Annotated in this window: 104 protein-coding genes and 2 pseudogenes (1 of these 106 running past the window's edge); 45 read left to right on the top strand and 61 right to left on the bottom strand. The window is 73.3% G+C overall.

Annotated elements, in window-relative coordinates; translation table 11 throughout:
• Positions 1-55: 55 nt before the first annotated feature.
• From OG556_RS07765 to OG556_RS07755, 3 genes are all read right to left on the bottom strand, one after another.
• Positions 56-775, bottom strand: a complete 720-nt coding sequence (locus OG556_RS07765) for an aspartate/glutamate racemase family protein (protein ID WP_371516465.1) — start codon at positions 773-775, stop codon at positions 56-58.
• Positions 776-830: 55 nt separating this feature from the next.
• On the bottom strand, positions 831-2,069 hold the full coding sequence (locus OG556_RS07760) for an IS701 family transposase (protein ID WP_371516237.1): 1,239 nt from the start codon (positions 2,067-2,069) through the stop codon (positions 831-833).
• A 161-nt stretch (positions 2,070-2,230) separates the two neighbouring features.
• The gene (locus OG556_RS07755; RefSeq protein WP_371516464.1) at positions 2,231-4,099 is read right to left on the bottom strand and encodes a CocE/NonD family hydrolase; all 1,869 of its coding nucleotides are present in this window, start codon (positions 4,097-4,099) and stop codon (positions 2,231-2,233) included.
• 351 nt (positions 4,100-4,450) lie between these two features.
• Between OG556_RS07755 and OG556_RS07750 the strand changes: the two genes are divergently transcribed.
• Positions 4,451-5,572, top strand: coding sequence for a HoxN/HupN/NixA family nickel/cobalt transporter (locus tag OG556_RS07750; RefSeq protein ID WP_371516463.1), 1,122 nt, complete (start codon positions 4,451-4,453; stop codon positions 5,570-5,572).
• A 61-nt stretch (positions 5,573-5,633) separates the two neighbouring features.
• Here the strand turns inward: OG556_RS07750 and OG556_RS07745 are convergent, their stop codons facing one another.
• On the bottom strand, positions 5,634-6,572 hold the full coding sequence (locus OG556_RS07745) for an SGNH/GDSL hydrolase family protein (protein WP_371516462.1): 939 nt from the start codon (positions 6,570-6,572) through the stop codon (positions 5,634-5,636).
• Between the two features lie 311 nt (positions 6,573-6,883).
• Here OG556_RS07745 and OG556_RS07740 point away from each other — a divergent pair, with 311 nt between their 5' ends.
• Positions 6,884-8,539, top strand: coding sequence for an FAD-binding dehydrogenase (locus OG556_RS07740; protein ID WP_371516461.1), 1,656 nt, complete (start codon positions 6,884-6,886; stop codon positions 8,537-8,539).
• 21 nt (positions 8,540-8,560) lie between these two features.
• Here OG556_RS07740 and OG556_RS07735 read toward each other — a convergent pair whose 3' ends face one another.
• Positions 8,561-8,911: a metalloregulator ArsR/SmtB family transcription factor gene (locus tag OG556_RS07735; RefSeq protein WP_063347062.1), complete on the bottom strand. Its 351-nt coding sequence runs from the start codon at positions 8,909-8,911 to the stop codon at positions 8,561-8,563.
• 118 nt (positions 8,912-9,029) lie between these two features.
• Here OG556_RS07735 and OG556_RS07730 point away from each other — a divergent pair, with 118 nt between their 5' ends.
• The 3 genes from OG556_RS07730 to OG556_RS07720 all read left to right on the top strand — a co-directional run bounded on the left by OG556_RS07730 (position 9,030) and on the right by OG556_RS07720 (position 11,702).
• The gene (locus OG556_RS07730) at positions 9,030-9,434 is read left to right on the top strand and encodes a (2Fe-2S) ferredoxin domain-containing protein (protein WP_350886398.1); all 405 of its coding nucleotides are present in this window, start codon (positions 9,030-9,032) and stop codon (positions 9,432-9,434) included.
• Positions 9,435-9,584: 150 nt separating this feature from the next.
• A complete protein-coding gene (locus OG556_RS07725; protein WP_063347060.1) occupies positions 9,585-9,839 on the top strand; it encodes a hypothetical protein in 255 nt (84 codons plus the stop codon).
• 195 nt (positions 9,840-10,034) lie between these two features.
• The gene (locus OG556_RS07720; protein ID WP_371516460.1) at positions 10,035-11,702 is read left to right on the top strand and encodes a fibronectin type III domain-containing protein; all 1,668 of its coding nucleotides are present in this window, start codon (positions 10,035-10,037) and stop codon (positions 11,700-11,702) included.
• 96 nt (positions 11,703-11,798) lie between these two features.
• Here OG556_RS07720 and OG556_RS07715 read toward each other — a convergent pair whose 3' ends face one another.
• Complete coding sequence (locus tag OG556_RS07715; RefSeq protein ID WP_063347058.1) at positions 11,799-12,131, bottom strand: YnfA family protein; 333 nt, start codon at positions 12,129-12,131, stop codon at positions 11,799-11,801.
• Positions 12,132-12,162: 31 nt separating this feature from the next.
• Positions 12,163-13,377: a pyridoxal phosphate-dependent aminotransferase gene (locus tag OG556_RS07710; protein ID WP_371516459.1), complete on the bottom strand. Its 1,215-nt coding sequence runs from the start codon at positions 13,375-13,377 to the stop codon at positions 12,163-12,165.
• A 96-nt stretch (positions 13,378-13,473) separates the two neighbouring features.
• Here OG556_RS07710 and OG556_RS07705 point away from each other — a divergent pair.
• Together OG556_RS07705 and OG556_RS07700 are read left to right on the top strand one after the other, a co-directional pair.
• Positions 13,474-13,827, top strand: a pseudogene (locus OG556_RS07705) (winged helix-turn-helix transcriptional regulator); the annotation flags it as partial.
• Between the two features lie 163 nt (positions 13,828-13,990).
• A complete protein-coding gene (locus OG556_RS07700) occupies positions 13,991-14,878 on the top strand; it encodes an SGNH/GDSL hydrolase family protein (RefSeq protein ID WP_371516458.1) in 888 nt (295 codons plus the stop codon).
• Here OG556_RS07700 and OG556_RS07695 read toward each other — a convergent pair.
• A complete protein-coding gene (locus tag OG556_RS07695; RefSeq protein WP_371516457.1) occupies positions 14,761-15,504 on the bottom strand; it encodes a GNAT family N-acetyltransferase in 744 nt (247 codons plus the stop codon). The genes OG556_RS07700 and OG556_RS07695 overlap by 118 nt on opposite strands.
• A gap of 153 nt (positions 15,505-15,657) precedes the next feature.
• Between OG556_RS07695 and OG556_RS07690 the strand changes: the two genes are divergently transcribed.
• Positions 15,658-16,587, top strand: a complete 930-nt coding sequence (locus tag OG556_RS07690; protein WP_371516456.1) for a pentapeptide repeat-containing protein — start codon at positions 15,658-15,660, stop codon at positions 16,585-16,587.
• Between the two features lie 124 nt (positions 16,588-16,711).
• On the opposite strand, the gene OG556_RS07685 is transcribed toward OG556_RS07690, so the two are convergent.
• From OG556_RS07685 to OG556_RS07660, 6 genes are all read right to left on the bottom strand, one after another.
• Entirely contained in the window at positions 16,712-17,446 is a 735-nt protein-coding gene (locus OG556_RS07685; protein WP_371516455.1) for a tyrosine-protein phosphatase, read from the bottom strand.
• A 25-nt stretch (positions 17,447-17,471) separates the two neighbouring features.
• A complete protein-coding gene (locus OG556_RS07680) occupies positions 17,472-18,128 on the bottom strand; it encodes a TetR/AcrR family transcriptional regulator (protein WP_371516454.1) in 657 nt (218 codons plus the stop codon).
• A 130-nt stretch (positions 18,129-18,258) separates the two neighbouring features.
• Positions 18,259-18,582 carry a hypothetical protein gene (locus OG556_RS07675; protein WP_371516453.1) on the bottom strand — a complete coding sequence of 108 codons (324 nt, stop codon included), beginning with the start codon at positions 18,580-18,582 and terminating at the stop codon, positions 18,259-18,261.
• Positions 18,579-19,079, bottom strand: coding sequence for a DUF6232 family protein (locus tag OG556_RS07670; protein ID WP_371516452.1), 501 nt, complete (start codon positions 19,077-19,079; stop codon positions 18,579-18,581). The genes OG556_RS07675 and OG556_RS07670 overlap by 4 nt, the downstream gene beginning before the upstream one ends.
• 165 nt (positions 19,080-19,244) lie before the next feature.
• Positions 19,245-20,144, bottom strand: a complete 900-nt coding sequence (locus OG556_RS07665) for an aminoglycoside phosphotransferase family protein (RefSeq protein WP_371516451.1) — start codon at positions 20,142-20,144, stop codon at positions 19,245-19,247.
• A gap of 64 nt (positions 20,145-20,208) precedes the next feature.
• Positions 20,209-20,628 (bottom strand): PPOX class F420-dependent oxidoreductase, encoded by a 420-nt coding sequence (locus OG556_RS07660; RefSeq protein WP_371516450.1) that lies wholly within the window; start codon positions 20,626-20,628, stop codon positions 20,209-20,211.
• A 167-nt stretch (positions 20,629-20,795) separates the two neighbouring features.
• Between OG556_RS07660 and OG556_RS07655 the strand changes: the two genes are divergently transcribed.
• Positions 20,796-23,276 (top strand): Tex family protein, encoded by a 2,481-nt coding sequence (locus OG556_RS07655; protein ID WP_371516449.1) that lies wholly within the window; start codon positions 20,796-20,798, stop codon positions 23,274-23,276.
• A gap of 130 nt (positions 23,277-23,406) precedes the next feature.
• Here the strand turns inward: OG556_RS07655 and OG556_RS07650 are convergent, their stop codons facing one another.
• The 6 genes from OG556_RS07650 to OG556_RS07625 all read right to left on the bottom strand — a co-directional run bounded on the left by OG556_RS07650 (position 23,407) and on the right by OG556_RS07625 (position 28,809).
• Positions 23,407-23,829: an SHOCT domain-containing protein gene (locus OG556_RS07650; RefSeq protein ID WP_371516448.1), complete on the bottom strand. Its 423-nt coding sequence runs from the start codon at positions 23,827-23,829 to the stop codon at positions 23,407-23,409.
• Between the two features lie 122 nt (positions 23,830-23,951).
• Positions 23,952-24,536, bottom strand: coding sequence for an NUDIX hydrolase (locus OG556_RS07645; protein ID WP_371516447.1), 585 nt, complete (start codon positions 24,534-24,536; stop codon positions 23,952-23,954).
• On the bottom strand, positions 24,533-25,690 hold the full coding sequence (locus tag OG556_RS07640; RefSeq protein ID WP_371516446.1) for a type III polyketide synthase: 1,158 nt from the start codon (positions 25,688-25,690) through the stop codon (positions 24,533-24,535). The genes OG556_RS07645 and OG556_RS07640 overlap by 4 nt, the downstream gene beginning before the upstream one ends.
• Positions 25,691-25,816: 126 nt before the next feature.
• Positions 25,817-27,064: a cytochrome P450 gene (locus OG556_RS07635; protein WP_371516445.1), complete on the bottom strand. Its 1,248-nt coding sequence runs from the start codon at positions 27,062-27,064 to the stop codon at positions 25,817-25,819.
• A 126-nt stretch (positions 27,065-27,190) separates the two neighbouring features.
• Entirely contained in the window at positions 27,191-27,922 is a 732-nt protein-coding gene (locus OG556_RS07630) for a response regulator (RefSeq protein WP_371522611.1), read from the bottom strand.
• Between the two features lie 11 nt (positions 27,923-27,933).
• Positions 27,934-28,809, bottom strand: coding sequence for a sensor histidine kinase (locus tag OG556_RS07625; protein WP_371516444.1), 876 nt, complete (start codon positions 28,807-28,809; stop codon positions 27,934-27,936).
• A 138-nt stretch (positions 28,810-28,947) separates the two neighbouring features.
• Between OG556_RS07625 and OG556_RS07620 the strand changes: the two genes are divergently transcribed.
• The 3 genes from OG556_RS07620 to hemC all read left to right on the top strand — a co-directional run bounded on the left by OG556_RS07620 (position 28,948) and on the right by hemC (position 33,051).
• Entirely contained in the window at positions 28,948-29,673 is a 726-nt protein-coding gene (locus tag OG556_RS07620) for an ABC transporter ATP-binding protein (RefSeq protein ID WP_371516443.1), read from the top strand.
• A complete protein-coding gene (locus tag OG556_RS07615) occupies positions 29,670-31,979 on the top strand; it encodes an ABC transporter permease (protein WP_371516442.1) in 2,310 nt (769 codons plus the stop codon). Before OG556_RS07620 ends, OG556_RS07615 begins: the two co-directional genes overlap by 4 nt.
• A gap of 136 nt (positions 31,980-32,115) precedes the next feature.
• A complete protein-coding gene (gene hemC, locus OG556_RS07610) occupies positions 32,116-33,051 on the top strand; it encodes a hydroxymethylbilane synthase (RefSeq protein WP_363584007.1) in 936 nt (311 codons plus the stop codon).
• Between the two features lie 82 nt (positions 33,052-33,133).
• Here the strand turns inward: hemC and OG556_RS07605 are convergent, their stop codons facing one another.
• The 3 genes from OG556_RS07605 to OG556_RS07595 form a co-directional block, all read right to left on the bottom strand.
• The gene (locus OG556_RS07605) at positions 33,134-34,045 is read right to left on the bottom strand and encodes an LLM class flavin-dependent oxidoreductase (protein ID WP_371516441.1); all 912 of its coding nucleotides are present in this window, start codon (positions 34,043-34,045) and stop codon (positions 33,134-33,136) included.
• Positions 34,046-34,366: 321 nt separating this feature from the next.
• Positions 34,367-35,158: an aminoglycoside N(3)-acetyltransferase gene (locus tag OG556_RS07600; protein ID WP_371516440.1), complete on the bottom strand. Its 792-nt coding sequence runs from the start codon at positions 35,156-35,158 to the stop codon at positions 34,367-34,369.
• Positions 35,159-35,339: 181 nt separating this feature from the next.
• Positions 35,340-35,912 (bottom strand): winged helix-turn-helix domain-containing protein, encoded by a 573-nt coding sequence (locus OG556_RS07595; protein WP_371516439.1) that lies wholly within the window; start codon positions 35,910-35,912, stop codon positions 35,340-35,342.
• Positions 35,913-35,995: 83 nt separating this feature from the next.
• Here OG556_RS07595 and def point away from each other — a divergent pair, with 83 nt between their 5' ends.
• From def to OG556_RS07580, 3 genes are all read left to right on the top strand, one after another.
• Entirely contained in the window at positions 35,996-36,592 is a 597-nt protein-coding gene (gene def, locus OG556_RS07590; protein WP_371516438.1) for a peptide deformylase, read from the top strand.
• 254 nt (positions 36,593-36,846) lie between these two features.
• Positions 36,847-37,095: a hypothetical protein gene (locus tag OG556_RS07585; protein ID WP_371516437.1), complete on the top strand. Its 249-nt coding sequence runs from the start codon at positions 36,847-36,849 to the stop codon at positions 37,093-37,095.
• A 53-nt stretch (positions 37,096-37,148) separates the two neighbouring features.
• A complete protein-coding gene (locus OG556_RS07580; protein ID WP_371516436.1) occupies positions 37,149-39,557 on the top strand; it encodes an SAM-dependent methyltransferase in 2,409 nt (802 codons plus the stop codon).
• Here the strand turns inward: OG556_RS07580 and OG556_RS07575 are convergent.
• Positions 39,554-40,363 carry a class I SAM-dependent methyltransferase gene (locus OG556_RS07575; protein WP_371516435.1) on the bottom strand — a complete coding sequence of 270 codons (810 nt, stop codon included), beginning with the start codon at positions 40,361-40,363 and terminating at the stop codon, positions 39,554-39,556. The genes OG556_RS07580 and OG556_RS07575 overlap by 4 nt on opposite strands.
• A 369-nt stretch (positions 40,364-40,732) precedes the next feature.
• On the opposite strand from OG556_RS07575, the gene OG556_RS07570 reads away from it, so the two are divergent.
• Both OG556_RS07570 and OG556_RS07565 read left to right on the top strand, forming a co-directional pair.
• On the top strand, positions 40,733-41,791 hold the full coding sequence (locus OG556_RS07570; protein ID WP_371516434.1) for an alpha/beta hydrolase family protein: 1,059 nt from the start codon (positions 40,733-40,735) through the stop codon (positions 41,789-41,791).
• A gap of 93 nt (positions 41,792-41,884) precedes the next feature.
• Positions 41,885-43,588, top strand: a complete 1,704-nt coding sequence (locus OG556_RS07565; RefSeq protein WP_371516433.1) for a HEAT repeat domain-containing protein — start codon at positions 41,885-41,887, stop codon at positions 43,586-43,588.
• 115 nt (positions 43,589-43,703) lie between these two features.
• On the opposite strand, the gene OG556_RS07560 is transcribed toward OG556_RS07565, so the two are convergent.
• The 3 genes from OG556_RS07560 to OG556_RS07550 form a co-directional block, all read right to left on the bottom strand.
• On the bottom strand, positions 43,704-43,937 hold the full coding sequence (locus OG556_RS07560) for a DUF397 domain-containing protein (RefSeq protein ID WP_371516432.1): 234 nt from the start codon (positions 43,935-43,937) through the stop codon (positions 43,704-43,706).
• A 61-nt stretch (positions 43,938-43,998) separates the two neighbouring features.
• Positions 43,999-44,184: a DUF397 domain-containing protein gene (locus tag OG556_RS07555; protein WP_371516431.1), complete on the bottom strand. Its 186-nt coding sequence runs from the start codon at positions 44,182-44,184 to the stop codon at positions 43,999-44,001.
• Between the two features lie 2 nt (positions 44,185-44,186).
• Positions 44,187-45,191 (bottom strand): Scr1 family TA system antitoxin-like transcriptional regulator, encoded by a 1,005-nt coding sequence (locus tag OG556_RS07550; protein ID WP_371516430.1) that lies wholly within the window; start codon positions 45,189-45,191, stop codon positions 44,187-44,189.
• Here OG556_RS07550 and OG556_RS07545 point away from each other — a divergent pair.
• Together OG556_RS07545 and OG556_RS07540 are read left to right on the top strand one after the other, a co-directional pair.
• Positions 45,190-45,651, top strand: a complete 462-nt coding sequence (locus tag OG556_RS07545) for an ATP-binding protein (RefSeq protein WP_371516429.1) — start codon at positions 45,190-45,192, stop codon at positions 45,649-45,651. The genes OG556_RS07550 and OG556_RS07545 overlap by 2 nt on opposite strands.
• Positions 45,641-45,802, top strand: coding sequence for a hypothetical protein (locus OG556_RS07540; RefSeq protein ID WP_371516428.1), 162 nt, complete (start codon positions 45,641-45,643; stop codon positions 45,800-45,802). Before OG556_RS07545 ends, OG556_RS07540 begins: the two co-directional genes overlap by 11 nt.
• Positions 45,803-45,878: 76 nt before the next feature.
• On the opposite strand, the gene OG556_RS07535 is transcribed toward OG556_RS07540, so the two are convergent.
• The gene (locus OG556_RS07535) at positions 45,879-46,217 is read right to left on the bottom strand and encodes a hypothetical protein (protein WP_371516427.1); all 339 of its coding nucleotides are present in this window, start codon (positions 46,215-46,217) and stop codon (positions 45,879-45,881) included.
• 120 nt (positions 46,218-46,337) lie between these two features.
• Between OG556_RS07535 and OG556_RS07530 the strand changes: the two genes are divergently transcribed.
• The 4 genes from OG556_RS07530 (at position 46,338) to OG556_RS07515 (ending at position 50,071) form a co-directional block, all read left to right on the top strand.
• Entirely contained in the window at positions 46,338-46,670 is a 333-nt protein-coding gene (locus OG556_RS07530; RefSeq protein ID WP_244293322.1) for a PadR family transcriptional regulator, read from the top strand.
• Positions 46,667-47,737 carry a hypothetical protein gene (locus tag OG556_RS07525; RefSeq protein ID WP_371516426.1) on the top strand — a complete coding sequence of 357 codons (1,071 nt, stop codon included), beginning with the start codon at positions 46,667-46,669 and terminating at the stop codon, positions 47,735-47,737. Before OG556_RS07530 ends, OG556_RS07525 begins: the two co-directional genes overlap by 4 nt.
• 329 nt (positions 47,738-48,066) lie before the next feature.
• On the top strand, positions 48,067-48,696 hold the full coding sequence (locus OG556_RS07520; protein WP_371516425.1) for a hypothetical protein: 630 nt from the start codon (positions 48,067-48,069) through the stop codon (positions 48,694-48,696).
• A gap of 19 nt (positions 48,697-48,715) precedes the next feature.
• Positions 48,716-50,071, top strand: coding sequence for a hypothetical protein (locus OG556_RS07515; protein WP_371516424.1), 1,356 nt, complete (start codon positions 48,716-48,718; stop codon positions 50,069-50,071).
• A gap of 76 nt (positions 50,072-50,147) precedes the next feature.
• Here OG556_RS07515 and OG556_RS07510 read toward each other — a convergent pair whose 3' ends face one another.
• Positions 50,148-50,951: an alpha/beta hydrolase gene (locus tag OG556_RS07510; protein WP_371516423.1), complete on the bottom strand. Its 804-nt coding sequence runs from the start codon at positions 50,949-50,951 to the stop codon at positions 50,148-50,150.
• Positions 50,952-51,134: 183 nt separating this feature from the next.
• On the opposite strand from OG556_RS07510, the gene OG556_RS07505 reads away from it, so the two are divergent.
• The gene (locus OG556_RS07505; protein WP_371516422.1) at positions 51,135-51,689 is read left to right on the top strand and encodes a TetR/AcrR family transcriptional regulator; all 555 of its coding nucleotides are present in this window, start codon (positions 51,135-51,137) and stop codon (positions 51,687-51,689) included.
• 143 nt (positions 51,690-51,832) lie between these two features.
• On the opposite strand, the gene OG556_RS07500 is transcribed toward OG556_RS07505, so the two are convergent.
• Positions 51,833-54,610: a hypothetical protein gene (locus OG556_RS07500; protein ID WP_371516421.1), complete on the bottom strand. Its 2,778-nt coding sequence runs from the start codon at positions 54,608-54,610 to the stop codon at positions 51,833-51,835.
• A 521-nt stretch (positions 54,611-55,131) separates the two neighbouring features.
• On the opposite strand from OG556_RS07500, the gene OG556_RS07495 reads away from it, so the two are divergent.
• Positions 55,132-55,806, top strand: coding sequence for a flavin reductase family protein (locus OG556_RS07495; protein ID WP_371516420.1), 675 nt, complete (start codon positions 55,132-55,134; stop codon positions 55,804-55,806).
• Positions 55,807-55,855: 49 nt separating this feature from the next.
• Entirely contained in the window at positions 55,856-56,350 is a 495-nt protein-coding gene (locus OG556_RS07490; protein WP_371516419.1) for a DUF4240 domain-containing protein, read from the top strand.
• An 87-nt stretch (positions 56,351-56,437) separates the two neighbouring features.
• Here the strand turns inward: OG556_RS07490 and OG556_RS07485 are convergent, their stop codons facing one another.
• Complete coding sequence (locus tag OG556_RS07485; protein WP_371516418.1) at positions 56,438-56,848, bottom strand: hypothetical protein; 411 nt, start codon at positions 56,846-56,848, stop codon at positions 56,438-56,440.
• Between the two features lie 524 nt (positions 56,849-57,372).
• Between OG556_RS07485 and OG556_RS07480 the strand changes: the two genes are divergently transcribed.
• Positions 57,373-57,855, top strand: coding sequence for a hypothetical protein (locus OG556_RS07480; RefSeq protein WP_371522610.1), 483 nt, complete (start codon positions 57,373-57,375; stop codon positions 57,853-57,855).
• Positions 57,856-57,973: 118 nt separating this feature from the next.
• Here OG556_RS07480 and OG556_RS07475 read toward each other — a convergent pair.
• Together OG556_RS07475 and OG556_RS07470 are read right to left on the bottom strand one after the other, a co-directional pair.
• Positions 57,974-58,399, bottom strand: a pseudogene (locus OG556_RS07475) (IS110 family transposase); the annotation flags it as partial.
• Between the two features lie 341 nt (positions 58,400-58,740).
• Complete coding sequence (locus tag OG556_RS07470) at positions 58,741-59,760, bottom strand: hypothetical protein (RefSeq protein ID WP_371516417.1); 1,020 nt, start codon at positions 59,758-59,760, stop codon at positions 58,741-58,743.
• A gap of 163 nt (positions 59,761-59,923) precedes the next feature.
• Between OG556_RS07470 and OG556_RS07465 the strand changes: the two genes are divergently transcribed.
• Positions 59,924-60,517 carry a TetR/AcrR family transcriptional regulator gene (locus OG556_RS07465; RefSeq protein ID WP_371516416.1) on the top strand — a complete coding sequence of 198 codons (594 nt, stop codon included), beginning with the start codon at positions 59,924-59,926 and terminating at the stop codon, positions 60,515-60,517.
• A gap of 88 nt (positions 60,518-60,605) precedes the next feature.
• Here the strand turns inward: OG556_RS07465 and OG556_RS07460 are convergent, their stop codons facing one another.
• Together OG556_RS07460 and OG556_RS07455 are read right to left on the bottom strand one after the other, a co-directional pair.
• Positions 60,606-60,980, bottom strand: coding sequence for a hypothetical protein (locus OG556_RS07460; protein WP_371516415.1), 375 nt, complete (start codon positions 60,978-60,980; stop codon positions 60,606-60,608).
• A gap of 290 nt (positions 60,981-61,270) precedes the next feature.
• Entirely contained in the window at positions 61,271-61,852 is a 582-nt protein-coding gene (locus tag OG556_RS07455) for a TetR/AcrR family transcriptional regulator (RefSeq protein WP_371516414.1), read from the bottom strand.
• Between the two features lie 97 nt (positions 61,853-61,949).
• On the opposite strand from OG556_RS07455, the gene OG556_RS07450 reads away from it, so the two are divergent.
• Positions 61,950-62,693, top strand: coding sequence for an SDR family oxidoreductase (locus OG556_RS07450; protein WP_371516413.1), 744 nt, complete (start codon positions 61,950-61,952; stop codon positions 62,691-62,693).
• A gap of 191 nt (positions 62,694-62,884) precedes the next feature.
• Here OG556_RS07450 and OG556_RS07445 read toward each other — a convergent pair whose 3' ends face one another.
• The 3 genes from OG556_RS07445 to OG556_RS07435 form a co-directional block, all read right to left on the bottom strand.
• Positions 62,885-64,402 (bottom strand): carbohydrate binding domain-containing protein, encoded by a 1,518-nt coding sequence (locus tag OG556_RS07445; protein ID WP_371516412.1) that lies wholly within the window; start codon positions 64,400-64,402, stop codon positions 62,885-62,887.
• A 190-nt stretch (positions 64,403-64,592) separates the two neighbouring features.
• Complete coding sequence (locus OG556_RS07440) at positions 64,593-65,564, bottom strand: hypothetical protein (protein ID WP_371516411.1); 972 nt, start codon at positions 65,562-65,564, stop codon at positions 64,593-64,595.
• Between the two features lie 220 nt (positions 65,565-65,784).
• Positions 65,785-66,381, bottom strand: coding sequence for a choice-of-anchor C family protein (locus OG556_RS07435; protein WP_371516410.1), 597 nt, complete (start codon positions 66,379-66,381; stop codon positions 65,785-65,787).
• 541 nt (positions 66,382-66,922) lie between these two features.
• Between OG556_RS07435 and OG556_RS07430 the strand changes: the two genes are divergently transcribed.
• Positions 66,923-67,876 carry an aldo/keto reductase gene (locus tag OG556_RS07430; RefSeq protein WP_371516409.1) on the top strand — a complete coding sequence of 318 codons (954 nt, stop codon included), beginning with the start codon at positions 66,923-66,925 and terminating at the stop codon, positions 67,874-67,876.
• Between the two features lie 79 nt (positions 67,877-67,955).
• Here the strand turns inward: OG556_RS07430 and OG556_RS07425 are convergent, their stop codons facing one another.
• The 4 genes from OG556_RS07425 to OG556_RS07410 all read right to left on the bottom strand — a co-directional run bounded on the left by OG556_RS07425 (position 67,956) and on the right by OG556_RS07410 (position 72,525).
• Positions 67,956-68,576, bottom strand: coding sequence for a GNAT family N-acetyltransferase (locus tag OG556_RS07425; protein ID WP_371516408.1), 621 nt, complete (start codon positions 68,574-68,576; stop codon positions 67,956-67,958).
• Between the two features lie 151 nt (positions 68,577-68,727).
• Positions 68,728-69,402, bottom strand: coding sequence for a nitroreductase family protein (locus OG556_RS07420; protein ID WP_371516407.1), 675 nt, complete (start codon positions 69,400-69,402; stop codon positions 68,728-68,730).
• 148 nt (positions 69,403-69,550) lie between these two features.
• Positions 69,551-71,188, bottom strand: a complete 1,638-nt coding sequence (locus tag OG556_RS07415; RefSeq protein WP_371516406.1) for an ABC-F family ATP-binding cassette domain-containing protein — start codon at positions 71,186-71,188, stop codon at positions 69,551-69,553.
• Between the two features lie 104 nt (positions 71,189-71,292).
• A complete protein-coding gene (locus OG556_RS07410) occupies positions 71,293-72,525 on the bottom strand; it encodes a hypothetical protein (RefSeq protein WP_371516405.1) in 1,233 nt (410 codons plus the stop codon).
• Positions 72,526-73,102: 577 nt separating this feature from the next.
• Between OG556_RS07410 and OG556_RS07405 the strand changes: the two genes are divergently transcribed.
• On the top strand, positions 73,103-74,710 hold the full coding sequence (locus OG556_RS07405) for an ABC-F family ATP-binding cassette domain-containing protein (RefSeq protein ID WP_371516404.1): 1,608 nt from the start codon (positions 73,103-73,105) through the stop codon (positions 74,708-74,710).
• Between the two features lie 64 nt (positions 74,711-74,774).
• On the opposite strand, the gene OG556_RS07400 is transcribed toward OG556_RS07405, so the two are convergent.
• Entirely contained in the window at positions 74,775-76,226 is a 1,452-nt protein-coding gene (locus OG556_RS07400; RefSeq protein WP_371516403.1) for a S41 family peptidase, read from the bottom strand.
• A gap of 244 nt (positions 76,227-76,470) precedes the next feature.
• Between OG556_RS07400 and OG556_RS07395 the strand changes: the two genes are divergently transcribed.
• Both OG556_RS07395 and OG556_RS07390 read left to right on the top strand, forming a co-directional pair.
• Positions 76,471-76,683 (top strand): hypothetical protein, encoded by a 213-nt coding sequence (locus OG556_RS07395; RefSeq protein ID WP_063351004.1) that lies wholly within the window; start codon positions 76,471-76,473, stop codon positions 76,681-76,683.
• A 25-nt stretch (positions 76,684-76,708) separates the two neighbouring features.
• Positions 76,709-77,080 carry a toxin Doc gene (locus OG556_RS07390; protein ID WP_350884595.1) on the top strand — a complete coding sequence of 124 codons (372 nt, stop codon included), beginning with the start codon at positions 76,709-76,711 and terminating at the stop codon, positions 77,078-77,080.
• Positions 77,081-77,166: 86 nt separating this feature from the next.
• On the opposite strand, the gene OG556_RS07385 is transcribed toward OG556_RS07390, so the two are convergent.
• The 3 genes from OG556_RS07385 to OG556_RS07375 form a co-directional block, all read right to left on the bottom strand.
• Positions 77,167-77,814 (bottom strand): Pr6Pr family membrane protein, encoded by a 648-nt coding sequence (locus OG556_RS07385; RefSeq protein WP_363371201.1) that lies wholly within the window; start codon positions 77,812-77,814, stop codon positions 77,167-77,169.
• 180 nt (positions 77,815-77,994) lie between these two features.
• Entirely contained in the window at positions 77,995-78,744 is a 750-nt protein-coding gene (locus OG556_RS07380; protein ID WP_371516402.1) for a response regulator, read from the bottom strand.
• Complete coding sequence (locus OG556_RS07375; RefSeq protein ID WP_371516401.1) at positions 78,741-80,009, bottom strand: sensor histidine kinase; 1,269 nt, start codon at positions 80,007-80,009, stop codon at positions 78,741-78,743. Before OG556_RS07375 ends, OG556_RS07380 begins: the two co-directional genes overlap by 4 nt.
• 291 nt (positions 80,010-80,300) lie before the next feature.
• Here OG556_RS07375 and OG556_RS07370 point away from each other — a divergent pair, with 291 nt between their 5' ends.
• Both OG556_RS07370 and OG556_RS07365 read left to right on the top strand, forming a co-directional pair.
• Positions 80,301-82,076 (top strand): hypothetical protein, encoded by a 1,776-nt coding sequence (locus OG556_RS07370; protein WP_371516400.1) that lies wholly within the window; start codon positions 80,301-80,303, stop codon positions 82,074-82,076.
• A gap of 41 nt (positions 82,077-82,117) precedes the next feature.
• The gene (locus OG556_RS07365; RefSeq protein WP_371516399.1) at positions 82,118-82,501 is read left to right on the top strand and encodes a DUF5955 family protein; all 384 of its coding nucleotides are present in this window, start codon (positions 82,118-82,120) and stop codon (positions 82,499-82,501) included.
• Positions 82,502-82,532: 31 nt separating this feature from the next.
• Here the strand turns inward: OG556_RS07365 and OG556_RS07360 are convergent, their stop codons facing one another.
• The 4 genes from OG556_RS07360 to OG556_RS07345 form a co-directional block, all read right to left on the bottom strand.
• On the bottom strand, positions 82,533-83,078 hold the full coding sequence (locus tag OG556_RS07360; protein WP_371516398.1) for a GNAT family N-acetyltransferase: 546 nt from the start codon (positions 83,076-83,078) through the stop codon (positions 82,533-82,535).
• A gap of 91 nt (positions 83,079-83,169) precedes the next feature.
• The gene (locus OG556_RS07355) at positions 83,170-84,249 is read right to left on the bottom strand and encodes a hypothetical protein (RefSeq protein WP_371516397.1); all 1,080 of its coding nucleotides are present in this window, start codon (positions 84,247-84,249) and stop codon (positions 83,170-83,172) included.
• 9 nt (positions 84,250-84,258) lie between these two features.
• A complete protein-coding gene (locus OG556_RS07350) occupies positions 84,259-86,385 on the bottom strand; it encodes a hypothetical protein (protein WP_371516396.1) in 2,127 nt (708 codons plus the stop codon).
• Between the two features lie 116 nt (positions 86,386-86,501).
• Entirely contained in the window at positions 86,502-86,966 is a 465-nt protein-coding gene (locus tag OG556_RS07345) for a hypothetical protein (RefSeq protein WP_371516395.1), read from the bottom strand.
• 212 nt (positions 86,967-87,178) lie between these two features.
• On the opposite strand from OG556_RS07345, the gene OG556_RS07340 reads away from it, so the two are divergent.
• The 4 genes from OG556_RS07340 to OG556_RS07325 are packed head-to-tail and all read left to right on the top strand — an operon-like array spanning position 87,179 to position 93,027.
• Positions 87,179-88,396, top strand: a complete 1,218-nt coding sequence (locus tag OG556_RS07340; protein ID WP_371516394.1) for a CaiB/BaiF CoA transferase family protein — start codon at positions 87,179-87,181, stop codon at positions 88,394-88,396.
• 2 nt (positions 88,397-88,398) lie between these two features.
• Positions 88,399-89,541, top strand: coding sequence for an acyl-CoA dehydrogenase family protein (locus OG556_RS07335; protein ID WP_371516393.1), 1,143 nt, complete (start codon positions 88,399-88,401; stop codon positions 89,539-89,541).
• A gap of 40 nt (positions 89,542-89,581) precedes the next feature.
• Positions 89,582-90,796 carry an acetyl-CoA C-acetyltransferase gene (locus OG556_RS07330; RefSeq protein ID WP_371516392.1) on the top strand — a complete coding sequence of 405 codons (1,215 nt, stop codon included), beginning with the start codon at positions 89,582-89,584 and terminating at the stop codon, positions 90,794-90,796.
• Positions 90,797-90,834: 38 nt separating this feature from the next.
• Entirely contained in the window at positions 90,835-93,027 is a 2,193-nt protein-coding gene (locus tag OG556_RS07325) for a 3-hydroxyacyl-CoA dehydrogenase NAD-binding domain-containing protein (RefSeq protein ID WP_371516391.1), read from the top strand.
• A 3-nt stretch (positions 93,028-93,030) separates the two neighbouring features.
• Here OG556_RS07325 and OG556_RS07320 read toward each other — a convergent pair whose 3' ends face one another.
• The 5 genes from OG556_RS07320 to OG556_RS07300 all read right to left on the bottom strand — a co-directional run bounded on the left by OG556_RS07320 (position 93,031) and on the right by OG556_RS07300 (position 98,482).
• A complete protein-coding gene (locus tag OG556_RS07320; protein WP_371516390.1) occupies positions 93,031-93,852 on the bottom strand; it encodes a MerR family transcriptional regulator in 822 nt (273 codons plus the stop codon).
• A 295-nt stretch (positions 93,853-94,147) separates the two neighbouring features.
• Positions 94,148-95,179: an isopenicillin N synthase family dioxygenase gene (locus OG556_RS07315; RefSeq protein ID WP_371516389.1), complete on the bottom strand. Its 1,032-nt coding sequence runs from the start codon at positions 95,177-95,179 to the stop codon at positions 94,148-94,150.
• 370 nt (positions 95,180-95,549) lie between these two features.
• Complete coding sequence (locus tag OG556_RS07310) at positions 95,550-96,317, bottom strand: MerR family transcriptional regulator (RefSeq protein WP_371516388.1); 768 nt, start codon at positions 96,315-96,317, stop codon at positions 95,550-95,552.
• Positions 96,318-96,405: 88 nt separating this feature from the next.
• The gene (locus OG556_RS07305) at positions 96,406-97,437 is read right to left on the bottom strand and encodes a DUF2332 domain-containing protein (protein WP_371516387.1); all 1,032 of its coding nucleotides are present in this window, start codon (positions 97,435-97,437) and stop codon (positions 96,406-96,408) included.
• Positions 97,438-97,609: 172 nt separating this feature from the next.
• Positions 97,610-98,482: a LysR family transcriptional regulator gene (locus tag OG556_RS07300; RefSeq protein ID WP_371522608.1), complete on the bottom strand. Its 873-nt coding sequence runs from the start codon at positions 98,480-98,482 to the stop codon at positions 97,610-97,612.
• A 194-nt stretch (positions 98,483-98,676) separates the two neighbouring features.
• Here OG556_RS07300 and OG556_RS07295 point away from each other — a divergent pair, with 194 nt between their 5' ends.
• Complete coding sequence (locus OG556_RS07295) at positions 98,677-99,576, top strand: DMT family transporter (RefSeq protein ID WP_371522606.1); 900 nt, start codon at positions 98,677-98,679, stop codon at positions 99,574-99,576.
• Between the two features lie 7 nt (positions 99,577-99,583).
• The gene (locus tag OG556_RS07290) at positions 99,584-100,942 is read left to right on the top strand and encodes an MFS transporter (protein WP_371516386.1); all 1,359 of its coding nucleotides are present in this window, start codon (positions 99,584-99,586) and stop codon (positions 100,940-100,942) included.
• A 3-nt stretch (positions 100,943-100,945) separates the two neighbouring features.
• Here the strand turns inward: OG556_RS07290 and OG556_RS07285 are convergent, their stop codons facing one another.
• The 4 genes from OG556_RS07285 to OG556_RS07270 all read right to left on the bottom strand — a co-directional run bounded on the left by OG556_RS07285 (position 100,946) and on the right by OG556_RS07270 (position 103,902).
• Positions 100,946-101,320, bottom strand: coding sequence for a hypothetical protein (locus OG556_RS07285; protein ID WP_371516385.1), 375 nt, complete (start codon positions 101,318-101,320; stop codon positions 100,946-100,948).
• Positions 101,321-101,360: 40 nt separating this feature from the next.
• Positions 101,361-102,530, bottom strand: coding sequence for an SUKH-4 family immunity protein (locus OG556_RS07280; protein WP_371516384.1), 1,170 nt, complete (start codon positions 102,528-102,530; stop codon positions 101,361-101,363).
• 190 nt (positions 102,531-102,720) lie between these two features.
• Complete coding sequence (locus tag OG556_RS07275) at positions 102,721-103,323, bottom strand: DinB family protein (protein WP_371516383.1); 603 nt, start codon at positions 103,321-103,323, stop codon at positions 102,721-102,723.
• 93 nt (positions 103,324-103,416) lie between these two features.
• Positions 103,417-103,902 (bottom strand): hypothetical protein, encoded by a 486-nt coding sequence (locus tag OG556_RS07270; protein ID WP_371516382.1) that lies wholly within the window; start codon positions 103,900-103,902, stop codon positions 103,417-103,419.
• A 262-nt stretch (positions 103,903-104,164) separates the two neighbouring features.
• Between OG556_RS07270 and OG556_RS07265 the strand changes: the two genes are divergently transcribed.
• From OG556_RS07265 to OG556_RS07255, 3 genes are all read left to right on the top strand, one after another.
• A complete protein-coding gene (locus OG556_RS07265) occupies positions 104,165-104,884 on the top strand; it encodes a hypothetical protein (RefSeq protein ID WP_371516381.1) in 720 nt (239 codons plus the stop codon).
• 3 nt (positions 104,885-104,887) lie between these two features.
• Positions 104,888-106,552 (top strand): DNA polymerase Y family protein, encoded by a 1,665-nt coding sequence (locus OG556_RS07260; protein ID WP_371516380.1) that lies wholly within the window; start codon positions 104,888-104,890, stop codon positions 106,550-106,552.
• A 69-nt stretch (positions 106,553-106,621) separates the two neighbouring features.
• The gene (locus OG556_RS07255; RefSeq protein WP_371516379.1) at positions 106,622-109,873 is read left to right on the top strand and encodes an error-prone DNA polymerase; all 3,252 of its coding nucleotides are present in this window, start codon (positions 106,622-106,624) and stop codon (positions 109,871-109,873) included.
• 85 nt (positions 109,874-109,958) lie between these two features.
• Here OG556_RS07255 and OG556_RS07250 read toward each other — a convergent pair whose 3' ends face one another.
• Positions 109,959-110,786: a TIGR03084 family metal-binding protein gene (locus OG556_RS07250; RefSeq protein ID WP_371516378.1), complete on the bottom strand. Its 828-nt coding sequence runs from the start codon at positions 110,784-110,786 to the stop codon at positions 109,959-109,961.
• A gap of 159 nt (positions 110,787-110,945) precedes the next feature.
• On the opposite strand from OG556_RS07250, the gene OG556_RS07245 reads away from it, so the two are divergent.
• The gene (locus OG556_RS07245) at positions 110,946-111,728 is read left to right on the top strand and encodes a LuxR C-terminal-related transcriptional regulator (RefSeq protein WP_371516377.1); all 783 of its coding nucleotides are present in this window, start codon (positions 110,946-110,948) and stop codon (positions 111,726-111,728) included.
• A 49-nt stretch (positions 111,729-111,777) separates the two neighbouring features.
• On the opposite strand, the gene OG556_RS07240 is transcribed toward OG556_RS07245, so the two are convergent.
• Positions 111,778-111,793 carry the 3' end of an AMP-binding protein gene (locus OG556_RS07240; protein WP_371516376.1) on the bottom strand. Its footprint extends 1,523 nt past the window's final position, so only the last 16 of its 1,539 coding nucleotides appear in the window; the start codon falls outside the window, past its right edge; the stop codon is at positions 111,778-111,780.

Here is a 111,793-nt window from a genome sequence, read left to right as displayed (position 1 = left end):
CCGTCGGTCGTCGGTCGTCGGGCTGTCGGGTTGTCGCGGGGCCGCCGCGGGCCCGTTACGGGGCCAGGGCGGCGGTGACGGCGGCTTCGGCGTGCAGGCGGGTGGTGGGGAAGGTGGGGACGGGGCTGTCCTCGGGGCGGACGAGCAGTTCGATCTCGGTGCAGCCGAGGACGACCCCCTGGGCGCCGGCGGCCACCAGTTCGTCGATCACCCGGCGGTACGCCGCGCGGGACTCCTCGCGGACCACGCCGAGGCACAGCTCCTGGTAGATCACCCGGTGGACCAGGGCGCGGCTGTCGGGGCCGGGGACGAGGACGTCGAGGCCGTGGGAGGCCAGCCGGCCGCGGTAGAAGTCCTGTTCCATCGTGAAGGCCGTGCCGAGCAGCCCGATCCGGCGCAGTCCGGCGGCCCGGACGGCGTCCGCGGTGGCGTCGGCGAGGTGCAGCAGCGGGACGGGGGTCGCGGCCGCGACCTGGTCGGCGACCTTGTGCATGGTGTTGGTGCAGATCAGCAGCAGTTCGGCGCCGGCCGCCTCCAGGGACCGCGCCGCGCCGGCCAGGACCTCGCCGGCCTCGGTCCAGCGGCCGTCGGCCTGGAGCCGTTCGATGACGGCGAAGTCGACCGAGTGCAGCACGAGCGGCGCGGAGTGCAGGCCGCCGAGGCGGTCGCGGGTGAGTTCGTTGAGGAGGCGGTAGTAGTACTTCGTTAGGTCTGGCGTGGTCGGGTGCGTCCCGGTCGGCGTGTGGTGGGTAACTCGCGGTGGCAGGTGGGGCATTCGCCGGTCCAGGCCCGTATCAGGTCCTGGATGGTGTCGAGGACTCGGTAGAAGGTCAGGCCGGCGTCTCGACTTTTGGGTCGAGGCGCCGGAGGGTGAGGAAGGCGTGGGCGGCGGTGACCAGGGTGACGTGGTGGTGCCAGCCGCGCCAGGTGCGGCCCTCGAAGTGGTCCAGGCCCAGGCCGTGTTTCATCTCGCGGTAGTCGTGCTCGATGCGCCAGCGGATCTTGGCCAGGCGCACGAGGCGGCGGATCACGGTGTCGGGTGGCAGGTTGGTGAGCCAGTAGTCGGTGGGCGCGGTCGCGCCGGGAGGCCATTCGACCAGCAGGGTCTCGGCCGGTAGGACGCCGTTCCATGCGGCGCCGCCGCCGGCCTCGGCGGCGGCGAGCGTCCGGGGGATCTTCCCCGCGGGCCGCACCTGCAGGACGCGAAAGCGCGAGCGCATCGCCCCGCGGCTGCCCTGACGCCAGGTGACCTGCCGAAACGCACGGCGCCCGCCTTCGGTGGCGAGCTCGTGCAGGGCGACGGAATCCGTGCGGTAACGGGGCAGTGTCCTGCGGCCGGCACCGCCATAGGCGGGCGCCACCGGTTCGGCGTCGTGGCGGTGCGCGGTCTCGTCGCCGCGCACCGCCACGATGTAGTCCAGGCCCCGTGAGCGCAGGGCATGGCGGAACGCGGCGGACTGGCCGTAGCCCGCGTCGGCGACCACGACCTGCGGGGCGAGCCCCCAGGAGATCAACTCTTCGAGGGCGTCGACGGCCAGGCGCCACTTCTCGACGTGCCCGACCTCCGGTGGCAGGCCGGTGCGACGGCGGCGGGCATCGTCACGATCGTCCCACTCCGGCGGCACGAACAGCCGCCAGGACAGCGGGCCGGAGGCCTGGTCGGTGACGGCGTGGACGCTCACCCCGACCTGGCAGAGAGAGCGTTTGCCCAGCGCGCCGCAGTACTGCCGAGACGTGGCCACGGACTGGTCGCCGGCCTTCGGGAACGAGGTGTCGTCGATCACCCACGCCTCCGGCGCGAGGGCGGCGGTCATCTTCCGTGCGATCTGCCGCAGAACCGGCGTGTGGTCCCACGGCGACTGGCTGACGAACTGCTGCAGCGCCTGCATGTTCCCGTCCGGCAGCCGCTCGGCCATCGGCTGGATCGACTTGCGCCGCCCGTCCAACATCAGCCCGCGCAGATAGCAATCCCCTTGCCGGCGCTGATCCTTGCGCGCGAGCGATGCGAAGACCTCGGCCACGAAGTCGCCGAGGTCCCCACGAAGCTTCTCCACCTCACCAAGATCCACAGACCGCAGCATGCACCGCCACGACCACAAGATCAAATCAACCTAACGAAGTACTAGTAGTACTCGGCGGTGGATTCCCAGCTCATGCCGCCGATCAGGCCGAGGGTCTTCATGCCGCCATTTATAAAGCAATGCGGGAATTGAAAGCAAAGGTATAAGGATTACTTGGAATTGCCCTGAGGAATCCAGCGCGGTACGCGGTGCTGCCATTCCCGGGCGAACACCACCGAACCGGCCTCCAGCGCGCGCAGCTGCACGATGCTGAGGAAGTGCCCGGCGTCGCAGCGCAGTTGGGTGCGGGTCTGGACGGTGACGTCCCAGCCGATGTCGGGGCGTTCGAGGCGCACGGTGTGGTCGGTGCGGGCCTGGGCGCTGAGCGGGGCGTCGGTGAGCACCCGGTAGGCGGTGACGGTGTGCTCGTCGCGGACCAGGCCGTCGGGGTGGGTGCGGCTGCCGTCGGTGGCGGGGGAGAGTTCGGCGCGCCATTCCCGGCGGCCGATGTCGTGCACGGTGACGTGCTCGGGCCGGGCGGTCAGCGGCTCGGTGCGGTGGATGTCGAGCGGCTCGGGCAGGGCGGGGGCCTCGAAGGCGACGGGGGCGGCGCCGACGTCGGCGGCGAGGTGCCGGGTGGGCAGGGTGAGGGCGGAGCGGGACGGGTCGATGGCATAGCCGGCGTCGTCCGGGGTGGGCCACACCCACGGCCAGTAGACCGAGGAGAGGGCGAGCCGCAGCCGGTGCCCGGCCGGGAGGGTGCCGGCGCAGGCGGCGAGCTCGACGTCCGCGTCGGGGCCGGTGGCGACCAGGACGCCCCGGGTGAGCAGCGTGGAGGTGCCGTCCGGGCCGACGGCGCAGAGCCGGGCGGTGATCTGGGCGGGCGGGCCGCCCGCGCGCAGGCGCAGCCGTACGGTCGGGATGCCGAGCAGTTCGACCGGTTCGGGCAGCGGCTGGGAGTCGAAGCAGACCGAGCGGCCGTCCTCCTCGCGCTGGTCGGGCGGCTGGTCGGCGGGGCGGCCGAGCGGGACGTAGGCGCCGGCGTTGAGGCCGGTGTGCTGCGGGGAGCGGACGCGGACGTGGCGGTCGTCGGAGGCGGTGCCGGCGGTGCGCAGCGGGCCGTCGAGGCCGTAGTGGATCTCCCGGACGTCGGGGGAGGGCCAGGCCTCCTCGCCGGTCCAGCGGGTGCCGATCCAGCTGCGCAGGGCGGGCTCCGCCAGGGCGCCGGTGTCGAGGTCGCGCAGCCAGTGGTCCCACCAGCGCAGGGTCTCGGGGAGGGTGTCCTCGGGCAGGCCGTGCGGCCAGGGGCCGAGCAGGGCGCGGGCGGTGGGGGAGGTGGCGAGCAGGCGCAGCACGAAGGAGCAGGACGGGTCGCCCCAGCCGGCGACGGCGAAGGTGGGGGCGGGGACGGGGACGGTGGTCTCGCCGGCGGTGAGCCAGGCGTCGACGGGCGGGTCCAGGGATTCGAGGCGGGCCAGCCAGTCGGTGCGCCAGGCGTCGCCGACGTGCCGGGGGTCGGGCGGGAGGGCGGCGCCGGCGACCAGGGCGGTGAGCCGGGTGTGCAGGTCGGCGGCGAGCAGGGCGCCGCCGAGGCGGTGGCCGCCTTCGGGGCAGACGGTGACCACGGCGCCGACGGTGTCGGGGGCGCGGGCCGCGAGCAGCAGGGCGGTGGTGCCGGCGGCGCCGACGCCGAGCAGGCCGACCCGGCCGCTGCACCAGGGGCGGTGGGCGAGCCAGTCGAGGACGGCGGCGCCGTCGTCGAGCTCCTGGTCGCCGCCGGGTTCGCCGGGCAGGCCGTCGGAGTTGCCGTGGCCGCGGGTGTCGACCCGGACGGCGCCGTAGCCGTGGCCGGCGTACCAGGGGTGGCGGCGGGCGTCCTCGGCGGCGGTGCGGTCGGTGAGCCGGCCGGCGGAGTACTCCAGCAGGGCGGGGACGGGTTCGTCGCTGACCGGGCGCCACAGCCGGGCGGCCAGTCGGGTGCCGTCGGGCAGCGGGATGCGGACGTCCTCGCGGGTGGTGCGGAAGGGGTAGGACGGCATGGCCGCTCCCATCGGATCCCGGGCCGGTGAGCGCCGGAGGGCCCGCGGCGCGTGGGGGGGGCGTGCCGCGGGCGTCGGCATCTCGACCCTAGGGGAGGAATCGTCCGATTTCCTGACGAAGACGGCGCCGTGGTCGCGGCCCGCCGCTCGGGGCGGCCGGGTCGGGGGGGCGGATGGGGCGGCCGGACGGAGCCCGATGCGAACGGGCGTGCGCCCGCCGCCGTACGCCCCTCGTCCGCGCCCGCGTGCCCCCGTTCGCCGTCGTCCGGCATTTGCACATGACTTGCAACTGCTTCCCCGAGGGGGGAAAGATGGCCCAGCTTCGCCCGGACCACCCGAAAGGACCACAGGATGTCCAGCCCCGCCGCAGGTGCCTCGCCCGTCAGATGGCGTGACCGGCTCACCCGGGAGGAGTGGATGCGCCTGGCCGGAATGGGCGGGTTCATCCTCGCGCTGCACGTCGTCGGCTGGTTCACCCTGCTCGCGCTGGTCGCGCCCGAGCACTACGACGTCGGCGGGCAGGTGTTCGGCGCGGGCATGGGCCTGACCGCCTACACCCTCGGGATGCGGCACGCCTTCGACGCGGACCACATCGCGGCGATCGACAACACCACCCGCAAGCTGATGGGCCAGGGCAAGCGGCCCCTGTCGGTCGGCTTCTGGTTCTCGCTCGGGCACTCCTCGATCGTCTTCGGCCTCTGCGCGCTGCTCGCCTTCGGCATCCGCTCGCTCGCCGACCAGGTGGAGGCGGACGACTCGACCCTGCACACGATGACCGGCCTGATCGGCACCACCGTCTCCGGGACGTTCCTGCTGCTCCTCGGCCTGATCAACCTGGGCGCCTTCAACGGCATCCTCAAGGTGTTCCGCCGGATGCGCGTGGGCGAGTACGACGAGGCCGAGCTGGAGCGCCAGTTGGAGCGGCGCGGGCTGATGAACCGCATCCTCGGCCGGGTGACCAGGGCCGTCACCAAGCCCTGGCACATGTACCCGGTGGGCCTGCTGTTCGGCCTCGGCTTCGACACCGCGACCGAGGTGTCGCTGCTGGTGCTGGCCGGCGGCGCGGCGGCGTTCTCGCTGCCCTGGTACGCGCTGCTCACGCTGCCGATCCTGTTCGCGGCCGGGATGAGCCTGCTGGACACCATCGACGGCTCGTTCATGAACTTCGCCTACGAGTGGGCCTTCTCCAAGCCGGTCCGCAAGATCTACTACAACCTGACCGTCACCGGCCTGTCGGTGCTGGTCGCGCTGGTGATCGGCCTGGTCGAGCTGATCGGCCTGCTCGGCGAGAAGCTGGACATCACCAGCGGCCCGATCGCCTGGATCGGCGGGCTGGACCTCAACTTCGTCGGCTACGCGATCGTCGGCCTGTTCGTGCTGACCTGGGTCGGGGCGATCGCCTACTGGAAGTTCGGCAAGGTCGAGGAGAAGTGGTCGGCCGGCCTGGCCGCCGCGGCCGCCAAGTCGGAGTAGCGCAGACCCCGAGGGGGCGGTGACCGGAGTCCGGTCACCGCCCCCTCGGGGTTTCCGGGGCCTACCGCAGCGCGGCGAGCACCGCGTCCGCCATCACCTTCTCGCCGGTGGCGTTCGGGTGGAACGGCACGGCGGGCGAGCCGGGCAGCGCGCCCTCGATCCAGCGGTCGTCCGAGCACACGTCGTGCCCGGCGGTGGGCGTGGCGGTGTCGACGTACGTCGCGCCGCCGGCCGCGGCGGTGGACTTGAGCGCGGCGTTCAGCTTGTCGAGCACGCCGTGCATGTACTCGACGTCGCCCGGGGTCACGGGCTGGCGCAGGATGCACGAGCGGCCGTCGGCGGGCAGCACGGACGGGTAGCCGACGAGCAGCACCCGGGCCCGCGGCGCCTTGGCGTGGATGCGTCGCAGCGTGTCGGCGACCTGCGGCGCGATGCTGCTGGTGATCCGCTCGGCCAGGTCGTCGTTGCCGTACTGCCAGGACCAGCTGCTCCAGTCCCAGTAGCCGTGGTGGTAGACGTCCTTGCAGGGCGTGCCGAGCGGGTTGACGACCGCGCCGGCGATGCAGGTGGCGACGAGTTCGCCGAGGCCGAGGTCGCTGGCCGCGAGGTCGTTGCCGCCGATGCCGAGGGTGACCAGGTCGGTGTCGGGGGTCACCGCGTCCAGCTGCGGGTCGTTGACCCGGATGAAGGCGTCGTACTGCGGCTGCGTCATGGCCTTGACCTTGGCGGCGGCGCAGGTGACGTCGGTGTACGCGCCGGCCTTGAGGGCGGCGGCGACCAGGTGGCCGTAGTTGCGGTCGGAGCGCAGGCACAGGCCGGCCGACTGGCCGGGCACGCCCGCACCGGCGGCGTAGGAGTCGCCGAGCGCCACGAGGTGCCTGGGCGCCGGGGTGGCGGCCTGGGCGCTGGTGGAGGTGAGTGCGAGGGCGGCGCCCAGGGCGACGGTGGCGAGTGCGGTGGAGCTGCGCAGGTGTCGGGGCTTCCGGGCAGGGGGGAGCACGGTTCCTCCTGGGGGGAGAGAAACGACGGGTGGGGGTCGTGCCGGGCCGCGGCTACTCGCAGGTAAGTTACTTGTTGGTTTCGTGGACGTCCATGCCGTGCGCGGAAATTTCCGAAATTCCGTCAGATCGCATTTCGCATTTCGCTCCACCGCGTGTCGAAGACATTTCCGAAACGGTGTGGAGCGGAATTGCCGCAGTCGGTTGTTACCGGCCGGTTGACCGGACGTCACCGCAGGCCGCAGTATCGGGCGCACAGCGACGGCGCCCACCCCGCGCGCGCCGTCCCGCTCGCCGCGACGGAGGACTGCGCATGGCCCTGGACGCCGACGTCATCGTCATCGGAGCAGGACTCGCCGGACTCGCCGCCACCGCCGAACTCGCCGACGCCGGACGGAAGGTGATCCTGCTCGACCAGGAGCCCGCGGCCTCGCTCGGCGGCCAGGCGCACTGGTCCTTCGGCGGCCTCTTCCTGGTCGACTCGCCCGAGCAGCGCCGGATGCGGATCCGCGACTCACACGCCCTCGCCCGCCAGGACTGGTTCGGCACCGCCGGCTTCGACCGGCCCGAGGACGCCTGGCCGCGCCGCTGGGCCGAGGCCTACGTCGACTTCGCGGCCGGCGAGAAGCGCTCCTGGCTGTACGGCCTGGGCGTCCGGTTCTTCCCCGTCGTCGGCTGGGCCGAGCGCGGCGGCCTCCTCGCCGACGGCCCGGGCAACTCGGTGCCCCGCTTCCACATCACCTGGGGCACCGGGCCCGGACTGCTGGAGCCCTTCGTCCGCCGGGTCCGCTCCGCCGCCGCCCGCGGGCTGGTCGACCTGCGCTTCCGGCACCGGGTCACCGGCCTGGCCGCCACCGCGGGCGTCACCGACACCGTCACCGGCGAGGTGCTGGTGCCCAGTTCGGCCGCCCGCGGCGAGGCCAGCTCGCGCGAGGCCGCCGGACGGTTCGAACTGCGCGCCCAGGCCGTGATCGTGACCTCCGGCGGCATCGGCGGCAACCACGACCTCGTCCGCAAGGCCTGGCCCGCCCGGCTCGGCACCCCGCCCGCCAAACTGCTCTCCGGCGTCCCCGCCCACGTCGACGGGCTGATGCTCGGCATCGCCGGCGACGCCGGTGCCAGCCTCATCAACGGCGACCGGATGTGGCACTACACCGAGGGCATCGAGAACTGGGACCCGATCTGGGCCCGGCACGGCATCCGCATCCTGCCCGGCCCGTCCTCGCTCTGGCTGGACGCGCGCGGCAACCGGCTGCCCGTCCCGCTCTTCCCCGGCTTCGACACCCTCGGCACGCTCGACCACATCATGTCCACCGGGTACGGGCACACCTGGTTCGTGCTCAACCAGCGCATCATCGAGAAGGAGTTCACCCTCTCCGGCTCGGAGCAGAACCCGGACCTGACCGGGAAGTCCGTGCGCGGCGTCCTCGGCCGCGCCCTGCCCGGCGCCCCCGGTCCGGTCCGCAGCCACCTGCGGCACGGGCCCGACTTCGTCGTCGCGAGCAACCTCGCCGACCTCGCCCGCGGCATGAACGCCAGGACCCGCGAATCGCTGATCGATCCCGCCGAGCTGCGCCGCACCGTCGAGGCCCGCGACCGGCAGTTCGCCAACCCCTTCTCCAAGGACCTCCAGGTCACCGCCGTCCACGGCGCCCGCCGCTACCTCGGCGACAAGCTGATCCGGGTGGCCCCGCCGCACCGCATCCTCGACCCCGGCGCCGCCCCGCTGATCGCCGTCCGGCTCAACATCCTCACCCGCAAGTCCCTCGGCGGCCTGGAGACCGACCTCTCCGCCCGCGTCCTGCGCCCCGACGGCGAACCCCTCCCGGGCGTCTACGCCGCCGGGGAGGCCGCCGGCTTCGGCGGCGGGGGCGTCCACGGCTACCGCTCCCTGGAGGGCACCTTCCTCGGCGGCTGCCTCTTCTCCGGCCGCACCGCCGGCCGCGCGGCGGCGCAGGCCACGGCGTAGGGGACCGGGGCGGGTGCGGCCTCAGCGCTCGTCGGTGAGGCCCAGCCGCAGGTGCTCGACGTGGTACACGGCCTGGTCGAGGAGGGCGGCGACGTGGTCGTCGTGCAGGGAGTAGACCACCGAGCGGCCCCGGCGCTCGCCGACGACCAGGCCGAGGTTGCGCAGCAGCCGCAGCTGGTGGGAGCAGGCGGACTGCTCCATGCCCACGGCGTCGGCGAGTTCGGTCGCCGCGCGCGGGCCCTCGCGCAGTTCGGCGAGGATCAGCAGCCGGGAGGGGGTGGCCAGCGCCTGGAGGGTGGTCGCGACCTTGGCCGCGTTGGAGGCGTCCAGGCGCATCCGCGGTACGGCTTTCTCGGTGGTCGCGTGTCCCATGGGGGCATCCTACGGACCGCCGCCGAACCCCGGCACCCGGTACCCGGCAGTGGTTCTCGGCATGACGGGTAGGCTGCGCGTGCAGCGTGCCCCGTGACCAGGAGGAGTTCCAGAGCCGATGAGCCGCCGAGACCGGGACCGCAAGCAGGCGGCCGCCTCCCCGGTGACCGTCACCGTCTGCCGGGGCTGCTGCTGCGGCACCGAGGCCAAGCACCCGGGGGTGGACCACGCCGGGCAGTACGAGCGGCTGCGGGCCGCGGTGGGTACGGCGGGCCGGGTCCGCGCGGTCAAGTGCCTGGACGTGTGCACCCAGTCCAACGTGGTGGTGGTCGGCCCCTCCGGGGAGGGGCGGGCGGCGGGCGGGCGCCCGGTCTGGCTGGGCTTCGTGCTGGCGGACGACATGATCGACGAGATAGCCGCCTGGGTGCACGCGGGCGGCCCCGGGCTGGCCGACCCGCCCGGACTGCTCGACCTCCAGCTGATCTCGGTGTCCCGCCGGGTCCGCGAGGGCCTGGCGGAGTAGCGGACGGTGGAGCCGATCCGTCCTCATCACGGTTGGGACGCAGCGGGGTTGGCCGATCCGGCGGCCGAGCAGGATCCGCTGGACGCCGCCCTCGGCGGTCCCACTAGCATGACCGGTGGCTGCCAGCGGTTCCGCCCAGGGAGGACGACGATGACGACGGTCTGCCGCATCTGCGCGGGCACCGGCCGGACCGCCGGTCTCAGCTGCCGGACCTGTCAGGGCACCGGGACCACCGAGGTGGGCGGCGGGGGCGGCAACTGCTTCCTCTGCGACGGCACCGGGGTGTACGTCCGCTACCGGGTGGACGCGACCGGCGCCAAGCACGCCTACCGGGACGAGATCTGCCGCACCTGCGACGGCACCGGCAACCGGTCCCCCTCCACCTGGGACGAGCCCTCCGGCTGAGCGCCCCCGTCCGCGCCGGCGCCGACGGGGGCTCAGGCCGCGCCGCCGGCGGCGGCCATGATCCGGGGTCGGCCCGGTGCGGGCGCGTTCTTTACCTGATCATGGTCGAACATTGGTGTTCGAATGGGCGGCGCGCTGCGGCCCGTTCACCCCGCGTCCGTGTGCGGTCAACGCGTCGCTGGAAGAGTCCCGCGCATGGATATCCCTCACATGGGCGTACCGGCCAAGCTCGCTGACCGCATGAGCACGGCCGAGCAGCACGAGTACCTGCGGGCCCGCTTCTCCCGCCGCCGGATGCTGCGCGCCGGCGCCGTGACCGTCGGTGCCGTCGCCGTCGGCGGCGCGCTGGGCAGCGGAACGGCCTTCGCCGCGCCGGCGAGCCCGCAGCTGCTGACCGGTGCCACGACGGCCGGCGTCGACGGTTCGCTGGTCGCGCCGATCGGGCGCCACCTCCAGTTCGGGCCCGAGCCCGACACCCAGTTCCGCATCTCCTGGCAGGTCCCGGCGCCGGTCAAGAAGCCGTTCCTGCGCTACGGCAAGACCCCGTGGGAGCTCAGCCACAAGCTCCAGGCCGAGGTCCGCACCCTGCACACCCCGGCGCTGACCCCGAACAGCCAGCCGGTGGACCAGTACTACCTGCACGTGGCGCTGGAGGACCTGCACCCCGACACCACCTACTACTACGGTGTCGGCCACGAGGGCTTCGACCCGGCCTCGCAGCAGCAGATCTCCACCCTGCACACCTTCCGCACCGCGCCCTCCCGCGACCACCGCTGGGGCAAGGTCTACGAGCCGTTCACCTTCACCGCCTTCGGCGACCAGGGCGTCAGCTCGCACGCGGCCGGCAACGACCACATCATCAAGGCCCAGAAGCCGTCCTTCCACCTGCACGCCGGCGACATCTGCTACGCCGACCCGGCGGGCTCCGGCACCGACCCGGACAAGGCCTCGTACAACGCGAAGACCTGGGACGACTTCCTGGTCCAGACCGAGACGGTCGCCGCGGAGATCCCGTGGATGGTCGCCTACGGCAACCACGACATCGAGGCCTGGTACTCGCCCAACGGGTACGGCGGCGAGAACACCCGCTTCTTCCTCCCGGACAACGGCCCGGACCCGCGCAAGGTCCCCGGCGTCTACACCTTCCGCTACAAGAACGTCGGCGTCATCTCGCTCGACGCCAACGACGTCTCCTACGAGATCCCGGCCAACCTGGGCATCTCGGCGAACAAGCAGACCAAGTGGCTGGAGCGCACCCTCAAGGACCTGCGCAACGACGAGACGATCGACTTCGTCGTGGTCTTCTTCCACCACTGCGCCTTCTCCACCACCGTCGCGCACGCCTCCGAGGGCGGCGTCCGCGAGGCCTGGGTGCCGCTGTTCGAGAAGTTCCGGGTGGACCTGGTCATCAACGGCCACAACCACATCTACGAGCGCACCGACGCGATCCTCGGCAACAAGGTCTCGAAGCAGGTGCCGAGCGGCGCCACCATCGAGCCGGCCAAGGACGGCGTCGTCTACGTGACCGCGGGCGCGGCCGGCCGCAGCCTGTACAAGTTCGACGTGCCGGACACCTACGAGGGGCACGAGAACCACCAGGACGAGGTGAAGACCTACTACTGGGGCAAGGGCAAGGTGAAGGTCCCCGAGACCATCCAGTGGTCGCGGGTGCGCTACACCGGCTACTCCTTCATCAAGGTCGACGTCACCCCGGCCCACCTGGGCCAGAAGTCGTCCATGAAGGTGACCGCGCTGGCCGAGGACGGCACGCAGATCGACAACTACACGATCCTGCGCAAGGTCGGCGAGGGCTGGGACTCGGACCACGACGACGACGGTCAGGGCGGCGGCTGGGGCTGGTAGTCCCCGAACCGGCTCGCCGGGCCCCGGCGTCGAGGAAGTCCGCACCTCGACGCCGGGGCCCCGTGCGTGCGGGGCCCGATCCGGGGCCCGGTGCGCTCAGCGCCGGGGCCCGTACATGATCACCGCGACCCCGGCCAGGCAGACCAGCGCGCCCACCACGTCGTAGCGGGTCGGCCGGAAGCCGTCCACGACCACGCCCCAGAGCAGCGACCCGGCGACGAACACCCCGCCGTACGCGGCCAGCACCCGGCCGAAGTGGCTGTCCGGCTGGAGCGCCGCGACGAAGCCGTACCCGCCGAGCACCACCACCCCCAGCCCGGCCAGCCACCACGGCCGCTGCTCGCGCACGCTCTGCCAGATCAGCCAGCAGCCGCCGATCTCGGCGAGGGCGGCGACGACGAACAGGGCGACGGAACGCAGGACGGTCATGACCGGCAAGCCTAGGTTGTGTCAGGTGCGCTCAGGACTGGCGGTACGTCGCGAGGAAGCGGCCGATGCGGTTGATGGCCGTCTCCAGGTCGTCGGCGCGGGGCAGGGTGACGAAGCGGAAGTGGTCCGGGCGGGGCCAGTTGAAGCCGGTGCCCTGGACGACGTGGATCTTCTCGCGGAGCAGCAGGTCCAGCACGAACCGCTCGTCGTCGACGATCCGGTGCACCGCCGGGTCGAGCCGGGCGAAGGCGTACAGGGCGCCCTTGGGCTTGACGCAGCTGACGCCGGGGATCTCGTTGAGGGCCCTGAAGGCGACGTCGCGCTGTTCGGTGAGGCGGCCGCCGGGCAGCACCAGGTCGTTGATGGACTGGTGGCCGCCGAGCGCGGCCTGGACGGCGAACTGGGCGGGCACGTTGGGGCACAGCCGCATGCCGGAGAGCATGGTCAGGCCCTCCAGGTAGTCGGCGGCGTGCTGCTTGGGCCCGGAGACGACCAGCCAGCCGCTGCGGAAGCCGGCCACCCGGTAGGCCTTGGAGAGGCCGTTGAAGGTGAGGGTGAGGACGTCGTCGGCGAGGGTGGCGAGGCAGTGGTGCTCGGTGTCGTCGTAGAGGATCTTGTCGTAGATCTCGTCGGCCAGGACCATCAGCTGGTGGCGGCGGGCCAGGTCGAGGATGCCCTCCAGCAGTTCCTTCGGGTAGACCGCGCCGGTGGGGTTGTTGGGGTTGATGACGACGATGGCCTTGGTGCGGGCGGTGATCTTGGCGGCGATGTCGTCGAGGTCGGGGTACCAGTCGGCCTGCTCGTCGCACAGGTAGTGCACGGCCTTGCCGCCGGCCAGCCGGACCACGGCCGTCCACAGCGGGTAGTCCGGCATCGGGACGAGCACCTCGTCGCCGTCGTCGACGAGCGCGGTGACGGCCATCTGGATCAGCTCGGAGGCGCCGTTGCCGAGGTAGACGTCGTTGACGCCGACTCCGGTCACACCGCGCTGCTGGTAGTACTGCACCACCGCGCGGCGGGCGGGCAGGATGCCGCGGGAGTCGCTGTAGCCGTGCGCCTTGGGCAGGTTGCGGATGATGTCCTGGATGATCTCCTCGGGCGCCTCGAAGCCGAACGGGGCCGGGTTGCCGGTGTTCAGCCGCAGCACGCTGTGCCCGGCCTCCTCCAGGGCGTTGGCCTGGTCGACCACCGGGCCGCGGATCTCGTAGCACACGTTGTTCAGCTTGCTGGACTGCCGAAACTCCACTGTGGCCTCCCGACCGTCACCACCGCACCGTTGCTGATGCTTTGTTCTACCAAGTTGGCACTTGGAAAGTCCAACCTTTTGGCTATGCTGATCCACATGTCACGCCGAAGCTACGACCAGTACTGCGCCGTCGCCCGCGCCCTGGACGCGGTGGGGGAACGCTGGAGCCTCCTGATCGTCCGTGAACTCCTCGGCGGCCCGCGCCGCTACACCGACCTGCACGCCGACCTGCCCGGCGTCTCCACCGACATCCTCGCCGCCCGGCTCAAGCAGCTGGAGGGCGACGGCCTGGCCCTGCGCCGCCGGCTCGAACGGCCCGCCAACGCCACGGTCTACGAGCTCACCGAACGCGGCCGCGAACTGCGCCCGGTGATCGAGGCGCTGGGGGAGTGGGGCCTGCCCGCCCTCGGCGAGCAGCGGCCCACCGACGCCGTCCGCGAGCACTGGTTCACCCCCAGCGCGGCGGACGACGGGGCGCCCGTCGCGGGTTAGGCGCCGATGCCGGCGCCGATGCCGGTGCCGGTGTCGGTGCCGGGTCCGCTGCCGGCGCCCGGACCGGCCGCGCGTAGCATCGTCGGGCCACGGAGCCATCGGAGGAGAGCGGAGACCGCCCGTGCCCACCACCTACCGCAGTTACGTCGCCGTCGGGGACTCCTTCACCGAGGGCATGTGCGACGACCTGCTGCCCGACGGCCACTACCGGGGCTGGGCCGACCGGCTCGCCGACGCGCTCGCCGCCGAGGCCGGGGGCGACGGCGGCTTCCGCTACGCGAACCTCGCCGTCCGCGGCAAGCTCATCGGCCAGATCCACGACGAGCAGCTCCCCGCCGCCACCGCGATGGGCGCCGACCTGGTGACCCTCGTCGGCGGCCTCAACGACGCGCTGCGCCCCGGCTGCGACATCGCCCGGGTCGAGCGGCTGCTCGGCCGCTGCACCGAGGAGCTGCGCGCCACCGGCGCCACCGTGGTGCTCTTCACCAGTACCGACCCGACCCGCAGGATGGCGGGCAGCGCCCGGCTGCTCCCGGCCATCCTGCGGATGAAGGCCTTCGTGCACGAGCTCGGCCAGGACGAGGGCGTCGCCGTCGTCGACCTGTTCGCCGCCCCCTGCTTCGACGACCGCCGGCTCTGGGCCGAGGACCGCCTGCACCTGTCGCCCGAGGGCCACCGCCGGGTCGCCGAAGGGGTGCTGGAGGCGCTCGGCCGCCCCGCCGCCTCCGACTGGCGCGCCCCGCTGCCGCCCGCCGCCCCGCCCGGCCGGGCCGAGCGGCTGCGTGCCGACGCCCGTTGGCTGGGCGGCCACCTGGGGCCGTGGATCGGCCGCCGGCTGACCGGGCGCTCCTCCGGCGACGGCCGGCCGCCGAAGCGGGCCGAGCTGCTGCCCTACTCGGCTGCGGGGACGGCTGCGGGGTCGGCTCCGGGTTCGGCTGCGGGGTCGGCTCCGGGTCCGGCGGCGGACTCGGCGGCGGATCCGGCTGCGGGCGCGGCTGCGGGCTCGTAGACCAGGCTCGCCATCGGGGAGCGGGTGGTCCAGCCGAGCGAGGCGTAGAGCGCCCGGCCGTCCGGGGTGCCGACCAGGACGGCGGTGTCGGCGCCCGCCTCGTGCCCGGCGTTCTGGAGGGTCCGCATCACCAGGGCGCCCAGGCCCCGGCGCCGGTGCTCGGGCGCGGTCAGGATCTGGTCCGGGACGGCCACGGGGCCGGCCAGGCCCGCCTGGCCGCGTGCGGCGAGGTGTCCGGCCTCGGTGCGGACCAGGGTCCGGATGGTCCCGCCCCGGGTCCAGGTGGTCACCGTGTAGCCGGCCGGCACCTCGGGCCGCTCGGCGGCCAGCGGGACGGTCATCAGGTATCCCGGCTGGTCGAGCTGCCACTGCGGGCCCAGCCAGGGCCGGACGACGGCTTCCTCGGTGAACAGCTTCAGCCAGGTGCCCGGTGCGGTGGTGGCCTCGGCGATCTTGCGGACGTCGGGCTCGGCCGGTTCGGGCAGCACGTGCCGGGCGACGTGGCCGACCACGCCGACGTCGATCGTCCAGCCCCAGGGCTCGTCCACCGCTTCGGCCGCGCCGCGCGAGACGCTCCAGCCGGCGATCCACATCCGGACGAGTTCGTTGATGGTCGGGTCCTGCACTCCTACCCCCGTATGCCGTGGGCGCGCACCTCGTAATAGGTGCACTGCCAGTTGACACCTTACCGATGGTGGGGCGGGTGTGGCCAGTGCCCAGTAGGCTTGGCGGTTCGACGCACCGGACGGCCGGTGCCCACGCTGGAAGGACCACGCGACGTGCGCGAGACCGAGCCGCCGCAGCACCCCACGGCGGCTCAGCCGACCGAGCTGCGCTCCGACTGCACCAGCTGCTTCGGCCTCTGCTGCGTCGCCCTGCCCTTCGGCGCCGGGACGGACTTCGCCGTGGACAAGGCCGCCGGCAGCGCCTGCCGCAACCTGCAGACCGACTTCACCTGCGGCATCCACGAACGCCTCCGCGACCGGGGCTTCCAGGGCTGCACCGTCTACGACTGCTTCGGCGCCGGGCAGCGCGTCTCCCAGGTCACCTTCGGCGGCCGCAGCTGGCGCGAGGCGCCGGCCGACGCCAAGCCCATGTACGACGTCTTCCCGGTGGTGCGCCAGCTCCACGAACTGCTCTGGTACCTCACCGAGGCGCTCGGCTACGCCCCCGCCCGCCCGGTCCACGCCGAGCTGCGGCAGGCCCTGGAGGAGACCGACCGGCTCGCCGGCGGCACCCCCGAGGAGATCCTCGCCGTCGACGTCCCCGCCCACCGGCAGCGGGTCAGCGACCTGCTGCTGCGCGCCAGCGAACTCGTCCGCGCCGCCGTCCCCCGCCGCCGCGAACACCGCGGCGCCGACCTCTTCGGCGCCCGGCTGCGCGGCGCCGACCTGCGCGGGGCCAACCTGCGCGGCGCCCTGCTCGTCGCCGCCGACCTCAGCGGTGCCGACCTGCGCCTCGCCGACCTCGTCGGCGCCGACCTGCGCGACGCCGACCTCTCCGGCGCGGACCTCACCGAGGCCCTCTTCCTCACCCAGGCCCAGCTGAACGCGGCCCGCGGCGACGCCGCCACCCGCCTGCCGGGCACCCTCACCCGGCCCACCCACTGGCCCGCCACGGCCTCCGCCCCGGTGGCCGCCGCCGCCGGCGCGCGCGGCCCCCGCAAGCCGCGCAGCGGCGGCCGTCCGGGCGGCCCGCGCCGCCGCTGAGGCCTGCCGCGCCAACGGTCGAGCCCGCCCGGCAGCTGTCTGCCGGGCGGGCTCGGTGTTCCTGGCGTCCGGTGCCTGCTGCCTGGCGCTGACAGCCGTGCCGTTGACGGTCCGTCGGGTGGGGTCAGGCGGTGAGCAGACGGGAGCGGAGGGCGGCTGCCCGGGCGGGGGAGAGGCCGAGGGCGCCGGTGGCGTAGGCCTCGACCGAGCCGTGGCGGGCGGTGAGGTCGGCGAGGGCGAGGCGGATGACCGTCTCGGGGGCGCGTCCGTAGCCGGGCCAGCGGAGGGTGCGGCCGGGGTGGGCGGCGTGCCATTCGGCGATGAGGTGCGGCGTGGCCAGCTCGGTGAGGGCGAAGTCGGCGGCGATGACGTCCTCGGAGACGCCGAGCAGGGTGAGGACGAGGGCGGCGATGAGCCCGGTGCGGTCCTTGCCCGAGGCGCAGTGGAAGACCGCGGGCTCCTCGGCGGCGGCGATCACCTCCAGGGCCTCGCGGATCTCCTCCACCCCGTCCTCGGTGACCTCGGCGAAGCGGTCGGCGAGGTAGCGCCAGGGGTCGACGTCCGGGTCGATCTCGGCCTGGTCGTAGGGGCGGTGCTCGATCGAGAGGTTGTGGTAGACCAGCCCTTCGTAGTCGGGCACCCGGCCCTTGGCGGCGATCTCCCAGGGGTAGCGGAGGTCGATCACGGTGCGCACGCCGAGGGCCTGGAGCCGGTCGAGGTCGGCGGGCGAGGTGAGCTTGCCGAGCGAGTCGGAGCGGTAGAGCAGACCTCGGCGGACGGACCGGCCGTCGGCGGCGGGGAGCCCGCCCAGGTCGCGGAAGTTGTGCAGCCGTTCGAAGGTGAGCTGACGCGTTGTCATGCGCGGCACTCTAACCAGTGGGGCCTCAGCGCCCGATGGGGCCCGGGTGTCCGGCGCCTTCGTAGCCGGCGGTGAGGAGTTCGAAGGCGCGGTCGGCGTTGGCGGTGGCCTCGAAGTGGAGTTCGTCGGCGGTCCGGCCGTCGTCCCGGATCCGGTGCCAGTTGTGTTCGGCGAGGACCCGCTGGGTGGCGGTGACCTGGGCGGCGAGGAGGGGGGCGGTGAGGTGCCGGGGCGGGGCCAGGTCGGGGGCCTCGTGCAGCGCCCGGGCGAGGGACTGTTCGGCGCGGGCGAGGTATTCGGCGCCCCGGGCCCTCAGGCTCGGCGTGGAGTACACCAGATCGCTGAACGCCAGGACCCGGGGGTCGTCGTTGAGCCCGGTGATGGGGTCGCGCCGGGCGAGCCCGTCCAGGAAGTCCCGGTGCAGGGCGGCCAGCACCGTTTCGCCGGCCGCCCGGCCGCGGACCACGTCGGCGGCCTGGTCCTGGTGGTCGGCGAAGCGGTGGACGGCCAGGTCCTCCTTGGTGGGGAAGTAGCTGAACAGCGTCGGCTTCGACACCTCGGCGGCGGCCGCGACGTCCGCCACCGGGACCGCGTCGAAGCCGTGCTCCAGGAAGAGCGCGATCGCGGCCTCGGAGATCGCCCGCCGCGTCCGTTCCTTCTTCCGTTCCCGCAGTCCGCTCATGGCGTCAGGCTAGCAGCAGGTCCTGACCCGGGCAGATTTCTAACCTGGTATGACATTTCCCCCGGGTGGGGTGCCGCCTGCCGCCCGCCATCCGCTGCTCGGGAGCCCGGGACCTCGGGATCCCAGGCGCTCAGGAGCTCAGCGAGTCCAGGATGCGGCGGATCGACTCCACCACCGGGGCGCCGGCGGCGGCGAGGGCGGCGACGCCGGAGATGTTGCGCAGGGCGCGGCGCAGGGTGGCGGGCGGGGTGGCCTGCCCGCCGCCGAGGTCCGCCAGCGACTCGTCCAGCACCTCGCGGTCCTCGGCCGGCACCTGCTCGCGCAACTGGCGTACGGCGGCGATGAGTTCGCGCATCGCGGCCTGCGGGTCGGCCGGGCCCTGGTACTTGATGATGCCGATGTTGTGGTCACCGTGCTGGGTGACCGAGTCCCCGAAGTGGATGCCGCCGCTCACAGGCTGACCTTCTTTCCGGTGTTGTGGTCGCCGTACTGGTTGATCTGGTCGCCGATGTGGACGTTCTCCACCTGGAGGGCGAACTCGGCCAGCGGGTTGTCGATCGCTTCCATGATCAGCTGGATCAGGTTGCCGACCTGCTGGGCGTCGTGGCTGACCACCGCCGTGTTCGAGGAGCTGGAGGTCTCGATGACCAGCTGGTACACCGTGCGCATCTGCAGCCGCTTGACCAGCCGGTGGAGGCTGACCGCGAAGAGCGCGAGCGCCACGAGGCCGATCACGTTCTTGGTCGTCTCCTGGTTCGCGCCGCGCCCGAGCAGCGAACCGAGGAGGGCGGTGGCCACCAGCAGGCCGATCACCTGCCGGGCGAACCGGATGATCACCCGCGCGCGTTTGGGCGGCAGCAGCTGGAACTGCCGGGCCCGGGCGATGTTGTGGAGCGGATAGGCGTCGCCGCCCACCCACAGCACCCGCCGGCTGACTCTGACGTCGATCACACTGCTTCTGCGTGCCAAGGCGTCCCCCTACCCGTAGTGGCGGGGAGAACCATAGCAACGGCCGCCGACGGCGCCGACGGGAGTGCCGCCCCGCTGGTCAGGCGGCGGTGCGCGGTCAGCGGCGGGGCCCGTTCGGCAGCGGGGCCGTTCGGCGGCGGGGCCCGGTCAGGTGCTGCGGTCGGCGAGCACCTCGCGGACGACGTGACGGGCGTTGGCGGTGAGGCCCGGATTGGTGTGACGGTAGTAGGGGATCGTCACCAGCGCGATGGAGAAGGCCCAGGCGCGGCCGCGGGCCCACATGGCGTCATCGGCGTGGAGCGCGGCGCGGAAGGCGGGGCGGGCCGAGGCGGGCAGCAGGTTCCAGGCGACGATCAGGTCGGCGGTGGGGTCGCCGACGCCCATCAGGCCGAAGTCGAGGACGGCGCCGAGCCGGCCGGACCGGTCGAGCAGGAGGTTCCCGGGGGTGAGGTCGCCGTGCATCCAGGAGGGCGGGCCGGCGTACTCGGAGAGGCGAAGCGCCTTGTCCCACAGGGCGGTTGCGGCGTGGGTGTCGACCGCTCCGGCGAGTTGGGCGATGGCCGCGCGGGTGGCGCCGTCGCGGGAGGCGAGCGGGACGCTGCGGTGGCCGGCCGGGCCGCCGGCCGGGTTGACGGCGCGCAGGGCGTTGACGAAGGCGGCGAGGTCGCGGGCGAGCGCGCCGGGAGCGGCGAGGGCGCCGACGACCGGGTTGGCGCCCTCGAACCAGCGGAGCACCGACCACTCCCAGGGGTAGCCGGCGGCGGGCCGGCCGACCGCGAGCGGGGCGGGTATCGGCCGCGGCAGTCGGGGGGCCAGCGCGGGCAGCCACTGCTTCTCGCGGCGGACGTCCCCGGCCGCCCATTCCACCCGGGGGAGCCGGACGGCGAGTTCGGGCCCGAGGCGGAACATCGCGTTGTCCGTCCCGGTGGAGGCGACCGGCGTGACCGGCAGCCCGACCCAGTCCGGGAACTGGGCGGAGATCAACCGCCTTACCAGGGCCGCGTCGATGACCAGTCCGTCGGGGTGCATCCGGGTGGCAGCGCACATGCCCGGCAGCGTACAGCGCGGATCGGTGCCCTTCAGCGGATTCCCGGAATGCGTACGGCCGGCCTCAGCTCAGCGTGACCCGCACGCCGATCGTCCCGCCCTTGCCGAAGCGCAGCACGTTCGCGGTCAGCGCGATCGCGCACAGCAGCCCGTACTTGCGGCGCAGCAGCTTCCGGTAGGCGGGCGCGCGGTCGGGGTCGAGGACGGCGGTGGCCGGGACCTGCTCGCCGAGCAGGGTGCCGCGGATGTCGCTCGGCCCGACCAGCACGTCGGAGCGGTTGCGCAGCCGCTTGACCTTGCCGGTGCGGGTGACGGTGGTGAAGACCAGCGCGTCGCCGTCGCGCGCCACCCAGACCGGGGTGGGCACGGGGGTGCCGTTCTTGCGGTGGGTGGTGAACAGCAGGTACTTGGCGGCGGCGAGTTCTTCCAGCCGGGCGGCGGCGTCCGGCGCGCGGGAGGCGTCCAGTGCGGGGGAGGTGTCCATGCGCGTCAGCGTAGGAAGGCGCAACGGGGCACCGCTTGAGTCTGGTTGGGGCCGCGGGCGGCGGGCGCCACGCCCGGCCGCCCCGGGTGCGGCCGGGAGCTGTCCCCGGTACCTGCCAGAATGCAGGGCGTACGGCGAAAGCACTGAAGGAGAAGGTGACCGGCTTCGTGACCACGCCAGTCGAACAGGTGGCCCGGCAGGCCCAGCAGGCGATCGAGCGCAAGATCGCCGAGGAACTGGGCGTTCGCGACGGGCAGGTGAAGTCCGCGGTCGAGCTGCTCGACGGCGGCGCGACCGTGCCCTTCGTGGCCCGCTACCGCAAGGAGGTCACCGGCTCCCTGGACGACGCCCAGCTGCGCACCCTGGAGGAGCGGCTGCGCTACCTGCGGGAGCTGGAGGATCGCCGGGCGGCCGTCCTGGAGTCGATCGAGGCCCAGGGCAAGCTGGACGACGCGCTGCGCGCGCAGGTGCTGGCCGCCGATTCCAAGGCCCGGCTGGAGGACATCTACCTGCCGTTCAAGCCGAAGCGGCGCACCAAGGCGCAGATCGCCCGCGAGGCGGGCCTGGAGCCGCTCGCCGAGACGCTGCTCGCCGATCCCTCGCAGGATCCGGCGGCGCTGGCCGCCCGGTTCCTGAACGAGTCCGTCGCCGAGCCGGCCGCCGCGCTGGAGGGCGCCCGGGCGATCCTGGTGGAGCGCTTCGGCGAGGACGCCGACCTGGTCGGTTCGCTGCGCGAGCGGATGTGGACCAGAGGCCGCCTGGTGGCCACCGTGCGTGACGGCAAGGAGCAGGACGGCGCCAAGTTCGCCGACTACTTCGACTTCGCCGAGCCGTACACCAAGCTCCCCTCGCACCGCATCCTGGCGATGCTGCGCGGCGAGAAGGAGGAGGTGCTGGACCTCGACCTCTCGCCGTACGACGGCGAGGAGGGCGATCTGCCCGGCGAGAACGACTACGAGCGGCGGATCGCGGCCCGCTTCGGCATCGCCGACCACGGCCGCCCGGCCGACAAGTGGCTGGGCGACACCGTCCGTTGGGCCTGGCGCACCCGCGTCCTGGTCCGGCTCGGCATCGACCTGCGGTCGCGGCTGCGGGCCGAGGCGGAGGAGGAGGCGGTGCGCGTCTTCGCCGCCAACCTGCGCGATCTGCTGCTGGCCGCGCCGGCCGGCACCCGCGCCACCATGGGCCTGGACCCGGGCTTCCGGACGGGGGTGAAGGTCGCGGTGGTGGACGCCACCGGCAAGGTCGTCGCGTACGACACGATCTACCCGCACCAGCCCGCCAACAAGTGGGACGCCGCGCTCGCGACCCTGGCCGCGCTGGCGAAGAAGCACGACGTCGACCTGGTGGCGATCGGCAACGGCACCGCCTCCCGGGAGACGGACAAGCTCGCCGAGGACCTGCTCAAGCGCCACCCCGAGCTGAAGCTCACCAAGGCGATGGTCAGCGAGGCGGGCGCCTCGGTCTACTCGGCCTCCGCGTTCGCCTCGCAGGAGCTGCCGGAGCTGGACGTGTCGATCCGCGGCGCGGTCTCGATCGCCCGCCGCCTCCAGGACCCGCTGGCCGAACTGGTCAAGATCGACCCGAAGTCGATCGGGGTCGGCCAGTACCAGCACGACCTGAGCGAGGTGAAGCTCTCCCGCTCGCTGGACGCGGTGGTCGAGGACTGCGTCAACGCCGTCGGCGTGGACGTCAACACCGCCTCGGCGCCGCTGCTGACCAGGGTCTCCGGCATCACCGGCACGCTCGCCGACAACATCGTGGCCCACCGCGACGCCAACGGCCCGTTCCGCACCCGCCGCCAGCTCAAGGACGTCTCCCGGCTGGGCCCGAAGGCCTTCGAGCAGTGCGCGGGCTTCCTGCGCATCCCCGACGGCGACGACCCGCTGGACGCCTCCAGCGTGCACCCCGAGGCGTACCCGGTGGTGCGCCGCATCCTGGCGTCCACCGGCGGGGAGCTGAGCGGGCTGATCGGCAACGGCGAACGGCTGCGGGCCCTGCGCCCGGGCGACTTCGCCGACGAGGTCTTCGGCATCCCGACCGTCACCGACATCCTCGGCGAGCTGGACAAGCCCGGCCGCGACCCGCGCCCGGCGTTCCGCACCGCGACCTTCAAGGAGGGCGTCGACAAGATCGGCGACCTGGAGGTCGGGATGGTGCTGGAGGGCGTGGTCACCAATGTGGCCGCCTTCGGCGCCTTCGTCGACGTGGGCGTCCACCAGGACGGGCTGGTGCACGTCTCGGCGCTGTCGAGGACCTTCGTGAAGGATCCGCGCGAGGTGGTCAAGCCGGGCGACATCGTGAAGGTCCGGGTCGTCTCGGTGGACGTGCCGCGCAAGCGCATCGGGCTGACCCTGCGGCTGGACGACGAGGTCGGTCGCGACCGGGGCGGCGACCGCGGTGACCGGGGCGAGCGCGGTGAGCGCGGCGGCGACCGTGGCCGGGGCGGCGAGCGCGGGGACCGGCAGGCCCGCCCGCCGCGCCAGGAGCGCCGGGGCGGCGGCCAGGACCGGCGCGGCCAGGGCGGCGGCTCCGGCGGCTCGGGCGGCGGCGCGCCGCTGGCGAACAGCGCGATGGCGGACGCGCTGCGCCGGGCGGGCCTGACCGGCGGCGACGCCTCGGGTGACCGCCGCTCCGGGCGGCGCTGAGCGGCTGCGGCACTGAGCGGCTGAGGTGCTGCGGCGCTGAGTAGCTGAGCGGCTGACCGCCGCGGCCGGGGCCGGTGGACGTCTGCGCGTCCGCCGGCCCCGGCCGCCGTGCGGGTCGGGTCGGGCAGGGTCAGGTCAGGAGCTTGTCCTTGGCCTTCTGGTACTCCTCCTCGGAGATGGCGCCCTTCTCCTTCAGGTCCGCCAGTCTCGCCAGGTCGTCGACGTGGCTGCCGCCGCCCCCGGGTGTGCCGGTTCCGGCCGCCTCCCGGATGTAGGCCTTGACGGCGGCCTCGCTCTGCCGGACCTGGGCGGCGTCCCGCTCGCTCATCGACTTCCCGCGGGCGATCACGTAGACCAGCACACCGATCAGCGGCAGCACGATCACCAGGAGCAGCCAGCCGGCCTTGGCCCAGCCGCCCAGGTCGTGGCTGCGGAAGACGTCTGTGATGATCTTGAACAGCAGGAAGAACCAGAGGATCCAGAGGAACAGCTCCAGCATCGTCCAGAAGATGTTGAGCACCGGGTAGTCCACGGCCAGCATGTTGGTGTCCATGGCCGAGTCATATCACCGCAAAACGGACAATGCTCTCTGCTGTTCGGCCGTTCCAGTGGTCTTCCGGCCCAGCGGGAATATCTCGGGGCGGGGCTCGGAGCTGGGGCTCGGAGGGGCGGGGGTCAGCCCCGCCCGGCCCGCCGCCGCAACTCCACGGCCAGCCCGATCAGCTCGCCCCACCAGGCGTCGTGCCCGGCCAGCAGCAGCCGCTGCGCCTCGTCCGCCGACACCGCCCGCACCTCGACGACCTGCTCGCCGTCCGCCGGGTTGGTCGGCGTCGAGTCCACCGCGACCTCCGCCCAGCCCCACAGCCACGCCTTCTCCGGGTGCGGCTGCCACGGCCGGTACGGCGTCGGGTCCTCGGTGCGGCAGCGGTGCGCGCCGAGCCAGTCCGGCTCGCCGAGCAGCCGGGCGCCGGCCTCCTCGCGCAGCTCGCGGGCCAGACAGGTGGCGATGCTCTCGTCCTGCTCCCGGGTGCCGCCGGGCAGGAACCAGTGGTCCCGGTCGTCCCGGCAGAGGACCACCTTGTCGTCCGCGAAGCCCACCAGGTGGATGTTGGTCACCAGCTCGTCCGGCGGCAGCACGGTGGAGAACAGCGCGTCGTACCGGCCCCAGGTCCAGTACTGCGGGGCGTGCAACGCGGGGAAGAGGGTGGCGAGTTCGGCGGATCTGTCGTCGGTGTCCGCCCGGTGCGTGGTGTCAGTCATTCGGTGATCGTAGTGCCGGCCGGGAAACGCCGGGGGGCGCTCGGATGGACGAGTGTGATGTCCGAGGTGGAGATGGCCCGCGGCCGGCGGCGGGTGGCCTCGACCGGCTCTCGGACCCAACTCCCCAGCGAGATCTCGGCGGTGATGCCCGGCCCGAAACCGGCGATCAGGCCGGTGGTGCCGTCGGCCACGCCGCCGTCGGCGAACAGCCGGGCGAGCGCGTCGAAGACGACGGCGCTGGCGATGTTGCCGCGCTCGGTCAGCGTCGCGCGGCTGTACCGGAAGGTGGCCGGCTCCAGGTTGAGGAAGTGGCAGAGGTCGTCGAGGATGCGCGGGCCGCCGGCGTGCACGATGTAGAAGCCCAACCCGGAGACGTCCCAGCCGTGTTCGACGGCCAGGCCGCGCAGCGCCGGGGCGAGCATCTCCATGGTGCCGGGCACCCGCTTGTCCAGCTGGAAGTGGAAGCCGGTGTCCTTGACCCCGTAGGAGATCCAGTTCTCGGTGTCGGGGACGAGGTGCGAGCCGTTGCGCTCGACGTGCACGCCGGTGCCGCCGTGTCCGCGCATCACCACGGCGGCGACGGCGTCCCCGAACAGGCCGTTGGAGAGCAGCGAGCCGACGCCGAGATCGGTCGGCTGGTAGCAGAGCGAGCAGAACTCGCAGGACACGATCAGCACGTTGGCGCCCGGGTAGGCGCGGCAGAAGTCGTGCGCCCGGTTGACGGCGGCGCCGCCGGCCGCGCAGCCGAGCTGGGCGATCGGCATCTGGCGGGTGTCGCAGCGGAAGCCCAGGGCGTTGATCAGCCAGGCGGTCAGCGACGGCATCATGAAGCCGGTGCAGGACACGTAGATGATCAGGTCGATGTCCCGGGCGCCCAACTCGGCGTGCCGCAGTGCCCGTTCGACCACCTCGGGGACGCGGAGCTTGGCCTCCCGCTCGTAGACCGCGTTGCGGGCGGTGAAGCCCGGGTGGGTGAGGGTCTGCTCGATCGGCTGGACCAGGTGCCTGGTCCGCACCCCGGTGTTCTCGATCAGCCGCAGGGCGAGGCCGAGTTGCGGGTGGCCGGCGTGCAGGCTGCGGGCCAGGTCGAGGGTCTGGTCGAGGGTGATGACGTTCTCGGGTACGGCGACGGCAGGGCGGCAGAGTGTTGCCATGGTGCGGGTCTCCCCTGGGTGGCCTGGCCGGGCGGGCTGGCGAGCGGCCCGGGCAGGCGGCCTACGGATGCGTCGAACGGGCGCCGTGCGGTGCTCCGTGGCGGAGGCGGCGGCGCGGGGAGGAGGTCACCAGGCGAGCGGCAGGGTGCGGGGGTAGCGCCAGATCGACCCGGTGTGCCAGTCGAGTTCGGACGGCGGGACGGCGAGCCGCAGGCCGGGGAAGCGCCGCAGCAGGGTGCCGATGGCGACCTGGAGCTCCATCCGGGCCAGGTGCGCGCCGAGGCAGTGGTGCTGGCCGTGGCCGAAGGCCATGTGGGTGGGGGCGCCGCGGTCGAGGTCGAGTTCGTCGGGGCGCTCGTACATCGCCGGGTCGCGGTTGGCGGTGAGGTAGGAGATGTGGACGGCCTCGCCGGCCCGGATCAGCACGCCGCCCAGCTCGACGTCCTCGGTGGCGACCCGGGCGATGCCGACGCCCTGGCGGAACGGGATGAAGCGCAGCAGCTCCTCCAGCCCGCGCGGCAGCAGTTCGGGCTGGGCGCGCAGCTTGGCGAGCTGTTCGGGGTGGGTGAGCAGGGTGTAGGTGATGTTGCTGAGCTGGTAGGTGCTGGTGTCGTGGCCGGTGACCAGCAGGACCATCGCCATGACGGCCAGCTCCTGGTCGTCCAGCAGTTCGTCGCCGTCGCGGGCGGTGGCGAGGGAGCTGATCAGGTCCTCGCCGGGGTGGGCGCGGCGGGCGGCGGTCAGCTCGGTGAAGTAGCCGCGCAGCGCGGCCTTGGCGGCTTCCTGGCCGGCCCGGCTGCCGGGGCCCATCGTCATCATGGCGACGGCGTGGCCGCGCAGTTCGGCGCGGTCCTGCTCGGGGATGTCCAGCAGCTCGCAGATGGTGGTGAGCGGGAGCCGGCTGGAGAGGAAGTGCACCAGGTCGGCGGGGGAGCCGTGTTCGGCCATCTCGTCGAGGTAGCCGTCGACGATCCGCTGGGTGGCGGGGCGCATCCGCTCGACCTGGCGGTTGGTGAAGCCCTGGGCGACGAGGCGGCGCAGCCGGTTGTGGGCCGGCGGGTCCATCAGGTTGATCGCCTCGGCCTGGGCGATCGCGGCGGGCGTCATCCGGGGCAGGTCGCGCCCGATGCCGGCGGCGCGGCTGAACCGCCGGTCGGTGGTGACGATCCGGACGTCCTCGTAGCGGGTGGCCAGCCAGGCCTCGCCCTCGCCGTGCGGCAGTCGGATCCTGGCGATCGGGGCCTCGGTGAGCAGCCGCTTGAGGAGCGGGTCGAACTCCAGGCCGTCGGTGTGGTTGAAGGGGCAGTCCCACACGGGGGCGGAGGTAGTCACGGGCCTGTCCAGATGTCTTGGAAATGCCGCCCGAACGGTCATTTCTGGTTCGGGCGCGGACAGAGAGATGTTCCCCCATGAACTGGCAAAAATGTGAATCAGACCGGGAGTTAGCTCTAACGAGTTAGATAGATGATTGTCATGCGAATTAAGGGAGTTGACCGGACGTCATTCGGTGCCGCCTCCCGGCGAGACCAGCCCGGTCTCGTACGCGAGGACGACCGCCTGGGCCCGGTCGCGCAGGTCGAGCTTGGCGAAGATCCGGGCGACGTGCGTCTTCACCGTCGACTCGCTGAGTGTCAGTTCCATCGCCAACTCGGCGTTGGACAGCCCGCGTCCGAGCAGTGCCAGCACCTCCGCCTCGCGCGGGGTGAGCGGGGCGAGGTTGCGGTGCAGCGGCGGGCCGTCGGCGCCGGGGGCGGGGCGCGGGGCGCCGGCCGCGAAGCGTTCGACCAGCCGCCGGGTGATCGAGGGGGCGAGCAGGGCGTCCCCGGTGTCCACCAGGCGCACGGCGGCGGCGAGATGGGCGGAGGTGACGTCCTTGAGCAGGAAGCCGCTGGCCCCGGCGGCGAGGGCGGCGTAGACGTAGTGGTCGAGGTCGAAGGTGGTCAGCATGATCACCCGGCAGCCGGGCGCCCGGGCGAGGACCCGGCGGGCGGCCTCCAGGCCGTCCATGCCGGGCATCCGGATGTCCAGCAGCGCGACGTCCGGCCGGTGCGCGACGGCGGCCGCCACCGCCTCGGCGCCGTCGGCGGCCTCGGCGACCACGTCGATGCCGCGCGCGGTGAGGATCATCCGGAAGCCGGTGCGGACGAGCTCCTGGTCGTCGGCGATCACCACCCGGGGGCGGCGCTCCCGCTCCGGCTGCTGCTCCGGCTGCTGCTCCGGCCCCCGCTCCACGCCGGCCCCGGTCACGGCCGGTCCAGCGGGATGCGGGCGCGGACCCGGTAGCCGCCGCCGAGCCGGCGCCGGGCGTCGAGGTCGCCGCCGTACACGGCGACGCGCTCGCGCAGGCCGAGCAGCCCGCGCCCGGCGCCGTCGGCCGGCCGGGCGGGCTGCGCGGGCCCGGCGTCGGCGGGCCGCGCGGGCGCGGTGTGGGCGCCCGCCAGCACGCTCGGCCCGCTGTTGAGCACCTCCACCCGCAGGTAGTGGTCCGCGTAGCGCACCGTCACCTCGGCCGTCACCCCGTCCCCGTGCTTGAGCGCGTTGGTCAGCGCCTCCTGGATGATCCGGTACGCCGTCACGTCGACGCCGCCGGGCAGCGGTCTCGGCTCGCCCGAGATCCGCACCTCCACCGGCAGCCCGGCGAAGGCGAACCGGTCGATCAGCGGCCCGAGCCGGCTCAGGCTGGGCTGCGGCGCGAACCCGTCCGTCTCCTCCTCGGTGCCGTCGGCGGCCGGGGCGAGCAGCCCGAGCAGGTGCCGCAGCTCGGTCATCGCGTCGCGCCCGGCGGCCTCGACGGCGCCCATCGCCGCCGCCGCCTCCCCGGGCAGGGTGGTGATCACCTCGCGCGCGGCCCCGGCCTGGACCACCATCAGACTCACGTTGTGGCTGACGATGTCGTGCAACTCGGCCGCGATGCGCGCCCGTTCGGCGTCCACGGCGGTACGGGCGGCGCTCTCCCGCTCCCGTTCCAGCAGCCAGCCGCGCTCGCCGATGGCCGCCCGGTGCAGCCGCCGCGCCCGGGCGAGCGCGACGCCCAGCCAGCCCGCCGCCGCGACCGCCGTACCCGCCACCGCCGCACTCGCCACCGCTACGGCGGCCCAGTCCGTCCCCGTTCCCCACACGCCGCCAGTTTCCCAGTCCAGGCCATGATCGACATCATCCGGGGGTGCCGCCCGCGTACATCCCGGGTACTACGGCCGCCCCGGCTACACCCCGGGTGGGACGCCCGGCCCGGGGGCCCGCGCCTACCGTCGTCCACCATGAGCAACGACCACGACGGGACCACCCCGCCGGACGACGCGCAGACCGTCGTCGAGCTGTCCGGGGTCCACAAGGAGTTCGGCGACGCCAAGGCGCTCGACGGCGTCGACCTGCGGATCCGGGCGGGCGAGGCGGTCGCCGTGATGGGCCCCTCCGGGTGCGGCAAGTCCACCCTGCTGAACATGGTCGCCGGGCTGGACCGGCCGACCTCCGGCACCGTCCGGGTGCACGGCCAGGACCTCGGGCAGCTGAACGAGACCGGGCTGGCCCTGTTCCGCCGCCGCCACATCGGCATGATCTTCCAGTTCTTCAACCTGATCGACGACCTGCCCGCCCTCGACAACGTCGCCCTGGCCGCCCAGCTGACCGGCACCACGGCCCGCCAGGCACGCCGCCGCGCCCTGGAACTGCTGGACGAACTCGGCGTCGCGCACCGCAAGGACACCTACCCGGCCGCCCTCAGCGGCGGCGAGCGCCAGCGGGTCGCGGTGGCCCGGGCCCTGATGAACCGCCCGGCGCTGCTGCTCGCCGACGAGCCGACCGGCGCACTGGACAGCCGCTCCGGCGAGCAGGTGATGGACCTGCTGATCGACCTCAACCAGATCGGCCAGACCCTGCTGATCGTCACCCACGACCCCAACCTGGCCACCCGCTGCGCCAGCCGCCTGGTCGAGGTCGCGGACGGCAAGGTGGCGCGCGAGCGGACCCTGGAGGCGTCCGCATGACCGGCGCCGTGTGGCGGGCGTCCCGGGCGGCCGTGAAGCGCCGCCGGGTGCAGACCTTCGTGATCGGCCTGGTCGTCTTCTGCTCCACCACGACCGTGCTGCTCGCCCTCGCGGTGATCAGCGCCGCCCGGGCCCCCTTCGACGACGCCTTCGACGCCGAGCGCGGCGCGCACGTCGTCGCGGCCTTCGACCCGGCCAGGGTCTCGGCGGAGCAACTGGCCGCCACCGCCCACCGGCCGGGCGTGGAGGCGGCCGCCGGGCCGTTCGACCAGGCCGTGGTGGAGATCCCCACCGACTGGGTCGGCCGCCCGCCGGGCCCGCTGACCCTGGTCGGCCGGGCCGATCCGGCCGGGCCGGTGGACCGGGTGCAGCTGCTGGGCGGCCGCTGGGCCACGGCGCCCGGCGAGGTGGTCATCCAGCAGCCGGGCGGCGGCGCCGCGACGATGTTCCTCGGCACCTCGCTCACCACCGCCACCGGGCTGAAGCTCACCATCGTCGGCTTCGCCAGTGGCATGAGCCAGTCCGCCGGCGGCTGGGTCGTCCCCGAGCAGGCGGCCGCCCTGCACCCCACCGGCCGTCAGATGCTCTACCGCTTCGCCGACGCGGACACCGAGCAGCGGCTGACGGCCTCCCTCGGCGCGGCCACCGAGGGACTGCCCGAGGGCGCGCTCGCCAGCGCGCAGTCGTACCTGGTGCTCAAGCAGGCCTTCTCCGCCGGCGCCGACGCCTACCTGCCGGTGATGACGGTCTTCGGTGTGCTCGGCCTGGTCGTCGCGGCGCTGATCGTCGGCAACGTGGTGAGCGGCGCGGTGGTCTCAGGCTACCGGCACATCGGCGTGCTGAAGTCGATCGGCTTCACCCCGCGCCAGGTGGTCACGGTCTACCTGACCATGGTCTCGGTGCCCGCGGTCGTCGGCACGGTCCTCGGGACGGCGGCCGGCTGGGCGGGGGCGTACCCGATCCTGGAGACCGCCTTCAGCGGCATCTCGACCGGCACCGCCGTGATCGAGCCGGCCGGCTGGCTGCCCGCCGCCACCCTGGTCGGCGTCCCGCTGCTGGTCGTCGCCGCCGCGTTCGTCCCGGCCTCGCGCGCCCACCGGCTCTCCGCCGCCCAGGCGATCTCGGCCGGCAGCGCCCCGCGCACCGGGCGCGGGCTGAAGGTCCAGCGCCGGCTGAGCGGCACCCGGCTGCCGCGCGCCGTCAGCCTCGGCCTCGGCCAGCCCTTCGCCCGCCCGGGCCGGACGGCGCTGACCATGGCGGCGATCGTGCTCGGCGTGGTCACCGTGACGGTCACCACCGGCCTGAGCAGCACCCTGGCCAGGAGCATGGCCCCGGCCGACGACAAGACCCACGTCAACGTGCAGACCGGCCACTTCCAGGGCAACACGGTCGAGCCGCGGCTGACCCCGGCCCAGACCGAGGCGATGCTGCGCGCCACCCCCGGGGCCGCGCAGGTCGTCACCCGGGGGCTGGTCCGGGTGGGCGTGGTCGGCCACACCCAGCCCGTCTTCATGGACTTCTACGGCGGCGACGACATCGCCGGCACCAGGTGGCTGCGGGTGGTCAAGGGCCGCCCGGCGACCGGGCCGGACGAGGTCCAGGCCGGGCCGGCCTTCCTCGACCAGCGCGGGCTCAGGCTCGGCGACCGGATCACCCTGACCCTGGAGGGACGACAGCGGGCCGTCACCATCGTCGGCGAGGAGATCCAGGGCAACGCGAACGCGATCACCTCCAACGACGCCACCCGGGCCGCGCTCACCCCCGACCCGCACACGGTCGAGTACGACGTGCGGCTCGCCGACGGCGCCGACGCCGCCGCCTACCGGAAGGCGGTCACCGACGCCGACCCGAGCCTGACGCCCTCGGTGGTCGCGGAGAGTTCGGCGGGGCCCGTCGTCGCGATCCAGACCTTCAGCACGGTCTTCACCGTCCTGCTGTCGGTGGTCGCCTCGCTGGGCGTCTTCAACACCCTGCTGCTCACCATCCGCGAGCGCCGCCGGGACATCGGCATGCTGAAGTCCATCGGCATGACGCCCCGCCAGGTCGTCGCGATGACGGTCACCTCGGTGGCCTGGCAGGGCGCGCTCAGCGGCGTCATCGGCATCCCGGTCGGGATCGTGGTGCACCGGCTGATCGCCGAGAACGTCCGGATCCTGGCCTTCCCGGAGCACATGATCGACGTCTGGGGCGCCCCGCTGCTGGCCGGGCTCGCGCTGGCGGGCGTCGCGATCGCCGTCCTCGGCGCCCTCGTCCCGGCCCGCTCGGCGGCCCGGCTGCCGATCGCCGAGGTGCTGCACAACGAGTGAGCGGGGGCGGCGCGCGGACGGCCGGGCGGTTCGTCGCCCGGCCGTTCGGGTGTTGTCCGAGTGCCGTCCGGCGGGCCTTCGGCCGCACGGCTGACGCCGGGTCAAGGCCCGGCGTTCGAGCGCCTATCATCGCGCCATGGCCACCGCTGAGCTGATCCGCATCGTCTCCCGCTCCTCGCCCATGGCGCTCGCCCAGGTCGAGCGGGTCCGCGCCGAACTCGCCGCCCTGTACCCGGGCCTGCGCACCGAGGTGGTGCCGGTCACCACCTCCGGCGACCGCTGGATGGGCGACCTCGCCCGGCTCGGCGGCAAGGGCGCGTTCACCAAGGAGGTCGACGCCGCGCTGCTCGCCGGGGAGGCCGACGTCGCCGTGCACTGCCTCAAGGACGTGCCCGCCGACCGCCCGCTGCCCGCCGGCACCGTCTTCGCCGCCTACCTGCGCCGCGACGACATCCGCGACGCCCTCGTCCACCCCGGCGGCCTGACCCTCGCCGAACTGCCGCCCGGCACCCGGATCGGCACCTCCTCCGTCCGCCGGGTCGCCCAACTCGCCGCCTCCCACCCGCACCTGGTGTGCGTGCCGATCCGCGGCAACGCCAACAGCCGGCTGGCCAAGCTGGCCGCCGGGGAGGCCGACGCGCTGCTGCTCGCCGTCTCCGGGCTGGAGCGGATCGGCGAGCAGGCGCGGATCACCGAGATCCTGGACCTCGACGCGATGTGCCCGCCGATCGGCGCCGGCATCCTCGTCCTGCAGTGCCGCGAGGACGACGTCGTCACCGTCGACGCGGTCGCCGCGCTCGGCCACCGCGACACCTGGCGCGAGGCGGCGGCCGAGCGGATGTTCCTGCACGTCCTCCAGGGCCACTGCAACAGCCCGATCGCCGGTTACGCCAAGGCCGAACCGGACGGCCGGCTCTCGATGCGCGGCCGGGTCTTCAGCCCGGACGGCAAGCAGGTGCTGGACGCCCACGAGTGGGCCGGCGCGCTCAGCCCCGAGGACCTCGGCACCTCCACGGCGCTGGCACTCAAGCGGCAGGGTGCACAGGAGCTGATCGCGGGCATCCCGCACTGATCCCCGGCATACCGAACTGATCTCCGGTATCCCGCACTGATTTCCAGCATCCCGAACTGATCTCCGGCTCTGTGACCGACCGCTACCGGAACAGCAGTTCGGCGAAGCGGTCCACCTGGTCCACCTCGGGGGACCAGCAGTACAGCATCACCTCGTCCGCGCCGATGGCCGTGAAGCCGGCCACGGCGGCCCGGACCGCCTCCGGTGTGGTGAGCAGGCCCTCCTCCATCCGGTCGGCGCGGCCGCTGGACTCGTAGTACGCGCGGATGTTGCGCCGGGCCTGCTCGACCGTCTCCGCCGAGCCGAGGACGGCGTTCGCCTGGGCGACCAGCCGGGGCCGACCGTCGCGGCCGTGCCGCTGCCAGGACTTCTCGACGTCCTGGAACAGCCCGGCCATCACCTCCGGCGGCACCCCCGCGCCGAGGAAGCCGTCCCCGAACCGGCCGACCCGGTCCAGCGCGGCCGGGGCGAAGCCGCCGAACAGCACCTCGGGGCCGCCCGGCGTCGCCGGCGCGGGCCCGACCGGGCCGACCCCCTCGCCGAACGGCTCACCGGCCCAGAGGCGGCGCAGCACCGCCATCCGCTCGTCCAGGAGCCGGCCCCGGCGGCGCGGGTCGATGCCGGCGGCCAGGAAGTCGTCCTCCCGGCCGCCGACGCCGAGGCCGAGCGTGAACCGCCCGCCGGAGAGCAGGTCCAGGGTGGCGGTCTGCTTGGCGAGCAGCGCGGGGACGTGGTGCGGCGCGAGCAGCACCTCGGTCTGGAGGCGGACGCGGGACGTGGCGCCGGCCAGGGCGGCCAGCGTCACCAGCGGTTCGGGGTTGTCGAACACCACCCGGTCCGCCAGGCCGAGCGTGCTGAACGGGCCGGCGTCGGCCCGCCGGGCCCACTCGAACAGCAGGACGGGGTCCTGGAGGGGCAGACCGAGGCCGATCTTGACGGCCTGCGGGGCGGTTTGCGGGGCGGGCTGGGAGGTGGGCTGAGGGTCGGGCTGCATGGGGATCATCCTCCGGAGGGCAGGCCGCATACGGGCGCCGCTCCTCCGCGGGCCCGCGCGCGGTGCACGGCCCTGCTCCCCGTCCTGCGGCTCGTCGTTCCGGGGAGCGTGCTCGTCGGAGTGCGGCGACGGTGGCGCGAGGTGTTCCCTGGGTCCAACGCCGTTCCCCTCGCGTCCGTGCCTGGAATGATGCCCGCGAATCCCCGGACAACTGGCGATTCATCAAGTTTCCAGGTGGCGCGCCGGAGACGGATACGGCGCCGGAGACGGATGCGGGTGCTGGAGACGCTTCACCCGTTTTGCTTCCGGGTGGGTGGGCCGCTACGCCCGGTGCTCGGGCAGCCAGTGCTGCGCGTAGGCGACGGCGTCGCGGAGGCGGAAGAGGCGGGTGGTGGCGGCGCCGACCGTGGCGTGGCGGACGGCCTCGGGGCGGTCGGCCTCGAAGGCGGTGCCGAGTTCGGCGAAGTCGTCGGCGCAGACGGCCCGGTCGCGGACGGTGAGCCGTTGCCGGCCCTCGGGGGTGAGGGCGGCGAAGGAGATGTCCTCGCTCGGGCCCGGGACGCGGTATTCGGCGAGGTGGAAGCAGGTGCAGGAGCCGAAGTCGACGCCCAGCAGCAGGACCTGGGCGTCGCGGTCCTCCAGCCGGGCGAGCGGGCTGGACTCGCCGAGCAGGCAGTCGAGGGCGTGCCCGTCGGTGGTCTCGGCGGCGCCCGGGCCGAGGGCGGCGAAGGAGGTCTGCGGGTGGGCGCTGCGCCGGGCGCCGGGCCAGGTCCGGACGGTCTCGGGGATGGCGCCCATGCCCAGGGTGGGGCTCACCTGCGGGTCGTACGCGGGCCAGGACGCCCGGATGTCGGGCCACCAGGCCTCCGGCACCGGCGGGTTGGACCAACCGGCAGGGTCGGAGTTGTCGCCGGTGTGGGTGGGGACGACGAGGGTGCCGGTCGGCCCGAGGGCGTCGAGCAGGGCCTGGACGACGGTGACCGGCCCGCCGGAGACCCAGCCGAGGGAGCGCAGCGAGGAGTGCACGAGCAGCGTGCCGCCGGGTTCGACCCCGGCGGCACGCAGCTCGGCGGTGAGGGACTGGCGGGTGCAGAGGGGGCCGTTGACGTGCATCGGGCCAGCTTGCAGGTGGGTGGGGCCGGTGCGCCAGCGGGTTTTTCCTCGCGCTGAACACGGCCCGCCTCTCCATCTGGCCTGATCTTGAACTCCCTGTGGTGGCTGACGGTCGCGGAGCAGGAAGTCGGTCCGGCCGACTTCCTGCTCCGTCTGTATGTGGTGCAGGCGGCCCTGCCCGTCAGCGCCCGTCCGGGAGGAGCGGGAAGAGGCGGGCCACGGCGGCGACCGGGCGGGCGCCGGCCGGCCGGTCGGCCGGGTCGGCCTCGCGGTCGCGGTAGCGGGCCAGCACCTGGCGGACGGCCTCGCCGACGGCGGCCAGTTCGGCGGGGGTCAGGTAGAGGACGGCGCTGAACGCCTCGTCCTGGCGCCAGTCGGCCGGGGCCGTGTCGCGGTGGGCGAGCCAGCGCCGGTAGCTCTCGTCCTCCAGGCCGCGCGCGAGTTCCCCGAACTCGTCGGCTGCGGCGTGCTGGTGGGGTCGGTGGGGCTGCTGCGGGAGCTGCCAGGGGCGGGCGCGGCCGTCGGTGGCGGGGGCCTCCTCGATGAGGCCGTGGCGGGCCAGCTGCCGCAGGTGGAAGGAGCACAGGCCGGAGCTGTACCCGGTGGCGGCGGCGGCCTCGGTGGAGGTGAGGGCGGCCTTCTCGGCGAGGAGGCCGAGGAGCGCGGTGCGTACGGGGTGCTGGGGGAGGGCGCCGGTGGCGGGCGGCGCGGTGAGGTCTTCGGTGTCTTCGGCGCCTCTGGCATCTTCGGTCACTTTGCAAAGTCTGCTACTTTGCAAAGTCGATGACAAGCCGTCATCCTTGCCGTCGTGCCGACGGTGTCGACGAGGGAGCGCCGATGTCCGAACTGCGTGAACGCCCGACCGTCCTGCGGATCACCGAGGTGGGGGAGGACATCCTCCGCCGCACCTGCCGCCCGGCGACCGGGGAGGACTTCGGCAGCGAGCGGCTGGCCCGCCTCATCGAGGACATGTTCGCCACCATGCAGGTCGCCGACGGCTGCGGGCTCGCGGCCAACCAGGTGGACGTGGACCTGAGCCTCTTCGTCTACGACTGCCGCGACGACCAGGGCGTCCGGCACGTCGGCCACGTGCTCAACCCGGTCGTCGAGCCCCGCGAGCCCGGCCGCCGCCTGATCGAGGACACCGAGGGCTGCCTCTCCGTCCCCGGTGCCGGCACCGAACTCGCCCGCCCGGCCGAGGTGGTGGTGCACGGCTTCGACCAGTACGGCGCCGCCGTCACCGTCGCGGGGACCGGCTACTTCGCCCGCTGCCTCCAGCACGAGACCGACCACCTGAACGGGCAGCTGTACATCGACCGGCTGTCCGACCGGGACCGCAAGCGCGTCCTGCGTCAGACCGCCGACCGGCGGGAGGACGTCCTCGCCAAGAGGGCCCAGCGGGCCGCCCGCGCCGCCCGGTCATCGGCCCGCTGACCGCGCCCGACCGGAGCCCCGGGTGCGGGCCGGTCCGGGGGCGGCGCACCCGGACAGCGGGGAACTGTCGGCATTCGGCGCCGACGTGTCGGGCGGGGCGGGCGCGTTCCTTCGCGGCTCCCGTTCCGCCTGGCGCACCCGCAGCCGTGCCCGCAGCCGTACCCGCAGGGCTGTCGGCGTGAACTGGTGTTCAGTAGCATGAGCGCGCGAACGCCCGTGGCTCCGAGGGGACGAGTGACTGTCGAATGCCTACCGTGACCGCAAGCAGCCTGGCCGTCGACGTCGTCGACATCGACGTGGACGCCGATCTCGCGCTGGACCCCGGCACCGCCGCGGACCGGCCCTTCCGCCAGGTCGGCCGGACGGACTTCGACCTGGACAGCCCGATCCTGACGGAGCCCGCGCCGCAGATCACCCAGATGGACTTCGAGGTCGACGCCCCGGGCCTGATGGATCCCCCGCCGCAGGTCGTCCAGACGGACTTCGCCGTCGACGCCGCCTGACGCCGCCGGTACCGACCGCCGCCGCCGACACCGACACCGACTGACGCCGCCCGATGGACCCGGACCGCCCGTACGGCCGCCCCTTCGACCGCTTCCCGACCCGCCGCGAGCACGAGGACCGCTGGGCGGAGCTGGCTCGGGCCATCGCCGCCGCCCCCGGGCCGGGCCGCCCCGAGCAGGACGGCGGGCCCGCCGAACCGGCCACGCCCAAGGGCGAGTTGACCGTTCTCGGCTCCGGCATCGAGGCGGCCGGGTTCACCCGCGCCGACGAGCGGCTGCTCCGCGAGGCGGACCACGTCTTCCACTGCGTCGCCGACCCGGTGACGGTGGTGCGGATCAAGGCCTGGCGGCCCGACTCCTACGATCTCGGCGTCCTCTACGACGACGCCAAGGACCGCTACCTGACGTACGTGCAGATGTCCGAGGCGATCCTGCACTTCGTCCGGGCCGGGCGGCGGGTGGCGGCGGTCTTCTACGGCCACCCGGGCGTGTTCGTCCTCTCCAGCCACCGCGCCGTCCGGATCGCCCGCCGCGAGGGCCACGCGGCCGTGATGCGTCCGGGGATCAGCGCGCTGGACGTCCTGTGCGCCGACCTCGGCGTGGACCCGAGCAGCCCCGGCATGCAGACCTTCGAGGCCTCGGACCTGCTGATCCGCGGCCGGCGGATCGACCCGGGCCTGCACCTGGTGCTCTGGCAGGTCGGGCTGGTCGGCGAACTCGGCTACCAGCGCACCGGGTTCTTCAACCACCGGCTGCCCGTCCTGGTCGACCGGCTGGAGGAGGTCTACGGCCCGGACCACCCCGTGGTCAACTACATCGGCGCCCGCTACCGGGGCACCGCCCCCGTCACCGACCGGCACACCGTCGCCGGGCTCCGGGACCGGGCCGTGCAGCGGACCGTCACCAGCGCCTCCACCTGGTACCTCCCGCCGGCCGTCGCCGCCCCGGCCGACCCGCGGATGCTGGAGCGACTGGGCCTGATCCGGGCCGGCGAGACCGTGCGGCCGCCCACCGGCCCGGTCCGGACGATCGACGACTACGGGCCGCGCGAACTCGCCGCCCTCGACGGCTTCGCGGACTTCCACGTCCCCGGCGGCTACCACTGGCAGGAGGACACACCCGCCGCCCGCTTCGTCCTCGCCCTGGGGGAGGACGGCGCCCTGCGCGAACGCTTCGTCCGGGAGCCCGAGGCGGCGGTGGCGTCCTGGGCGCCGCCGGACCTCGCCGACACCGAACGCGCCCTGCTGGCCCGCCGCGAGGACTCCGCCATGCAGGCCGCCGCCAAGGGCCGCTACCGGCGGCCGACCCCGGAGGCGGCGCGGCGGCTGCGCACCCTGCTCACCCGCAAGTCGGAGGCGCGCGCGCTGCTCCGGTCGGTGCGCGACGGCGGGCACGGGGTCGGCGGGCTCGGGGTCGACGGGCTCGGGGCCGACGGGAGCAGCATCCGGCGCGACCTGGACACCGTCCTCGCCGAGGCCCTGTACCCGTGGACGGGCCTCTACGGCACGCCGGACGGCGACCTCGACGTCTACGTCCTGGGCCGCGCCACCGACCCGCCCCGGCACCGGATCCACGTCAACGGCCGGCGGATCACCGCCCCGCACCACGCCCACGGCGTGCTGCGCTGGCGGGTCGAGGACGGCAACGACTGCGGCGGCGAACTGCGCACCGAGGTCGGCCGGGACGGGCGGCGCCGGCTGGTCGGCGCGGTGTGGCCCGCCGGGCGGGTGGCGGCGGCGGAGTTCTCGGTGCAGCTCGCCGAGTACGCCCTGCCGGACGTGCCGCCGCTCGCCGACCTGGTCGGCGACTACCGGGCGGCGGACGAGGCCGGGCGCGAACTGGTCGTCTCCGTCGGTCCGGGTGGGGACGGCCCGGCGCTGCGGGTCCGCGTCACGGTCGACGGCGTGCCCACCGCGGCCGCCGTCGTGGTCGGCCCGGCGGGCTTCGAGGTGGACGGCGTCGCCGTCCCCTACGCCCAGGCCGTGGCGGCATCGGCCGTGCCGCCGTATCTGTACGGCTGCTACCGGGTGCAGCTGCCGGGCGGCCGCGGCGCGGAGCTACGGGTGGCCGCGGACGGCGTCGCCCTCGACGGACAGCCGGTCCTCCACGCGGAGTTCACCGGCAAGCGCCTCAGCTGGCGCGACGGCCCCGCACCGCTGCCGTCCGCCGAACTGACCCTGCTGCTCGACCCGATCACCCTGCACCCGATGCTCACCGGCACCGGCCACGCGCCCGGCGGCCCGTCGCTGCCGGTGGTCGGTATGGTGCCGGTCGCCGCCGAAGCGGCCGAACGCCTGGCCGCCCGCCCGCAGTTCGGCCTCCCCGCCGGGCCCTGGGCGCACCTGACGGCGCTGGCCGCCGAGGCGAGCCACGGTGGCGGCCTGTTCTGGTGGCACGGCTGGGAGCAGTCCGCCACCGCCCTGCACACGGTGCGGCGCGCGCTCTGGGAGGCGGGCCTCTAGCCCCGTGCCTCCAGCCCCGGGGCGGGCGCCAGCCGCCGGACGCGCAGGACGGCGGTCAGCATCGGGAGCGTGAACTCGCCCCGGGCGGTCTCCGGCCGGTCCGCGAGGAACGCGCGGATCCGGCCGAGTCTGGCCTCCCGCTCCTGCTCCGGCATGACGAGCAGGCCGGCGCGGGTCGCGAGGGTCGCGACGAGGGAGTCGGCGGTGCGCAGCTGCCCGTGCGGGAACTGCTCCTGCTCCGGCGAGCCGAACCGGGCGGCCGCGCCGGTCTTCGGAAGGTGCATGCCGGTCGTCTCGGCGCGCCAGGCGGCGGGCGTGTCACGCGGGCCGATGGCCTCGGCCCCGCTGACCTGCGCGAGCCCGTCGACCCAGGCGACCTGGTCGTCCAGCACGTTCCACAGCCCGGCCAGGACGCCGCCGGGGGCGAGGACCCGGGCGATCTCGGGCCCTGCGACGGCCATGTCGAACCAGTGCATGGCGTTGCCGGCGACCACGGCGTCGACGGAGGCGTCCGGCAGCGGAAGCGCCTCCGCGCTCCCCGCCAGGGCACGGACCTTCGGCAGCGAACGCCGCAGCTCGGCCAGCATCGCCGGGTCGGGTTCGACCGCGATGACCTCGGCCCCCAGTGCGGTCAGCACACCGGTCAGCTTGCCGGTTCCGGCGCCGAGGTCGAGCACGCGCGGGCCGGGAGCGGGTTCGAGCGCCCAACGCACCGCGTCCTGCGCGTAGTCCGGGCGGTGCTCGGCGTACGCGACCGCCGCCGCGCCGAACGACGAGGCGTGGAGTGAGTGTTGATCTCGGTCCATGCGGTCACGCTAGCCGCGCCGCCGCCGTCCGGCCACCCTCTTCACCGCGGGCTGCCGCAGTCCGCGCATCGGCGGTCGGGCCGCCTTCGACAATTCGAGCTCGACGACGACGTCATGACGACCAGTAGGGAAGTTCGACGTCGAAATCCGGGACCTGTCGGGGGCCCACCCGGATGCCGCACCCCCGCGCCGGCGGAAAGACTCGCCGCCATGACGACAATCCGGCGGGCAACCAGATACGCGGTGAGCTGTGCCGCCGCCATGGCGATCATCCCCCTGAGCGTGTCGGCCCCAGCTGTCGCGGCACCGGCCGCGACACCGCTGACGGCGTCCGGTGCGCCGAAGGCCCGGACGGCGGGTGCGTTGTCGTTGCCGAGGCCGACCGGGCCGTACGCGGTCGGTCGTGACACCCTGCACCTCGTCGACGACCGGCGCGCCGATCCGTGGGCACCGCAGTCGGGGCCGCGACAGTTGATGGTCGACCTCTACTACCCCGCCCGCACCAACAGCGGCACGCCCGCGGCGTACATGAGCACCGCCGAAGCGTCGGCGCTGATCACCTACGCCGGTCTGTCGGGGGCCCTCGAACCGGCCCGTCTCGCCGACACCCGTACCTGGGCCCGGGCCGACGCGGCACCGGCGCGGGGCCGCTACCCGCTCGTCGTGCTGTCGCCCGGTTTCACGGTGCCCCGCTACACGCTCACCGCGCTGGCCGAGGAACTGAGCAGCCGGGGGTTCGTGGTGGCGACCGTCGACCACGCCCACGAATCGGCGGCCACCCGCTTTCCGGACGGCATCCTGCCCTGCACGGCGTGCGACGCGTACAACTCCGGCGCCGCCACCCAGGAACAGATCGCCGCGGGCCGCGCCCGGGACGTGTCCTTCCTGCTCACCGAGCTCACCGGTCCGCGCCCGGCGTGGCGGTACTCCACGCTCATCGATCCGGCGAGGATCGGCATGGCCGGACACTCCGTCGGGGGCGATGCGACCCTGGCCGCCATGGGCGCGGACCGACGCGTGCTGGCCGGTGTCGACCTCGACGGCGCCATCACCCCACCGGTTCCCGCGACCGGCATCGGCGGCCGCCCGGTCCTGCTGATCGCGGCCGCGGACCCGAGCGGCCCGGACATCGTGCCGTCCTGGCAGAGCAGTTGGCCGAACCTGGACGGCTGGAAGCGGTGGCTCACCGTCGCCGGCGCCGACCACTACACCTTCACCGACCTGGACTACCTGGTCGACGGGAGCGGCGTGCTGCCCATCCCGAACGCCCCCCGGTCGATCGCGATCACCACCGGCTACGTCGGCGCCTTCTTCGAACGCCAACTCAAGGGAACCTGCGAGCCGTTGCTCAACGGACCCAGCCGGGACTTCCCCGAGGTGGCCTTCACCAGGTCGCACCCGATGTCGAAGGACGGAGCTGCCGGCTAGGGACCGTCTTCGGAGGTCAGGTCCCGCCCCCTGCCTCGTCCCCCTCGTCCCCCTCGTCCCCGGATGTCAGTGGCGACGGGCAGAATGCTCGTCATGTTCGACGGGCTCCACGAGATCGACTGGTCGCAGATGCACCACGCCTACGGCACCGCGGAGGAGGTGCCCGGGCTGCTGCACGCGCTCGCCTCCGCCGACGAGGAGGAGCGCGGGAAGGCGCTCGACAGGTTCTACGGCGCCGTCCACCACCAGGGCGATGTCTACCAGTGCACGGCCGCAAGCGTGCCGTTCCTCTTCGAGCTGGCCGGCGACGCCGCTGCGCCCGTACGGGCGGCGGCGGTTGAACTGCTGGTCGGCATCGGCAGGGCGGCGTTCGAGTACGGCGCGACCGAGGAGAACGGCTGGGACTTCTCCGGCCACTACAAGGCCGCGGCGCTGATGCGGGAGCGGGCCGGGACGTTCATCGGGTTCGCCACGGACTCCGACCGGCTGGTGCGGCAGGCGGCGATACCCGCGCTCGGGCTGTTGGTCGACGATGCGGAACGCGCTGCCGCGGTGCTGCGGGAACGGCTTCCCGCAGCACCGGGGGTGGTCGAACGGCTGCTGCTGGTCGAGGCGATGGCCGAGCTGGCTCTGCCCCGGCCGGACGTGCTGGCGGCCGCGTCGGCCTGGCTCGCCTCCCTCGCCGACGACACCGCGCTCGATCCGACCACCCGGCTGGCGGCCCTGATCCAGCACGCCCGGTGCACACCGGACTTCGACGCCCAGGAGGCGACCCGCACCGCGGTCGCCCTGCTGCGCGAACCGACGGCCCCGACCGGCGACTGGTGGCTCACCCCCACCCCGGCGGCACCGGCACCCACGATCGAGCCGGGCAGCGCACCGGTCGAGGTCATCGCCGCGTTCGAGGACCTCGACCGGCACGCAACGGTCCACTCACCGGTCACCGGGCTGCTGCGCACCTTCCACGAGGTCCTGGGCGCGCGGGTGTCCGAGCGCACGATGCTGCTGGCGGAACAACTGCGCAGCGCCGACCCCGGTACCCGGCTGGACGCCCTGCGGATGGGCTCGGAGCTCATCAGGTCCGGGAGCGGTGGCCATGGCCCGCTCGTCGAGCTGATCGGCGCCCAACTCGCGGACCCGTACCCCGAGGTCGTCGCCGAGGCCGCCTCCGCCCTCGGCAGCTGCCATCCGGTCCCCGAGCCGGCCCGCCCGGTGCTGGCCGCCTTCGTCGCCGCCCAGTACGCCCAGTACGGACCACAGGCGTGGGCCTCCTCGCAGCGCCATCTGCGCCGGGCCCATCAGGAGGCCGTCCTCGCGTTGGCACGTCTCGGTGACGAGCGGGCGCTGCCGAGTCTGGTGGTGGCGCTGGACGACGGGGTCGACGCCTGGCGGGCGGTCCAGGTCGCGAAGTGGCTTCCGGGTGCGGCAGGGCAGTTGGTGCCCAGGCTGGTCGAGCGGCTGCTCGGCTTCGACCTGGACCAGCAGTGGATCGAAACGGAGGTGAACGCGACGCTGCACGCGCTGGGGCACCTCGGGCGCACGGCAGCGGTCGGGGCGGTCGAGGAGGTACTCGGTCGGGCGGTGCGGGGGGAGAGGTGGGGGATCGTCTGCTCGGCACTGGCGGCGTTGCGGCAGTCCGGCCCGGCGGCGGCACCCGTACTGCCGGTGATCCGTGAGCTGGCCGCACTCGGCGCGGACGTGAACTCCAATGTGGCGCCCGCGGCGGTCGCCGCGCTCCGGGCGATCGAGGGCGACGCACAGGAGGGTACTGCCACTGCTTCCGGGCCTACTGGATGACGCCGACTCGTTCCGGGCCCACGAGGCCGCGGATGTCTTCCCGCGCGGCCCCTTCTGTTCGTCGGCTCGGTCGGCAGCGGGTCCGCCGGGCCCGAGCGGTGTGCCCTGGCGGCCCTCAGGCGGCGGTTGGGGCGAAGTCGACGAAGGCTTGCCAGGCGGCGGGGGAGAAGGTGAGCTGGGGGCCGTCCTTGTCCTTGGAGTCACGGACGTGGACGGCGGCGGTCGTCTCGGCGACCTCGACGCATGCGCCACCCTCGTTGCTGCTGTAGCTGCTCTTGCGCCACGCGACCTCGACGCAGTTGGCGCCTTCGTTGCCGCTGCGGCTGCTCTTGAACCAGGCGAGTTCCATGCCTTCTGACGGTACGCCAACGGCCCACCGCTGCCTAGCGGTGGGCCGTTGGGGGGACTGCTCAGACCTCAGCGGTCGCGGCGAACGCCACGAACGCCTGCCACGTGGCCGGCTCGAACGCCAGCTGCGGGCCGCTCTTGTCCTTGGAGTCACGCACGTGAATGACGTCGGTCGTCTCGGCGACCTCTACGCACTCGGCGCCTTCGTTGGTGCTGTAGCTGCTCTTGAACCACGACAGTTCGGCCATGCTCACCGCTCTCCCAGGATCATCTCGATCAAGGCCAAGGACTCCCTCATGTCGAGCGCCTGCGCCCTGAGGGTGCCGTACCGTGCGGCCATCTTACGGACTTCCTCCGGGTCCGTGATCAGCCTATTAACGTGCTGGATCTCCACGTACGCGATCTGCGGGCGCCCGGGCGGGGTGAGCAGCGTGAACGGCCCTCCCATACCCGCGTTCTGAACCCTGTCGAGGGGCATGACCTGGAGTTCGAGACCGCGGATCTCGGCCACCTTGAGCAGGTGACGCAGCTGTTCCTGGTGCGTGTCCCAGCCGCCGAGGGGTCGCCTCAGCAGGCTCTCGTCCAGCACCCAGCTCATGACCGGCAAGGGCCACTTGGTCAGGATCTCCTGGCGCGCCAACCTGGCGGCCACCCACTGGTCGATCTGCTCCACCGAGAGCCACGGTCGGCGCATCTCGTAGAGCGCCCTGGCGTGGGCCTCGGTCTGAAGGAGGCCAGGGATCGCGAAGAGGCTGTAGCTGTTGATCTCGACGGCCCGCCCCTCCTCGTACGTGAAGGCCTTGGAGAACGCAGGGTGCCGCGTGCTGATCCGGATCTTCGCCTTCATCACGTCGTCGGCGACGATCCTCAACGCGCCACCCGCGTTGAGGACTTCGTCCGCCTTCGTCAGGATCTCGATTCTCGGCGTCCGCTTGCCGCGCTCGACCGCTCCCAACTGGTCCTCGCTGTACCCGAGCCTTTCGGCCAGCTCACGCTGCGTCATCCCGGCCCGCTCCCGGAAGAGCCTGATCAGCTTGCCCACCGCCGCATAGAACTCCGCGACCCCGTCGGAGTTCTCCGCCGTCTCGCCGTCATCGAAGACCGTGCGCTCGACGCCACCCACGACAATCACCCACCCTTTCGACCGATTGATCTGGGCCGACCGACAGGCCAACCCTCCGCATCCGCACAGGCACTCTGAGTGCTCGCAGAATCCGTGGTCAGCGTACGTCCGCGCCGTCACGATTTTTTCCATGACGACCGACATCCCCCTCGACAGTCCCCGCCGCCACACCATCACCCTCGCCGCCACCCCCAAGGGCGCCGCGATCTGCCGGCGCATCGCCAGGCGTCAACTGACCACCTGGGGGCTGAACTTGTCCCACACCGAGCCGTACTACTCGGCTCTCCTGATCGTCGCGGAGCTCGCCGCCAACGCGACGACCCACGGCCGCGTTCCGGGGCGCGGCTTCGAGCTTCACCTCTGCCTCACCACCACCGTGCGCCGGGGCACGACCTTGCGCATCGAGATCTCGGACTGCCGGGGCGACCGCTTCCCGGCTCTGCCCGCCGTCCTCGCCCCCAACTCCCAGTCCGGGCGCGGCCTCACCCTCATCGACGCCCTCGCCGACCGCTGGGGCAGCATCCCCCGCCACCCCAACGCGAAGACCGTCTGGGCCGAACTCGACCTCCCCGCCGCCCTCGATGCGTCCTGACGTGACCCCGGGCACCGCGACCGCCTACACCCTCCTCCCGTTCGCCCTCCTCCTCGCGCTCCTCGCCTGGATCTACTCCCTCACCGCCCAGCACCCGCCCGACCACCACCCCCACCCGAGTCCGACCTCAACCCCAACCCCCGCCCGCTGACTGCGGCATGGGAAGTCGGCCCCACCGACTTCCCGCGCCGAACCCGCGCCGAACCCGCGCCGAACCCGCCCCGGACTCACCTCCCCGGCAGCCGCCCCTGGCACGAATACACCGGCGGAGTGCCGTCCGTGAGGACGGGCTCCTCGTAGCACTCGACGCGCAGGTCGCCGCGCAGGTCTTCGAGTTCATGGAGCGCCTCCTCCAGGAGGGCGTCGGCCCAGGCCTCGATCGACATCGTCTTCAGCGCGTGGTTCGAGATCGGGGAGAGCGGTCCGCGATCCATCGCCACCCACTCCGGCGTGGTGTCCGAACGGAACATCAGCCGCCACCAGTACGGCTGCCAGTACGGCTTCTTCCGCTGCAACGAGGCCAGCTCCCGGTGTCCTTGAGGCGAGGCGGGGTTGTGCCCCGACATCCGTGAAATGACGGGTTCCGGCGCCGAACGGTTGCTCAGGCGTCCGCCCGCGCCAGATACATGAACACTGGACGGTATATGCCTATGAACGGTATATGTATCCGCATGACATTACGCTCCATGCAGGAGCCCACGTTGCTTCTGCTCACCGCACTGGCCGACGCTCCTCGCCATGGCTACGCCCTGATCCAGGAGGTCGCCGCGCTCTCGGACGGTCGGGTCAAAATGCGCACCAGCACGCTCTACAGCGCGTTGGACCGCCTGCTCCAACAGGGACTGATCGAGGTCGAGCGCGACGAGGTGATCGACGGCCGCGCCCGCCGGACGTACGCGCTCGCCGACGCCGGGCGGGACACCCTCGCCGCCGAGGCCGACCGGCTGCGCGCGGTCGTGGCCGAGGCCGACCGGCGCCTGCGCACCACCCGTCCGACGGCCAGGGGGGCCCTCGCATGAGCACTGCCAGCAACAGCACCACCAGCACCACCGGCACCACCCTGCGAGGACTGCGACTGGCCCTGCGGGCCTACCCCGCCGCCTACCGCGCCGAGCGCAGCGAGGAGATCATCGCGGTCCACGCCGACTCCACCGCGGGCGCCGGCCGCCTGGCCGCCATCCGCGAGACCGTCGGCGTCGCCGCGTACGGCCTGCGGGTGCGCACCGGCATCACCGCGAGCAGCACCGCCGGACGCCTGCTCGCCACCACCGCCCCGCTGGCCGCCGCCATGGCGCTCGGCCAGCAGCTGACCGCCCTCGTGTTCCTCCCGGATAAGTGGCGGGAGGCCACGGCCAGCCAGTCCTCCGCGTTGCAGCACCCCGGAACCGCTTTCGTCGACTGGCACTCCCCGCTGATCGCCCAGACCGTCACCCAGGTGCTCTGGTTGCTGGTCGTGGTAGCCCTGCTGTTCCGCCGGTGGACCACCGTCCGGGCCCTGGCCGCCCTGGCCGGAGTGGCTGCCATCGCCCAGTGCTTCGTCCAGCAGCGTGAGATATGGATCGCGGTGCCGGGCTTTCCGCCGGACTACACCCTCCTGATCATGTCGTCCGGCGCGAACGTGTTGTGGTCCCTGCTGGTCTTCGCCGCCCCCGGCGACCTGCTGGAGAGCACGATCGCCCGCCGACCGCGCGCCGTCGTCCCGCCCGCCCTGGTGCTGGTCGCGAGCCTCCTGGTGTCCAACCTGGGCCGCCTCAGCGCACTTCTTTACGACAACTCCCTCCCCGTACTTCCCCAGCCCGTGCTGACGGCGATGGGGGTCTGCATCCCGCTGGCCCTGCTCTCGCTCGCATCCCTCCGTTGGGGTCGGCTGCTACCGGCCGCGACCGCACTGGCCGTCCTCCCGCCGGTCCTCAGCCTCAGCCTCGGCCTCAACGCGTTCTTCCGCTGGTACGACAACGAGCTCGGCGATCTCGGCCTGCTCTGCCAGTACCTCCTCACCGTCACCCTGATCGCCCTGGTGACGGCAGCCGCCGTCCGCTACCTGAAGCCCGCCCCGGCAGCCCCGAGCCGCCTCGGCGCGGCGTAACCCACCCCCGCACGGACGCCGCGCACGACCTCCCCGGTCGGCGCGGCGTTCCGCTTGGCGGACGTTCCCGGCATTGCCGTGCCGCGCAATGGGCCTATTGGGCCATGTGGGTGATGGTGGATCAGGCCGTTCCGGTTGCCGGTGGGACGCGTGTTCGGGTGGGCAATTCGGTCCAGGTGGGACGTAACGCGGACCGGTTCGCGCCAGCGGTTCGCGTGCCGTGGGTGGTGGTGGGGTCGGTGGTTCCGCCGGGCCGTCGATCATGGCGGGCGGCCCTGCCGCGTCGTGCGGCGGGCCGCATCCGTGTCCCGCCCGTGAGGAGCGCACCTGTGCCCGACGCCACGATCGACCTGCCGATCAGCTTCCAAGTCCCGGAGGCGTTCACCGACCTCGACTTCTCCGTGTCGGCGGAGGTGAACACCAACCGGCTGATCGAGCGGCTGAACATGGTCGACCCGAAGCCGTCGGACGAGGAGATAGGGGCAGCCGTCCTGACCCAGCAGACGATGTACGAGCTGCTGTCCGCCGCCGGCGCCGTCTACGCGGGCACGCTGCTGTACGGGCCGACGAAGGAGAAGCCCGAGGAGAAGCTGGCCTCGGCGATCCTGACGGTGACCGCCCGCCCCAGCGAACTGTCCAACGAGCAGACCGTCCACCGCCTGGCCCGCACCATGGGCGCCATCTACCCGGACGCCGAGGTCGGCGTCGTCCGGCTCGAAGCCGGCCCCGCGGTGCTGCTCACCGAGGAACGCAAGGTCGAGCGCCCGGTGAACCTGCTCGGCGACGGCGGCGGCCCGACCGTGGTCCGGCAGCTGCACGTGTTCGTGCCGATACCGGGGCGCCTGGCGATGGCCGACTTCGCGATCGCCACGGAGAACCTCCCCGAGTGGGACTCCTGCGTGGAGATCCTCGCCGAGGTCTGCCGCACGATCACCTTCGACACCGCCGCCGCGGCCTGACCGGGAAGAGGGGACACCCATGAAGATCGAGTACGGGCTCAATGTCGACCTGGAGGCCCTGGGCTACCAGCCGGGCAACCAGGACAAGATCGTCTTCAATGTTCAGAGCGAACTGAACATGTACACCACGAACAGCAAGGATGCGATGAAGATCTGGGGGTGGGACCCGGACGCGCTGCGCCCCGAAGACCACTACCGGATCGACCAGCTCCTGCGCCTGTACGTCTTCCAGCGCGACCAGGTCATCGACGCACTCCACCGCTTGGACTGGGAGCTTGGAGGCTACGCGTACTCCGACCAGAAGGTCGCGCAGGAACTGGCGGACTTCAAGCAGTTCCTGCCCAGGGAGGCTGCCAAGTCTCCCTTCGGGGCGGACCCCGACTTTCCTCGTACGGCGGGCGTGATCGCCTTCCGGCACTCCTCCGTCGCCCGTCGTCTCGGCTCGATACCGTCCCTGGCCATGGGCGGGTATTCGGGCGAGGGTGTCTACTACCGGCTCACCGACAACGGCTATCCCCGGGAGTGGATCAAGGATGGGCGCCTGTACGACCTGATCGACATGGCGCTGGCCCTCCAGGCCGAGCTTCAGCTCCAGTGCCTGCTCACCGACCGTGAGTTCACCCGGGTCATCCAGACCCGGGGCCAGGAGTTCGAGTACCTGAAGGCCGAGGCCGCCCGCAAGGCGGCCGAGGAGCAGGGCAGCAGCTTCTGGTCCGTCTTCGGGGACATCCTCGGCATCGTGTCCGCCGTCGCCGGCGTCCTGGCCCTCATCCCGGTCCTCACGCCGATCGCGGGCCCGGTCGCCGCCGTCACCGCCATCGCCGCGCTCGGCGCGCACACCGTGGACGCCGCGATCAAGGGAGACTGGGACGCGGCCACGATCGTCGGCCTGGGCGCGGACGCGCTCGCCGCCCTGCCCGGTGTCGGCGCGGTCGCCAAGAGCCTCAAGGCGGGCAAGGCCATCGTCAAGACGATCGGCACCGGCGCCAAGGCCTCCTACAAGGCCAGCGTCGGCGTCCGCCGGGCCGGGCTCACCTTCCTCGCCGAGACCGGCGGCTCCGGAGCCTCCGACGCGACCAAGGTGTTCAACTACATCGGCACCAAGGGTGCCAAGGTCGTCGGCTCCTCGGAGAAGGCGGGGAAGATCGCCGGCAAGGTCCTCCAGGGCTCGGTCAACCTCTCCACCCAGGTCCCGCTGGTCGTCGAGATGTCCACCGGCGCCGACATGTCCCAGGCGAAGGAGGGTGCGAGCGGAGCTGCGCTGACCGCCAACTACGGTCAGAGCATCGGCAGTTGGGGCATCGTCGGCGATGCCGCCAAGAAGACGGGCACCGTCTCGCTCGCGACGTTCTCCAAGATCATCGGCCGCCGCTGACCCCTGGGCCGCCGTTCGAGCCCGCCGCCCGCACCTTTCGGGCGGCGGGCTCGTCGCGCCGGGCGGTGCGGCCTGCTCAGCCGGCGTGGTGCCGGTCGAGCCAGGTGAGGGAGTGGTCGGCGAGTTCGGTCCAGCCGTGGTCGACGGTGAGGGAGTGGCCGCGGTCGTCGAAGCGGTGGTAGTCGGTGACGGCGGAGGACTTGCGGTACTGCTTGCGGGTGGAGCGGGTCAGCACGTCGGGCACGGTGTGGTCGAGCTTGCCGGACAGGAGGAGGAGCGGCCCGCGGTCCTGGTTGCGGGTGTCGACCTTGGCGGGGGAGTAGGGGGCGAAGTTGCTCAGGGCGAGCTGGAAGAGCGGCCGGGCCGGGCTGGGGATGGTCCACTCGTCGAAGAGCTCGTCGGATTCCTGCTGGGAGACGGCGTTGGCGAACGCGTAGCGGAACTGCCCGGGGTCGAGCGAGACGGCGCGCTTGGTGTTGGCCGGGTTGCGCAGGAACGCGAAGGCCGACTTGGCCTGGGCGGGGCCGACGGCCTTGACGCCCTTGATCTGGCCGGGGCAGATCGCGACGGCCGCCCGGGCGAGGTTCTGGCCGAGGAGGTGCTGGGCGATGAAGCCGCCGACGGAGTGGCCGACGAGGACGGGCGGGGTGTCGAGGTCGCGGATGATCCGGGCGTGGTGCGCGGAGATCTCGGCGAGGCCGATCCCGCCCTGGGGGTCGGGGTTCCTGCGGGCCTGGGCGACGGTGGTGGGGACGCCGGGCCACTCGGGGAGGATCGGCTCGTAGCCGGCGTCGCGGAACCGGTCGGCCCAGCCCTGCCAGCTCGTGGAGTGCAGCCAGAGGCCGTGGATGAACATGACCGGGGTGCGGTTGCTGGGCATGGCGGGGTCTCTCCTGGTGCGTGAGGGCTGGGGGCCGGATCGGTGGCCGGTCGGGGGCTCGGTTCGGGCCTGGTTCGGGCCCGACCGGGGCCCTGTCGGGGCGTGGTCGTCCGATCCGCGATGTAGAAGGAGCGTTCTCTCTACTTCTCCAAGGTAGAACGATCCTTCTGTTAGCGTCAAGCCATGACGACGAGAGACTCCACGCCACCGCGCGCTCGCATCCTGGCCGCGGCGATGCGGCTCTTCTACGCCCAGGGCGTGCGCGGGGTGGGCATCGACCAGCTGATCCGCGAGTCGGCGGTCGCCAACGCGACCTTCTACCGGCACTTCCCGTCCAAGGACGACGTCGTGCTCGCCTACGTCCACGAGCACGACCGGCTCTTCCGCGTGGCCGCCGCCGCGGTGGCGGACCTTCCACCGCGCGAGGCCGTGACGGCCCTGTTCACGGGCATCGCCGACGAGTTCTGCGCCCCCGGCTTCCGCGGCTGCCCGTTCATCAACGCCGCCGCCGACTACCCCGACCCCGACCACCCGGTCAGCCGTGCGATCCAGGAGCACATGGACTGGTTCCGTGCCCTGCTCACCGGCCTGCTCGCTGCCGCCGGCCACCCCGACCCCGACCGGGCGGCCGACACCCTGTTGATCCTGCGGCACGGCGCGATGAACCAGAGCCGCTTCACCGCCCCTACGGCGGTGCGCGAGGCGCTGGCGGGTGCCGTGGACACCGTCCTCGGCTAGAAGGCAGGCAGAGTGCGCCACCGGTGGTGGCGCACTCTGTCCTCCCGGCCGCTACGCCCGGCGTGTGTGCCATGTGCGTTGCGGGCGTCGCCGGGGCCGGGGCCGGGGTCGGGGCCGGGGTCGGCCCGGGTGGCGGGGGGTGGTCACCCTCCCGAGCGGTCCTGGCGCAGGCGGGCCGAGGCGAAGGCGGCGACGAGCCAACCGAGGCCCAGCAGCGCGCCGCCGCCGAGGCCGACCGTGGCCACCGGGGCTCCGGCGCTCGCGAGCATCAGGGCGGGTTCCTGCGCGGCGGGTTCCTGCCCGGCGGATGCCTGCACGGCGGGTGCCTGCATGGCGGTGTCGCGCGGGGGAACGGGCGCGGGGTGGGTGCCGGCGGGGTGTTCGGCGGCCGACGTGTCACCGGGGGCGGTGCCGCCGGGGTGGTCGTCCCACTGGCCGGGGCCGGGGTGGTGGTCGCCCCAGCCGCCGTGGCCGCCGGAGTTGTGGCCGTCGCAGCCGCCGTGGTCCTGGTCCTCGCACGGGGTGCAGGCCACGATCGTCACGGTGTTGCTGGTCGCCGTCACCGGGGTGCCGTCGGGGGTGGTGCCGGTGACGGTCGCGGTGTCGGTGATCCTCCCGGCGCGCACGTCGGCCTCGGCGGTGGAGTACGTCGCGGTGCAGGTCGTGGACGCGCCCGGGGCCAGGGTGGTCACCGGGCAGGAGACGGCCGGCGTGCCCGGACCGGAGTCCGTCACGGCGATCGAACTGAGCGTCGTGTCACCGGTGTTGGTGACGGTGAAGGTGTAGTGCAGGGCCTGGCCGGCGGCGGAGAACGAGGTCTCCTGGACGGCCTTGACGATCTTCAGCCCGGCGTATGGCACGGTCACCTTGTTGCTGGTCGAGGTGACGGTCCGGCCTCCGGGAGCGTTCCCCGTCACCTGGGCGGTGTCGACGACCTTGCCCGCGGCGACGTCGGCGTCGGTGGTGACGTAGGTCGCGGTGCAGTTCTCGGAGGTGCCCGGCGCGAGCGGGCCGGCCGGGCAGGTGACGGTCGGCGTGCCGGGGCCGTTGTCGACCACCCCGATGTTGGTCAGCGGCTGGGCGCCGGTGTTGGTGACCGTGTAGGTGTAGTGGATGGTCTGCCCGGCGGCGGTGTACTGCGCCTCGGCGGCCTTCTTCACCACCGTGATCGCGACCAGCGGGGTGTTCACCTTGTTGCTGGTCGTGGTGACGGTCTGGCCGCCCGGGTCGGTGCCGGTGACCTGGCCCTGGTCGGGCACGTTCTGGGCGGCGACGTCCGCCGCCGTCGTGACGTAGGTGGCCTGGCAGGTGGTGGACTGGCCGGGCGCGAGCTGGTTGGTCCCGCAGCCCGAGACGGTGACGCCGGGCGTCAGGTCGGTCACCGTCACGCCGGTCAGCGCGACCTGGCCGGTGTTGGTGACGGTGTACGTGTAGTTGAGCGTCTCGCCCGGGGCCTGGAAGTTCGGCTGGACGGCCGACTTCGTGATGGTCAGCGCCCGCAGCGGCACGACGACCTGGTTGCTGGTCGAGGTCACGGTCTGGGTGCCGACGGTGCCGGTGAGGTTCGCCGTGTCGGTGATCGTGCCCGCCGTCGCGTCCGCGGCGGTCGCGGTGTAGGTGGCGGTGCAGTTCTCCGTGGCGCCGGCCGCGAGCGGGCCGGGCGGGCAGGTGACCGTCGGGGTGCCGGGACCGGTGTCGGTGACCACGATGTTCGTCAGCGGCACACCGGCGTTGTTGGTGACGGCGTAGGTGTAGTGGATCGTCTGCCCCGCGACGAACGAGCTCTCCGCCGCGGACTTGTCGATCGTGGGGGTGGGGACGTTGACCAGCACGGTGGTGGTGCAGCCCGTCGCGGTCGCGCAGGTGCCGCCCGCGATGGTGGGCGCGACGTTGTTGGTCAGCGCGTAGTTGCCGGTGTCCGGGCTGTTGACCGTGACCTGGTACTTCACGGTCACGGTGGACCCGGCGGCGGGCGGCGCCGTCAGCGTGCCCGACCAGGTCAGGGTGTTCCCGGTGACGGCGGCCGTTCCGGAGCTGGCCGTGACGGAACCGGGCACCAGCGTGCCGTCCGTCAGCACGGCCGAGAGGTTGTCACTGAAACCCGCGAAGGTGGCCGGGTTGGTGCCGGTGTTGGTGACGGTCTCGGTGTAGGTCAGGGTGTCGCCCTCGTTCACCGGGCCGGTCGGCGAGACCGACTTCGCGACGGTGTAGGAGGTGCCGGCCGGAAGGTTGCAGTTCCCGCTGTCCTGGGTGGAGGAGGCGCCGTAGAACGGGTGGCCCGTGTTGACGACGACGGTGGTGGGGATCACCGCGGTCGAGGGGCCGGCCGGGACCGAGTTCAGCGTCTCGATGGTGCCGTTCGCGCGGAAGACGTACACCTGGCCGCCGGACTGGGCCAGACCGAACGTGGAGCCCGGCACGTTGCCGATCTCGGTGATCGTGTTGTCCGGGTGGATGCGGAAGTAGTAGGTCGGGTTCTGGAAGAACGAATCGAACGCGGCCCCGAGGACGTCGCCGTCGGGCAGGGTGATGAAGTCGCCCGAGGAGACGAGCGTGGCGGGGAACGCGACGGGGAACAGCGTGCTCACCCCGGTGGTCGGGTTGAGCGTCCAGATCTGGTTCGAGAAGAACGACCCGATGAACAGGGTGCCGTCGGGCCGGGAGCTCAGCGCGTTGAAGTCGACTCCGTCGACCGCGGCCGGACCGGTGATCACCACCGAGCTGGTCTCCGCGCCGGTGGCCGGGTTGATCGTGTACAGCGTCGCAGGGGTCTCGTGCCAGGACACCCCGTACAGCGTCGTGCCGTCCGCACTCCACGCGATGTCCCCGTAGTCCCGCACCAGCGGTACGTCGGACAACTGCGTACCGGTCGGGCTGTACGAGTACAGCTGGTCACCGCCGCCGCCGGAGTTCGCCCACACCGGGACCGGCGGACAGGTCAGCGCCCGGGGGGCTGACTTTTCGTCTGCGCCGTTCGCACGATTCGCATCGTCCGCAGGTGAGGCGGCGGCAGGTCCGACGGATGCCGCCTCCCTGAAGGCCTGTGCCGGGAAGGCCTGTGCCGAACCTCCTCCCCAACCCGCCGTCATACCGATGACCGCCAGTCCGATCGCCGCGGCGAGCCTGCCGCGCGACCGACCGCGTCTGATCCGTGCCATACCGCCTCCGTTCCAGTCGGGCGTGGTCACCGCAAGGGCGCCACGCCGCAGCATTGGGATAACACAAGATGTTTTTGTGAACACTTTGAGTAACATGACATGGGTTGGCCTGGGCCGCCATCCGGATCCGAATCGCTTGCGACTGCTGGATGTCGGCCACCTGGCCCCATCCCGCCCCATCCCGACCCCTCGGGACCGCCCGGCCCCGGCTGAGCGATCGTCGGACCGGCCGCCGGGGATCCTTCGGTCCGCGCCGAAGGATCACCGCCCTACCGTCGACTCCCGTGAACACCATGACACCCGGCAGTACACGGACCGACCCGCGCGCTGACATGCGCATTGACGGCTCGGCGGACGCGGACCACGTGGCCATCGCGCCGAGCATCCTCTACTTCGGCACACCCGTCGTCCTGCTCTCCACGGAAAACGAGGACGGCACCGCCAACCTCGCGCCGATGTCCTCGGCCTGGGCCCTCGGCCAGGTGATCGTCCTCGGCATGGGGGCCGAGGCGCAGACCGCGCACAACCTCCGCAGCCGACCCGAGCTGGTGATCAACCTGCCCGCGCCGACCCACTGGCCGGCGGTCGAACGACTCGCGCCGCTCACCGGGCGCACCCCCGTACCCGCGAACAAGCAGGACGCCTTCCGGTTCGAGCGGGACAAGTTCGCGGCCGCAGGCCTGCGGCCCGAGCCCTCCGAACTCGTCCGGCCGCCGCGGGTCGCCGAATGCCCCCTGCAACTGGAGGCCCGGGCCGCCCGGATCCAGCCCGACGCCTCCGGCGGGTTCCTCATCGTCGAAGCGCACGTGCTCAAGGTCCACGCCGATCCGCGCATCGTCGTCCCCGGCTCCCAGCACGTCGACCCGGCCCGCTGGAGCCCGCTGATCTACAACTTCCGCCACTACTACGGACTCGGCCCCGAACTCGGCCACAGCTTCCGCACCCAGACGCCCCGCTGAAGCCGTTCTGCCCTCCTGCCTGTCAGTCCCAACTGCCAGGGTGACGGGCATGGACCTCGACACCTTCTGGCAGATCATCGACGACACCCGCGCCGGTGCCGCCGACGAGAGCGAACACGCCGACGCGCTCACCGAGCACCTCGCCGGCCTGGCGCCCGATCAGATCGCCGACTTCGACCGGCACTACGCGCAGCAGAAGGCCCGCTCCTGCACCTGGCTGCTCTGGGGCGCGGGCTACCTCGTCAACGGCGGCTGCAGCGACGACGGCTTCGACTACTTCCGCGACTGGCTGATAGGCGCCGGCCGCACCCTCTTCGAACAGGCCCTCGCCGACCCGGACAGCCTCGCCGAACTCCTCACCCCCGACCAGGAGGAACTGGAAGCCGAAGACCTCGCCTACGCGGCCGCCCACGCCTACCGCCGACTCACCGGCGCCGACCTCCCCGCCAACGACACCACCTCCGTCCCCCCAACCGGCGAACCCTGGGACGACGAAGACCTCCCCACCCTCCTCCCCCACCTGTCAGCCCGCTTCGCCGACTAGCCCCCCGCCCGCCCGCCTAACCCAGCCCACCTGGAGCGCTGCGCAGGAAGTCGATCAGGCCGACTTCCTGCGCGCGGGGGAGGGGGTTCACACCCGCTCGGATTTGTGATCACGCCCGGCCGGTGGGGGCGCCGCAGATGATTCCCGTGCGCCCGGATAGTGGCGGCGAAGCTCGCTGAGTACGCGCTCGTCGACAGCCCTGACGTCCCACAACGAGCTGTCCACTTCGGTCAGGACGATCATCGCCTCGTCCCCGGCGAACCCGAGTGCTTCGGCGTCGATCAGTTGGAGGAAGGGGGTCGTCAGCGACAACAGCGTCAACGTGTCCATGCCGCCGTCGGCAGACTGTCTCTCCATCTCGACGCAACGAGGATCGACGATTTCGTCGAACTCGACGCGCCACTTCAGGTCCAGGCCGAAGCTGCCCAGGCGGACCAGCAGCTCAGCCAGCGTCACGTAGTGCTCTCCGTACCAGGCAGGAAACGTGATCCCCTTCATCCCCACCTCTGCCGCGGCGGCTGTATTGCGTGACAAGCGACCCCCTTCATTCAACTGCCAACACTAGAGCGCGGCCCTGACCAGCTCACACGCCCCATCGGGCAGGCGGCCCCTCGCCCCGGCGCCGTTTCCACCCCAGGGAATTATGTAGACCGACCGTCATATTCCTCACCCCAGCCCACCTGGGGCGCCGCGCAGGAAGTCGGCCCAGCCGACTTCCTGTGCGCGGGAGAGGGCGCCCACGCCCGCCGCGAGCCGAATATGTAGACCGACCGTCTTATTCTGCGCTGTGCACGGTGGATTCTGCACAGGAAGTCGGTCAGGCCGACTTCCTGTGCAGGCCGGAGTGCACTCGCCGCGCGCATAGCTGTGTAGACCGGTCTTCATATTCTGTGGGCCCCAAGTTCAGGCCGGGACCGCTGCGCAGGAAGTCGGCCAGATCGACTTCCTGCGGGGGTGCCTCTATGGGGTTCGTCAAGGAAATCAGGCTGCGTTCGGGAGCCGCGGGCGGGCAGCATGGCGGGATGCCGGATCTGCTGTGGGACGACGTCAGGAACTTCTTCGATCCTGGCCTTATGGGGGCGCTGCCGGATGGGCGGGTCGCAGGTACCTCGGTCGAGGACTGGCAGGCGGTGCTTGATCTGGTGCGGTCGCAGGGGTGGTCCTGCGAGTACTCGGAGGACGGTGTCGTGGTTCGGTTGCCGCGAGCTGCGGACATGCTGGCCCGCAGCGAGGACGTCGACGCGTTGTTGAGGGTCTGGCCCGCCGCTGGATTCCTGGTGATCTTTCGGGCGTATGAGGCCAGCTCGATCGACTTCGATGTTGATCTGCGAGAGCTGTGGGGCCAGGACGGCGTCAATCTGCTGTGCCTCCTGCTACGGGCGATCGGGCGTCGGCTCGGCAAATCGGTGATGTTGACTCCGGAGTCTGATCCGCTCCACCCCGTTCTCGGGTTCGATGTCGACGCCGACCGCGTGGTGCTGCTGGCGGAACCACGGCTCAGCTGACAGCTTCGGCCGGCCGGGACTCGTGAAAGTCCCGTCGCGGAGCATGGCGAACAGGACGTCGACCCGGCGCCTGGCCAAACAGAGGAGTGCCTGGGTGTATCGCTTCCCGTCGCGGTCACAGCACGCGTTCCAGGCGTGGGGGGATCTGGGTGAGCAGGCCGTGCGGGCGGTTGGCGATGCGGGTTGCTTCGCCGGTGAGGTCGTCGTCGAAGCCGACGATCATCTCCAGCTCGGTGATGGTCTCGTCGGTGAGCTCGATGCCGCGCAGGGTGTGCGGCATGGTGCGGGCGGCGTCGGCGATGACGAACGCGTCCCGGGCGCCTGTCTTGGCCTCGCCGGGGTAGAGGTCGGCGATCCGGTGCATCGTCAGGTCGGGCAGGCGGGCGACGCGGCAGCCGGCGTCCCGGGCGACCGGGAGGGGAAGGGCGCCGATGGAGGCGGGCTTGTCGAAGACTTGCTTACCGGCCGGGGTCAGGGCAATGCAGTGGTGCTCGCCCCTGTCGACGTCCAGGCCGAGCAAGACGTCCACATCGCCGGTGTCGATCGCGCTGGTCCCTTATGAGGTCGTGCTGTCCCGGCCTCGTTGGCATGGCGGCAGTCGCCGGCATCCACGTTACGAAGAGCCTCCCAGCAAGCTGGTGGTCCTGCCTCTATCGGCGGTCTACCGATGCCCCCGGCTCGGCGACACCCCCCGGATCATGCGAGCTACAGGGGGGAGCAGTCATGCCGGACCGGAGGCCGGGAGCTCCGTTGCGGGCCACGAATGCCTGCCGCGAGGCCAGCTAGGGAGACCGGCCGCCACATTCGGGTCGCTGTTGGATGGGTGCCGCACAGGAAGTCGGGATGGTCGACTTCCTGTGCGAGGTGAGGTGGGATGGCGCCTGGTCAGTGGGTGTGGTGGTAGGTGGCGAGGGTGGTGAAGGCGGCCTTGGGGTCCCAGGGGAGGTCGGGGTAGGTGGTGCCGGGGCGGTCCTCGTAGACCTTGACGATGCCGTAGCTGGCGAGGTCGAGGTCGTCGCGGGGGTCGGCGTCGGGGCGGTGCACGTGGTCGTAGAGGGCGAAGGTGAAGACGAAGGTGGCGTCGATGCCGCCGGCGTCGAAGGCCTCCAGCAGTTCGCGCAGGTAGGCGGCCTGGCCGGCCTCGTCGCGCTCGTACGTGCCCTTCAGGCGGACGGGGCCCTCGGCGTCGTACTCGACGATGTCCAGGCCGAGCGCGCCCCGGTCGCCCGCGCCGCGGTAGCCGGCGGAGCCGAACTCGGTGATGGCGACGGGCTTTCCCTGTGCGGCCAGGTCGTGGACGCCGTCGGCGAACCGGTCGGCGGTCTCGGCGGAGCGGTAGAGGTCGAGGGAGATGAGGTCGAAGGGCATCCAGTCGACGCGCTCCAGTGGTACGGCGGCGTAGGTGACGCGTCCGCCGAAGTGTTCGCGGACGGTGGCCACGGCCCGGTCGAGGAACGCGTTGACCCGGCCGCTGACCGGTCCGAGGTGTTCGCGGACGAGCTCGGGTCGGCTGAGCAGGGCGATGCGTTCGTCCGTGGTGTCGCCGGGCAGGAATCCCGGGTTCATCAGGCTGAGTTCGGCCCCGGTGACGAACACCACCTCGGCGCCGCGCCGCCGCAGCCGTTCCGCGCGTTCGGCGCAGTCGGCGAACAGGGCCAGCAGTTCGTCGGCGGCGAGTTCCAGCGGGTACGGGGAGTACCAGACCTCCAGTCCGAGGTCGGCGGCGAGTCCGGCGGCGAGTTCGATCCGGTCGGGGTCGCCGCCCATGATGCGGACCGCGTTGCAGTGCAGGTCGTCGCGGATGATGCGCAGTTCGCGTTCGACCTCCTTCGGGTCGAACCGGCTGCGGGAGTACGACCCGTCCTTGACGAATCCGGTGTCGTAGCTGATGCCTTTGGCGCGCACGGTGTCCTGCCTTCCTGGGGGTGGAGAGGGGAGCAGGCGAATACGGTACGACCAGTACCCTAGTTGGCGCGGGCCGGAGAGGACAAGAAGGATGGGAGGGTAGGGGCGGTACCAACGGCGGTACCGGCGACGGGGCCGGACTGGATCGGACGGGACGAGGGCCATGGCCGGGCAGACACGGCGGCGCGGGGCGGCGCTGGAGGAGGCGATCCTCCAGGCGGCGGTGGCGGAGCTCACCGAGTCCGGATTCGCCGGGTTGACCATGGACAAGGTCGCCGCTCGTGCCGGCACCAACAAGAACGCCCTTTACCGCCGCTGGCCCAACCGCCTGGCCCTCGGCATCGCCGCCTACAAGCAGCTGGCCACCGCCGCCGTGCCCCCCGACACCGGTGAACTGCGCGGGGACGCCCTGGAGTTGCTCCGCCAGGCGAACCGGCACTGGAGCTCCCCGCTCGGCGCGGTCCTGCGCGAACTCCTGGCCGCCGCCGGCGGCGCGGCGGAGTTCCTGGCGCAGCTCCAGGACCAGTCCGGCGAGGCCGCGGCCGCCCCCTGGCTCACCGTCCTGGGACGCGCGGTGGCCCGCGGCGAAGCGGCCCCCGAGGCGCTCCACCCCAGGGTCGCCACGGTGGCGGTGGTGCTGCTGCGCAACGAGTTCGTGGTGCGGGGCGTGCCGACCGCGCCCGACGACGTCCTGGTCGAGATCGTGGACGAGGTCTACCTGCCGCTGATCCGGCGCCGAGGGCCGTCGGACGTCTGAACGGGCCCGGAGTGGCGCCAGGCGGGAGTCGGCGGACGGGTCGAGGGTGGGCCCAGGACGGGCTGATGGCGGGCGCGGGCCTCCGGGGTCAGGAACCGCCGAGGTGGCGGGCCTCCAGGTACACCGTCCGCTCGGTCTGTCCGGGGTCGGCCAGCACGCTGAAGCGGCTTCCGGTGGAGGTCGTGAAGTCGACGAAGAGGTCGTAGGTCACGCTCTTGTCGAAGGACCAGCCGAAGGCCCGGGTCTCGGCGTCGGAGTCGAAGCCCGTCCCGGCCCCCTGCCCGGGGCTCCAGTGGACGGGACGGGCCAGGTCCACCGAGTGGTCGGCGAGGAAGCGGTCCACGCAGTCCTTCGGAGCCCGGAAGCTCAGGTTCAGGGCCTCCCCGGGGTACTTCGCCGATCCGTGGAACCCGACGCCCTGAAGGTCGCACCCGGGCAGGTCCAGTCCGAACGCCTTCGTCACCTTTTCGAGGGTCTGTCCCTTCGGGCTGCCCGGGTACGCCCTCGGATCCGGATCCGGGCCCCCGGCCGCGCAGCCGGCCGTCAGGGCGACGGCGGCGGTCGCGGCCGCAGCCAGTGCGGCCGCGCGTCGCGCCGACCGGGATCCGAACGGCCTTGCCGCGCCTCGCCCTTGCATGAATGTCCCCTCCCCGGACGGGTGCCGTCCCGCAGGGAGAGCCCCACGGGACGGTACCGAAGGCGGATCGGATGATCAACCGGCTCGGGTGCCCGGCAAGCCCCGCCCGGCGGGGCCTAACCGTTCCCGGTGACCAGGGAGTTGGTGAGCCGGTCGGCGACGGTGGCGTCGAGGGGGGCGTGGCCGAGGAGGAAGCGGTACCAGAAGACGCCGTAGACCTGGTCGACGATCAGGTCGAGGTCGGTGTCGTCGGCGAGTTCGCCGCGTTCGCGGCCGCGGGCGAGGAGGTCGCGCAGGGCGGTGCGGCGGGTGGCGGTGAAGGTCTGCATGAGGTCGGCGAGGTGGGGGTCGCGGGCGGCTTCGCGGACGAGGGTGCGCAGGGCGGGTGCGGTGGTGTCGCGCTGGGAGCCGTCGAAGGTGGTGGCGATGAAGGCGTGGAGGTCGGTGCGCAGGGTGCCGGTGTCGGGTCCGGGGACGTCCTGGTCGGCGCGGTCGGTGAGGGCGTCGAGCAGGACGGCGCCCTTGGAGGGCCACCAGCGGTAGACGGTCTGCTTGCCGACGCCGGCGGTGCGGGCGATGGCGTCGATGGTGACGGGGGTGCCGTCGGACTCGGCGAGCAGCTGGAGGGCCGCGTCGAGGATCGCCTGGTGGGCGGCCTCGTTGCGGCGGCGTCCGGTGTGCGGGCGGGCTTCGGTCATCGTGTTCCCTTTCCTCTTCCCTCGCTTGACAAGACTAGCAGTCTCGATAACATTATTGACGGAACTAGCGGTCTCGACAAGAGAAGGACACGCCACCATGAGCACCACGTCAGACCTCTTCACCGGACAGCGCGTCGTCGTGATGGGCGGCAGCTCGGGCATCGGCGAGGCCGCGGCCACCGCCTTCGCCGCGGACGGCGCCGAGGTCGTGATCACCGGCCGCGGCCGGGACCGGCTGGACGCCGCCGTCGCCCGGATCGGCGGCAAGACCGTCGGCCACCAGCTGGACGCGGCCGACCCCGAGGCCGTCGCGGCCTTCTTCGCCCGGTCCGGCACCGTCGACCACCTGGTCGTCGCGGTCAGCGGCGCGGCCGGCAGCGGCCCGTTCGCCCAGCTCGACCTGGCCGACCTCGCCACCGGGTTCGACGCCAAGTTCTGGCCGCAGGTCCGCGTCCTCCAGGCGGCGCTGCCGCACCTGCGGGCGGACGGATCCGTCACGCTGATCACCGCCGCCTCCGCCCGCGCCGCGATCCCCGGCACCGCCGGACTCGCCGCCATCAACGGCGCGCTGGAGGCGATGGTCCCGCCGCTGGCCGTCGAACTCGCCCCGCTGCGGATCAACGCCGTCTCGCCCGGCGTCATCGACACCCCGTGGTGGGACCGGGTCCCGGCCGAGCAGCGGACGGCGCTGTTCGACGGCCTCGCCGCCACCACCCCGGTCGGCCGCGTCGGCCGGGCCGAGGACGTCGCGCAGGCGATCCGCCTGCTGGCCGCCAACACCTTCGTCACGGGCGTGGTGTTCGACTGCACGGGCGGGGCCAACCTGCCCACCGGGCGCTGAACGAACCGTCGGCCGACCGGGCCCGGGCCGGAGCCGGCTCCGACTCGCAGCAGCGCCAGGCCCACAGCAGTGCCCGGCCCGGAGTCGTCTCCGGGCCGGGCGTCGTCACGGTTCGGCCGTGCGGTTCGGCCATGTGCGTTCGTGGACCTGACCCCCGCCCGGCGGGGCGGGGGTCGGCCCGTGGGGCGCGGTCAGCCCGCGTACTGGGCGAAGATCTTCGCGAACTCGTACGGCTGCTGCGCGATGTTGGTGCACTTGGAGAGCGAGCCGCCGGTGCAGGCGTTGGCGTCGCGGGTGGCGTCCCAGAAGGCCAGCAGGCCGAGGTGGTTCTGCCGGGCGAAGGCCACCAACTGCTGGGCGGCGGCCTGGTTGTAGATCTGGTGGTCGTCGTTCTCGCCGATCATCGGGGTGACGCCGACCATGGCCCACAGCTGGGCGTCGGTCTTCGCCGGGTAGAGCGCCTTGAGCTGGCCGAACAGGGCCTGGGCGGCCTGCACGGCGGCGTTGCCGTAGTCGGTGCCGGTCCGGTAGTAGTCCATCGCCATGATGTTCACCAGGTCGACGGCGACCCCGGCGTCGCGGGCGGACTTGACGATGGCGACGCCTTCGGCGGTCAGCCCCTCGGGGAGGACGGGCAGGGTGAAGGAGACCTTGAGGCCGGGGTGGGCCTGCTGGAGCTTGGCGAGCGCGGCGGAGCGGCGGTCGTTGGAGGCGGTGTCGGCGATGGCCGCGCCCTCGATGTCGAAGTCGACGTAGCGCAGGTTGTAGGCGTTGACCACGGCGTCGTACTCGGCGAACAGCGAGTCCACGGTGGTGCAGGCGGCGGCGAGTTCGGTGCCGCTGGCGCCGCCGAAGGAGAGCTTGACGTCGCCGCCGGCCGCGCGCAGCGCGTCGATCTGGTCCTTGGCCCAGCCGGTGCGCGGGTCGTAGGCGTTGAACCAGCTGGCCTTGCAGCCGACGCCGGTGACGAAGCCCATGGTGTAGGCCTTGAGGTTGCCGGACTTGGCCATGTCGGGCATGGACGGGGTGGGCCAGGCGCCCATGTCGATGTAGGGCGCGACGGGGACGGCGACGTTCGGCGGCGGGGTGCTCGGGCCGCCGGTGGGCGTGCCGGTGGGGCCGCCGGTCGGGGTGCCCGAAGTGGGCGGCGGGGTGGTGGGGTTGCCGCCGCCGGGGCCGGTGAGCGTGATGTCGTCGGCGAGGTAGGCGCCCTGCCCGTACCAGCCGTGCAGGTAGACGGTGACGCTGGTGGTGGCCGGGCCGGTGGTGAAACTGGCGGACAGCTGCTGCCAGTTGGCGCCGCCCGGCGTCCAGACGGCCGGGTCGGTGACGCCGCTGCCGGTGGCACCCAGGTAGACGTACTGGCCCTGCACCCAGGCGCTGAGGTTGTACGTGGTGTTGGGCTGGACGGTGACGGTCTGGCCGCACTGCGCGGTGTCGCTCGCGCCCACCGCCCCCTTCAGCGCGTAGCTGCCGCTGTGCGCACCGGAGTTGACGACGCTGCCGGTCCCGCCGGAACAGCTCCACGGGCTGAGCGTGCCGCTCTCCAGGCCGGGGTTGGCCAGCAGGTTGCCGTCGGCGGCGCCGGCGTTCCCGGCGAGCGTGGCGAGGCCGCCGGCGGCGAGCGCGGTGGCGGCGGCGAGGCTCAGCAGCTTGGTGCGACCGGCGGGGCGGCGGTGCGTGGGGGCGGGCTGGGGCGCGCTGGGCATGGGGGTGCCTCTCGGGACGTGGGGCCGCCCGCGCCGCGAAGGGGGATACGCGGGGCGGGCGGCAGCATGGGGGCTGGTCCGGTGCGGGGGAGGAGCGCGGTGCTGAGCATCAAACTGGACTAGACCAGCTGTGCACGTCAAGCACTTCCGGGGCATCGGAGGCCCACTGTGGGAAGGTTTTAGGAACGGTTTAAGGCGAGCAGGTGTAGCTCGCGGGCTGGGAGTACTCGTTCCCGACGAGGGTCTTCTCGTCGTTGCTGATCGCCTTGATCGTGAACGTGTCCGGGACCGCGGCCAACGAGTCCGCCACCACGCCGTCGCGCCACAGGACGGGCCGCGGAGTCGTCCCGACGTACTTCGTGCCGCCCACGATTCCGTTGCCGCCGATGGCACTTGCCGTGATGGCGCCCGCGCCGATGGTCCGGGTCAGCGAGCCCTGGGCGTCCCATTCGGCTTCGGCGTAGTTCGTGTCGTTGCTCGTGCCGCCGACGATGCGCCCGTCCCGGATCGCCCCGGGAGTGCCCTTGGCGTTGGAGCCCTGTGCGGCGAGCGCGTGCCACTGGCCGTTGAGGTCCGAGACGAAGCCGAACGAGTCGGTGGACCCGACGATCCTGCCCTGCTCGTCGATGCCGTTGAGGAAGAGGAAGCTGTTCGTGGGGAGGGGCAGTTCGCGGTACGTTCCCGGCGCGCTCGCCGGCCACACCACCAGGATGATCTTTGTTCCGATCCTGGCGGTCCCGGCGATGTCACCGGCGTTGTTGATCACGCCGGCCGACGAACCGTTCCAGCTCGGACTGGACGGCAGCGCGGTCGTCGTTCCTGCGCGGTCGAGCGTCACGGCCTTGAACTTGCCGCCGACGTAGTCGGTGCCCACGATCTGGCCGGCCGCGTTCACGCCCGAGATGTCTGGCTTGGCGCCGGGGATCCGCAGCACGACCTTCCCGTTGTCCCACAGCGTCCCGTGCGCGTCCGTGTAGTCGTACGGCCAGCTGGTGGACCGCGTCCCGGTGACGCCGACTCCGTACCGGCTGCCGTCGCTCGCGGACACCGTGCCGGACGTGGCGGTGGACGGCAGCTCCCACGCCGTCCTCTGCCACTGGCAGGCCGCCGCCTGGGCGGTGCCGACCGGCACCAGGCCGAGTGCCGCCGTGAACGTCGCCACGGCGAGCGCGGATGCTTTCCATCCGTTGAGTCGGTTCAATCGGTTCAATCGGTTGAACAAGGGATCCGCCCTTCCTCACAGGGAGTGCACCTTCCGGTGACCGACCCTGTCAGGCTCGCCGTGCGGGGTGAAGCACTTTAAGCGAGGGGGAAACAACGGTCGGTGAGGAGGGGAGGGCCCGCCCGCCGGTTCCGGACCGGCGGGCGGGCGGTTCAGCGGATCACCCGCAACACGGCTTGCACTCCTTCACCTGGACGTCGTCCACGACCGGGCCGGCCGCGCCCCCGTTGGTGCTGGCGAAGGTCAGTGTGGTGGAGGCGTTCCGCGCGACGAAGCTGAACTGGCGCCCCACGTAACCCATGTTGGTCGGCGACTTGCCGGTGGTGTCGAAGGAGAAGTCCTGGAAGTCCTGGCCGTCGACGAGCACCCGGCCGGTCTTCACGGTCGGTGCGGCCGACGTGTTGCCGGCCAGCGCGTACGTCACGGAGTAGGTGGCGCCGGGGACGGTGGTGAAGGTCTGGGCGACGGCGCCGGTGGTGGCGCCGTTGAGGTCCACCGACTGGTCGCCCTCGGCGGCCTGCCAGAACCCGGCGCCGATCAGGTCGACGCTGCCGCTGGTGACCGTCCACGGGCCGATGGTCTGTCCGGCGTTGAACTCGGCGAAGCTGTTCGCCGGGGCCTTGGGGGACTCGAAGCTTCCGTCGTCGAAGCGGCTGAGGGCGCGGTGGCCGCCGGCGGCCTGCGCCGGGACGGTCACGGCGGTGGCGGCGGCCACGATCACCGCGACGGCGGCGAGGCGGGTGCGCGAGAACGTCATGGGTTCCTCCCCAACGAGATACCGAGTGGATGAGCCGATGATCGGCTGTGCCCAGAGAGTCCGCCGTCGCCGTGAGCCCTGCCAAGACCGGACGGGTGGCGCCCGGTGGTGCGGAGGTTCCGTCGACGGGCTACCGCGCGCCGGTTTGACGGGTGGTCGCCTGGTGTCGGCCGGGCGGCCGGCCTGCGCCCGCCCGGTGGCGGGACGTGGTGTGAACGAACGGTTGGGACTGTCGTGTCCGCTCGCATGGTGGTGAAGTCCGACGTACGCGCTCCGTCGGCACCTCGGGCGCATCCCACTCCCGGGTGAGCCGAGGGCCGCTCATACGATCAACGACCCCTCTGACGGTCGGCGGACCGGAGGTGGATCGGGAGCGGGTCGGAGGCGGATCGGGAGCGGATCCGAGGTGAATCCGAGGCGGATCCGGAGCGCGTCCGGACGGGCTTGACCTTGAGTGCACTCCAAGGTGAAAGCTGGACGCGTTGATCCACCGCAGCACCCCGCGAGCGGCCGGGCACACCACCACGATCGGAGCACCGTCATGCGCAACGCCACGTTCGGTACCAACGGCCCGGAGACCGGCGTCATCGGCCTCGGCTGCATGGGGATGACCTGGGCCTACGACGTGCAGAACCGGGACGACGAGAACTCCGTCCGGGTGATCCGGCAGGCGCTGGACCTCGGCGTCACCCTGATCGACACCGCCGACATGTACGGCCCCTACACCAACGAGGAGGTCGTCGGCGCCGCGCTCGCCGGCCCGTACCGGGAGCGCGCCTTCCTCGCCACCAAGGTCGGCATCGTCCCGGGCGGGGCCGGCCAGTCGGCCCGCGACGGCAGGCCCGAGCACGTGCGCCGCTCGATCGACGACAGCCTGCGCCGCCTCGGCACCGACCACGTCGACCTCTACCAGCTGCACCGGGTCGACCCGGCCGTCCCGATCGAGGAGACCTGGGGCGCCCTCGCCGAGACCGTCGCGGCCGGCAAGGCCCGCCGGATCGGGCTCTCCGAGGCGACCGTCGAGGAGATCAAGCGGGCCCAGTCGGTGCACCCGGTGGCGTCCGTGCAGTCCGAGCTCTCGCTCTGGACCCGGGACGTGCTGGCCGAGGTGCTGCCGTACACCGAGGAGCAGGGCATCGCCTTCCTGCCGTTCTCGCCGCTCGGCCGGGGCTTCCTGACCGGCAGCATCGCCTCCTTCGACGAACTGCCCGCCGACGACTTCCGCCGCCGGCTGCCGCGCTTCCAGCAGGACGCGCTGAAGGAGAACCTGGCACTGGTCGGCAGGGTCAGGGAGGTCGCCGAGCGGATCGGCGCGACGCCCGCGCAGGTCGCGCTGGCCTGGGTGCTGGCGCAGGGCCGGTACGTCTTCCCGATCCCGGGCACCAAGACGCCGCGCTACCTGGTGGACAACGCGGGCGCGGCCGAGATCGTGCTCTCGGCGGCCGACCTGGCCGACCTGGACGCGCTGCCGACGCCGACCGGCGAGCGGTACTGAACGGCGAGCGGGTACCGAGCGGCGGGCGGTATCGAAGGGCATGGGCCGCCCGGGTCACCGGCCCCGCCCCGGAACGCCGTCAGGCCTCCCGGACCCAGATCAGCTGCCGCCCGGTCTCGGCGGGAGCCCGGACGGCGGCCTCGGCGACCCGGTCGAGCCGGTAGCCGAGCTTGCGCGGGACGGCCGCGCTGGCGCCGTTCGCCTCGTCGCAGTGGATCTCCACCCGCGCGATGCCGGGCAGCGCCAGGGCGGCCTCGGTCAGCGCCCCGGCCGTGGTGGTGGCGATGCCGCGGCCGGCATGCCGGGCGGCGACCCAGTAACCGATCTCCAGCGCGCCGGGGCCGATCCGGCCGTGCAGGCCGAGGGCGCCGACCACGCCGCCGGGTTCGGCGTCCAGGCCGACCAGGTACATGAAGTCGGTGCCGGCCTCCCAGGCGCGGGAGCCGGCCCGGGCGAGCTCGGCGGTCTGCGCCCGGGTGGGGGGCTCGGCCGCCCACTCCATCCAGGGCCGCAGGTGGTCCAGGTTGGCGCGGACGGCCTTGTTGAGCGCCATCGCGTGCGTGCTGCGGCGGCGCAGCAGCGAGATCCCGCCGGGCAGCCGCAGTTCCTCGGGCGGCCGCCCGGCGGTGACGGCGGTGGGGCCGGGCGCGTGGAGCGGGGCGGGCGGGTACTTGCAGGACCGTGACTGCGGGTGGCTCATGAGCGCGATTATGTCCTTGGCCGGGACCTGTCACCAATGAATTCCAGACGGCCTCCCACCAGGCCTCTCACCGGTCCCCGCCCCCGCCCCGCCACGCCCCGGTGCGTCAGGTCGTACCCCCGGCGCACCTGGGCGCGCACGCGCCCGGCGCTCAGAGCCGGATCAGCACCTCGTCCAGCTCCTTGCGCCGCAGATCCGGCACCCGCGCCCCCTCGGCCGGGTAGCCGACCGGGATGACGTACGCGGCACGCTCCTCCAGCGGGCGCTCGCAGACCTCGTTGAGGAACTTCATCGGGCTCGGCGTGTGGGTCAGCGTCGCCAGCCCGGCCTGGTGCAGCGAGGCCAGCAGCAGTCCGACCGCGATCCCCACCGACTCCTTGGTGTAGTACGGGCGCGGCGAATCGGGCCCCTTGTGCACCTCGAACACCACGATCACCGCCGGCGCGTCCTCCAGGAACGGCTTGTGCCAGTCGGTGCCGATCGGCGCCAGCGCGGCCAGCCACTCCTCCGACGCCCGGTGCGCGTAGAACTCGCGCTCCTCGACCTCGGCGGCCTCGCGCAGCCGCCGCTTGCGCTCCGGGTCGGTGATCACCACGAACCGCCAGGGCTGGACGTGCGCACCGCTGGGCGCGGTGTTGGCGGTCCGGATCGCCCACTCGACGACGCCGTCCGGGATCGGGCGGGTCGCGTAGTCGCGGACGGTCCGGCGCTGCGCCATCACGTCGTGGAAGGACTTGCTGCGGGCCTCGGCCTCGTGGGCCGGCACCGTCATCGGGGTGAGGGGGACGGTCGGGTAGGGCGTCCCTGCCACTGCACTGTCAACCATGGCCGACAGCACAGCACATGACGGCCGCGCCGGGAAGAGGTCGAGACCAATCCGCAGATCAGGTCCATCCGGCAGGGTCCGCCCGGCAGGGCTGTCCGGCACGTCCATCCGGCGGGCCCGTCCGGCGGGCCCGCCCTGCCGGACGGGACTACAGCTCGTGCACCCGCCCGTCCCGGACCTCGATCCGCCGGTTCACCGAGACGGTGTCCAGCATCCGCCGGTCGTGGGTGACCAGCAGCAGGGTCCCGGTGTACGAGCCGAGCGCCGCCTCCAACTGCTCGATCGCGGGCAGGTCCAGGTGGTTGGTGGGCTCGTCCAGCACCAGCAGGTTGACCCCGCGCGCCTGGAGCAGCGCCAGCGCGGCCCTGGTGCGCTCGCCGGGGGAGAGGGTGCCGGCCGGGCGCTTCACGTGCACCGCCTTGAGGCCGAACTTGGCCAGCAGGGTGCGCACCTCCTCCGGCGTGAACTCCGGGACGGCGGTGGCGAAGGCCTCCGCCAGCGGCTCGCCGCCGAGGAACAGCCCGCGCGCCTGGTCCACCTCGCCGACCACCACGCCGGAGCCCAACGAGGCGCTGCCGCCGTCGAGTTCGAGCCGGCCGAGCAGGGCGGCCAGCAGCGTCGACTTGCCCGCGCCGTTGGCGCCGGTGATGGCGACCCGGTCCGCCCAGTCGATCTGGAGGTCCACCGGGCCGAAGGCGAAGTCGCCGCGGCGGGCGACGGCCGCGCGCAGGGTGGCGACCACCGAGCCGGAGCGCGGCGCGGTGGCGATCTCCATCCGCAGCTCCCACTCCTTGCGCGGCTCCTCGACCACGTCCAGCCGCTCGATCATCCGCTGGGTCTGCCGGGCCTTGGAGGCCTGCTTCTCGGTGGACTCGGCGCGCTGCGCCTTTCCGATCTTGTCGTTGTCGGAGGACTTGCGGCGGGCGTTGCGCACGCCGTGCTCCATCCAGCCGCGCTGCATCCGGGCCCGGGCCTCCAGCCCGGCCTTGGTGTCGGCGTACTCGTCGTACTCCTCGCGGGCGTGCCGGCGGGCCACCGCGCGCTCCTCCAGGTACGCCTCGTAGCCGCCGCCGTACAGGTTGACCTGCTGCTGGTGCAGGTCCAGCTCCAGCACCTTGGTGACGGTGCGGGCCAGGAACTCGCGGTCGTGGCTGATCAGCACGGTGCCCGCGCGCAGGCCCTTGACGAAGGCCTCCAGCCGCTCCAGGCCGTCGAGGTCGAGGTCGTTGGTGGGCTCGTCCAGCAGGAAGACGTCGTAGCGGGAGAGCAGCAGCGAGGCGAGGCCGGCCCGGGCGGCCTGGCCGCCGGACAGCGCCGTCATCGGCAGGTCGAGCGAGACCTTCAGGCCGAGCGAGTCGGCGACCTCCTCGGCGCGCTCCTCCAGGTCGGCGCCGCCCAGCTCCAGCCAGCGGTCCAGGCTCGCCGCGTACGCGTCGTCGGCGCCCGGGCGGCCCTCGACCAGGCCCTCGGTGGCCTCGTCCAGCGCGGTCTGCGCGGCCGCCACGCCGGTGCGGCGGGCCAGGAAGTCGCGCACCGACTCGCCCTCGCGCCGCTCCGGCTCCTGCGGCAGGTGGCCGATGTTGGCGCTCGCCGGGCTGAGCCGCAGCGAACCGCCCTCGGGGGTGTCCAGCCCGGCCAGCAGCCGCAGCAGCGTCGACTTGCCGGCGCCGTTCACGCCGACCAGGCCGATCACGTCACCGGGGGCGACGACCAGGTCCAGGCCGGAGAAGAGGGTGCGTTCGCCGTGACCGGCGGCGAGGTCCTTGACTACGAGTGTGGCGCTCATGATGAGCCCGATTGTAGGAGGAGCGGGCCGGGTGGCGGAAAAGCCCGGGGCCGCGGCGCGGCTGCCGCGACCCCGGGGACCGGCCACGCGGGCCGGTCAGGAGGTCACTTGGACTTCTTCGAGAAGTAGTCGAACATCCGGGCCGCCACGTCGTCCAGGTACGGGCCGGCCTCCCAGGTGCTGGCGCCGTTGCCGATCGAGGTGTCGCTGACCAGGGCCGGCTTGCCGTCCTTGGTGGCGACCCAGCCGCCGCCGCTGCTGCCGCCGGTCATGTTGCAGCCGATCATCAGCATCGCCGGGCGGCTCGGGTCGCCGGTCTTCTTCACCGGCTTCCCGCTGTCGCAGTGGTCCAGCTCGACGCCGTCGAACGGCTTGCCGGCCGGGTAGCCGTACGCGCTGACGCTGCTGAGCTGGTCACGCGGGGCGTTGAACCAGATCGGCACGGAGCCGCCGACGGTCTCCTCCAGCGACTTGCCGTTGCCGCTCGGGTCGGCGACCTTGATGATCCCGAAGTCGTACTGGCTCCACGGGCCGCCGTGCTCCGGGTCGGCCTCGGCCGACCACTGCGGCGAGACCATGCCGGCGGTCGCGCCCCACTCGCCGTACGGCTCGGCGTCGGTCTCGCTGGCCTGCTTGCCGCCGCTCAGCAGGCCGTTGCTGTTGTAGGCCGGGGCGAAGGAGATGTTGGTGTAGTACTGGCCGCCCTTGCCGCCGTTCAGGCAGTGGCTGGCGGTCCAGACCAGGTTGCTCCTGCCGGGGTTGGCCGGGTCGGAGACGACGGTGCCGGAGCACACGTAGTCCTGGTTCCCGTCCTTGAAGAAGAGCTTGCCGTTGACGTGCAGGTTCTTCGCGAACGGGTGCTGGGTCGGCTTGGCCTCGATGACGGTGGGCAGCGCGTCGCCGGTGCTCGGGGGCTGGGCGGTGGTGGGCTGCGCCGGGGCCGGGGTGGCCGGCTTCGAGGCCGGCTGGGCCGGGGCCGCGCCGGTCGGCTGGGCCGGCGGCTGTGTCGGGTCGGCCTGCGGCTGCGGCGTCGGCTTGGGCTTGGCGTTCAGGATCCGCTGCAGGGTCCAGTAGCCCTTGACCGCCGGAGTGATCACGTTCTGCTGGGCCCACTTGTCCCAGTCCTCGAACTTCCAGGTCTTCAGCTCTTCGGCGGTCGGCAGCTTGATCGGCGCCGCGCCCGGCTTGCCGGTGGCGCCGGCCGCGACCGTCGGAGCCGTGGTCCGGGCCGTGACCGGGTCGCTGTTGTCCGGGCCGCACGCGGTCGCGGCCAGCACGGTCAGCGCGGCGACGGAGGCGCCCAGGACAGCACGGTTCGGCCGGTACATCGGTGACATGACTTCAAATCCCCCTGTGAATAACCGCCACGCGATCCCTTCCTCGGGTACGGCTCCGGGGAGCCGCAGGCGTGGCAGGGGAGGAGTCTGCCACGCGGACAAAGGCCTCCTCGCGCACACCCCGGGACCGGGGCGGGGCCGTCACCGGATCGGCACCGGACCGGCACCCGCCCTCCTCCGGCCCTCCGGAATCCGGTCGGCTCCCACCCCCGGCGGCCGCTTCCCGGTGCGTGTTCGGGTGCGTGTCCAGGGGCGCTTTCCGGTGCGCTTCCCGGTGTGCTTCCCGGCACGCCGAAATTCGGTTGCCCGGGTCCGGCGCCGTGCGTAGCGTGGACGGAGTCATCCGCCAGACAAGGAGAAGGCCGTTGCTCTACTGAGGTCCCGAGACACCGCCCCCGCCGCGCAGGCCCTTCGCCGCGCGGTGTGCGAGTATGCGACCTCAGTCACGGCCCCGTGGCGAGCCCGATCCGGCTGATCCGGATCCGCCCCGCCCTCCCCCCGGCCGTACCGGCCCGCACCCGCGGTGTCTCCCCGTGTTGCTCATCGTTCCCTTCGGCAACCACCCGGGAGGCCCTCCATGGCACAACCCACCACCGCCGTCCTCTGCACCGATCTCACCTTCGAGTGGCCCGACGGCAAGCCCGTCCTGGACGGCTTCCACCTCGCCGTCGGTCCCGGCCGCACCGGCCTGATCGGGCTCAACGGCGCCGGCAAGTCCACCCTGCTGCGGCTGATCGCCGGCGAGCTGACCCCGACCGGCGGCACCGTCCGGGTCGACGGCGAACTCGGCTACCTGCCCCAGGGGTTGACGCTGGACACCACCGTGCGGGTGGACGAGGCGCTCGGCATCCGGGCCACCCGCGAGGCCCTGCACGCCATCGAGTCCGGCGACTCCGACCAGCGCCACTTCGACGCCGTCGGCGACGACTGGGACGTCGAGGAGCGCGCCCGCGCCACCCTCGACCGGCTCGGCCTGCACCGCCTCGGCCTCGACCGCACCACCGGGGAGCTCTCCGGCGGCGAGGCCGTCCTGCTGCGCCTCGCCGCCCTGCTGCTGCGCCGCCCCGACGTCCTGCTGCTCGACGAGCCCACCAACAACCTGGACCGGGCGGCCCGGGAGCGGCTCTACGAGACGGTCGCCGGCTGGCACGGTGTCATGCTGATCGTCAGCCACGACCGCGAACTGCTCCAGCACGTCGACCAGATCGCCGACCTGCGGGACGGCGCGGTCACCTGGTACGGCGGCAACTTCGCCGAGTACGAGCGCACCCTCGCCGCCCAGCAGGAGACCGCCGAGCGGCTGCTGCGCAACGCCGAGGCCGACGTCGAGCGCCAGAAACGGGACTTGACCGAGGCCCGCACCCGGCTGGACCGCAGCGCCAGCTACGGCAGGAAGCGCTCGGTCACCCGCAACGACCCGCACATCTTCGCGGGCAAGCTCAAACGCCAGGGCCAGGAGACGGCCGGGCGGCTCCAGGGCATGCACACCGAGCGGCTGGAGGAGGCGCGGCAGCGGCTCACCGCCGCCGAGGAGGCGGTGCGCGACGACGCCGAGATCCGGATCGACCTGCCGCGCACGGCCGTCCCGGTCGGGCGCACCGTGCTCACCCTGCAGAAGGTCCGGCTGCCCTACGGCACCACCGCCGACCTCGACCTGCGCGGCCCCGAGCGGATCGCCCTGGTCGGCCGCAACGGCTCCGGCAAGACCACCCTGCTGCGCACCATCGCGGGCGAACTCGCCCCGTTGGAGGGCGAGGTCAGCACGCCGGTGCCGTTGCGCCACCTGCCGCAGCGGCTCGACCTGCTGGACGACAAGCTGACCGTGGCGGAGAACGTCAAGCTGTTCGCCCCCGCCGCCGGGGACAACGCGATCCGTGCCCGGCTGGCCCGCTTCCTGTTCCGCGGCGGCCGGGCCGACCAGCCCGCCGTCACCCTCTCCGGCGGCGAGCGGTTCCGGGCCACCCTGGCCGCGCTGCTGCTGGCCGACCCGCCGCCGCAGCTGCTGCTGCTCGACGAGCCGACCAACAACCTGGACCTCGCCAGCGTCCGCCAGCTCACCCAGGCGCTCGCCGCCTACCAGGGCGCGCTGATCGTGGCCAGCCACGACGTGCCGTTCCTGCGCGGCCTGGGCCTCACCCGGTGGCTGGAGCTGGACGGCGAACTGCGGGGGGTGGATCCGATGTAGCGGGGGGGCGGGTCCGATGCAGGGGGCCGGTACGGCGCGGGCGGCCCCGCCCGCGCCGCGGCCGCTACTGCTCGCCGAGCACGCGGCGGGCCGTGCTCAGGGCGGAGTCCTTGAGCCCGGCCGACTCGTCGTCGGTGAACACCGGCGTGCGGATGTCCGGCGGGATGCCGGGGCCGTCGAAGGTGCTGCCGTCGGGCGTGAGGTACTTCTCGTTCGGCAGCACCACCATGAAGTCCGGCGAGAGCGTCTTGATCAGCACGTCGGAGAAGACGCCCTGGGTGTTCTCACCGATCCGGACGACGTGCGGGGAGCGGCCCATCAGGGTCTGGGTGAAGGTCTCGGCGGCGCTGATCGACAGCGAGGAGGTGAGCAGGGCGACGGGGCCGGTGAAGTGCTCGGTGTGCGCGGGCCGCACCACGACCGGCTGCGGCCGGGTGAACTTCGTGGGGTCGGCCGGGTCGTCGCGGGCCACCTTGCGGTAGGCGACGTACGGGCGGTCGGTGAGCCGGGCGGCGATCTGCTGCCCGAGCGCGTCCGAGCCGCCGCCGTTCAGCCGGACGTCGATCACCAGGCCGTCGAGCCGGTCGGGGTCGGCGAGCAGGGCGTCCAGCGCCCGGTCGAGCTCCTTGGCCTGGGCGGCGAACCCGCCGGTCGCGTAGCCGTCGAAGCCGCTCACCCGCAGGTAGCCGACGCCGTCCGGGAGCCGGCCCACGCCCAGCCGGCTCACTCCCTGCGCGTTGACCGCGAACTCCTGTTCGGGGCCGGTCAGTTGTGCGTCGACGGCCTTGCGGGCCGCGTCCCGCAGGGCGGGCGTCGACTTCAGCGAGCCGTCACGCCGGCCGGAGTAGACGCCGGTCGGGCCGGTGCCGGTCACCCGGGCCAGACTGGTGTGCGCGTCCTTGAGCGGGGTCAGCAGGTCGATGAAGATCTGCTGGAGCTGGTCGGTGGTGGTCGCCGGAGTGATCTTCGCGCGCTGCTCGTCGCGGGCCGCGTGCCAGTCGATCCCCTTGGCGGCGAAGAAGGGGTAGTTCTCCTCGAAGGTCTCCCAGAACCGGTCGAAGACCGCGAGCGGGTCGTCGGGGGCGGGCCGGGTGCACAGCGCCGGCAGCGCGTCCAGGCGGCGCAGCGTCTTGGTGCCCGTCCCGCCCTCCTCGACGTCGATCGCCCGGCGCCCGCCCGGCTGCGGGGTGAGGGTGAGGGCGCTGTCGCCCAGGACGTACCGGACGGTGCCGTCCCGGCCGGGGGCGCCGTCCTGCGTCCCGGTGACCCACCCGGGCACGCAGCTGTGCGTCGTCACGTCGTAGGTGGTCAGGCTGCTCCCGGAGACCACGGCCACCAGGCCGTACCCGTCCATCTGCCAGACCCCCTGGAGGGACCTGCCGCCCCGCCCGTCCTGGCCGTCCGCCTGCGTCGCGGCCACCCCCGGCGCCGCCACCGCGACCGTCGTCGCGAGCGCCACCGCCGTGGCCGCCACCGCCCTGCCGACGGCCGCCCTGCCCACTGCCCTGCGCGTCATCTCCGGCCTCCGCCGAACCGCCCGGCCTCCCCCGCGGAACCGCTCCGCCGCCTTGCCCCCGACGCTACGGCGACCCCACCGCCCCGGCGTCATCCCGGGCGCCCGACCCCCGCCCGACTTCGGGGCTACCCGCGGCTCCGCCGAAACCACTCCATGGGGGTATCGACAGCAAACCCCTTTGACGGCGGGTGAAAATCCTCCGCCGGTGGTCCCAACTCCGTTGCGCTCCAGTACCATCGGCGCCATGCCTGCGCTCAACATCGAGTACACGGAGCACGAGCTCGCCGCGATCCGCGAGGCCGCCGCCGCGGACGGGAAGAGCATCAAGGCGTACATCCACGACCTGAGCGTGCGGGAGCAGCAGCGGCGGGTGTTCGTGGACCACGCGGTGGCGTTCTGGAAGTCGCACCGGGCGGAGTTCGACGCCGCGTTCCCGGAGGACGCGCCGGCGGCGTGAACGGCGCGGCGGGGGTCCGGGGATGATGCTGCTCCACGTCGACCTGCGCTGGCTGCTCGACGTGCAGGAGCTGGCCTCGCCGGAGGATCTCAGCGTGCGGGACTACTCCGCGCTCCAGGCCGCCGTCGCCCGGCACCGGGTGAACACCGCGCAGCTCGGCCACGACGCCGACGCCGCCTGGTGCGCGGCCACCCTGATGCACACCATCGTGCTGCTGCGCCCCTTGCCGGTGCGCAACAACCTGTACGCCTGCATGACGACGGCCGCGTACATGCACGCGGCCAAGGAGGGCATCGACCCGCCGTACGGGGCGCTGGTCGAGCTGGCCCGCGACATAGCGGCGGGCGGGGCGGACGTGTTCGCGGCGGCCGACCGGATCCGCTCCTGGCGGATCTGAGGCCGGCCGCCGCGCGGACGGTCACCCGGGGAGAGCGTCCCCGGGAGAGGGCGACCCCGGGAAGGGCGCCATCTGCGCCCGGGCATTCAGGACTTGGCGGACCTCAGCTTGCCCGCGACCAGCGTTCCCAGCCGGTCCAGGCCGACCACGGCGGCGGCCAGCACCACGAACTCGACCGTCAGCAGGGCTATCTGGCCCCAGACGTAGCCGTAGCCCTTGGTGGTGGGGTCGAAGAAGAAGTAGGGGTAGGGCGTCGGGTAGTCGTCGAACAGCGCGTTCCGGGCGAGCACGATCGCCGCGTAGCCGAGCGGGAAGGCCAGCCAGAGCGGGATGTCCTTCCAGGCCGCCGCGTTGCGCGGCTTCAGCACCAGCCAGTCGGCGATCACCATCACCGGCGTCACGTAGTGCAGGAAGAACGACGACCAGTGGGCGAGCTTGTCCGGCCCGCTGACCAGCCCGGGCAGCGGGTTGGCGCCGTGCTGGAGCAGGACGTGCGAGACCAGCCCGGTGATCAGTATGTACAGGGTGGCGGCGCCGCGCAGCCGGGGCGCGGGCGCGTCCACGGTGTCGCGCTTGAGCATCCAGTACACGGCGCCGATGAAGTAGCCGAGCACGATGACGTTGCTCTGCACGGTGAAGAACACCAGCGGCGCGGTTCCGAGGGTCAGGCCGAGGCCCGCCGAGAGCACGATGCCCATGCGCCACCACAGCGCGGGGCGGGTCCGGACTGTCATGCGGCCACCAGTTCGTTTCAGGCGATACGGGAGGTATCGGACGGTTGAGGGGGAACGTCGCACTCTACTCGCAGGTAGCGGGGGGACGGAAGAAACGGTCCTGCCCGGGCCCGGGCCCGCCGGACTCCGCAGCCCCGCCGCAGCCCCGCCGCTCCCTGGGCCCCCTGAGCCCCCCTCGACTCAACCCGGCAGGACGAAGCCCGACTCGTACGCCGCGATCACCGCTTGGGTGCGGTCGCGGGCGCCCAGCTTGGCGAGCACGCTGCCGACGTGCGTCTTCACCGTCTCCTGGCTGACCACCAGCTCCCGGGCGATCTCGCCGTTGTTGAGCCCGGTGGCCATCAGCCGCAGCACCTGGCCCTCCCGTCCGGTCAGCCGCCCGATGCTGCTGCGGTCCGGGTCGGCGGTGCTGCGGGCGTCCGCGCCGTGCCGCAGGGCGAGGTCGCGGACGGCCGCCGGGAAGAGCAGCGAGTCCCCGCGCGCGACCAGGCGCACCGCCTGGACCATCTCCTCCGCCCGCGCCCGCTTCAACAGGAAGCCGGCCGCGCCCGCCCGCAGCGCGTCGTACACGTGGTCGTCGTGCTCGAAGGTGGTGACCACCAGGATCCGAGGCGGCCGGGCCATCCCGCCGATCAACTGCTCGGTGGCCCGGATCCCGTCGATGCCGGGCATCCGGACGTCCATCAGCACCACGTCCGGGCGCAGTTCGCGCACCAGCGGGACGACCTCCGCGCCGTCTGCGGCCTCGCCGACGACGGTGAGGTCCGGCTCGGCGTCGATCACCACCCGTAGGCCCGTCCGGACCAGCCGTTCGTCGTCCGCGATCACCACGCGGATGCCGTCGAGGGCCCCGTCGCGGCCCTCGCGGTGCGCGCTCCCGCCGTGCGTGCTTTCGCCATGCACGCTCCCGCCGTGGTCGTCCTCGTTCATCGTGTCCCTCCCACCGGCAGCCAGACGGTCAGCCGCCACGTCGTTCCGTCCTCGCTCGGCCCCGCCGTGCTCCCGCCGCGCAGGGCGGTCGCGCGCTCCCCGATCCCGCGCAGCCCGCGCCCGCCGCCGGGGCGGCTCGGGCGGGAGGGGCCCAGCGGGTTGGTCAGTTCGATCTCCAACCGGCCACCGGCCAGGGAGACCCGCAGTCCGGCCGGCGCGGGCCCGGCGTGCCGCAGCACGTTGGTCAGGCCCTCCTGCACGATCCGGTACGCCTCTCGGGAGACTCCGGCGGGCAGCCGGGCCAGACCCGGGGCCAGTTCGGCGTCCACCGTCACGCCGGTGCGGGCGAGTTGGCGCAGCAGGTCGTCCAGCCCGCCGAGGGTCGGCCCGGCGGGCCGGCCCGCGTCGGGCTCCTCCTCGCGCAACAGCCCGAGCATGGTGTCCAGTTCGGCGACGGCCGCTCGCGCGGTCCGCTCGATCGCCTGGAGTGCCTCGGCGGCGAAGTCCGGGTCGGTGCGCAACACCCGGGCGGCCGCCGAGGCCTGGATGCCGACCGCGCTGAGCGCGTGCCCGACCGAGTCGTGCAGTTCGCGGGCCAGCCGGTTGCGCTGGGCGAGCACGGTGGCCCGGCGTTCGGCGGCGGCCAGCCGCTCCTCCGGGGTCGGGCCGAGCAGGGCCGGCGCCCAGCGGGCCAGCAGGGCGCCGCAGCCGGCGCTGGTGGCGACGATCAGCAGCAGGAGGGCGAGGCCCAGCGCCGGGCCGGTGAGCATCCAGCCGGGGAAGCGGTCCTCCCAGTACCGTGCGAGATCCCCGGTGCCGGTGATGGAGAACAGCAGCACCACCGCGAACGGCGTCCCGCCGAGCGTCATCCCGGCCACCACACCGCCGAAGAAGAGGTGCAGCACGTACCAGAGTGCGGCGCGGCGGCGCGCCGCCCACGAGCGGGCCGGCCCGGCGGCCAGTTCCTCGGGCCGCAGCGCCGCGCACAGCGCCCGGGCCGCGGCCCCCTCCAGCGCCCGTACGGTCGGGACCAGCGCGGTGACGGCGGCCATCGGCAGGGAGGTGAACAGCGCGGTGAGTTGCAGGAGCGTCTGGCGCAGTTGCCCCTGGTCCGGGTTGAGCGCCCCGAGCATCACCACCGAGAGCAGCCAGTACGGCATCAGCAGCGCACCGCCCAGCACCAGGTGCACCCAGCGCAGCCGGGCCCGCCGCCCCAGCAGCGCCCCCGCCGCCCGCCGCATCCGGCCGCCCGCCCCCGTGTTCATCCGGCTGACCCTACGTCAGTGGTCGTGCGGCCCGGGGCCGCCCGTCCGGCCGGTGACATCGTGCCCGCCGCCAGGGCCAGCAGCAGCCCGGGCCGGTGCCGCGCGTCCTCCCTGATCCTCATGCCGTCCACGGTCCCGTCGCTCCCCGGGCCGACGCGTCAACCCGGCGAACGGTCCATCTCCCCCTCCGGGGGGATCTTGCCCTGCTACCCTCCTCCCGGGCCGGGGGAGCGTCGTTGACCCGGACACACGCCTCATGAGACGCACAGGTGGACGGGAGAGGGCACAGCCATGGCCGAACCGTCCGTACCGGTACCGCCGCCCCGGCACCCGCACCCGCCCCTGCCGCCGGTCGCCCCGGCGGTGCCCGACCCGCTGCAGCAGCTCATCCAGGCCCAGGCCGGCGCGCCGCGCGGCGACGCCACCGCCTACCTGCGGGCGGGGGCGCACCTCGACCCGGCCTTCCGGGACGCGGTGATCGAGGAACTCGCCGAACACCCGTACCGGGTACCGCCGCCGACCCCCGGCGTCGACCTGGCGGCGGTGCTCAAGGAGTGCTACGCGGCCCGGCGGCAGGCGGTGGGGCGGGCGGTGTTGGTCCTGCTGGCCGCGGCCGTGCTGCCCGTGCTCGTGGTGTGTGTCGTCGTCTCCCTCGTGGCGTCCGGTCAGGCCGGCGTGCCGCACGCGCTCGACGTGCTGGTGCGGTTCTGGCTGCTGCAACTGGCCGTCCCCCTGGTGTTCGTGGCGGCCTGGTTGATTCGGTCCGACCGGCCCCGGCGCCGCCGGACCGGCAACTGGCTGGCCGCCGGCTGCCTGCTCGTCGCGGTCGAGGCGCTCGGGTGGCACTGGATCGCCGCCCTGTTGGCCGTCTGGTTCGCGGTGTCCTTGGCCGGCCGGCGGCGGCTCGAACAGACGCTGTACGAGCTCGGCACCGGCCGGGCCGCCACCCCCGAGGACCCCCTCCGCAAGGACCTGTACCAGCGGCTCGCGCGGCAGCAGGCCGACCCCGACGTCGTCTACAGCGACTACGCGCCCTTCGTCGGCGCCGGGATCGAGATCGACCACTGGTCCTTCGCCGACGACCTGCTGCCCGAGGTGAACAAGGCCGAACCAGCATCCACCGCAAAGGCGTTGACCGTCCCGGCCGTCCACGCCCGGCTGCGCACCGAACTCGCCCGCCTCGGCGCCGCCGACACACCCGCCTACCCGGGCGACCGCCTGCACGGGATCGCCGTGCACGACCTCGTGTTCAAGAGCGGCAAGCGCCTCGGCCCCGCCGCCGACTGGTGCGGCCACGGCCCCGGCACCGCGTTCGCCGCCCTCGCCCCGTACGCGGCCCACTGCGCCGCCGCGCCGAACGGGGGCGGGTCGGACCCGGAGCACTGGTGGGTGGAGAGCGTCGACCTCGCCGCCGAGGAACGGCTGCGGCATTACCTGACGGTGCGGATCGCGGGCTGGCGCGAGGAGATCGTCGTCACCGTGTTCGTGCGGGCCCAACTCCAGGGCGGGCAGCTGTTCCTGGAGAGCAGGGCCTTCGTGCTGCCGCCGATCGCGCGCGCCTACCACGCGATCGACACCGCGGCACCGCCCGCCGATCTCGGTGACTGGCTCGGCCTCTGCGCGGCGTCCCTCGCGGCGCTGCCCGCTCTGGTGGCAGGCTCGGTCGGCGTGCTGCGCCGCGCCGCGCGCAGCCGGCGGGCCGTCGGGCGCAACGCGCTCCGCTACGCCCGGATGTGCCGGGAGAACCGGCTGGTCGACCACGGCCCCACGCTGTCCGTCCGGGAGCTGGGTGCGGAGCGCGCGTACCAGCAACTGTTCCAGGAGATGGACGTCCAGCGGTACGTGAAGTGCGTCAGGGCCAGGATCGTGTCGGCCGTCCGCGACTGCCTGCGGGACCACGGCTACCGGACGGACGGGGCGGAGCAGTTGCAGCACGTGGTGATCAACAACGGCGTGCAGGTGCACGGCGACGTCCACGGCGTGGTGCAGACCGGGGACGCGGCCAGCGCCTCGTACCAGACGCTCACCACCCCGGCGCCGCGCGTCGGCGGCACCCGGCAGGACTGAACGGCACCAGGAACCAACGGCACCAGGAACAGGGGAGCAGAGTGAACGACGACGGCCACGGGATCAGCATCACCGGCAACGTCACGGGCATCGTGCAGAGCGGCAGCCATGCCCGCGCCGAGTACACCCACCAGCAGACCGCCCCCACCCTGGGGGAGGCACCCGAACTGAGCGCCCTGCTCACGGCGGTGGACGCGCTGCGCGAGCGGCTGCGGGCGCTTGCCCCGGACGAACTGCCGCCCGCCGCCGCAGAGGTGGCCGGACAGGTGCTCGACGAGCTGGCGGCGGCCGCTCCTGAGGGCCAGCAACGGGACGACGGCCGCGTCAGGCGCGCCGTCTTCACGCTCACCGGCGCCCTCGGGGCCGCGACGGCCCTCACCGAGGCCCTGCGGGCCCTGACCACGGCCGCCGCGCCCTGGTTCTGAGGCCCGCCCTCTGGTCTCCCGCCCCCTCGGCTCAGGCCGTCCGGTGGATCAGCCGGCCCTCGTCGTCGGTGCGGCCGTCCGGGTCCGGCCGCAGCCCGAGCCGCTCGGCGAGCCGGCGGGACGGCACGTTGCTCGGGTGGATCAGCGCGACCACCGGCACGCCGGGGAAGCGCGGCAGCGCCTCCGCCATCGCCGCCCGGGACGCCTCGGCGGCGTAGCCCAGGCCCCAGGCTGACGGCCGGAAGCGGTAGTAGAGATTGAACACCCGCTCGCCGTCCAGCGTGTGCAGGTAGAGCCCGGCGAACCCGATGACCGCCTCCGGCTCCTCCCGGGTGGACACGGTGCAGTACCCCACCCCGTCCCGCGCCCAGTCGGCGACGAAACCGTCGAGCATCTTCTGGCTCGCCGCCCGGTCCCGGTGGGGCCCGTTGGGGTTGTACCGGTTGGTCTCCGGATCCCCGTGGATCGCGAACACCGCCTCCACGTCCCCCTCCTGGGGCCGGCCGAGGACCAGCCGCTCGGAGGCGGTGACGATCGTGCGGGCGGCGGGTCCGGTGGCGTGTCCGGCGGTGGTCATGGCGCTTCCCCCGTGTCGTGCGTAATAGGTCTACCGCACCATAGGCCATTACCCCGACAGTCGCCCGACCATTTCCACCCGCCCACCGCGGCTACAGGATCGGCTCACACCCGATCGCCTTGCCCCCGGCGGTGAGGAACTGGCGCACCAGGTCCTTCTGATCGGGGAACAAGTAGCGCTTGTCGAGGGTGGGTTCGTACCCGCCGTCGACGGAGAAGAAGACGTCCCTGCCGTGGCATGTGACGACCAGCTCGGTGGCTGTTTCGTTGCCGATCTGACGAGCCCGCCCGTATGGGGACGGACGTGCGCCTTCCTTCTGGTCCAGGGCGGTGGTCCGCGGCTCCGTCGTGATCGCGAACGTCTGTGGCAGGCTGCCCAGTGACCGCCTGGTGATCGTGCAGGACCAGATCGGGTCGGACGCGGTGGTCACCTGCTGCTGGTACGGCCACTGGGCCTCGGGGTCCTTCGCGGGCGCGAACCCGGGCAGGTCGCAGAGCTCGGCCCAGTTCGGCGCCGCCTCGGTCCCCTTGGCCGACAGGCTCTGTGGCATCGGCAGCTTCTGGTCCGCGCACCGGTTCGCCTTGGCGGCCCTGTTGGCGAAGGCCACGGCCAGCCGGGCCCTGGTCTCGTCCCGGCCCTCCCCTGCGGTCTCCACCTCGGCGCGCAGGCCCTTGTCGCACCCCTCGGGGAGCAGGGCCCACGCCTTTTGCGAGGTCACCGAGCCGACCGAGCCGCCGGAGAACAGTCGGGCATCCGGCGCGGCCAGGCTGTGCGGACCCTTGGTGTCGAGTGCGATGGCGAACCACACGGTCTTCCTGGTCGTCTCGAACAGGCCGGAGCTGACCGTCGCGGAGCAGCCGTAGCCGGAGGAGGCCGCCATCGTCGAGTGCTTCTCGCGCTTGTTCTCACTGATCCGCCCGGATCCCAGCACATCGTGCACCTGGCCCGCCGTGGCCGCCCCGTCGCACACGCTGTCCGGCCCGCCGACGTTCGTCAGCCGGTACAGCAGGAACCACGACACCCCCACCACGATGACGGACAGCACCGCTGCCGCCCGCACCCGCAGCCGCCAGGTGGTGAACCCGCGCGCAGTCAGCGCGGCGTCCAGGCGCTTGCCCGCGCCCTGCGCGTGCCCGGGCTCCTCGTCCGCTTGTTGCGTTCCCTGCTTCATATCGCCCTCTCAGCGTCCGCCCAGCGCATTGCGGTAGGTCCCGTTGACCCCGGTGCTGTAACTGCTGGACACCTGGAACAGCAGGTCCTGCATCACGCTGCCGCTCTCGCCGATCTGTTTGTCGGTGAGGCCGGCCAGTTCGGCCCGCTTCCTGATCATGGTGTCGAGTTGGTTCTCACCTGCGGAGAACATCTTCGCCAGCTGCTCCTGCGTTGACTTGTCCTCCTCGGTGTTGAGCCCGTTCGCCCATTCCGACGTGCCGACGTCGACGAGCCGCTGGACGTAGTCCCCCACGACCGGGATGGGGGTCAGCGGAGTGCCGATGAGGTGGTAGTTCACCTTCGCCGCCCAGTTGTTCTTGAACACCGCGTCGTCGTGGTGGTGGGTGATGACATCCGACTGGGTGCCGCTGAGGACGCCCAGGACCTGTCCGGCCTCGTGGACGAACCCCTCGATCCTGGGGTTGGGTCGCCCGGTGCTGTCCGGCCAGAACGCATCGGTCGGGAAGGTGTCGAGCCGCCGGGCCAGTTCCTGGCTCTCGGCGTAGTGGATGGTCTGGAACGCCGCCGGGTCCTCGGCCACTCCTCGGATGGCGCGGATCATCTGGTCCCGGTCGATGACCAGTCCGCTGGTCTCGGAGTGTCCGCCGAGCTTCTTCCCGAGGACCTCGTACGTGTCGGGCGCGTAGTCGGCGATCATGTGGGCGAGCGGACGACGCATCACGGACGGCAGTTCGGCCGCGTGACCTGCGGTGTCGCCGCCGAACGAGGTGATGGCCTCGGACATGATGCGCGCCATCGCCGCGTCGTGCGGGCGGACCGGAGGCTGGTTGCCATGGGGGTCCCGCCCTGTCGTGGCGGCCTCCAGGGCGTCACCGAACGCGGCGCGGGAGGTGTCGCGGGCGAGGCCGCTGTCGAGGTTCTGCTCGTTTCCCTGGAACGGCCACTTCCGGTCGTGCAGCAGGTAGTCCAGGTTCTTGCTCTTCCCGGGGTCGAAGAAGTCCTTCGAGGCATCGGGGGTGCGGCTCAGAGCCTTCATCAGGCCGCCCATGGGGTCGGTCTGGTCGGCCAGGGTCTCCCAGTTGCGGCCCCAGAGGTCCTCGCCCTTGGTCTTGCTGGTGCGCTCGTAGTCGACCAGGTCGTTGCCGACCTTGAGCAGGAACGCCTTGTCGTACGTCCCCTTGGCCCCCATCAGCGCCGTCAGCGCCGGGTAGTTGTCGTTGAACCCCGCCGCCGAGCCTCCCGGGCGGCGGGCGGCGGCCAGCAGGCCGTCCTCCCAGGCCTTGCCCATTCCCCCGTCACGGGTGGCCGTGGCGAGCACCACCGACAGGTTGCCGTAGACGTCCTGGTAGCCCTTGGCGTTGTGGTTGCCGTGGGCGAGGCCGGCGTAGACCTTGCTGTATTCCAGCAGGGCGTCCGGGCCGGTCTTCCCGCCGTGGTCGAGGCCGTTGAGCAGCGTGGTGGAGAAGTCCTTGTTGCCCGCGTTGGCGGCCATGATGTTCTGCAGCTGCTTCAGCTGCGGATCGCTGAGGCTGCCGGCCCTGGCCATCAGGTCCTTGGCCCGGTTGGCGTCGGCGACCGGGCCGCTGCCGTAGGGCGCGGGATTGAAGGCTGTGGTGCTGGTGCCGATGTCGCCCTGGAGTGCGGCGCTGGCCCGCTGGTCGGCGGAGTCGGCCTTCTCGACGGCCTTCGTCAGCCGGGCCGCGATGGCCTCGGCCTTGACCGCGAGCGCCTGAGCCAGCTTGGCGCCGTCGGGGTCGTTCCTCGTCTCCTTCGGCAGGCTCCAGTTGACCTGGCCGTCCGCGGTGACGGTCAGGTTGTCGCTCTGGGCGTCGTGGATCGCCGTGTCGAGGTCGCGGCGGGCGGCGGCGAAGTCCTCGGCGGCGGTCTTCATGATCGCGGCGAGGGCGGTGGCGACGGCCGAGGCCTGCTTGAAGTCGCCGTCGACGGCCTGGAGCACCTTGGTCGCGTCGTCGGCGGCCGCGCCCTTCCAACCGGCCCGCTGTGCGGTGCTGGTGAGGTCCTTGGCGACCCGGCCGTCCAGGGCGGTGAGGGCTTTGGCGACGCCGGCCCAGGCTTCGGCGGCGTCGGTGATCCCGGAGAAGTCGGCCTCGTGCAGTTCCTTGAAGGACACCATGTGTCCGGTTTCCCCCTTCTGGTCTTCCGACTGCTGTTCTTCTGGGGCCGAGCAGGGCCGAGCAAGGCCGAGCAGGCCAAGCAGGGCCGAGCAAGGCCAAGCAGGCCAAGCAGCCCCTAGCGGCCCGCGCGGAGGTCGGCGGCGGTCGCGGCTTCGTTGGCGCTGTAGGACTGCTGGGTCCTGTCGAGGTTGCCGGCGGCCGTGCCGAGCGTGTCGTGCAGGGCCTTGCACTGCTGCATCCAGCGCTCGGTGCAGCCGGTGAGGGCGCCGCCGAAGGAGAAGCCGCGGATCCTGGTCGACGCGGTGCTCGCGTACTCGGTGAGGCTGTGTGCGCCGGGCCCGGCCTTGCCGTTCGCGTTGTCGAGGTCGGTGGCGATCTGTCGGGCCATCCCGGCCGAGGCGTTGAGTTCGTGCGGGACGTCCAGCCGGGTGGTCACCAGGCCCGGCGGAAGGACGGGCGCGTTGCCACCGGACTGGACGGGTGGCTGGACGGGTGGGGCGTACGGCGCGGTCCTGGCCGAGCCGGGTGCCGGAGCCGAGGTCGGCGAGACCGGCCCGGTGGTGAAGTACGGGCTAACCATGCGTGTGCAACTCCTTCTCGTCGAGAAGGGGTCAATCCCCCCTGTGGCATGACGACCGTACAGGGACGCTCCGTCAGTGCACTGACGCACCCTCCGTGTTCGCGGTCGCACGGCTGGTGGATGGGGGAGGAGGTCTTGTTACCGGCGGGTCGCTTCTCTATCATCACGGGTGTTACAGCTTTACTGTCAAACCCAGAAGGGTTCTGCAGCCAGTGCGTGACACGAGCAGTCCGCCGGGCGCCACGGCCGCCGGCCCCGGCCCGTTGGCGGGGGTGCGGGTGGTCGAGCTCGCGGGGATCGGGCCGGGGCCGTTCGCGGCGATGCTGCTGGCCGACCTGGGCGCCGACGTGGTGCGGGTGGACCGGCCGGATCCGTCGCCGCTGGGCATCGATCCGGCGTACGACGTGACCAACCGGAACAAGCGGTCGGTGCTGGTCGACCTCAAGTCCCCGGCGGGGCCCGGCCTGGTGCTGGACCTGGTCGAGCGGGCGGACCTGCTGATCGAGGGCTACCGGCCCGGGGTCGCGGAGCGGCTCGGAGTCGGGCCGCAGCACTGCCTGGCCCGCAACCCGGCGCTGGTGTACGGGCGGATGACCGGGTGGGGGCAGCAGGGCCCGCGCGCCGCCAGTGCCGGGCACGACCTCGGGTACGCGGCGGTGGCCGGGGTGCTCGGCCTGGTCGCGGGGCCGGGCGGGCCCGAGGAGGCGCCCGGCATCCCGGCCAACCTGCTGGGCGACTACGCGGGCGGCTCGCTCTACCTGGTCGTCGGCCTGCTCGCCGGGCTGCACCACGCCAGGAGCACCGGCGCCGGCCAGGTCGTCGACGCCGCGATCGTGGACGGCGCGGCGCACCTGTCCAGCATGCTGTGGGGGCTGCTGGCGGCCGGCCACTGGCAGGACCGCCGGGGCGCCAACCTGCTGGACGGCGGCGCGCCGTTCTACGCGGTCTACCGGGCGGCCGACGGCGGACACCTGGCCGTGGGGGCGCTGGAGCCGCAGTTCTACGCCGAGTTCGCCCGGCTGCTGGACCTCGGTCCGCAGGCGCCCGGGCAGTACGACCTGGCCCGCTGGCCCGAACTGCGGGCCCTGATCGCCGACCGCTTCGCCACCCGGACCAGGGCCGAGTGGGAGGCCGTCTTCGCCGGCTCCGACGCCTGTGTGGAGCCGGTACTGACGATGCATCAGGCGGCCCGGGAGGAACATCTGTTGGAGCGCGGAACCTATGTCGAGGCGGGCGGCGTCACCCAGCCCGCCCCCGCCCCGCGCTTCTCCGCCACCCCCGGCGCGCTGCGCCGCCCGCCGGCCCGGCCGGGCGCGGACACCGCCGAAGTGGCCCGCGACTGGGCTGTCCCGTCCCTCGACTCCGGCAGCTCCGGCAGCTCCGGCGACTCCGGAAACGTTGGCAACTCCGATGCAGGACAAGGAGCGTAGCGTTGCAGCGCGAGATCTTCACCGAGCAGCACGAGGACTTCCGGGCCGCCGTGCGGGCCTTCCTCGCCAAGGAGGTGCTGCCGCACTACGACCGCTGGGAGAAGGCCGGCATCGTCGACCGCTCGGCCTGGCTGGCGGCCGGCCGCCAGGGCCTGCTCGGGATGGCCGTCCCCGAGGAGTACGGCGGCGGGGGCGCCCCGGACTTCCGCTACGCCGCCGTGCTGGCCGAGGAGTTCGCCCGGGCCGGCGCCTCCGGGCTGGCCATCGGCCTGCACAACGACATCATCGGCCCCTACCTCACCTCGCTCGCCACCGAGGAGCAGAAGCGCCGCTGGCTGCCCGGCTTCTGCAGCGGCGAGCTGATCACCGCGATCGCGATGACCGAGCCCGGCACCGGCTCCGACCTCCAGGGCATCCGCACCCAGGCCGTCGACCGGGGTGACCACTACCTGCTCAACGGCGCCAAGACCTTCATCTCCAACGGCATCCTCGCCGACCTGGTGGTCGTGGTCGCCCGCACCACCCCCGAGGGCGGCGCGCACGGGCTGAGCCTGCTGGTGGTCGAGCGCGGCACGCCCGGCTTCGAGCGCGGCCGCAACCTGGACAAGATCGGCCAGAAGGCCCAGGACACCGCCGAGTTGTTCTTCGAGGACGTCCGGGTGCCGAAGGCGAACCTGCTCGGCGAGCTCAACGGCGGCTTCGTCCACCTGATGCAGAACCTCGCCCAGGAGCGGCTGACCATCGCGGCCGCGGCGATCGCCGGCGCCGAGTACCTGGTCGAGATCACCACCGACTACGTCAAGCAGCGCGAGGCCTTCGGCCGCCCGCTGGCCAAGCTCCAGCACGTGCGCTTCGAGATCGCCGAACTCGCCACCGAGTGCGCCGTCACCCGGGCCTTCGTCGACCGCTGCATCACCGAGCACAACCGCTACGCGCTCACCCCGGTGGACGCCTCGATGGCCAAGTGGTGGGCCACCGAACTGCAGAAGCGCACCGCCGACCGCTGCCTCCAGCTGCACGGCGGGTACGGGTACATGAGCGAGTTCCCGGTCGCCCGGGCGTTCACCGACGGCCGGATCCAGACCATCTACGGCGGCACCACCGAGATCATGAAGGAGATCGTCGGCCGGTCCGTCCTCGGCTGAGACCTCCCGCGAAACCCCCTGCCCCGAAAGGCGTTTGACCGTGACCACCGAAGCGTACGTCTACGACGCGATCCGCACCCCGCGCGGCCGGGGCAAGGCCACCGGCTCGCTGCACGGCACCAAGCCGATCGACCTCGTCGTCGGCCTGATCCACGAACTGCGCAACCGGCACCCGGAGTTGGACCCGGCGGCGATCGACGACATCGTGCTCGGCGTGGTCAGCCCGGTCGGTGACCAGGGCTCCGACATCGCCCGGATCGCGGCCATCGCGGCCGGCCTGCCCGACACGGTGGCCGGCGTCCAGGAGAACCGCTTCTGCGCCTCCGGCTTGGAGGCCGTCAACCTGGCCGCCGCCAAGGTCCGTTCGGGCTGGGAGGACCTCATCCTGGCCGGCGGCGTCGAGTCGATGTCCCGGGTCAAGATGGCCTCCGACGGTGGCGCCTGGTTCGCGGACCCGATGACCGCGTACGAGACCAACTTCGTCCCGCAGGGCATCGGCGCCGACCTGATCGCCACCATCGAGGGCTTCTCCCGCACCGACGTGGACGCCTTCGCCGCCGAATCCCAGGCCCGCGCCGCCAAGGCGCAGGCGGACGGCCTGTTCGACCGCTCGGTGGTCCCGGTCCGCGACCGCAACGGCCTGGTCGTGCTGGAGCGCGACGAGTTCATCCGTCCCGGCACCACCGTCGAGACCCTGGCCGGCCTCAAGCCCTCCTTCGCCGGCATCGGCGAGGCCGGCGGCTTCGACGCCGTCGCCCTGCAGAAGTACCACTGGGTCGAGGCCATCGACCACGTCCACCACGCCGGCAACTCCTCCGGCATCGTCGACGGCGCCGCGCTCGTCGCCATCGGCAGCCGGGAGATCGGCGAGCGGTACGGGCTGCGCCCGCGCGCCCGGATCGTCTCCGCCGCCGTCTCCGGCTCCGAGCCCACCATCATGCTCACCGGCCCCGCCCCGGCCACCCGCAAGGCGCTCGCCAAGGCCGGGCTCACCGCCGCCGACATCGACCTGGTCGAGATCAACGAGGCCTTCGCGGCGGTCGCCCTGCGCTTCATCCGCGAACTGGGCTTCCGGCCCGAGCAGGTCAACGTCAACGGCGGCGCGATCGCCCTCGGCCACCCGCTCGGCGCCACCGGCGCGATGCTGCTCGGCACCGTGGTCGACGAGTTGGAGCGGCGCGACCTGCGCTACGGCCTGATCACCCTGTGCGTGGGCGGCGGCATGGGCGTCGCCACCATCGTCGAGCGCATCTGACCCACTGTCCCTCGGATCCCCTCGGAGACCCTGAACTCATGAGCGACACCACCACCATCCGCTGGGAGCAGGACCAGGACGGCGTGGTCACCCTCGTCCTCGACGACCCGACCCAGTCCGTCAACACCATGAACGAGGCCTTCACCGCCGACTTCGACGCCGTCGTCGACCGGCTGGCCGGCCTCGCCGCCGCCGACGGGCTGCGCGGCGTGATCGTCACCTCCGGGAAGAAGACCTTCTTCGCCGGGGGAGACCTCCGGCTGCTCTCCGCCGCCCGCCCCGAGGACGCCGCCGCCGTCTTCGAGAAGTCCCAGCGGATCAAGCGCGCGCTGCGCAGGCTGGAGACCCTCGGCAAGCCGGTCGTCGCCGCCGTCAACGGCAGCGCGCTCGGCGGCGGCCTGGAGATCGCCCTCGCCTGCCACCACCGGATCGCCCTGGACGACCCCGCCAGCCGGCTCGGCCTGCCCGAGGTCACCCTCGGCCTGCTGCCGGGCGGCGGCGGAGTGGTCCGCACGGTACGGCTGTTCGGCATCACCGACGCCCTGCTGAAGTTCCTCCTGGAGGGCCGCCAGTACCGCCCGGCGCAGGCCCTGGAACACGGGCTGGTCCACGAACTCGTCGCCACCCCGGAGGAATTGACCGCCCGGGCGCGGGCCTGGATCGAGGCCAACCCGGCCGCCGTCCAGCCCTGGGACGTCAAGGGCCACAAGATCCCCGGCGGCACCCCGGCCAACCCGGCGTTCGCCGCCAACCTGCCCGCCTTCCCGGCCAACCTGCGCAAGCAGCTGAACGGCGCGCCCTACCCGGCCCCGCGCAACATCCTGGCCGCCGCCGTGGAGAGCGCCCAGGTCGACATCGACACCGCGATGGCGATCGAGGCCCGCTACTTCACCGAGCTCGCCTGCGGACAGACCAGCAAGAACATGATCCAGGCGCTGTTCTTCGACCTCCAGGCGGTCAACTCCGGCGCCGGCCGCCCCCAGGGCGTCGAGAAGCGGCTCGTCCGCAAGGTCGCCGTGCTCGGCGCCGGGATGATGGGCGCGGGCATCGCCTACACCTGTGCCAAGGCCGGCATCGAGGTCGTGCTCAAGGACGTGAGCATGGCCGCCGCCGAACGCGGCAAGGCCTACTCCGCCGGGCTGCTGGACAAGGCGATCGCCCGCGGCCGCTCCACCGAGGCCAAGAAGGACGCGCTGCTCGCCCGGATCACCCCCACCGCCGAGGCCGCGGACCTGGCCGGCTGCGATGCGGTGATCGAGGCCGTCTTCGAGAACACCGAGCTCAAGCACAAGGTGTTCCAGGAGGTCGAGGGCGTCCTCGCCCCCGACGCGCTGCTCTGCTCCAACACCTCCACCCTGCCGATCGGGCTGCTCGCCGAAGGCGTCGAGCGCACCGCGGACTTCATCGGGCTGCACTTCTTCTCCCCGGTCGACAAGATGCGCCTGGTCGAGATCATCCGGGGCCCGCAGACCGGTGACGAGGCCCTCGCACGCGCCTTCGACCTGGTCCGGCAGATCGACCGGACCCCGATCGTGGTCAACGACTCGCGCGGCTTCTTCACCTCGCGGGTCATCGGCCAGTTCCTCAACGAGGGCGTCGCCATGGTCGGCGAGGGCGTCCCCCCGGCCAGCATCGAGCAGGCCGCCGCCCAGGCCGGCTACCCGGCCAAGGTGCTCTCGCTGATGGACGAGCTCACCCTCACCCTGCCGCGCAAGATCCGCGACGAGTACCGGCGCGCGGTCGAGGCCGCCGGCGGCGGCTGGACGCCCCACCCGGCCGACGCGGTGGTCGACCGGATGGTCGACGAGTTCGGCCGCCCCGGGCGCAGCGGCGGCGCCGGCTTCTACGAGTACGGCGAGGACGGCAGGCGCGGGCGGCTCTGGCCGGGGCTGCGCGAGCACTTCGGCCGGCCGGCCGCGGACGTCCCCTTCGAGGACATTCCCTTCGAGGACCTCAAGGAGCGGATGCTGTTCAGCGAGGCGCTGGACTCGGTGCGCTGCCTGGAGGAGGGCGTGCTGACCTCGGTCGCCGACGCCAACGTGGGCTCCATCCTGGGCATCGGCTTCCCGGCCTGGACGGGCGGCGTGTTCCAGTACATCAACGGGTACGAGGGCGGCCCGGCCGGCTTCGCGGCCCGCGCCCGCGAACTCGCAGCCGCCTACGGCGAACGGTTCGCGCCGCCGGCGCTGCTGGAGCGGATCGCGGCGGAGGGGCGCACCTTCACCGACTGACCGTCAGACCTGGGCGGGTGGGGCCGGGTGCCGGACGGCCCCACCCGGCTCCTCCTGCGGTTCCCCGCCCAGGTCCTTGCCCGGTTCCCCGCTCAGCTCCCCGCCGAGTTCCTCCCGCAGCGAGCGCTGGAACGCCGTGACCAGTGCCTGCGCCGCCATCGGCTGGATGTGGTCCGTCAGCGCCCTCATCCGGGCCAGCTCGTCCGGCGCCGGCTCGCTCTCCCGGTAGGGCCGCCACACCGTCTCCCGGAACAGCCGCTGCAACTCCCGGGCCGTCGCCCGGCTGTGCTCCAGCACCACCGCCCGCGCGGCCAGCAGCGTCTCCAGCGGGATCGGCACGTCCAGGATCCGCACCCCCAGCGGCAGCAGGCCCGGATCCACCCGGAACAGCTCCGGATCGGCCGTCCGCTCCAACGCCCCCATCGCGACCAGGCGTTCCACCTGTTCCTCCGACAGCCCCCGCCCGGCCCGCCGCTCCAACTGGGCCCGGCCCAGTTCCTCCGCCGCCTCGGGCGTCCAGGACGCCACCAGTGCCCGGTGGATCGCCAGGTCCAGCGGTGTGCTGTCCTCCGGCAGCCGGGACAGGTACCGCTCGATCGCGGCCAGCGTCAGGCCCTGGCGCTGCAACTCCTCGATCAGCTCCAGCCGGTCCAGGTGCGCCGCCCCGTACAGCCCGACCCGGCGCGGCCCCAGCTCCGGCGGCGGCAGCAGGCCCTTCGTCCCGTAGAACCGCACCGTCCGGACCGTCACCCCGGCCCGCGCCGCCAGCTCGTCGACCGTCAGCCGCACCCCGCTCCCGTCTCCCACGGTCCCGAGCTCCCCCATCTGCCGCCTCCTGCACTGGCACACTTCCACTGTGACAGCAGCAGTGTGACAGTGCCCGTCCCCCTGGTCCACCGGCTCCTCCACGGGCTGGTCCACCGGCTGTTCCACCGGCGACGGCGGCCCGCCGCGCACGTGAGTCCGCCCCCGCCGCTGGGGAGCGGCGGGGGGCGGACTCGGGGTGCTGGTGCCTCTGGCCGCGCTGCTTCCGGCCGGAACCTGCTCGGGCCGGAGCCTGCTCTGACCGGCGCTGCTCCTGTGCTGCGGCGCGGCTGGTCCCGGCCTCCGCGGCGTGGGGCTACCGGGCGCCGGCGTCGGCCAGGTCGGCGTGGTGGCGGCGGGTGACCTCGGGATGGGCCCGGGTGTAGCCCTTCCACTCGTTGAGGCCGAACTCGGCGAACAGCGGGTTGTCCGGATCCTCGGTGGCGCCGGGGGCGTGCCGGGCGAACGGGAAGTCCAGCGGCTCGATGTGGGCGTCGAGGCGGGGGTTGTAGAAGAACGGGACGGAGAAGCGCTCGCGGGCGCCGACCGGGCTGACCACGCGGTGGTTGGTGGCCTTGAGGTAGCCGTCGGTGGCCACCTCCAGCAGTTCGCCGAGGTTGACGACGAAGGCGCCCGGCATCGGCGGGACCTCCAGGAAGGTGCCGTCCGGGCGCTCGACCTGGAGGCCGCCGACGGTGTCCTGGAGCAGCAGCGTGATGAAGCCGTAGTCCTTGTGGGCGCCGACGCCCTGGCCGGCGCCGTCCGGAGCGGTGCCGGGGTAGCGGACCAGCTTGAGCCGCAGGTGGGGGTGGCCGGCGAAGGCCTCGTCGTAGAAGTCGGGGCGGGCGCCGATCGCGGTGAGGAGCTCGTGCAGCAGTCGGCGGGCGGTGCCGCTGAGGTGGTCGATCCAGCCGAGCGCGGCGGTGCGCAGCTCGGGGAGCGCCGCGGGCCACTGGTTGGGGCCCTCCAGCCACCAGTACGGGGGCTCGCCGGTGCCGGGGACGTGCGGGGGCAGCTCGGCGCCGATGTCCAGCTGGTCGCGCCAGTCCTGGCTGCCGCCGGTGCGCTCGTCGCCGGTGCGGGTGTAGCCGCGGTAGTGGGGGGAGTTGAGGTTGCTCACGGAGAGCCGGTCGGCCTCGGGGAGGGCGAAGAAGGCGCGCATCGCGTCGGTGAGCGCGGCCGTCTCCTGCGGGGTGATGCCGTGGCCGACGAGCTGGAAGAACCCGACGTCGGTGGCCGCGGCACGGAGTTCGTCGTGCAGCCGGCGGCGGTCGTCCGGGCCGCCGTCGGCGAGCGAGAGGTCGATCACCGGGAGGGAGTCGGATATGGGGGTGTACTGCTGCGACATGTGTGACATCCGCTGGTCTCGTCCCGGCCGGTCCCGGTGATCGACCGGGGGATGGCCGGAGTGACCGCCTGGTGCGGCGGGTGCTCCGGAAGCCGGGAGGTGGAGGCGGCCGGGTGGAGGCTGCCCTTGAGGGTGGGTGGCGCGAGGTTCAGCTGGAGCGTCGACAGGACATGCTTGTCACGCGGAGCAGGTCCACGTGGCGACGGCGAACAAGGATGAGCACGTCACCAGCGTAGATGACCTTGACCGGAGCGGGCGAGCCCCCTGCAGCGGAGGGCGGCCTCTCACTTGGCGGTGGCCGTTCAAGGGCTGGAAAGCAGTGACGGCGGGGCGGGGCGGTGGGGAAGGCCCGCCCCGCCCCGCCGGTGGCTCAGGCCAGCCGCGCCGCCGCGTACGCCTCCATGGCGGCCCGCTGGTACGCGGCCAGGCCCGGGGTGATGGCCTCGTACGCGGCGCTCCACTGGGCGTTCTCCGTGCAGGAGCGCGCGATCGCGCGGAACTCCTCGACGGAGACCGTCCGGAGCGCGGTGAGTGCCTGGTACTCGGCGTCGATGTGGGTCTGCACGGGCTCGGCGTCGGCCGGGTGGCCGGCCGCCAGCAGCTCCGCCAGGCGGATCATCCGCGCCGTCCGCTCGCGCTGTCCGGCCTCGACGTCGGCCTGGCTCATCGCGGCGGTGGCGCGTCGCGCCGCCTCGGCGTGCTCGGGGAAGTCCCGCAGGCTCTCCTCGACGTCGCCGGGCTGGATGCCCTCGAACAGGTTCTCCGGTCGGTTGATGCTGGTCATGGGTGTGCCGTCCTCTCGGGAACGTTCCAGGTCGGCGATCGTGCGGGAGACGGTGGCGGCCAGGGTGTCCAGCCGGTCGCGCTCGGCGAGCAGCCGGTGCCGGTGGTCCCGCAGGGCCTCCAGCTCGTCCACCTGGTCGCCCAGGATCCGGGCGATCTCGGTCAGCCCGACCCCCAGCGCCCGCAGTACGAGGATCTGTTGCAGCTGGAGCAACTGCCGTTCCTCGTAGTAGCGGTGGCCGTTGGAGCCGATCCAGGCCGGAGGCAGCAGCCCGATCTCGTCGTAGTGCCGCAGGGTCCGGGCGGTCACGCCCGACATCCGGACGACTTCCGCGATCGGCCAGGCCGCTGCCATGCGCCGTCTCCCTCGTTCACGTTCGCTTGGACCGGGGCCGGTTCCTCCGGCCCTGGTCACGACGGTAGAAGCTGCCGCTGCGGCAGCTTCAAGCCCCGAGACCGTCCCGGGGTCGGAACCAGTCGAGGGACTGCCCGTGCGGTCCGGTGAAGGCCACCGGCCGCTCGTCCAGGGCGAGCGCGAACAGCCCGGATCCGGCGGGCGCCGGGTGGGGGAGGCGCCGCTCGACGGTCGGCAGCACCGGGACGGCCTCGTTGGAGATCCAGTGCCCGGGCAGGCCGCGCATGGTCACCGCGAACTCCTCCCGCGCCTCCGGGGACAGGTAGGCGAGCACCGCGCTGTGGAACACCACCGGCGTGGCACCGGCGGGCACCTGCGCCACCAACTCCCGTACCGTCGCGTTGAGGTCGCCGCGCACCAGGTGCGGCGGCTCGGCCCGGGCGACCTGGACGGCGCCGCGCAGCCGCTCCAGCCGGTGGGCCTGCTCGGGCCAGACCAGTGACTCCAGCCAGCGCATGTCCTCCTCGTCCCGGACGTCCAGCGGGTTGAGGTCGATCCCGGCGCGCCAGACCACCTCGGGCAGCCGCTCCCGCAGCGACGTCGGCAGCGGTACCGGCCCGCGCACCGCGCACTCCAGCGTCACCGGGCTCTCCTGGGCGCCGAACTCGACCGCCGGGCCGCCTACTTCGTCCGCTTCGCCTGTTTCAACCATGTACCGGTACCGGTACCGGTCCGGGTAGAGGCAGAGCCCCGCCGAGGCCCCCACCTCGATCAGCGCGAGCGGCTGCGGCAGCGCCGCCAGCAGCGGCAGCAGGGTGGCGCACCGGCCGGCCTCGTTGGTCTGCGTCCGCCGTCGCAGCATCGTCGCCGCGACCTCTGCCCAGTGCGCCGCCACCCAGGTGCGGAAGGCCGGATAGCCGGCCGTCACCGGTCCGCCGAGGTGGCGGACCGAGCCGAACAGTAGGTTCGGCTGCCGCTTCGCGGCCGGCAGCCCGTCCAGCAGGGCGCACAACTCGTCGTCCCCGGCGGCGTGTTCGGCGAGGTCCTGGTAGTTCGCCGAGTTGCCGCGCGCCTCCCGCTCCGCGAAGGCCCGGTAGAGGTCCCCGACAGCACTGTCCACGTTCCGTACTTCCTTTCTCTCCGACTCTCTTCAGCTCTCGTCAGCTCTCTTCAACGAATTGGCGCAGCCCTGGCCGTGCCCTTCCCGTGCCTTTGCCGTCCGCTGTACGGGCGCCAACCCGGCCCCCACGAGAGCGAGATCGCCACCGCCACCGCCCGGAGGCGGACAGGACCTACGGCTGCGCCGCCGCCCGCAGCGCGGACACCAGCGCGCCGAGCACCGGCTGCCCCCAGGCGCCCTCGCGTACCGCGGCGTGCAGTGCACGGACCGGCTCCGGGCCGCGGAGCCGGCGCACGGTGACGCCCGGGTGGCGCTGGGCGAGCCCGAGGGCGGGGACCAGGGCGACGCCGAGTCCGGCCGCGACGAAGCCCTGCGCCGTCGCGTAGTCGGCGCTGTCCACCGCGACGGACGGCCCGAACCCGGCCGCGTCGCAGGCAGCCCGGACGACCTCCCGGCACGGGCCGGGCGGCTCGGCCCCCACCCAGGGCTCGTCCGCGAGCTCGGCGAGGTCCAGGACGCGCTTCGCGGCGAGCCGGTGGCCCTTGGGCAGCACCGCCCGGTACGGGTCGTCGCACAGGTGGACCAGCCGCAGGCCCGGGTGCGCGGCGCCGTCGGACCGGACCACCACCGCGAGGTCGGCCCGGCCGTCCAGCACCTCGGTGAGCGGGTCCTCCGGGTCGGTCATGCCGAGGTCGAGCCGTACGCCCGGGTGCGTCCGGCGGAACGCGGCCACCGCCGGGGCCACCAACGCGGCGCCGGCCGTGGCGAAGTAGCGCACGGTCAGGCTGCCGCTGCGCCCGGCCCGCAGGTCGGCCAGCGCCGCGCCGGCCTCCGCGACCTGCCGCTCGATGACGGCGGCGTGCCCGGCGAGCAGCAGTCCGGCGGCGGTCGGCCGCACGCCGCGCCCGACGCGTTCCAGCAGGGCCGTCCCGGTCTCCCGTTCCAGCACCGCCACCTGCTGGCTGACGGCGGACGGGGTGTAGCCGAGTGCGCCGGCCGCCGCGCTCACCGAGCCGTGGTCGACCACGGCCCGCAGGACCTGCATCCGTCGGACGTCGAGCACCTCAGTCATGTAGCTCAGCTTAAAGGTGGTGAAGAACATTTCGCTTGTGCTACCGCATCCCGTCGCGGGACCGTCGTCGAACACCCCGCCCCCCGACACCGCCCCCGACGCCCGGAACCCGACGCCCGAAACCCGACACCGTCACCTCGACAGAAGGAGCACCGCCCGTGCTGCGGATGGCCGTTCTCGCCCTGTTCTGGGGCTCGGGCTACCTCTGGATCCGGCTCGCGCTCCAGCACGGGCTCACCCCCGTGCAGATCACCGTGCTCCGCTCGGTCCTCGGCGCCGCCCTCCTGCTGCTGCTCGCCCGTTCCGCCCGGCAGCGCCTGCCGCGCGGCGCCGCCGTCTGGCGCCGGCTCACGCTGGCGGCGCTGCTCTGCAACGCGCTGCCGTTCCTCCTGACCGCGTACGGCGAGCGCGGCATCGGTTCCGGCCTGGCCGGAGTGCTGCACGCGACCACTCCGCTCTGGTCCCTGCTGGTCGGCCTCGCCCTCGGCACCGAACGCGCCCGCGGCCCGCTGCGGTTGGGCGGTCTGGTGCTCGGCTTCGCGGGCGTGCTGCTGATCTTCTCCCCGTGGCGGGACGGCGGCGGCCTCCCGGCCCTGCCCGCGCTCGCCCTGCTCGGCGCGGCGGCCAGTTACGCGATCGCCTTCGCCTACATGGCCCGTGCTCTCACCGGTACGGGAACGGGCCCGTTGGCCCTCTCCGCCGCCCAGCTCACCGCCGCGGCCGGGCTGAGCACGCTCGCGCTCCCGGTCGGCGGCTCGCTCGACCCGGTCGCGGGCGCCGATCCGCTCGGGCTCGTCGCCGTCGCCGTCCTCGGCGTCGCCTGCACCGGGCTCACGTTCCACCTCAACTACCGCCTCATCGCCACGGAGGGCCCCACGAGTGCGGCCACCGTCGGCTATCTGCTGCCGGTGGTCTCCACGGCGCTCGGCGCGCTCGTCCTCGGCGAGGAGCTGACGATCCGGACCGTCGCCGGAATGATCGTCGTACTCGCCGGTGTTGCCCTGACGAAACGTCACCGGACCCAGGCCCCAGCCCCCATGCCGAACCCCACCGCTGCACGCGACTGAACGGACCATGCACCCCCACTCCCTCTGGCGAACTGCCGACTTCCGCACCCTCTTCACCGCGACCGCCCTCGCCCAACTCGGCACCAACGTCGGCTACGTCGCCGTCCCGCTGATCGCCGTCGAGGCGCTCGACGCGAGCCCGGGGCAGGTCGGCGCCCTCGCCACCCTGAGCACCCTCGCCTTCCTGCTCATCGGCCTGCCTGCCGGCGCCTGGGTGGACCGGATGCGCCACCGCCGCGTGCTGATCGTCGCCGACCTGGTGAAGGCCGCGCTGTACGCCTCCATCCCGCTCGCCTGGTGGCTGGGCGGTCTCACCCTCTGGCAGCTGTACGCGGTCGCACTGCTCGCCGGCTGCGCGACGGTCTTCTTCGACGTCGGCTCGCAGAGCGTGCTGCCCCGGCTGGTCGGCCGCGGGCACCTGGTGCAGGCGAACGCCGCCGTCGTCGGCCTGATGGCGGTCGGCAACGTCGCCGGGCGTGGTGCGGGCGGCCTGCTGGTCCAACTGCTCACCGCGCCGTTCGCGATCGTCGCGACCGCGCTCAGCCACCTCGGCTCGGCGCTTCGCCTGATCGGGCTGCGCCGTACCCCCGCCCCCGAGCCGACCGCCGACAGGAGCGGCGGCGGGGACGCCGACAGGGGCAGCGGCAGGGGCAGGGGCGGCGGGCTCGGAGCGCAGATCGCCGAAGGGCTGCGGCACGTCCTCGGCAACCGGGAACTGCGCGCGCTCGCCCTCACCGCGGCCCTCACCAACCTGGGTTTCCAACTCGTCAACACCCTGCTCCCGGTGCTGTTCGTGCGGGAACTGGGCCTTTCCGCCGGGGCGTTGGGCCTGTTCTGGGCGGTCGGCGGGGTCGGCATCCTGCTCGGCTCGCGCTGCGCCCGCCCGATCGCCGCCCGGCTCGGCTACGGACGCACGCTCGGCCTGGCCGGCGCCTGCGTGGCGCCCGCCGGGCTGCTGGTGCCGCTGATCGGGCACGGCCCCTGGCTGTTCGCGGCGGGGGCGGGCTGGCTGCTGGTCTCGCTCAAGACCGGGATGGACAACGTCCTCGGGGTGAGCCTGCGCCAGCGGATGACCCCGGACGCGCTCCTCGGCCGGATGAACGCCACCTTCCGCTTCCTGCTCACCGGCGCGCTCGCGATCGGCTCCGCGCTGTCCGGGCTGCTCGGCGAACTCGTCGGCCTGCGGGCCACCCTCTGGTGCGGCGGAGCCGTCCTCGCGGTGGCCTTCCTGCCGGTCTTCCTCTCCCCGATCCGCACCCGCCGCCGGCTCCCCGAAGCCGAAGCCGACGCCGAAACCGAAGCCTCCGAAGTCCCCGCCCCCGCGCAGACCCCCACCCGGCTCCCCGCACAGCCCCGACAGGCCTGAGGCCTACCAGCCCGGCCCGTGCCCCGGCTGCCAGTCCAGCCCCAGGTGCGGGCGCGGGCGGTAGATCCGCAGCAGCGCGGTCACCGACCAGACGACCAGGGTCAGCAGGGCGTAGAACAGCAGCAGCGCCCAGAACGGCGTGGTGGACATGCTCCCGTCCTCGAACCGGCACCAGGCGTCCGGCGGCAGCCAGGACGCGCCCGTCTCCAGCAGCCGGCCGCCGCCGGGGACCAGGCCCTGTTCGCAGCGCTCGCCGAAGTCCAGTGACCGCACGTACAGCAGCCCGTACAGCGAGCCCGCCGCCGCGAGGGACAGGACGGCGCTGAAGGTGAGCAGCACCGCCCGCCGTCGCCCGGTCGCCGTACGGATGTTCGTCACCGGGGCAGCGTACCGGCGCACCGTCCGGGGCGCCCGGTGATCACCCGAGCAGGCCGCCCATGTGCGCGTCCTCGGCGAGCAGCCGCCACGAGCACCCGGGCGAGGCGAACGCCTCCGGGTCGACGGCCTCGACGAGCCGGTCCACCACGGTGCTCAGCAGCGACTGCGGGTCGAACACCGCCCAGGTGTCCCGGCCGCGCCCGCAGTCCCAGCGCTCCCACTCGGCGCGCAGCCGCTCGTACGTCCACAGCGCGTACAGCAGGGCGGACAGGTCGCGGTTGAGGTAGGCCTCCGGCTGGCCGTCGTCGTACCAGTCCGGCAGCTCCAGGCGGCCGGTGACACCGTCCAGGGCGATCGTCAGATCCGTCGGCCAGTCCCCGAGCGCCAGGAACTCCCGCTGGTACGGGCGCTCCTCCTCGCCGTCGAAGTACTCCGGGTACGCCTCCGCCATCGTGACCAGCGGCTCCTCGCAGACCCCGAACATCGCCCCGCCCAGCGGCAGTCCGATCTCGGTCAGCAGCCGCCGGGTCGGCTTGTGCACCAGCCCGGCGGGCAGCTCCTGCGCCCGGTAGCGGTGCACCAGGCCCGCGCCGCCCTCCTCGCCCGTCAGCGCGGCGAGCTCCGCCACCAGCTCCGGGCCGACCTCGTACGCCGGACCGCCCGGACCGCCCGGCAGCGCGCCCCAGCCCAGTGCTCGTACGAGCAGCGCCGTGCCCCAGTGCGCGGGCGGCGTCTGCGCGGGCGGCGTCTGTTCGGGCGGCGTCTGTTCGGGCGGGGTCTGCGTGGGCGGCGTCGCGGACCGCCCGAACAGCCCGGGGTCGATCTCCCGCATCCGCCGTTCGGCCCCGGCCGTCACCTCGGCGACCACCGCGGGGCCGCGCCGCCCGTCCAGCGCGTCCGCCCGCCGGGCCGACTCGGCGACCGCCTCCACCTCCCGCACCAGCCCGGCCAGCGCGGGCAGACCGGAGGCCAGCAGATCCCGCCGCGGGCCCGGTCCGCCGAGGAACACCTTGCCGGTCGTTCCGTCGAGCAGCACCAGGCCGCCGGCCGCGGCGAAGGGCGCGCAGTACTCCGTCTCGCCCAGGACGAACAGCCGCTCCGCCTCCGGCAGCGCCGCCAACGCCCCGTCGCCGAGCACCCCGAAGTCCAGGAACGCCCCCGAGAGCGGCAGCCCCTCCCGGATCAGGAACTCCCGGCTCCCCGGGTGCACCACCCCACTCGGCAACCCGTCCGCCGCCACCCGCGCACACCCCACGTCCCTCACGCCCCCCGTGCCCCCCACGTCCCCCGCCCTCCACCGCCCCGACCCCTGACCCCCAGACCCTAGCCGCCCCGTCCGACACCAGCGCCGGCAAGCCACCGCAGGCGCCACCGCAGGGCTCCAGTCGTGCCGGGCGGGGTCAGCCGAGCCCGCCAGCCTCCCGGGCGGCCCGCTCCACGCGGGCGTGGTGGGCCTGCCACCAGGCCGCGTCGCCGGGGGCGGTGTTGATCCCGTCCGGGCGCTGGCCGGTGGCGCCGTCGACGAGTTCGCGGAGGAGGTCGGCGTGGCCGGCGTGGCGGTGGGTCTCGGAGATCATGTGGACGAGGACCCGGTGCAGGGTCTGCTCGGCCCGCCGGCCGAACGGTATCCGGCCGATCGCGTCCAGCGGCAGCGCCTCGATGGTGGCGTCGGTGTGCGCCCAGACCCGGCGGTAGCGCCCGGTGATCTCCTCGGTGGTCTCGTCCGCCCGCGCCCACAGGTCGGCGTTCGGCTCGGCGTCGCCGGTGAACCACAGCGGCGTCGGTTCGGGGAACGGCCGCCCGAAGGTGTCGCCGAAGTACATCGCCTCGGCCCCGGTGACGTGTTTGACCAGCCCCAGCAGGTTGGTCCCGGTCGGGGTCAGCGGGCGCCGGAGGTCGTACTCGGAGAGGCCGTCGAGCTTCCACAGCAGGACGTCGCGGGCGTCCTGGAGATAGATCCGGAGGTCGGTCTTGGGATCGGTCTTGGGGTCGGTTGCCGTCATGGCATCAGTCTGTTGATCGCGTCGGACCTGTCCACCGATTTCCGGCCCCGTCGATCAGAGTCGTCGATCAATCCCGTCGATCAACCCCGTCGATCAACCCGTCGATCGGAATCGCGACAGCCGGGACTTGGCGATGTTGCGGATGCGTCGGGTGCGGCCGTCCTCGGCCAGCGCGGACAGGGCGGTTCCGGCCGAGGACTCCTCGGCGGTGCGGAGCTGCAGCCAGTTGGACGCGGCGAGCAGCTGCCCGGTGTCCCACGGTTCGTCCAGGGCCATCGCCCGCAGCAGCGTCCACTCGCGCAGGCGCTGGGCGGCGAAGTCGTCCACTGCGACGGGCCCGGTCATCCGCTGGCACCAGGCGGGGTAGCCGGGGCCCGTGAGCAGTTCGGCGGCCCTGCGGTCGAGGTACTCGCCTACCGCGCCGTTCGCCATCCCCGGGTCGGGGTCGGTGAGTACGCGGGTGACGAGAGCAGCTGCGTCCTCCGGGGCGACTTCGGCGAAGGCCTGGCGGTAGAGCGCGAACCGTACGTGCTCGTCCGCATCGCCGCCGGGGTCGTCGGCCGGCACCTGCTCACCCAAGGTCACCACTTCTCTCGGTCGTTGTCGTGACGGATCACGTCGCGGTCGCGGCACCACGGGCGCCGGTCAATCTTCGCCGAGACCGGGCGGTGCCCGGCGGAGGGGGGCGCCCAGGGGCCGGCAAGGGGGAACTACGGAGTGTGACGGGTGGGGCGGGGAGGGTGTGGACTTGAATCTTTACGAACGAATGTTCGATCCTGGGGTTGTGTCCGTTTTCGAACCTGCTTTCGATTCCATCGCCGAGCGACCGACGCTCCGGCCGGTGGCGTCGGCCGCCGTGCCGGTGGAAGGGCGGGTCGGGAGGGGCGTGGTGCCGGTGGTGCCGGCGCTGCGGGAGGTGCTGCCGGACGGCGGGCTGCGGCGGGGGACGGCGGTGTCGGTGGCGGGCGGGGACACCGGGCTGCTGCTGGCGCTGGCGGCCGGGGTGAAGGAGACCGAGGGCGGTTGGGCGGCGGCCGTCGGGCTGCCGGACCTGGGACTGGCCGCGGCCGAGGGGTACGGGCTGGACCTGCGGCGGCTGCTGGTCGCGGACGACCCGGGGCCGCACTGGGCCGAGGTGGTGTCGGTGCTGGCCGGCGCGGTCGAACTGGTCATGCTGCGCCCGGACGGCCCGGTGCCGCCGAAGCTGGCCACCCGGCTGGCGGCGGTGCTGCGGCGCAGCGGCTGCGTGCTGCTGGTGGCCGGGCCGTGGCCGGGGGCGGCCCTGCGGCTCGGGGTCCGGTCCGGGCGCTGGTTCGGGCTGGGGGACGGTTACGGGCAGCTCGCCGGGCGGCAGGTGGAGGTGGTGGCCGAGGGGCGCGGTTCGGCGGTGCGCGGGCGGACCGCCCGGCTCTGGCTGCCGGACGAGCACGGCGCGGTACGGCCGGTCCTGGACAGACCGGTCCTGGACCGGCCGACCCTGGAGCGTCCCGTCCTGGAGCGCCCCGTTCCGGGGCGGCCCGGGGCCGTCGAGCAGCCGCTCGAACGGGTAGCGGTGGTGTGAGCGATGGCGGACGACAGGACACCGCGGGTGCTGGTGGTCTGGTGCCCGGACTGGCCGATGGCGGCCGTCACCGGCGACGACCCGGTGGCGGTGACCGAGGGCGGGCGGATCCTCGCCTGCTCGGCGGGTGCCCGGGCGGCCGGGGTGCGGCAGGGGCAGCGGCTCAAGCTGGCCCAGCGGCTCTGCCCGGCGCTGGAGCTGCGCGACCGCGATCCGGAAGCGGAGACCGGCCGCTTCGAGCCGGTGGTCGCGGCGGTGGAGGCGTTCACGCCCCGGGTGGAGGTGGTTCGCCCGGGCCTGTGCGCGATCCCGGTGAAGGGGCCGGGCCGCTACTTCGGCGGCGAGGAGGCGTTGGCGGCCAAGGTCCGGACGGCGGTGGCAGACGCGCTGGCGCGGGAGCCGGTACCGGACGCCGCCCCCGGCGCGGTCGCCGTGCCCGGTACGGGTGCCGCCCCTGCGACGGGGCACGCGCTGCCCCCGCCCGCCCAGGTCGGGGTCGCCGACGGACTGTTCGCCGCAGTGCTCGCCGCCCGCGCCGGAGTGCTGGTGCCGGCCGGGCGGACGGCGGAGTTCCTCGCGCCGTACCCGGTGGGCGTGCTCGGCGACGAGGCGCTGGCGGAGGTGCTGGGGCGGCTCGGCCTGCCGACCGTCGGGGCGTTCGCCGCGCTGCCGCCCGAGGCGGTCGCGGACCGCTTCGGCCCGGCCGGGGCGGTGGCGCACCGGCTGGCCCGGGGCTTGCAGCCGCGCCCGCTGGTGCCGCGCGACCAGGAGCCGGACCTCGCCGTCGAGCAGCGCTTCGACCCGCCCGAGTCGTTGGCGGAGCCGTTGGTGTTCGTCGCCCGCACGCTGGCCGAGCAGCTGCACCAGCGGCTGGCCGGGGCCGGGCTGACCTGCCGCCGGGTGGCCGTCGAGGTGGCCTGCGCGGACGGGCGGACGGCCTCGCGGCTGTGGCGGCACGAGGGCGGGCTGTCGGCGACGGCGCTGGCCGAGCGGGTCCGCTGGCAGCTCCAGGCCTGGCAGGGCGCGGGCACGTTCGCCGCGTCCGGGGAGGCGCCCGACGCCGGGTTCGCCCTGCTCCGGCTGGCCCCCGACGGCCTCTCCCCGGACCAGGGCCGCCAGTTGGCGCTGTGGGGCCAGGCGGTCGCGGACGACCGGGTGGAGCGCGCGGTGGCCCGGGTGCAGGCGGTGCTCGGGCACGCCGGGCTGCGCCGGATCGAGTCGGCCGGCGGGCGCGGTCCGGGCGAGCAGGCGGTCAAGGTGCCGTGGGGCGAGCCGTACGAGGCGGCGGGGCCGGCCGGCGCGCCCTGGCCCGGGCGGCTGCCGGACGTGTGGCCGGCGGTGGTGCTGCGGGAGCCGGTGCCGGTGCGGGTGCTGGACGAGGCCGGGCTGCCGGTCACGGTGGACGGCCGGGCGGGGGTGTCGGCCCGGCCGGCCCTGGTGGTGTTCCACGAGGGCCCGTCGGGCCGGGAGCAGCAGGGGCAGCAGGGGCGGCAGGGGCGACGGGAACGGGTGGACGGCTGGACCGGCCCCTGGCCGGCGGTCGAGTACTGGTGGGACCAGTCGCTCGCCCGCCGCCGGGCCCGGTTCCAGGTCGTGCTGGGCGGTGGCCGGGCGCTGCTGCTCACGGTGGAGGGGGGCGCGTGGTACCTGGAGGCCGGCTACGACTGACGGCCGCCGACCCGAGGGGGGATCCGAGGGGGGAGAGGTGACGAACCGCGAGAACGAAGGCGACCCCCGATGGGCTTCACCAGCCACCCCACCCTCCCCTGGAGCGAGCTGCACCGCCGCCTGACCGGCGCCGCGCCGGACCGTAAGGTCGTCCCCCTGCGCCGCCCCGCCCAGAAGGAGCCCGCCCCCGGAGCCCCCGGAACCCCTGGAGCCCCCGTCCCCGGAGCCCCCGTCGACGGCGGCGAGCCCTGGGCCGAACTGCACGTCCATTCCGCCTTCAGCTTCCTGGACGGCGCCAGCGACCCGGAGGACCTGGTCGCCGAGGCGGCCCGGCTGGGCGTGGAGACGCTGGCGATCACCGACCATGACGGCCTGTACGCCGCGGTCCGGCTGGCCGAGGCGGCCCGGGGGACGGGCGTGGCCACCGCGTTCGGCGCAGAACTGACGATCCGTCACGACAGCGCGGAGGTGGAACACTTGCTGGTCCTGGCCCGCGACCCGGCCGGCTACCGCCGGCTGTCCGCCGCGATCGCCGCCGCCCAACTGGCCGGCGGCGCGAAGGGCCGCCCGGCGTACGACCTCGCGGCACTGGCCGGGGCGCACGACGGGCACTGGGCGGTGCTCACCGGCTGCCGCCTCGGCCGCGTCCCGGCAAAACTCGACGACGGCACGGCCGGTCACCAACTCCGCACCCTGACCGAGGCGTTCGGCCGCGACAACGTCCACGTGGAGCTGATCGACCAGTGGCTTCCCGGTGACGACCGGCGCAATGACGCCCTCGCCGCGCTCGCCGCCGAGCAGGGCCTCCCGGTGGTCGCCTCCACCAACGCCCACCACGCCGGACCGGCTCAGGGCCGGCTGGCGCAGAGCCTGGCCGCGCTGCACGGGCGCCGCACCCTCCAGGACGCGGTCGGCTGGACGCGGGCCGCGGGCACCGCGCACCTGCGCTCCGGCCGGGAGATGGCCGCCCGGCTGGCCCGCTTCCCGGGGGTGCGGCGGGCCACCGCCGAACTCGGCCGTTCCTGCGCCTTCGACTTCACCAGGCTGGACCCGGAGCTCCCGGGCTTCCCCGTCCCGGAGGGCGAGAGCGAGATCAGCCACCTGCGCGCCCTGGTCGCCGCCGACGGCCCGGCCCGCTTCGGGCCCGGCAACGCGGCCGCCCGACGCCAGCTCGCCCTGGAGCTGGACGTCATCGAGGACCTCGACCTGGCCGGCTACTTCCTGATCGTGCACGACATCGTCGACTTCTGCCGGAGCCAGGACATCTGGTGCCAGGGCCGCGGCTCGGCCGCCAACTCGGCGGTCTGCTACGCCCTGGGGATCACCGCCGTCGACCCGGTCCACTACAAGCTGCTGTTCGAACGCTTTCTGTCCACCGCCCGGGACGGTCCGCCCGACATCGACCTGGACATCGAGAACCGCCGCCGCGAGGAGGTCATCCAGTACGTCTACCGCCGCTACGGCCGCGAGCACGCCGCGCAGGTCGCCAACGTGATCACCTACCGGCCCCGGCTGGCGATCCGCGACGCGGCCAGGGTGCTCGGCTACCCGCAGGGCCAGGTGGACGCGTTCAGCCGGCAGACCGACTTCCGCTCCGCGCCCGGCGCGGACGCCGTGATCCCCGCCGACGTGCTCTCGCTCGCCGGCCAACTCCACGGCCTGCCGCGCCACCTGGGCATCCACTCGGGCGGCATGGTGCTCACCAGGGAGCCGATCGGCGAGATCTGCCCGACCGAGTGGGCCCGGATGCCCGGGCGCTCGGTGCTGCAGTGGGACAAGGAGTCCACGGCCGGTGCCGGGTTGGTGAAGATCGACCTCCTCGGCCTCGGCATGCTCGCCGCGCTGCACGACGCCTGCGACCTGGTCGCCGAGCACCACGGCCTGCGCTACGACCTGGCCACCATCCCGGACGGCGACGCGGGCGTGTACGCGATGCTGCGCCGGGCGGACACCGTCGGCGTGTTCCAGGTCGAGTCGCGGGCCCAGATGGCGACGCTGCCCCGGCTCAAGCCGGACCACTTCTACGACCTGGTGGTCGAGGTCGCGCTGATCCGGCCGGGCCCGATCCAGGGCGGCTCCGTCCACCCGTACCTGCGCCGCCGGGCGGGCGCCGAACCGGCCGGCTGCCCGCACCCGCTGATGGAGAACGCGCTCGGCAAGACCCTCGGGGTGCCGCTGTTCCAGGAGCAGATGATGCAACTCGCCATCGACTGCGCCGGGTTCACGCCCGCCGAGGCGGACCGGCTGCGGCAGGCGATGGGCGCCAAGCGCTCGCACGAGCGGGTCGCCCGGCTGCGCGAGCGGCTGCTCGGCGGGATGGCCGAGCGCGGCATCCCCGAGGAGGTCGCCGAGGACGTCTACGGCAAGATCGAGGCGTTCTCCAACTACGGCTTCCCGGAGAGCCATGCGATCAGCTTCGCCTACCTGGTGTACGCCAGCGCCTGGCTCAAGTACCACTTCCCGGCGGCCTTCACCTGTGCCCTGTTGGCCAACCAGCCGATGGGCTTCTACTCGCCGCTGAGCCTGGTCGCGGACGCCCGGCGGCACGGCGTGCGGGTGCGCGGGGTGGACGTCAACGCCAGCGCGCCGCGCCCCACCCTGGAGCCGTACCGGGGGCCGACGCCGGAGCCGCCGCTGACCGCGGGCCGCCCGCAGCCGGCGATCCGGCTGGGCCTGGAGACGGTGCGCGGCATCGGCGCCCCGCAGGCCGCGGCGATCGCGGCCGGTCAGCCGTACGCCGACCTGGAGGACTTCGCGCGCCGCACCGGTCTGCCCGCGCCGGCGCTGGAGGCGCTGGCGACGGCGGGCGCCTTCGACTGCTTCGGCCTGACGCGACGTCAGGCACTCTGGACGGCAGGGGCGTTCGCCGGGATCTCGGCCGCACTGATCCCGGGGACCACGCCCGGGACGGAGGCGCCGCCGCTGCCCGGCATGAGCCCGGTCGAGGAGACCATCGCCGACCTGTGGGCGACCGGAACCTCCGCCACCAGCCACCCGCTCCAGCACCTGCGCGCCCGGCTGGAGCGCGGCGGCGCCCTGTCCGCCGCCGAACTCCCGGACGCGGCACCGGGATCGGAGGTGGTGGTCGGCGGCCTGGTCACCCACCGGCAGCGGCCGCCGACGGCCGGCGGGGTGCTCTTCCTCAGCCTGGAGGACGAGACCGGCCTGATCAACGTGGTCTGCAACCGCCCGGTCTGGGAGTCCCAGCGCCGCACGGCCCTGGACCGGGCCGGCCTGCTGGTCCACGGCCGCATCGAGCGCGACCGCGGCGCCACCAACCTGATCGCCACCCGGCTCACCCCGCTGCGGATCGGGCTCTGAGAGTCGCGGATCGGACTCCGAGCGGGGCGAGGCGGTGGCCTCCGGGCCTGCCGTCCGCACCGCCGCATACGGCGACCCGGTCGGCTCAGGCGGGCGGCCGCCCCTTGCCCGGGGCGCCGGCGAAGACCTGGGCGATGGGGAGCCAGGCGGTCGCGGTGGGGCCGGTGGCGGTGAGGGCGAGGTCGTCGCGGTGGCGGCGCTGGGTCACCAGGAGGCAGAAGTCCAGGGCCGGGCCGGTCACCCGGTCGGTGGCGTCGTCCGGTCCGAAGGCCCACAGGCCGCCGTCGGGCGCGGTCAGTTCGAGGCGGACGGGCGACTCGGGGGCGGGCAGCCCGTGCAGGGTGAACGCGAAGCCGAGGGTGCGCAGCCCCAGGTGGGCGATGTGCCGCAGCCGGGCGGTGGGCTCGCGGGCGGCGCCGAGCGCGTCGGCGACGTCCTGGCCGTGCGCCCAGGTCTCCATCAGCCGGGCGGTGGCCATCGAGGCGGGCTTCATCGGCGGGCCGAACCACGGCAGCCGGGTGCCGGCCGGGGTGGCGGCCAGCGCGGCCGAGACCTCCTCCCGGCCGGCGCGCCAGCGGGCGAGCAGGTCCGCGGGTGCGGCGGCCGCGCCGCCGGCCGCGCCCTCGTCCACCGGGTCGACGCCGGCGGCCAGCAGGGTGCCGAAGCGCTCGTCGACCGTGGCGGCGAAGCCGTCCGCGTCGCGCGCGGCCAGCGCCGTCCAGTCGTCGGTCCAGGCCAGGTGGGCGATCTGGTGCGCGATCGTCCAGCCCTCGGCGGGCGTCGGGCGCGCCCAGCCGGCCGGGTCCAGCCCGGCCACCAGGGCGTCCAGCGCCGCGCTCTCGGCCCGCAGGTCGTCCAGCAGCGCGGTCAGGACGCTCGCCGCGGGCGTCGTCGGGGTGTTCGGGTCCGTCATCGCCTTCCCTCCTTCCGGGTCCGGCGCGTTACCCGCCGGTAAGCCACGGCCGCACCCTACGCCCGGCCCGGCCGCCGCGCCCGCCACTCCGTCGAAGACGCGGGGAACACCCACGTCAGCACTCTCGCCAGCGGCCGTGCCGCGTGTGACAATCTCGCGATGACAAGGGCGAAGACGGGCCCCGGGGCCGCGGACACCCTCACCACCCCGGCACACTCGGACGATCCCGGGCTCGCCGCCCGCGCCGCCGAGTTGGTGCGGGACGCCGTGCTCGGCGACCTCGCCCGGCGGGTGGTGGCCGAGTGCGGGGCCGACGTCGGACTGGTCGGCGTGCCGCAGCCGCCGTCCGGGCCCCGGGGGAGCGACGCGGGCATGGTGCTGCGCCACTGGGCCGGCACCCGGGCCGACCTGCTGCACGACCGGGCCGTCCCGACCGGCACCGGCCTGGGCGGGCGGGCACTGGCCGAGCGGGCGCCCAGCTGGGTGCCCGACTACCGTGCCGCCACCACGATCTCGCACGACCACGACGCCGCCGTCAGCGCCGAGGACCTGTACGCGATGCTCACCGTGCCGCTGCTGCACGGCGACACCGTGTACGGCGTGGTGTACGCGTCGCTGCGCGCCGTCGTCCCGTTCGGGGACGTGCGGATCGCCGCCGTCGGCGAACTGGCCGCGACGGCGACCCGGGCCCTGGCCGGGGCGGCCGCCTGGCAGTCCGCACCGCCCCGACGGGCCGCCCCCGTCAGGCCGTTGACCCCGCGCGAGCACGAGGTGCTGCGCTGGGCGGCGACCGGCCGGACCAACCCGGAGATCGCCGCCCGGCTGGGCCTCACCTGCAACACCGTGACGGGCTACCTGAAATCCGCGATGCACAAGCTCGGTGTCCGCAACCGCACCGAACTCGCCCTGGCGGCACGCGAGTCCGGCCTGGTCGACCGGTGAGACGCCTGGCCGGCCGGCGGACGCGCCCGACCGGCCGACCAGGCGCGCCTCAGCCGACCTGCCGC

It is taken from the genome of Kitasatospora sp. NBC_01300, from assembly GCF_041435235.1.
GTDB lineage: Bacteria > Actinomycetota > Actinomycetes > Streptomycetales > Streptomycetaceae > Kitasatospora.
The sequence above is the reverse complement of the archived record's forward strand: the minus strand, read 5'-3'. Positions and strand labels throughout refer to the sequence as shown.

Bases quoted from the DNA above. Each gene is read 5' to 3' on its own strand.
- OG556_RS07765 (WP_371516465.1), bottom strand. From the start codon at position 775: ATGCCCCACCTGCCACCGCGAGTTACCCACCACACGCCGACCGGGACG.
- OG556_RS07755 (WP_371516464.1), bottom strand. From the start codon at position 4,099: ATGCCGTCCTACCCCTTCCGCACCACCCGCGAGGACGTCCGCATCCCG.
- OG556_RS07750 (WP_371516463.1), top strand. From the start codon at position 4,451: ATGTCCAGCCCCGCCGCAGGTGCCTCGCCCGTCAGATGGCGTGACCGG.
- OG556_RS07740 (WP_371516461.1), top strand. From the start codon at position 6,884: ATGGCCCTGGACGCCGACGTCATCGTCATCGGAGCAGGACTCGCCGGA.
- OG556_RS07735 (WP_063347062.1), bottom strand. From the start codon at position 8,911: ATGGGACACGCGACCACCGAGAAAGCCGTACCGCGGATGCGCCTGGAC.
- OG556_RS07730 (WP_350886398.1), top strand. From the start codon at position 9,030: ATGAGCCGCCGAGACCGGGACCGCAAGCAGGCGGCCGCCTCCCCGGTG.
- OG556_RS07725 (WP_063347060.1), top strand. From the start codon at position 9,585: ATGACGACGGTCTGCCGCATCTGCGCGGGCACCGGCCGGACCGCCGGT.
- OG556_RS07720 (WP_371516460.1), top strand. From the start codon at position 10,035: ATGGATATCCCTCACATGGGCGTACCGGCCAAGCTCGCTGACCGCATG.
- OG556_RS07715 (WP_063347058.1), bottom strand. From the start codon at position 12,131: ATGACCGTCCTGCGTTCCGTCGCCCTGTTCGTCGTCGCCGCCCTCGCC.
- OG556_RS07685 (WP_371516455.1), bottom strand. From the start codon at position 17,446: ATGACAACGCGTCAGCTCACCTTCGAACGGCTGCACAACTTCCGCGAC.
- OG556_RS07680 (WP_371516454.1), bottom strand. From the start codon at position 18,128: ATGAGCGGACTGCGGGAACGGAAGAAGGAACGGACGCGGCGGGCGATC.
- OG556_RS07665 (WP_371516451.1), bottom strand. From the start codon at position 20,144: ATGTGCGCTGCCACCCGGATGCACCCCGACGGACTGGTCATCGACGCG.
- OG556_RS07660 (WP_371516450.1), bottom strand. From the start codon at position 20,628: ATGGACACCTCCCCCGCACTGGACGCCTCCCGCGCGCCGGACGCCGCC.
- OG556_RS07650 (WP_371516448.1), bottom strand. From the start codon at position 23,829: ATGGACACCAACATGCTGGCCGTGGACTACCCGGTGCTCAACATCTTC.
- OG556_RS07645 (WP_371516447.1), bottom strand. From the start codon at position 24,536: ATGACTGACACCACGCACCGGGCGGACACCGACGACAGATCCGCCGAA.
- OG556_RS07640 (WP_371516446.1), bottom strand. From the start codon at position 25,690: ATGGCAACACTCTGCCGCCCTGCCGTCGCCGTACCCGAGAACGTCATC.
- OG556_RS07635 (WP_371516445.1), bottom strand. From the start codon at position 27,064: ATGACCGTTCGGGCGGCATTTCCAAGACATCTGGACAGGCCCGTGACT.
- OG556_RS07620 (WP_371516443.1), top strand. From the start codon at position 28,948: ATGAGCAACGACCACGACGGGACCACCCCGCCGGACGACGCGCAGACC.
- OG556_RS07615 (WP_371516442.1), top strand. From the start codon at position 29,670: ATGACCGGCGCCGTGTGGCGGGCGTCCCGGGCGGCCGTGAAGCGCCGC.
- hemC (WP_363584007.1), top strand. From the start codon at position 32,116: ATGGCCACCGCTGAGCTGATCCGCATCGTCTCCCGCTCCTCGCCCATG.
- OG556_RS07605 (WP_371516441.1), bottom strand. From the start codon at position 34,045: ATGCAGCCCGACCCTCAGCCCACCTCCCAGCCCGCCCCGCAAACCGCC.
- OG556_RS07600 (WP_371516440.1), bottom strand. From the start codon at position 35,158: ATGCACGTCAACGGCCCCCTCTGCACCCGCCAGTCCCTCACCGCCGAG.
- def (WP_371516438.1), top strand. From the start codon at position 35,996: ATGTCCGAACTGCGTGAACGCCCGACCGTCCTGCGGATCACCGAGGTG.
- OG556_RS07580 (WP_371516436.1), top strand. From the start codon at position 37,149: ATGGACCCGGACCGCCCGTACGGCCGCCCCTTCGACCGCTTCCCGACC.
- OG556_RS07575 (WP_371516435.1), bottom strand. From the start codon at position 40,363: ATGGACCGAGATCAACACTCACTCCACGCCTCGTCGTTCGGCGCGGCG.
- OG556_RS07565 (WP_371516433.1), top strand. From the start codon at position 41,885: ATGTTCGACGGGCTCCACGAGATCGACTGGTCGCAGATGCACCACGCC.
- OG556_RS07560 (WP_371516432.1), bottom strand. From the start codon at position 43,937: ATGGAACTCGCCTGGTTCAAGAGCAGCCGCAGCGGCAACGAAGGCGCC.
- OG556_RS07555 (WP_371516431.1), bottom strand. From the start codon at position 44,184: ATGGCCGAACTGTCGTGGTTCAAGAGCAGCTACAGCACCAACGAAGGC.
- OG556_RS07545 (WP_371516429.1), top strand. From the start codon at position 45,190: ATGACGACCGACATCCCCCTCGACAGTCCCCGCCGCCACACCATCACC.
- OG556_RS07550 (WP_371516430.1), bottom strand. From the start codon at position 45,191: ATGGAAAAAATCGTGACGGCGCGGACGTACGCTGACCACGGATTCTGC.
- OG556_RS07540 (WP_371516428.1), top strand. From the start codon at position 45,641: ATGCGTCCTGACGTGACCCCGGGCACCGCGACCGCCTACACCCTCCTC.
- OG556_RS07535 (WP_371516427.1), bottom strand. From the start codon at position 46,217: ATGTCGGGGCACAACCCCGCCTCGCCTCAAGGACACCGGGAGCTGGCC.
- OG556_RS07530 (WP_244293322.1), top strand. From the start codon at position 46,338: ATGCAGGAGCCCACGTTGCTTCTGCTCACCGCACTGGCCGACGCTCCT.
- OG556_RS07525 (WP_371516426.1), top strand. From the start codon at position 46,667: ATGAGCACTGCCAGCAACAGCACCACCAGCACCACCGGCACCACCCTG.
- OG556_RS07515 (WP_371516424.1), top strand. From the start codon at position 48,716: ATGAAGATCGAGTACGGGCTCAATGTCGACCTGGAGGCCCTGGGCTAC.
- OG556_RS07510 (WP_371516423.1), bottom strand. From the start codon at position 50,951: ATGCCCAGCAACCGCACCCCGGTCATGTTCATCCACGGCCTCTGGCTG.
- OG556_RS07505 (WP_371516422.1), top strand. From the start codon at position 51,135: ATGACGACGAGAGACTCCACGCCACCGCGCGCTCGCATCCTGGCCGCG.
- OG556_RS07490 (WP_371516419.1), top strand. From the start codon at position 55,856: ATGGACCTCGACACCTTCTGGCAGATCATCGACGACACCCGCGCCGGT.
- OG556_RS07485 (WP_371516418.1), bottom strand. From the start codon at position 56,848: ATGAAGGGGATCACGTTTCCTGCCTGGTACGGAGAGCACTACGTGACG.
- OG556_RS07480 (WP_371522610.1), top strand. From the start codon at position 57,373: ATGCCGGATCTGCTGTGGGACGACGTCAGGAACTTCTTCGATCCTGGC.
- OG556_RS07465 (WP_371516416.1), top strand. From the start codon at position 59,924: ATGGCCGGGCAGACACGGCGGCGCGGGGCGGCGCTGGAGGAGGCGATC.
- OG556_RS07455 (WP_371516414.1), bottom strand. From the start codon at position 61,852: ATGACCGAAGCCCGCCCGCACACCGGACGCCGCCGCAACGAGGCCGCC.
- OG556_RS07450 (WP_371516413.1), top strand. From the start codon at position 61,950: ATGAGCACCACGTCAGACCTCTTCACCGGACAGCGCGTCGTCGTGATG.
- OG556_RS07445 (WP_371516412.1), bottom strand. From the start codon at position 64,402: ATGCCCAGCGCGCCCCAGCCCGCCCCCACGCACCGCCGCCCCGCCGGT.
- OG556_RS07435 (WP_371516410.1), bottom strand. From the start codon at position 66,381: ATGACGTTCTCGCGCACCCGCCTCGCCGCCGTCGCGGTGATCGTGGCC.
- OG556_RS07430 (WP_371516409.1), top strand. From the start codon at position 66,923: ATGCGCAACGCCACGTTCGGTACCAACGGCCCGGAGACCGGCGTCATC.
- OG556_RS07425 (WP_371516408.1), bottom strand. From the start codon at position 68,576: ATGAGCCACCCGCAGTCACGGTCCTGCAAGTACCCGCCCGCCCCGCTC.
- OG556_RS07420 (WP_371516407.1), bottom strand. From the start codon at position 69,402: ATGGTTGACAGTGCAGTGGCAGGGACGCCCTACCCGACCGTCCCCCTC.
- OG556_RS07415 (WP_371516406.1), bottom strand. From the start codon at position 71,188: ATGAGCGCCACACTCGTAGTCAAGGACCTCGCCGCCGGTCACGGCGAA.
- OG556_RS07410 (WP_371516405.1), bottom strand. From the start codon at position 72,525: ATGTCACCGATGTACCGGCCGAACCGTGCTGTCCTGGGCGCCTCCGTC.
- OG556_RS07405 (WP_371516404.1), top strand. From the start codon at position 73,103: ATGGCACAACCCACCACCGCCGTCCTCTGCACCGATCTCACCTTCGAG.
- OG556_RS07400 (WP_371516403.1), bottom strand. From the start codon at position 76,226: ATGACGCGCAGGGCAGTGGGCAGGGCGGCCGTCGGCAGGGCGGTGGCG.
- OG556_RS07395 (WP_063351004.1), top strand. From the start codon at position 76,471: ATGCCTGCGCTCAACATCGAGTACACGGAGCACGAGCTCGCCGCGATC.
- OG556_RS07390 (WP_350884595.1), top strand. From the start codon at position 76,709: ATGCTGCTCCACGTCGACCTGCGCTGGCTGCTCGACGTGCAGGAGCTG.
- OG556_RS07385 (WP_363371201.1), bottom strand. From the start codon at position 77,814: ATGACAGTCCGGACCCGCCCCGCGCTGTGGTGGCGCATGGGCATCGTG.
- OG556_RS07380 (WP_371516402.1), bottom strand. From the start codon at position 78,744: ATGAACGAGGACGACCACGGCGGGAGCGTGCATGGCGAAAGCACGCAC.
- OG556_RS07375 (WP_371516401.1), bottom strand. From the start codon at position 80,009: ATGAACACGGGGGCGGGCGGCCGGATGCGGCGGGCGGCGGGGGCGCTG.
- OG556_RS07370 (WP_371516400.1), top strand. From the start codon at position 80,301: ATGGCCGAACCGTCCGTACCGGTACCGCCGCCCCGGCACCCGCACCCG.
- OG556_RS07360 (WP_371516398.1), bottom strand. From the start codon at position 83,078: ATGACCACCGCCGGACACGCCACCGGACCCGCCGCCCGCACGATCGTC.
- OG556_RS07355 (WP_371516397.1), bottom strand. From the start codon at position 84,249: ATGAAGCAGGGAACGCAACAAGCGGACGAGGAGCCCGGGCACGCGCAG.
- OG556_RS07350 (WP_371516396.1), bottom strand. From the start codon at position 86,385: ATGGTGTCCTTCAAGGAACTGCACGAGGCCGACTTCTCCGGGATCACC.
- OG556_RS07345 (WP_371516395.1), bottom strand. From the start codon at position 86,966: ATGGTTAGCCCGTACTTCACCACCGGGCCGGTCTCGCCGACCTCGGCT.
- OG556_RS07325 (WP_371516391.1), top strand. From the start codon at position 90,835: ATGAGCGACACCACCACCATCCGCTGGGAGCAGGACCAGGACGGCGTG.
- OG556_RS07320 (WP_371516390.1), bottom strand. From the start codon at position 93,852: ATGGGGGAGCTCGGGACCGTGGGAGACGGGAGCGGGGTGCGGCTGACG.
- OG556_RS07315 (WP_371516389.1), bottom strand. From the start codon at position 95,179: ATGTCGCAGCAGTACACCCCCATATCCGACTCCCTCCCGGTGATCGAC.
- OG556_RS07310 (WP_371516388.1), bottom strand. From the start codon at position 96,317: ATGGCAGCGGCCTGGCCGATCGCGGAAGTCGTCCGGATGTCGGGCGTG.
- OG556_RS07300 (WP_371522608.1), bottom strand. From the start codon at position 98,482: ATGCAGGTCCTGCGGGCCGTGGTCGACCACGGCTCGGTGAGCGCGGCG.
- OG556_RS07295 (WP_371522606.1), top strand. From the start codon at position 98,677: ATGGCCGTTCTCGCCCTGTTCTGGGGCTCGGGCTACCTCTGGATCCGG.
- OG556_RS07290 (WP_371516386.1), top strand. From the start codon at position 99,584: ATGCACCCCCACTCCCTCTGGCGAACTGCCGACTTCCGCACCCTCTTC.
- OG556_RS07275 (WP_371516383.1), bottom strand. From the start codon at position 103,323: ATGACGGCAACCGACCCCAAGACCGATCCCAAGACCGACCTCCGGATC.
- OG556_RS07260 (WP_371516380.1), top strand. From the start codon at position 104,888: ATGGCGGACGACAGGACACCGCGGGTGCTGGTGGTCTGGTGCCCGGAC.
- OG556_RS07255 (WP_371516379.1), top strand. From the start codon at position 106,622: ATGGGCTTCACCAGCCACCCCACCCTCCCCTGGAGCGAGCTGCACCGC.
- OG556_RS07250 (WP_371516378.1), bottom strand. From the start codon at position 110,786: ATGACGGACCCGAACACCCCGACGACGCCCGCGGCGAGCGTCCTGACC.
- OG556_RS07245 (WP_371516377.1), top strand. From the start codon at position 110,946: ATGACAAGGGCGAAGACGGGCCCCGGGGCCGCGGACACCCTCACCACC.